108 protein-coding genes, 3 tRNA genes and 21 pseudogenes are annotated in these 90483 nt (G+C 44.3%); 56 read left to right on the top strand and 76 right to left on the bottom strand.

The window, feature by feature from the left end; genetic code table 11:
- Positions 1-76: 76 nt before the first annotated feature.
- The 3 genes from JCM11216_RS08975 to JCM11216_RS08965 all read right to left on the bottom strand — a co-directional run bounded on the left by JCM11216_RS08975 (position 77) and on the right by JCM11216_RS08965 (position 1522).
- A complete protein-coding gene (locus JCM11216_RS08975; protein ID WP_243675868.1) occupies positions 77-700 on the bottom strand; it encodes a hypothetical protein in 624 nt (207 codons plus the stop codon).
- 168 nt (positions 701-868) lie between these two features.
- Positions 869-1141 carry a hypothetical protein gene (locus tag JCM11216_RS08970; RefSeq protein WP_243675867.1) on the bottom strand — a complete coding sequence of 91 codons (273 nt, stop codon included), beginning with the start codon at positions 1139-1141 and terminating at the stop codon, positions 869-871.
- Positions 1142-1222: 81 nt separating this feature from the next.
- Complete coding sequence (locus JCM11216_RS08965; protein WP_243675866.1) at positions 1223-1522, bottom strand: hypothetical protein; 300 nt, start codon at positions 1520-1522, stop codon at positions 1223-1225.
- Positions 1523-1903: 381 nt separating this feature from the next.
- Here JCM11216_RS08965 and JCM11216_RS18390 point away from each other — a divergent pair.
- Positions 1904-2006 (top strand) — tRNA-Ala (locus tag JCM11216_RS18390).
- Positions 2007-2102: 96 nt separating this feature from the next.
- Here the strand turns inward: JCM11216_RS18390 and JCM11216_RS08960 are convergent.
- Positions 2103-3041, bottom strand: coding sequence for a hypothetical protein (locus tag JCM11216_RS08960; protein ID WP_054853997.1), 939 nt, complete (start codon positions 3039-3041; stop codon positions 2103-2105).
- A gap of 96 nt (positions 3042-3137) precedes the next feature.
- On the bottom strand, positions 3138-3314 hold the full coding sequence (locus tag JCM11216_RS08955; RefSeq protein ID WP_243675865.1) for a hypothetical protein: 177 nt from the start codon (positions 3312-3314) through the stop codon (positions 3138-3140).
- 375 nt (positions 3315-3689) lie between these two features.
- On the opposite strand from JCM11216_RS08955, the gene JCM11216_RS08950 reads away from it, so the two are divergent.
- Together JCM11216_RS08950 and JCM11216_RS08945 are read left to right on the top strand one after the other, a co-directional pair.
- Positions 3690-4655, top strand: coding sequence for a threonine/serine dehydratase (locus JCM11216_RS08950; RefSeq protein ID WP_243675864.1), 966 nt, complete (start codon positions 3690-3692; stop codon positions 4653-4655).
- 4 nt (positions 4656-4659) lie between these two features.
- Entirely contained in the window at positions 4660-5841 is a 1182-nt protein-coding gene (locus JCM11216_RS08945) for a hypothetical protein (protein WP_054853994.1), read from the top strand.
- 1 nt (position 5842) lies between these two features.
- Here JCM11216_RS08945 and dcd read toward each other — a convergent pair.
- The 4 pseudogenes from dcd to JCM11216_RS08925 all read right to left on the bottom strand — a co-directional run.
- A pseudogene (gene dcd / locus JCM11216_RS08940) lies at positions 5843-6387 on the bottom strand (dCTP deaminase).
- 71 nt (positions 6388-6458) lie between these two features.
- Positions 6459-8222, bottom strand: a pseudogene (gene metG, locus JCM11216_RS08935) (methionine--tRNA ligase).
- Between the two features lie 964 nt (positions 8223-9186).
- A pseudogene (locus JCM11216_RS08930) lies at positions 9187-9731 on the bottom strand (Hsp20/alpha crystallin family protein).
- A 78-nt stretch (positions 9732-9809) separates the two neighbouring features.
- Positions 9810-9971: pseudogene (locus tag JCM11216_RS08925) on the bottom strand (30S ribosomal protein S17e); the annotation flags it as partial.
- A 118-nt stretch (positions 9972-10089) separates the two neighbouring features.
- On the opposite strand from JCM11216_RS08925, the gene JCM11216_RS08920 reads away from it, so the two are divergent.
- A complete protein-coding gene (locus JCM11216_RS08920) occupies positions 10090-10821 on the top strand; it encodes a PAC2 family protein (protein WP_243675863.1) in 732 nt (243 codons plus the stop codon).
- Here the strand turns inward: JCM11216_RS08920 and JCM11216_RS08915 are convergent.
- The 4 genes from JCM11216_RS08915 to JCM11216_RS08900 form a co-directional block, all read right to left on the bottom strand.
- Positions 10812-11396 (bottom strand): DUF5591 domain-containing protein, encoded by a 585-nt coding sequence (locus JCM11216_RS08915; protein ID WP_054853992.1) that lies wholly within the window; start codon positions 11394-11396, stop codon positions 10812-10814. The two genes, JCM11216_RS08920 and JCM11216_RS08915, sit on opposite strands and share 10 nt — an antisense overlap.
- A complete protein-coding gene (locus tag JCM11216_RS08910; RefSeq protein ID WP_054853991.1) occupies positions 11389-12069 on the bottom strand; it encodes a tRNA-guanine transglycosylase in 681 nt (226 codons plus the stop codon). The genes JCM11216_RS08915 and JCM11216_RS08910 overlap by 8 nt, the downstream gene beginning before the upstream one ends.
- Before the next feature lie 63 nt (positions 12070-12132).
- The gene (locus tag JCM11216_RS08905) at positions 12133-12471 is read right to left on the bottom strand and encodes a tRNA-guanine transglycosylase (protein ID WP_054853990.1); all 339 of its coding nucleotides are present in this window, start codon (positions 12469-12471) and stop codon (positions 12133-12135) included.
- A 73-nt stretch (positions 12472-12544) separates the two neighbouring features.
- A complete protein-coding gene (locus JCM11216_RS08900; RefSeq protein WP_054853989.1) occupies positions 12545-12967 on the bottom strand; it encodes an Lsm family RNA-binding protein in 423 nt (140 codons plus the stop codon).
- A gap of 57 nt (positions 12968-13024) precedes the next feature.
- Here JCM11216_RS08900 and JCM11216_RS08895 point away from each other — a divergent pair, with 57 nt between their 5' ends.
- From JCM11216_RS08895 to JCM11216_RS08880, 5 genes are all read left to right on the top strand, one after another.
- Positions 13025-13378, top strand: a complete 354-nt coding sequence (locus tag JCM11216_RS08895) for a hypothetical protein (RefSeq protein ID WP_054853988.1) — start codon at positions 13025-13027, stop codon at positions 13376-13378.
- Between the two features lie 108 nt (positions 13379-13486).
- Positions 13487-14317, top strand: a complete 831-nt coding sequence (locus JCM11216_RS08890) for a TFIIB-type zinc ribbon-containing protein (protein ID WP_054853987.1) — start codon at positions 13487-13489, stop codon at positions 14315-14317.
- Between the two features lie 173 nt (positions 14318-14490).
- The gene (locus tag JCM11216_RS18385; protein WP_243675862.1) at positions 14491-14823 is read left to right on the top strand and encodes a hypothetical protein; all 333 of its coding nucleotides are present in this window, start codon (positions 14491-14493) and stop codon (positions 14821-14823) included.
- 89 nt (positions 14824-14912) lie between these two features.
- Positions 14913-15926 carry an ATPase, T2SS/T4P/T4SS family gene (gene tadA / locus JCM11216_RS18380; protein WP_243675861.1) on the top strand — a complete coding sequence of 338 codons (1014 nt, stop codon included), beginning with the start codon at positions 14913-14915 and terminating at the stop codon, positions 15924-15926.
- Positions 15913-16680, top strand: a complete 768-nt coding sequence (locus JCM11216_RS08880) for a hypothetical protein (protein ID WP_054854003.1) — start codon at positions 15913-15915, stop codon at positions 16678-16680. The genes tadA and JCM11216_RS08880 overlap by 14 nt, the downstream gene beginning before the upstream one ends.
- Here the strand turns inward: JCM11216_RS08880 and JCM11216_RS08875 are convergent.
- From JCM11216_RS08875 to JCM11216_RS08865, 3 genes and pseudogenes are all read right to left on the bottom strand, one after another.
- Positions 16669-18351 (bottom strand): annotated as a pseudogene (locus tag JCM11216_RS08875) (TCP-1/cpn60 chaperonin family protein). The gene JCM11216_RS08880 and the pseudogene JCM11216_RS08875 overlap by 12 nt on opposite strands.
- Positions 18352-18413: 62 nt before the next feature.
- Positions 18414-19240: pseudogene (locus JCM11216_RS08870) on the bottom strand (diphthamide synthesis protein).
- A gap of 239 nt (positions 19241-19479) precedes the next feature.
- On the bottom strand, positions 19480-19941 hold the full coding sequence (locus tag JCM11216_RS08865; RefSeq protein WP_054853986.1) for a hypothetical protein: 462 nt from the start codon (positions 19939-19941) through the stop codon (positions 19480-19482).
- 75 nt (positions 19942-20016) lie between these two features.
- Between JCM11216_RS08865 and speD the strand changes: the two genes are divergently transcribed.
- Positions 20017-20409 (top strand): adenosylmethionine decarboxylase, encoded by a 393-nt coding sequence (gene speD, locus JCM11216_RS08860; protein WP_054854002.1) that lies wholly within the window; start codon positions 20017-20019, stop codon positions 20407-20409.
- A gap of 35 nt (positions 20410-20444) precedes the next feature.
- Here speD and JCM11216_RS08855 read toward each other — a convergent pair whose 3' ends face one another.
- The 4 genes from JCM11216_RS08855 to JCM11216_RS08840 all read right to left on the bottom strand — a co-directional run bounded on the left by JCM11216_RS08855 (position 20445) and on the right by JCM11216_RS08840 (position 22619).
- Positions 20445-20675, bottom strand: a complete 231-nt coding sequence (locus tag JCM11216_RS08855) for a histone family protein (protein WP_013603668.1) — start codon at positions 20673-20675, stop codon at positions 20445-20447.
- A gap of 248 nt (positions 20676-20923) precedes the next feature.
- Positions 20924-21088 (bottom strand): hypothetical protein, encoded by a 165-nt coding sequence (locus tag JCM11216_RS18375; RefSeq protein WP_243675860.1) that lies wholly within the window; start codon positions 21086-21088, stop codon positions 20924-20926.
- A 40-nt stretch (positions 21089-21128) separates the two neighbouring features.
- The gene (locus tag JCM11216_RS08845) at positions 21129-21710 is read right to left on the bottom strand and encodes an ERCC4 domain-containing protein (protein WP_054853984.1); all 582 of its coding nucleotides are present in this window, start codon (positions 21708-21710) and stop codon (positions 21129-21131) included.
- Between the two features lie 45 nt (positions 21711-21755).
- The gene (locus JCM11216_RS08840) at positions 21756-22619 is read right to left on the bottom strand and encodes a DMT family transporter (protein WP_243675859.1); all 864 of its coding nucleotides are present in this window, start codon (positions 22617-22619) and stop codon (positions 21756-21758) included.
- A 131-nt stretch (positions 22620-22750) separates the two neighbouring features.
- On the opposite strand from JCM11216_RS08840, the pseudogene JCM11216_RS08835 reads away from it, so the two are divergent.
- Both JCM11216_RS08835 and JCM11216_RS08830 read left to right on the top strand, forming a co-directional pair.
- Positions 22751-23450: pseudogene (locus tag JCM11216_RS08835) on the top strand (phosphoribosyltransferase).
- 298 nt (positions 23451-23748) lie between these two features.
- Positions 23749-24033 carry a hypothetical protein gene (locus JCM11216_RS08830; protein ID WP_054853982.1) on the top strand — a complete coding sequence of 95 codons (285 nt, stop codon included), beginning with the start codon at positions 23749-23751 and terminating at the stop codon, positions 24031-24033.
- Between the two features lie 26 nt (positions 24034-24059).
- Here JCM11216_RS08830 and nucS read toward each other — a convergent pair whose 3' ends face one another.
- From nucS to JCM11216_RS08785, 8 genes and pseudogenes are all read right to left on the bottom strand, one after another.
- On the bottom strand, positions 24060-24821 hold the full coding sequence (gene nucS, locus JCM11216_RS08825) for an endonuclease NucS (protein WP_054853981.1): 762 nt from the start codon (positions 24819-24821) through the stop codon (positions 24060-24062).
- Positions 24822-24917: 96 nt separating this feature from the next.
- Positions 24918-25978 (bottom strand): annotated as a pseudogene (locus tag JCM11216_RS18370) (MFS transporter).
- A 73-nt stretch (positions 25979-26051) separates the two neighbouring features.
- Positions 26052-26663 carry an SPASM domain-containing protein gene (locus JCM11216_RS08810; RefSeq protein ID WP_054853978.1) on the bottom strand — a complete coding sequence of 204 codons (612 nt, stop codon included), beginning with the start codon at positions 26661-26663 and terminating at the stop codon, positions 26052-26054.
- A complete protein-coding gene (locus JCM11216_RS08805) occupies positions 26647-27156 on the bottom strand; it encodes a radical SAM protein (RefSeq protein WP_054853977.1) in 510 nt (169 codons plus the stop codon). The genes JCM11216_RS08810 and JCM11216_RS08805 overlap by 17 nt, the downstream gene beginning before the upstream one ends.
- 6 nt (positions 27157-27162) lie before the next feature.
- A complete protein-coding gene (locus tag JCM11216_RS08800; protein WP_243675858.1) occupies positions 27163-27408 on the bottom strand; it encodes a hypothetical protein in 246 nt (81 codons plus the stop codon).
- Positions 27409-27495: 87 nt separating this feature from the next.
- The gene (locus JCM11216_RS08795; RefSeq protein WP_054853975.1) at positions 27496-27774 is read right to left on the bottom strand and encodes a hypothetical protein; all 279 of its coding nucleotides are present in this window, start codon (positions 27772-27774) and stop codon (positions 27496-27498) included.
- 100 nt (positions 27775-27874) lie between these two features.
- The gene (locus tag JCM11216_RS08790; RefSeq protein WP_054853974.1) at positions 27875-28102 is read right to left on the bottom strand and encodes a hypothetical protein; all 228 of its coding nucleotides are present in this window, start codon (positions 28100-28102) and stop codon (positions 27875-27877) included.
- A 54-nt stretch (positions 28103-28156) separates the two neighbouring features.
- Positions 28157-29364 (bottom strand): annotated as a pseudogene (locus tag JCM11216_RS08785) (citrate synthase/methylcitrate synthase).
- 174 nt (positions 29365-29538) lie between these two features.
- Between JCM11216_RS08785 and JCM11216_RS08780 the strand changes: the two are divergent.
- The 4 genes from JCM11216_RS08780 to JCM11216_RS18355 all read left to right on the top strand — a co-directional run bounded on the left by JCM11216_RS08780 (position 29539) and on the right by JCM11216_RS18355 (position 32594).
- Positions 29539-30081 carry a nicotinamide-nucleotide adenylyltransferase gene (locus JCM11216_RS08780; RefSeq protein ID WP_054854001.1) on the top strand — a complete coding sequence of 181 codons (543 nt, stop codon included), beginning with the start codon at positions 29539-29541 and terminating at the stop codon, positions 30079-30081.
- Between the two features lie 1276 nt (positions 30082-31357).
- Complete coding sequence (locus JCM11216_RS18365) at positions 31358-31975, top strand: hypothetical protein (protein ID WP_243675857.1); 618 nt, start codon at positions 31358-31360, stop codon at positions 31973-31975.
- Between the two features lie 62 nt (positions 31976-32037).
- Entirely contained in the window at positions 32038-32349 is a 312-nt protein-coding gene (locus JCM11216_RS18360; RefSeq protein ID WP_243675856.1) for a hypothetical protein, read from the top strand.
- Positions 32310-32594 (top strand): hypothetical protein, encoded by a 285-nt coding sequence (locus JCM11216_RS18355; RefSeq protein WP_243675855.1) that lies wholly within the window; start codon positions 32310-32312, stop codon positions 32592-32594. Before JCM11216_RS18360 ends, JCM11216_RS18355 begins: the two co-directional genes overlap by 40 nt.
- 340 nt (positions 32595-32934) lie before the next feature.
- On the opposite strand, the gene JCM11216_RS18350 is transcribed toward JCM11216_RS18355, so the two are convergent.
- The 3 genes from JCM11216_RS18350 to JCM11216_RS08765 all read right to left on the bottom strand — a co-directional run bounded on the left by JCM11216_RS18350 (position 32935) and on the right by JCM11216_RS08765 (position 35762).
- Positions 32935-33050, bottom strand: a tRNA-Asn gene (locus JCM11216_RS18350).
- Positions 33051-33110: 60 nt separating this feature from the next.
- Positions 33111-34337 (bottom strand): FprA family A-type flavoprotein, encoded by a 1227-nt coding sequence (locus tag JCM11216_RS08770; RefSeq protein ID WP_054853973.1) that lies wholly within the window; start codon positions 34335-34337, stop codon positions 33111-33113.
- A gap of 138 nt (positions 34338-34475) precedes the next feature.
- Positions 34476-35762 carry a Glu/Leu/Phe/Val dehydrogenase gene (locus tag JCM11216_RS08765; RefSeq protein ID WP_054853972.1) on the bottom strand — a complete coding sequence of 429 codons (1287 nt, stop codon included), beginning with the start codon at positions 35760-35762 and terminating at the stop codon, positions 34476-34478.
- A gap of 117 nt (positions 35763-35879) precedes the next feature.
- On the opposite strand from JCM11216_RS08765, the gene JCM11216_RS08760 reads away from it, so the two are divergent.
- The 4 genes and pseudogenes from JCM11216_RS08760 to JCM11216_RS08750 all read left to right on the top strand — a co-directional run bounded on the left by JCM11216_RS08760 (position 35880) and on the right by JCM11216_RS08750 (position 37383).
- Positions 35880-36221 carry a PadR family transcriptional regulator gene (locus JCM11216_RS08760; RefSeq protein ID WP_054854000.1) on the top strand — a complete coding sequence of 114 codons (342 nt, stop codon included), beginning with the start codon at positions 35880-35882 and terminating at the stop codon, positions 36219-36221.
- Positions 36202-36492, top strand: coding sequence for a CDP-alcohol phosphatidyltransferase family protein (locus JCM11216_RS18345; protein WP_243675854.1), 291 nt, complete (start codon positions 36202-36204; stop codon positions 36490-36492). The genes JCM11216_RS08760 and JCM11216_RS18345 overlap by 20 nt, the downstream gene beginning before the upstream one ends.
- Positions 36431-36820 (top strand): hypothetical protein, encoded by a 390-nt coding sequence (locus JCM11216_RS18340; RefSeq protein WP_243675853.1) that lies wholly within the window; start codon positions 36431-36433, stop codon positions 36818-36820. Before JCM11216_RS18345 ends, JCM11216_RS18340 begins: the two co-directional genes overlap by 62 nt.
- A gap of 123 nt (positions 36821-36943) precedes the next feature.
- Positions 36944-37383: pseudogene (locus JCM11216_RS08750) on the top strand (DUF2286 domain-containing protein).
- Positions 37384-37395: 12 nt separating this feature from the next.
- On the opposite strand, the pseudogene JCM11216_RS08745 reads toward JCM11216_RS08750, so the two are convergent.
- Positions 37396-40033 (bottom strand): annotated as a pseudogene (locus JCM11216_RS08745) (DNA-directed DNA polymerase I).
- A gap of 126 nt (positions 40034-40159) precedes the next feature.
- Here JCM11216_RS08745 and JCM11216_RS08740 point away from each other — a divergent pair.
- Entirely contained in the window at positions 40160-40918 is a 759-nt protein-coding gene (locus tag JCM11216_RS08740; protein WP_054853971.1) for a CPBP family intramembrane metalloprotease, read from the top strand.
- Here the strand turns inward: JCM11216_RS08740 and JCM11216_RS18335 are convergent.
- From JCM11216_RS18335 to JCM11216_RS08720, 4 genes and pseudogenes are all read right to left on the bottom strand, one after another.
- The gene (locus JCM11216_RS18335; protein ID WP_243675852.1) at positions 40887-41162 is read right to left on the bottom strand and encodes a hypothetical protein; all 276 of its coding nucleotides are present in this window, start codon (positions 41160-41162) and stop codon (positions 40887-40889) included. The two genes, JCM11216_RS08740 and JCM11216_RS18335, sit on opposite strands and share 32 nt — an antisense overlap.
- 131 nt (positions 41163-41293) lie before the next feature.
- The gene (locus JCM11216_RS18330; RefSeq protein WP_243675851.1) at positions 41294-42175 is read right to left on the bottom strand and encodes a hypothetical protein; all 882 of its coding nucleotides are present in this window, start codon (positions 42173-42175) and stop codon (positions 41294-41296) included.
- A gap of 141 nt (positions 42176-42316) precedes the next feature.
- On the bottom strand, positions 42317-42763 hold the full coding sequence (locus tag JCM11216_RS08730) for an HAD family acid phosphatase (RefSeq protein ID WP_054853999.1): 447 nt from the start codon (positions 42761-42763) through the stop codon (positions 42317-42319).
- Positions 42764-42771: 8 nt separating this feature from the next.
- A pseudogene (locus JCM11216_RS08720) lies at positions 42772-43942 on the bottom strand (aconitase X catalytic domain-containing protein).
- A gap of 254 nt (positions 43943-44196) precedes the next feature.
- Between JCM11216_RS08720 and JCM11216_RS08715 the strand changes: the two are divergent.
- Positions 44197-44805 carry an HAD hydrolase family protein gene (locus JCM11216_RS08715; protein WP_054853968.1) on the top strand — a complete coding sequence of 203 codons (609 nt, stop codon included), beginning with the start codon at positions 44197-44199 and terminating at the stop codon, positions 44803-44805.
- Between the two features lie 172 nt (positions 44806-44977).
- Here JCM11216_RS08715 and JCM11216_RS18325 read toward each other — a convergent pair whose 3' ends face one another.
- The 3 genes from JCM11216_RS18325 to JCM11216_RS18315 are packed head-to-tail and all read right to left on the bottom strand — an operon-like array spanning position 44978 to position 46258.
- Positions 44978-45370, bottom strand: coding sequence for a hypothetical protein (locus tag JCM11216_RS18325; RefSeq protein ID WP_243675850.1), 393 nt, complete (start codon positions 45368-45370; stop codon positions 44978-44980).
- Positions 45370-45609 carry a hypothetical protein gene (locus tag JCM11216_RS18320; protein WP_243675849.1) on the bottom strand — a complete coding sequence of 80 codons (240 nt, stop codon included), beginning with the start codon at positions 45607-45609 and terminating at the stop codon, positions 45370-45372. The genes JCM11216_RS18325 and JCM11216_RS18320 overlap by 1 nt, the downstream gene beginning before the upstream one ends.
- Positions 45593-46258 (bottom strand): DUF1743 domain-containing protein, encoded by a 666-nt coding sequence (locus JCM11216_RS18315; protein ID WP_243675848.1) that lies wholly within the window; start codon positions 46256-46258, stop codon positions 45593-45595. The genes JCM11216_RS18320 and JCM11216_RS18315 overlap by 17 nt, the downstream gene beginning before the upstream one ends.
- 118 nt (positions 46259-46376) lie before the next feature.
- On the opposite strand from JCM11216_RS18315, the gene JCM11216_RS18310 reads away from it, so the two are divergent.
- Both JCM11216_RS18310 and JCM11216_RS18305 read left to right on the top strand, forming a co-directional pair.
- Positions 46377-46844, top strand: coding sequence for a hypothetical protein (locus JCM11216_RS18310; RefSeq protein ID WP_243675847.1), 468 nt, complete (start codon positions 46377-46379; stop codon positions 46842-46844).
- A 121-nt stretch (positions 46845-46965) separates the two neighbouring features.
- Positions 46966-47187 (top strand): hypothetical protein, encoded by a 222-nt coding sequence (locus tag JCM11216_RS18305; protein ID WP_243675846.1) that lies wholly within the window; start codon positions 46966-46968, stop codon positions 47185-47187.
- Between the two features lie 148 nt (positions 47188-47335).
- Here the strand turns inward: JCM11216_RS18305 and JCM11216_RS18300 are convergent, their stop codons facing one another.
- The 11 genes from JCM11216_RS18300 to JCM11216_RS08670 form a co-directional block, all read right to left on the bottom strand.
- On the bottom strand, positions 47336-47824 hold the full coding sequence (locus JCM11216_RS18300) for a hypothetical protein (RefSeq protein WP_243675845.1): 489 nt from the start codon (positions 47822-47824) through the stop codon (positions 47336-47338).
- Positions 47825-47879: 55 nt separating this feature from the next.
- On the bottom strand, positions 47880-48239 hold the full coding sequence (locus tag JCM11216_RS18295; protein ID WP_243675844.1) for a hypothetical protein: 360 nt from the start codon (positions 48237-48239) through the stop codon (positions 47880-47882).
- A gap of 6 nt (positions 48240-48245) precedes the next feature.
- Positions 48246-48638, bottom strand: coding sequence for a hypothetical protein (locus tag JCM11216_RS18290; protein ID WP_243675843.1), 393 nt, complete (start codon positions 48636-48638; stop codon positions 48246-48248).
- Positions 48596-48766: a hypothetical protein gene (locus JCM11216_RS18285; protein ID WP_243675842.1), complete on the bottom strand. Its 171-nt coding sequence runs from the start codon at positions 48764-48766 to the stop codon at positions 48596-48598. The genes JCM11216_RS18290 and JCM11216_RS18285 overlap by 43 nt, the downstream gene beginning before the upstream one ends.
- Positions 48767-48774: 8 nt before the next feature.
- On the bottom strand, positions 48775-49119 hold the full coding sequence (locus JCM11216_RS18280; protein WP_243675841.1) for a hypothetical protein: 345 nt from the start codon (positions 49117-49119) through the stop codon (positions 48775-48777).
- Between the two features lie 48 nt (positions 49120-49167).
- Positions 49168-49455: a sugar phosphate nucleotidyltransferase gene (locus JCM11216_RS18275; protein WP_243675840.1), complete on the bottom strand. Its 288-nt coding sequence runs from the start codon at positions 49453-49455 to the stop codon at positions 49168-49170.
- Complete coding sequence (gene glmS / locus JCM11216_RS08690) at positions 49452-51296, bottom strand: glutamine--fructose-6-phosphate transaminase (isomerizing) (RefSeq protein WP_054853967.1); 1845 nt, start codon at positions 51294-51296, stop codon at positions 49452-49454. The genes JCM11216_RS18275 and glmS overlap by 4 nt, the downstream gene beginning before the upstream one ends.
- A gap of 58 nt (positions 51297-51354) precedes the next feature.
- Complete coding sequence (locus tag JCM11216_RS08685; RefSeq protein WP_054853966.1) at positions 51355-52041, bottom strand: ribosome biogenesis protein; 687 nt, start codon at positions 52039-52041, stop codon at positions 51355-51357.
- 220 nt (positions 52042-52261) lie between these two features.
- Positions 52262-52570, bottom strand: a complete 309-nt coding sequence (locus JCM11216_RS18270; protein WP_243675839.1) for a hypothetical protein — start codon at positions 52568-52570, stop codon at positions 52262-52264.
- Positions 52571-52805: 235 nt separating this feature from the next.
- Positions 52806-53294, bottom strand: coding sequence for a 30S ribosomal protein S13 (locus JCM11216_RS08675; RefSeq protein ID WP_054853965.1), 489 nt, complete (start codon positions 53292-53294; stop codon positions 52806-52808).
- 37 nt (positions 53295-53331) lie between these two features.
- Positions 53332-54453: an NDP-sugar synthase gene (locus JCM11216_RS08670; protein ID WP_054853964.1), complete on the bottom strand. Its 1122-nt coding sequence runs from the start codon at positions 54451-54453 to the stop codon at positions 53332-53334.
- 144 nt (positions 54454-54597) lie between these two features.
- Between JCM11216_RS08670 and JCM11216_RS08665 the strand changes: the two genes are divergently transcribed.
- From JCM11216_RS08665 to JCM11216_RS08640, 7 genes are all read left to right on the top strand, one after another.
- On the top strand, positions 54598-55056 hold the full coding sequence (locus JCM11216_RS08665) for a hypothetical protein (protein WP_054853963.1): 459 nt from the start codon (positions 54598-54600) through the stop codon (positions 55054-55056).
- Between the two features lie 72 nt (positions 55057-55128).
- On the top strand, positions 55129-55467 hold the full coding sequence (locus JCM11216_RS08660; RefSeq protein ID WP_243675838.1) for a hypothetical protein: 339 nt from the start codon (positions 55129-55131) through the stop codon (positions 55465-55467).
- Positions 55380-55955, top strand: a complete 576-nt coding sequence (locus JCM11216_RS08655) for a hypothetical protein (RefSeq protein ID WP_243675837.1) — start codon at positions 55380-55382, stop codon at positions 55953-55955. Before JCM11216_RS08660 ends, JCM11216_RS08655 begins: the two co-directional genes overlap by 88 nt.
- A 46-nt stretch (positions 55956-56001) precedes the next feature.
- Positions 56002-56244: a hypothetical protein gene (locus tag JCM11216_RS18265; protein WP_243675836.1), complete on the top strand. Its 243-nt coding sequence runs from the start codon at positions 56002-56004 to the stop codon at positions 56242-56244.
- A complete protein-coding gene (cca, locus tag JCM11216_RS08650; RefSeq protein WP_243675835.1) occupies positions 56241-57380 on the top strand; it encodes a CCA tRNA nucleotidyltransferase in 1140 nt (379 codons plus the stop codon). Before JCM11216_RS18265 ends, cca begins: the two co-directional genes overlap by 4 nt.
- Before the next feature lie 61 nt (positions 57381-57441).
- The gene (locus tag JCM11216_RS08645; protein ID WP_243666453.1) at positions 57442-57882 is read left to right on the top strand and encodes a hypothetical protein; all 441 of its coding nucleotides are present in this window, start codon (positions 57442-57444) and stop codon (positions 57880-57882) included.
- Positions 57883-57888: 6 nt separating this feature from the next.
- Entirely contained in the window at positions 57889-58512 is a 624-nt protein-coding gene (locus JCM11216_RS08640; protein ID WP_054853959.1) for an orotidine 5'-phosphate decarboxylase / HUMPS family protein, read from the top strand.
- On the opposite strand, the gene JCM11216_RS08635 is transcribed toward JCM11216_RS08640, so the two are convergent.
- The 4 genes from JCM11216_RS08635 to JCM11216_RS08620 are packed head-to-tail and all read right to left on the bottom strand — an operon-like array spanning position 58509 to position 61378.
- Positions 58509-59114, bottom strand: a complete 606-nt coding sequence (locus JCM11216_RS08635; RefSeq protein ID WP_054853958.1) for a DNA methyltransferase — start codon at positions 59112-59114, stop codon at positions 58509-58511. The two genes, JCM11216_RS08640 and JCM11216_RS08635, sit on opposite strands and share 4 nt — an antisense overlap.
- Positions 59086-59319, bottom strand: coding sequence for a hypothetical protein (locus JCM11216_RS08630; protein ID WP_054853957.1), 234 nt, complete (start codon positions 59317-59319; stop codon positions 59086-59088). Before JCM11216_RS08630 ends, JCM11216_RS08635 begins: the two co-directional genes overlap by 29 nt.
- Complete coding sequence (locus tag JCM11216_RS08625) at positions 59264-60373, bottom strand: DUF373 family protein (RefSeq protein WP_054853956.1); 1110 nt, start codon at positions 60371-60373, stop codon at positions 59264-59266. Before JCM11216_RS08625 ends, JCM11216_RS08630 begins: the two co-directional genes overlap by 56 nt.
- Positions 60374-60376: 3 nt before the next feature.
- A complete protein-coding gene (locus JCM11216_RS08620) occupies positions 60377-61378 on the bottom strand; it encodes a hypothetical protein (RefSeq protein ID WP_054853955.1) in 1002 nt (333 codons plus the stop codon).
- A gap of 109 nt (positions 61379-61487) precedes the next feature.
- Between JCM11216_RS08620 and JCM11216_RS08615 the strand changes: the two are divergent.
- Together JCM11216_RS08615 and JCM11216_RS08610 are read left to right on the top strand one after the other, a co-directional pair.
- Positions 61488-63256 (top strand): annotated as a pseudogene (locus JCM11216_RS08615) (succinate dehydrogenase/fumarate reductase flavoprotein subunit).
- A gap of 57 nt (positions 63257-63313) precedes the next feature.
- Positions 63314-63732 (top strand): annotated as a pseudogene (locus JCM11216_RS08610) (Trm112 family protein).
- A gap of 26 nt (positions 63733-63758) precedes the next feature.
- On the opposite strand, the gene JCM11216_RS18260 reads toward JCM11216_RS08610, so the two are convergent.
- Genes JCM11216_RS18260 through JCM11216_RS08600 form a run of 3 tightly spaced genes read right to left on the bottom strand, consistent with a single transcriptional unit; the run spans position 63759 to position 64512 of the window.
- A complete protein-coding gene (locus JCM11216_RS18260; protein ID WP_243675834.1) occupies positions 63759-63956 on the bottom strand; it encodes a hypothetical protein in 198 nt (65 codons plus the stop codon).
- A 23-nt stretch (positions 63957-63979) separates the two neighbouring features.
- Entirely contained in the window at positions 63980-64237 is a 258-nt protein-coding gene (locus JCM11216_RS18255; RefSeq protein ID WP_243675833.1) for a hypothetical protein, read from the bottom strand.
- Between the two features lie 2 nt (positions 64238-64239).
- The gene (locus JCM11216_RS08600; protein WP_243666457.1) at positions 64240-64512 is read right to left on the bottom strand and encodes a DUF211 domain-containing protein; all 273 of its coding nucleotides are present in this window, start codon (positions 64510-64512) and stop codon (positions 64240-64242) included.
- 119 nt (positions 64513-64631) lie between these two features.
- Between JCM11216_RS08600 and JCM11216_RS18250 the strand changes: the two genes are divergently transcribed.
- Together JCM11216_RS18250 and JCM11216_RS18245 are read left to right on the top strand one after the other, a co-directional pair.
- The gene (locus tag JCM11216_RS18250) at positions 64632-64877 is read left to right on the top strand and encodes a DUF2258 domain-containing protein (RefSeq protein ID WP_243675832.1); all 246 of its coding nucleotides are present in this window, start codon (positions 64632-64634) and stop codon (positions 64875-64877) included.
- Positions 64874-65080, top strand: a complete 207-nt coding sequence (locus JCM11216_RS18245) for a hypothetical protein (RefSeq protein WP_243675831.1) — start codon at positions 64874-64876, stop codon at positions 65078-65080. The genes JCM11216_RS18250 and JCM11216_RS18245 overlap by 4 nt, the downstream gene beginning before the upstream one ends.
- Before the next feature lie 23 nt (positions 65081-65103).
- Here JCM11216_RS18245 and JCM11216_RS08590 read toward each other — a convergent pair whose 3' ends face one another.
- The 6 genes from JCM11216_RS08590 to JCM11216_RS08580 form a co-directional block, all read right to left on the bottom strand.
- A complete protein-coding gene (locus JCM11216_RS08590) occupies positions 65104-65697 on the bottom strand; it encodes a SagB/ThcOx family dehydrogenase (RefSeq protein WP_054853954.1) in 594 nt (197 codons plus the stop codon).
- A 52-nt stretch (positions 65698-65749) separates the two neighbouring features.
- Positions 65750-65908: a hypothetical protein gene (locus JCM11216_RS18240; protein ID WP_243675830.1), complete on the bottom strand. Its 159-nt coding sequence runs from the start codon at positions 65906-65908 to the stop codon at positions 65750-65752.
- A 64-nt stretch (positions 65909-65972) separates the two neighbouring features.
- Positions 65973-66239 carry a hypothetical protein gene (locus tag JCM11216_RS18235; RefSeq protein ID WP_243675829.1) on the bottom strand — a complete coding sequence of 89 codons (267 nt, stop codon included), beginning with the start codon at positions 66237-66239 and terminating at the stop codon, positions 65973-65975.
- Positions 66211-66513: a hypothetical protein gene (locus tag JCM11216_RS18230; RefSeq protein WP_243675828.1), complete on the bottom strand. Its 303-nt coding sequence runs from the start codon at positions 66511-66513 to the stop codon at positions 66211-66213. The genes JCM11216_RS18235 and JCM11216_RS18230 overlap by 29 nt, the downstream gene beginning before the upstream one ends.
- The gene (locus JCM11216_RS18225; RefSeq protein ID WP_243675870.1) at positions 66501-67577 is read right to left on the bottom strand and encodes an APC family permease; all 1077 of its coding nucleotides are present in this window, start codon (positions 67575-67577) and stop codon (positions 66501-66503) included. The genes JCM11216_RS18230 and JCM11216_RS18225 overlap by 13 nt, the downstream gene beginning before the upstream one ends.
- A 275-nt stretch (positions 67578-67852) precedes the next feature.
- Positions 67853-68476 (bottom strand): haloacid dehalogenase, encoded by a 624-nt coding sequence (locus JCM11216_RS08580; RefSeq protein ID WP_054853953.1) that lies wholly within the window; start codon positions 68474-68476, stop codon positions 67853-67855.
- 176 nt (positions 68477-68652) lie between these two features.
- Here JCM11216_RS08580 and JCM11216_RS18220 point away from each other — a divergent pair.
- The 3 genes and pseudogenes from JCM11216_RS18220 to JCM11216_RS18210 form a co-directional block, all read left to right on the top strand.
- Positions 68653-69206, top strand: a pseudogene (locus tag JCM11216_RS18220) (glycerate-2-kinase family protein); the annotation flags it as partial.
- Between the two features lie 207 nt (positions 69207-69413).
- Positions 69414-69689: an MOFRL family protein gene (locus JCM11216_RS18215; protein WP_243675869.1), complete on the top strand. Its 276-nt coding sequence runs from the start codon at positions 69414-69416 to the stop codon at positions 69687-69689.
- A gap of 17 nt (positions 69690-69706) precedes the next feature.
- Positions 69707-69844 (top strand): hypothetical protein, encoded by a 138-nt coding sequence (locus JCM11216_RS18210; RefSeq protein WP_243675827.1) that lies wholly within the window; start codon positions 69707-69709, stop codon positions 69842-69844.
- Here the strand turns inward: JCM11216_RS18210 and JCM11216_RS08570 are convergent.
- Positions 69841-70863 carry a Clp1/GlmU family protein gene (locus JCM11216_RS08570; RefSeq protein WP_243675826.1) on the bottom strand — a complete coding sequence of 341 codons (1023 nt, stop codon included), beginning with the start codon at positions 70861-70863 and terminating at the stop codon, positions 69841-69843. The two genes, JCM11216_RS18210 and JCM11216_RS08570, sit on opposite strands and share 4 nt — an antisense overlap.
- A gap of 187 nt (positions 70864-71050) precedes the next feature.
- Between JCM11216_RS08570 and JCM11216_RS08565 the strand changes: the two genes are divergently transcribed.
- Both JCM11216_RS08565 and JCM11216_RS08560 read left to right on the top strand, forming a co-directional pair.
- Positions 71051-71776 carry a GNAT family N-acetyltransferase gene (locus JCM11216_RS08565; RefSeq protein WP_054853952.1) on the top strand — a complete coding sequence of 242 codons (726 nt, stop codon included), beginning with the start codon at positions 71051-71053 and terminating at the stop codon, positions 71774-71776.
- Positions 71777-71801: 25 nt separating this feature from the next.
- Positions 71802-71878, top strand: a tRNA-Ala gene (locus JCM11216_RS08560).
- Between the two features lie 10 nt (positions 71879-71888).
- Here the strand turns inward: JCM11216_RS08560 and JCM11216_RS08555 are convergent.
- Positions 71889-72366, bottom strand: a pseudogene (locus JCM11216_RS08555) (PaREP1 family protein).
- A gap of 552 nt (positions 72367-72918) precedes the next feature.
- On the opposite strand from JCM11216_RS08555, the pseudogene JCM11216_RS08550 reads away from it, so the two are divergent.
- A pseudogene (locus tag JCM11216_RS08550) lies at positions 72919-74339 on the top strand (amidohydrolase).
- 124 nt (positions 74340-74463) lie between these two features.
- Here the strand turns inward: JCM11216_RS08550 and JCM11216_RS08545 are convergent.
- Positions 74464-75492, bottom strand: a complete 1029-nt coding sequence (locus JCM11216_RS08545; RefSeq protein ID WP_054853951.1) for an FAD-dependent oxidoreductase — start codon at positions 75490-75492, stop codon at positions 74464-74466.
- A gap of 44 nt (positions 75493-75536) precedes the next feature.
- On the opposite strand from JCM11216_RS08545, the gene JCM11216_RS18205 reads away from it, so the two are divergent.
- The 3 genes from JCM11216_RS18205 to JCM11216_RS08535 all read left to right on the top strand — a co-directional run bounded on the left by JCM11216_RS18205 (position 75537) and on the right by JCM11216_RS08535 (position 77893).
- Entirely contained in the window at positions 75537-76460 is a 924-nt protein-coding gene (locus JCM11216_RS18205; protein ID WP_243675825.1) for a hypothetical protein, read from the top strand.
- A 29-nt stretch (positions 76461-76489) separates the two neighbouring features.
- Positions 76490-77347: a molybdopterin-dependent oxidoreductase gene (locus JCM11216_RS18200; RefSeq protein ID WP_243675824.1), complete on the top strand. Its 858-nt coding sequence runs from the start codon at positions 76490-76492 to the stop codon at positions 77345-77347.
- Between the two features lie 147 nt (positions 77348-77494).
- Positions 77495-77893 (top strand): hypothetical protein, encoded by a 399-nt coding sequence (locus tag JCM11216_RS08535; RefSeq protein ID WP_054853950.1) that lies wholly within the window; start codon positions 77495-77497, stop codon positions 77891-77893.
- 1 nt (position 77894) lies between these two features.
- On the opposite strand, the pseudogene amrS reads toward JCM11216_RS08535, so the two are convergent.
- Positions 77895-79042 (bottom strand): annotated as a pseudogene (amrS, locus tag JCM11216_RS08530) (AmmeMemoRadiSam system radical SAM enzyme).
- Positions 79043-79164: 122 nt separating this feature from the next.
- Between amrS and JCM11216_RS08525 the strand changes: the two are divergent.
- Together JCM11216_RS08525 and JCM11216_RS08520 are read left to right on the top strand one after the other, a co-directional pair.
- Positions 79165-79578, top strand: coding sequence for a 30S ribosomal protein S26e (locus tag JCM11216_RS08525; protein WP_054853949.1), 414 nt, complete (start codon positions 79165-79167; stop codon positions 79576-79578).
- Between the two features lie 64 nt (positions 79579-79642).
- Positions 79643-80050 carry an FHA domain-containing protein gene (locus tag JCM11216_RS08520; protein WP_054853948.1) on the top strand — a complete coding sequence of 136 codons (408 nt, stop codon included), beginning with the start codon at positions 79643-79645 and terminating at the stop codon, positions 80048-80050.
- 9 nt (positions 80051-80059) lie between these two features.
- Here JCM11216_RS08520 and JCM11216_RS18195 read toward each other — a convergent pair whose 3' ends face one another.
- The 4 genes from JCM11216_RS18195 to JCM11216_RS08505 are packed head-to-tail and all read right to left on the bottom strand — an operon-like array spanning position 80060 to position 81708.
- Entirely contained in the window at positions 80060-80260 is a 201-nt protein-coding gene (locus JCM11216_RS18195) for a hypothetical protein (RefSeq protein ID WP_243675823.1), read from the bottom strand.
- Positions 80261-80318: 58 nt separating this feature from the next.
- Positions 80319-80750 (bottom strand): protein kinase, encoded by a 432-nt coding sequence (locus JCM11216_RS08515; protein ID WP_243675822.1) that lies wholly within the window; start codon positions 80748-80750, stop codon positions 80319-80321.
- Entirely contained in the window at positions 80723-81013 is a 291-nt protein-coding gene (locus tag JCM11216_RS08510) for a hypothetical protein (protein ID WP_243675821.1), read from the bottom strand. The genes JCM11216_RS08515 and JCM11216_RS08510 overlap by 28 nt, the downstream gene beginning before the upstream one ends.
- Positions 80992-81708, bottom strand: coding sequence for a hypothetical protein (locus JCM11216_RS08505; protein ID WP_054853945.1), 717 nt, complete (start codon positions 81706-81708; stop codon positions 80992-80994). Before JCM11216_RS08505 ends, JCM11216_RS08510 begins: the two co-directional genes overlap by 22 nt.
- Positions 81709-81756: 48 nt before the next feature.
- On the opposite strand from JCM11216_RS08505, the pseudogene JCM11216_RS08500 reads away from it, so the two are divergent.
- Positions 81757-82037: pseudogene (locus JCM11216_RS08500) on the top strand (acylphosphatase).
- Here JCM11216_RS08500 and JCM11216_RS08495 read toward each other — a convergent pair.
- Positions 82012-82497 carry an NUDIX hydrolase gene (locus JCM11216_RS08495; protein WP_054853944.1) on the bottom strand — a complete coding sequence of 162 codons (486 nt, stop codon included), beginning with the start codon at positions 82495-82497 and terminating at the stop codon, positions 82012-82014. The pseudogene JCM11216_RS08500 and the gene JCM11216_RS08495 sit on opposite strands and share 26 nt — an antisense overlap.
- 76 nt (positions 82498-82573) lie before the next feature.
- Between JCM11216_RS08495 and JCM11216_RS08490 the strand changes: the two genes are divergently transcribed.
- The 9 genes and pseudogenes from JCM11216_RS08490 (at position 82574) to JCM11216_RS08450 (ending at position 88127) form a co-directional block, all read left to right on the top strand.
- The gene (locus JCM11216_RS08490; RefSeq protein ID WP_054853943.1) at positions 82574-82813 is read left to right on the top strand and encodes a hypothetical protein; all 240 of its coding nucleotides are present in this window, start codon (positions 82574-82576) and stop codon (positions 82811-82813) included.
- 5 nt (positions 82814-82818) lie between these two features.
- On the top strand, positions 82819-83097 hold the full coding sequence (locus tag JCM11216_RS08485; RefSeq protein ID WP_054853942.1) for a MoaD/ThiS family protein: 279 nt from the start codon (positions 82819-82821) through the stop codon (positions 83095-83097).
- Positions 83098-83218: 121 nt separating this feature from the next.
- Positions 83219-83868: pseudogene (locus tag JCM11216_RS08480) on the top strand (CoA transferase subunit A).
- Positions 83869-84234: 366 nt separating this feature from the next.
- The gene (locus JCM11216_RS18190) at positions 84235-84678 is read left to right on the top strand and encodes a CoA-transferase (RefSeq protein ID WP_243675820.1); all 444 of its coding nucleotides are present in this window, start codon (positions 84235-84237) and stop codon (positions 84676-84678) included.
- Between the two features lie 573 nt (positions 84679-85251).
- Positions 85252-85798 (top strand): annotated as a pseudogene (locus tag JCM11216_RS08465) (RNA 2'-phosphotransferase).
- Between the two features lie 236 nt (positions 85799-86034).
- Complete coding sequence (locus JCM11216_RS08460; protein ID WP_243675819.1) at positions 86035-86544, top strand: hypothetical protein; 510 nt, start codon at positions 86035-86037, stop codon at positions 86542-86544.
- Positions 86545-86717: 173 nt separating this feature from the next.
- Positions 86718-87488 (top strand): hypothetical protein, encoded by a 771-nt coding sequence (locus tag JCM11216_RS08455; RefSeq protein ID WP_243675818.1) that lies wholly within the window; start codon positions 86718-86720, stop codon positions 87486-87488.
- Entirely contained in the window at positions 87416-87604 is a 189-nt protein-coding gene (locus JCM11216_RS18185; protein ID WP_243675817.1) for a hypothetical protein, read from the top strand. The genes JCM11216_RS08455 and JCM11216_RS18185 overlap by 73 nt, the downstream gene beginning before the upstream one ends.
- A 229-nt stretch (positions 87605-87833) precedes the next feature.
- A complete protein-coding gene (locus JCM11216_RS08450) occupies positions 87834-88127 on the top strand; it encodes a hypothetical protein (protein ID WP_054853939.1) in 294 nt (97 codons plus the stop codon).
- A 23-nt stretch (positions 88128-88150) separates the two neighbouring features.
- On the opposite strand, the gene JCM11216_RS08445 is transcribed toward JCM11216_RS08450, so the two are convergent.
- From JCM11216_RS08445 to JCM11216_RS08430, 4 genes are all read right to left on the bottom strand, one after another.
- Positions 88151-89029 (bottom strand): hypothetical protein, encoded by an 879-nt coding sequence (locus JCM11216_RS08445; RefSeq protein ID WP_054853938.1) that lies wholly within the window; start codon positions 89027-89029, stop codon positions 88151-88153.
- A 418-nt stretch (positions 89030-89447) separates the two neighbouring features.
- Positions 89448-89657, bottom strand: a complete 210-nt coding sequence (locus JCM11216_RS18180) for a hypothetical protein (RefSeq protein WP_243675816.1) — start codon at positions 89655-89657, stop codon at positions 89448-89450.
- Positions 89650-90033, bottom strand: coding sequence for a hypothetical protein (locus tag JCM11216_RS08435; RefSeq protein WP_243675815.1), 384 nt, complete (start codon positions 90031-90033; stop codon positions 89650-89652). Before JCM11216_RS08435 ends, JCM11216_RS18180 begins: the two co-directional genes overlap by 8 nt.
- Entirely contained in the window at positions 90023-90358 is a 336-nt protein-coding gene (locus JCM11216_RS08430; RefSeq protein ID WP_054853936.1) for a ribbon-helix-helix protein, CopG family, read from the bottom strand. The genes JCM11216_RS08435 and JCM11216_RS08430 overlap by 11 nt, the downstream gene beginning before the upstream one ends.
- Between the last annotated feature and the right edge of the window lie 125 nt (positions 90359-90483).

Genomic DNA, 90483 nt, shown 5'->3' with positions numbered 1-90483 from the left:
CCTATACTCATTGAAGACTTTCCTTAGGAATTCCATGGCCTTCTCGGCCTTATGCTCTATGTAATCCCTGTTCAACTCAATGAAGTCCTTCAGCGTGCTGGGCTTGGGGGGGCTTGGCAGCGGCCCCCCCTTTGCTAACCAGCTCTTGATTATCCTGAGCCTGCCACCCCCCCTCATCGACTTGGCAATGCGTGGTATTTACCATCCTCTGTGGACACTGCAACGTGCACGTACCTCTCGCTGGGTAGGTTACCCCCCTAGTGATCAACTCCCTATGAACATCGTACCTCCCAGGAAGCTTGTCTAATCTAATTACGGCCCAATAACCAAGGCCCCCCCGATTAACCATCTCAGCGACACCCTCGTACAACGGCCTAAACCTCCACATCCTCCTCTCTATATCATAAAACCTATGGCCAATCACCCTACCCCCCCTCACGATGACCTCATCTGCCTGGTCTGCGTAGCCGGGTATTTTATTGAGGAGGATGACCTCATTATCGGGTATTAATAACTTAGCCAACTCCTCACTTCCAAACTCATTAATCACAGCCCTCCTAGTAATCTCAACGTCGGCGGGAAAGGCAGGCCTAACATCGCCGGGCTTCGTAATCCTGGCAATACTCAATGATGAGCATCGCTTGGCTCCCAAGTCCTTACTAAGCACTGGCACGTTTAAGTCATCGCACCAATAAATCACTGAGGGCATCTTACCGCGGGTTTGAGAACAATGAAGATAAATTTAATTCTTTTGACGAAGCTGGAAGCACTCACTTCATATTCCTCATTAACTTCTGCCGTGACCCCTCATCAAGCAGTTGCAACACCCTACCCACGATTGCCTGGTCCCTGTTTTGCAGGTTCTTATCTAGCTTGAGACCACCCTGCTCCTTAATGCCAGCCCTGCCTTAACGACCTCGTCTGGGTACGAGGCCAGGATCTTCATGGTCGTCTTACACCAATTAATGTACTCATCATCAGTGGCCCTTTTGGCGAGGGTCTCAATGACCCCCCCACGGAGTGCTTGGAATGCCTGGTCTTCCTTGAGTGTGAATAGCATTTGTAGTATTGACTTTATTTGTTGCTCACGCTGGTTCTCGGGTAATCGGGCTATCTGTATTGGGTCTACCTGTGAACTCATTGATCACTGTTAATGTATTGCCAAAATAAATGAATCCCGGCACATCATTAAAAATAACTAAATCCCAAATTAATCCTAATTTCACGGAGGCAGTAAAAGACGCAGTGGGTTACCGACATCCCTCAGGAAGTCGCGGAGTTCGCGCCTAACATTCTCATCGCGCAGTATCTCGATTATTAATGCCTTGAGTGACGATCTGAACTCTTTGTCGTTAATTACCGAGAGCATTGACGATATCACTATCTTCCTTAGGTTTGGGTCGTTAACAAGGTCCGCCAGTACCACCTGTATTAATGGTTTAACGGACGCTAGTATCCCAGTCACGAGCATTTCCTGATTAATAACCTGCCCTGCCTGCGCAGACTGCTTGTCATTACTCATTAACATACCATTAAATCAATGGGTTAAAAACCTATGTATTAACCCAAGCAGTAGTGCGGGGGTGGCGTCGATGCTATGCTTAATTAAATAATCACTAATAGGCTATAGAGGTACATGATGATTAAGAGGAGCGCTATGAGCGCTGAGGATGTGACGCAGGTATAAAGCGGTCTCTAGGTAATCTTCTTAATCGATGTAAGACCGATGCCACTGGCTATATGCGGTATGAAGAAGAGCGATAATGGCGCAATTAATAGTATGTGTAATTGAGGGCTCGTCCTTAGTCAAGGAGCTGCCTTATGAGGAGGTAGTACGCATAGTTAATGAGTAGGCAGGAATCAGGCTAAAAGCTTAAATTTCTTGGTTCTCGGCTTTTCCCTTGGGCCGGTAGTCTAGCTGGAAGGATGCCCAGGGGGGGCTGACGCCCCCCCGCATAAGCCTCGCACGCGGGAGATCCCGGGTTCAAATCCCGGCCGGTCCACCACAATCAATCCTTTCCCCCCCTCTATCGTCAGTTTTAGAATTTCATCTGTGTAATAACCTATTTTTAGAGAATTTTATTGAAGAATGAATGCATGGATTACCCGTTGGCGTTTATCTCATTTTTATTTGAGTAAATAACTGCGTAATTCGTAGGTAATGGGTACCAGGAGTATGATAGCATGTATTCTGGTGCTATGTTGCTTATCCCTGGCGTTATGTCGTCCATGCTTATTGATTGCGGGTTTGTGATTGACTTTGTGATCACGTATATCGTGGGCTCCTCAATGATGTATTGGCCGTTTTCAAATAATTGCTTGGCCGTTGGTATGTTACTCGCGCCTATATTACCGATCCAACCATACTTAACCATTAACTGGACCTCCTCGGCCTCGCTCGTGATGTTGCAGATCGGTAGTGCGTAGGGGGGGACTGCGGAGTATAGGATCACCACTATGGTGTCGCCTGGAGTGACGTTGATTGCGGGGAACCCAACGCCTATTCCCGTGTGTATCACGTACCAATTCTCCGTATTAACGATTTGCCAGAAGTTCATGGTTTTATTACCGTAAACGTATGGGTGATTGACCGTTATGGCCAATGCCTGCAGTGGCTGTGATTGATTGTTTGAGGCTATTAACCTGCCGTTTAGGTAGATGCCAAGCCACATGGCATTGCCCGAATACGACATGCTGGCCCATGATGACAGCGTCTCATTTATTATGGCGGTTGGGAAGTCAATGTATAATTCATAACCATTAATCTTCATATCCCCCCCATGAACATGGTAGACAAGGGCTATTGCCGAGCCGCCGGGCATTATGAGGTCGTAGGAGGAATTACACAGGACAGCACCATAATTAATCCTGTTTGGTATAATGAGTGACGGAAGCTTAATTGATTGACCCACGTGAGAGGGACTCACGGAGCTGGAACCACCGATATGCCAAGTACTACGCACGACAAGCAAGGATACAACCACAGCCACTATTACCAACACAGCCACCAACCACCCCCCCACCCTCAAACCCATAACCATTGGGTATTGCTTGGTTTCTTATTTTAAATTTCTATACCTTAGTAAGCCCGTTCCAGGGACTGGAACGTAAGCTCAATGGCTGATGAGGATTAGCCATTAGGAGGGGGGGCATGTTATGGGTACCATGTATGACGTTACGCCAGTCACGTAGGAATTGGGTGGTGCTGATGATGATTGGTAGTACCCGATATACCCATTTATGCTTGCCGTACTACTTGACTGAGGAATCACAATGACCTCCCACGTAGTTTGTGCCCAAACGGTTTGAAGCACCTCATAAGCGCATGGGTATTGAGCTGTGACCACGTTATTTTCAAAGTCGACGTTGAAGGTGGCCACGTATGACTGTGATGGGTTGAAGTTTGGTAGGTATACGTTGGCTGGTGTTGTATCTTTGAAGGAGTTTGGGAATACCGCATCATTAGCACCGTAGCTATGTTAAATGTCCACGTAATACTAGGTACCTATAAGGATACACTGAATATTTACTTTATTAGTTAAAATGAGTTAAGCAGTGTAGCAGGAAATTATCATAGTCAATCAAGCCCGGCCTGGATTGATAACATGTCATGGATTAGTCTGTTTAATCTTACCCTAACCATAAAGAAAAAGCCCTGCTTATTTAAGGTGTAACATTAAATGCCTTTAATGTTTTCGTTGTTAGATGTTTATAGGGCTAAGCAGGTGATTAGTAGGTACTTGCCGAGGACTCCTCTTGTTTATTCACGTCAGTTATCTAGGTTGCTTGGCTTTGATGTTTACCTGAAGCTTGAGAATCTTCAGCCAACCAGGGCGTTTAAGGTTAGGGGGGGTGGTGTGTATTTCGCGATGGTTAAGAGGGATGAGGCACAGAGGAGGGGATTAATTGCGGCATCCACGGGCAATCACGCGCAGTCCGTTGTCTACGCCGGTAAGTTAATTGGTGCCAGGGTCGTGATCGTAATGCCTGAGGGCGTGTCCAGGGTTAAGGTTGAGGCTTTGAAGGACTTGGGCGCCGAGATTATATTTCACGGTAAGGTGTTTGATGAAGCCCTGGACTACGCAATGAGCCTCACTAACAGGGAGGGCTTACTATTCGTGCATAGCACCAATGAGCCACTGCTCTATCCTGGGGGGGTTGGCACAATGCACCTAGAGGTTGTTGAGGACCTGCCCGACGTTGATGTGGTGATTAACCCAATAGGCGGTGGCTCGGGAGCATCGAGTGCCGTGATAGTCTATAAATCCGTTAACCCATCAATTAAGGTCATAGGCGTACAGGCGGAGGGTGCGCCAAGTGTTTATCTATCGCTTAGGGAGGGTAGGTTGATTTCCACGGGCTATGCTAGGACTATAGCCGAGGGCTTAGCCACGGCTAGGGCCTATGAGTTACCATTCAGCATATTGAGGGGGGGTAGGATTGATGATGTGGTTCTCGTTAGTGATGATGAGATGCTCAGGGCTATTAAGGAATTAGCCCTTAATGCTGGGCAGGTCGCGGGGCCTGCGGGCGCCGCCGCATTGGCTGCTGCCATGAAGCTGAGGAGTCAGTTAATGTGTAAGAAGGTAGTTATCATGGTTACCGGCGGTAATATAGACCCAGAACTGTTTATGAAGGCCCTTGAGAATTATTAATTGTATGAGGAGGATCGTCGTCCTGGGCTTCGTCTCACCACTGCATAGGGATAGGTTACCCACTGTTGGTGTTGATAGGGTCGTATCAAGTACTGATGAGCTAAGGGGGTTGAACATTAGCGATGCGTTTGTCGTTGCATTAATACTGTCAGGTGGCGTTAGTCGCCTTGTCAGGGAGTTCGCCGAGGATTACGGCCTACGCAGGTTACTGCTTGTTTCTCATCCAGGCCTTAATAGTCTCGCCTCAGCCCTTGATGCAAGGGCCCTACTTAGTGAGGTTGGGGTTGACTCGGGAATACTTCACCTCGATGACCTGGGCCATATTGACCATGCACTAAGGATCGCCAGGGCCATAGCTTCTATACTCGGTATTAGGGTTGCCCTGCTTGGTGTTGGGGCTAAGGACAGCGTAGCCAGGACCTTTGAGGATAGGTTTGAGGCGAGGGTTGATGCTATACCCATGGAGAGCCTTGAGGATATGATTGATAATGCTGATGAGAAATTGGCCGCCGAGTTCGTGAACTACATTAAAGGTAGGGTTAAGTTTGAGGTTGGTGATGAGAGGCTTAGGGACGTTGGTAGGATCTACGCTGCCATGCGTGGTCTTTATGGTAAGTACGATGCCCTCGCAATTAACTGCTTCCCATACCTAGTTAAGCATAGGGTCACACCGTGTTTGGCGTTGGCTAGGCTTAATGAGGAAGGGTTGATAGCGGCGTGTGAGGCCGACTTAAGGGCTTTGTTCTCCATGGTTGTTGCCAGGGAGTTAACTGGCTATAGTGGTTGGATCGCGAACACGAACCACATTGAGGATAGTAAGGTTACTATGGCTCATTGTACCATAGCCCTTAATATGGTGAGGGATGCCAGGGTTGTGACCCACTTTGAGTCTGGGTTTAACTATGGCTTGACTGGCAGTTTGTTGTTTAATGATGTGACTGGGGGGGTCTCGGTCTCAAGCGACTTCAGGAGGATGGGTATCTTCAGTGCCAGGGTTGTTGAGACAGGGTTGCTGAGTGATAGGATGTGCAGGACGCAGGCCATACTTGACCTCGGTACCGACTCCTCGGTCATCCTTAGGCTGGCGCCGTATAATCACCACGTCATAATACCTGGCAATATGGTTAAGGAGTTGGAGACCATAGCCGGCGTCCTCGGTATGGACGTCGTTAAATACACACCATAACTCAACACTCACCCTTCATACCCTTTGGTGGTGTGACCCCCCCCTCTGGCCCAGGTACCTACCCAGGTACTTCGCCTCGCCAATTGCCTTTACGAGGATCACATGTAGAAACCTCATGCCTGGCCTAAGGACCATGTAATTGCCGCTATTGTTTATTACCTCTATCGTTACGTTGCCCTCAAAGCCTGCATCGATTATTGTTGGTGGCACGCTTAGGCCGTACCTGGCCAGGGTTGAGCGGAGGTTGCAGAAGCCGACCACGTCCCTTGGGAACTTCACGTACTCCATTGTCGTCAGTAATGCGAAGCTCCTTGGTGGTATTACTATCCTGCCATCCTTAGCCTCAACGATGCTGAATAGGTGCCTAGCACTCTCCAGTTCGCATGGGTCTATTACCTGCCCGTCGAAGGCGTATATCGCGTACTCGGTGCCGACCCTAAGGTCAAGCCCATTCTCCCTAACAACGTCCTCGGTGAAGGGTTCTATTGATAGGACCCCCCCGCCTTTAACAAGCTTTAGTATTTCATCCCTCGTTAGTACGGCCATCAATTACTAACGAGTCTCGCGATTTTATTTTTATTACCATAAAAACCCCAAGGTATTCCCCCCACATAATATCACTGACTGGGCAGGTATACCTGTTCCCATGGGTACTTATTCCTGTCCTTAGCATCTCTAATCTCGTCTAACTTCCTCATCATTGCCTTAAACTCATCATAACTAATCTTCCTGAAGAGAGGCCTCACATTACTAACCCTAGTACCTGGCCTTGGCGGTTCGTAGGCATCCGCCCAGGTTAATTTACCGAAGCCCGCCATTGACCATAGGTCCTCCATTGACTTGGGCATTACAGGCCATAGGCCTATTGATAGGGCCTTAACCATGTGCAGTGCATTGAGCATGACCGCGCCTGCCTCATCCTTATTACTCTTTATTAATTCCCAGGGCTGTCTCTCGTTTAGGTACCTATTACCGACCCTCGCAATCTCCACAACCTCCATCAACGCATCCCTAAGCTCAATCCTCTCGTAATGCCCCTCAGCACTCCTGAAGTGATTTAAGGCTTCATCCCTATACTTAACATCAATGTCCTTAAGCGCCCCATTAGGAACCTCCCCGTTAAACCTCGCGCTTATGAAAGTAAGCACCCTATGTATGAAGTTGCCAATTACATCGTTTAGTATTGAGTTTATGACCTCAAGGACTTGATGCCACGTGAAACTCGTATCCCTCCCCCCCTCAGGTCTCTGGTAAACCAGGACAAATCTCCAGTAGTCAACGGGCATTAACGCCAATGCCTCATCAATCCAAATACCAATCCTTTGGCTCTTGGAGAATTTCTTACCCTCGAATAGTAAGTACTCGGTTGATGCTGTGGTGTAGGGCATTACGTATGGGTCTCCAGAGGCTATGAGCATTGCGGGTAGTAATATTACGTGGAATGGAATGTTATCCTTACCCACAAAGAATACGGCCCGTGTACTTGGGTCGAACCAGAATTTCTTCCACTCATCCTCATTACCCCCTGTTCCTGAAGTACTCTATCGTTGCTGATACGTAGCCGAGCACAGCCTCAAACCATACATATATCGTCTTATCATCGGCGCCAGGGAATGGGGGGGCCTCAATACCCCCCCACTTATTATCCCTTGTTATGGCCCTTGGCCTTAATCCCTCCTTAAGCATCCCAAGGCTCATTTGCTTGGCGTTCTCGGGCAGTGCGGTGTTCTCCTCCACGTACTTCCTAACCCTGTCCTCAAGCTTCGTTAAGTCCAGGTACCAATGCTTTGTTCTGACCCAAATTGGTTTAGAACCACATATTGCACACCTCGGGTTTATCAATAGCCTTGGTTCAAGGAGCCTACCGCAATTCTCGCATTGATCACCGCGGGCCTTATCATACCCGCAGTATGGGCAAGTACCTATTATGAACCTGTCTGGTAAGTAGATCTTGTCCTTTGGGCAGTAGGGTACTTCGTCTTCCCTAGTAATTATGTATCCATTGTTGTAGAGCTTCATGAAGAATTCTTTAACGAATTCCTTATGCACTGGCGACTCTGTCCTCGTGTAATTATCGAAACTAATCTCCCACAATTCGAATAGCTTTTTCACGATTTCATGCATTCTATCCGTCAATTCCCTAGGCTTCACACCTAACTGTAGTGCCTCGACCTCGATAGGCGTGCCATGCTCATCAGAGCCGGACACAAAAACAACGTCATCTCCCTGAGCCTAAGGTATCTGGCAAAGACGTCAGCTGACAATACGGAACCAATCAGATTGCCCAGGTGAGGTACCGCATAGATGTATGGCCATGCAGAGCCTATAACCCACTTCCTTTTGGCATTTCCTGATTGGTCACCATCGTTACCAAACTGCACAACGTAACCCAGAAATTTAAGTTTTAAGCTTAAAGTAAATTACTATCACTGAATCTTCCGTGACCTATTAAGGCCTAGGTCTTATCTTAACCGACTATTCTTACGTTCTAGTTCCTGAAACGAGCCCTAACCGGATTTAAAAATACGAGGGAGAATAATTAATGGCCATACATGGCACGTAGAAAAATCAGTAAGGTGGTCAGTTGTGACTTTGGTTGAGACTTGTTATTGGTGGGGTTATTACGTGGGCCTCATTGCACCTAGCGATCATGCAGTAATTCTTGACGATTACATCTTCATGCGTGTTGTCACGATATCCTACATAAAACGGCACCACCCTCCCTGGTTATTATTAGGGCTCATTCCATCCTAAGTACCTGCCCGGCTTAGCTTTGTCACCCATGTGCTTGGTAAATCGGTTAATGTCTCAATAACCTCCCTAGTCTACTACAGCACGTACAAGAATTCCTAATTCATGCATAGGTCCATAATAATCAGCACCACAAAGCCAGCGATGACGCTGAGTCCTACATAAACACCACATACAATGCCAATTACGTAACTGGCAGTAAACAGTCCCTTACAGCTATGGTATCATGGTTTCCTGGATCATTAATGGCCCATCAATTGTCTCAGAAGGGGGGGATTACTACTTCTACGGCCTCAACATGGTGGCGCAAAATGGAGCCTGTGGGCATAATACACGTATACGTAGGCCTAACCAACGAAACGACAACAATGCGCATGGAACCAATACCAAAGGATGGGGGGGTGAATGTATTTAATTGTGTATGACTAGGTAAGCAATAATTGATACTTAAGGTAATAATTACTTAGCTGCTGGGAAGGATAATAACCAAGTATTTCTATAGATTAAACGTGCAAATGAGAAATAATGTCAATTTAAACCGCCTTATTTGAAATATGTTAATTGTTCCTTGGGATTTAATGATTTAATAGAAAATTATTCGACCTTAATCTCAAATCCTCTCTTTCCTGAACTCTTTTTCTTCAACTCTACGGTTAATACTCCGTTCCTATACGTGGCTTTTGACTGGCTAGGGTCAACCTCAGCTGGTAGTTCAACTTCCTTGTAATACTTCCTATCACTGTTCCTGGCACTTATAATTAATTTCTTACCATCCTCGGAAACCCTAATACTTATCTTATCCTTATCAACACCTGGCATGTCCATTATAACCTTTACTGAGTCCTCCTCCTCAATGACGTCGGTTAACGGCTCAATATCCTCCTCAATGACTGGCCTCTCACCCTTTGGCCTAACGTTGCCGAACTCCTTAATTCTCGGTTTCCCATCAGGCCTATGGATATCTCAAATCCATAATAATAATACCTAGGTCTTACCTTACCGCCACGCTTTCCCTCCTCTTCTTCTGGCGTAACTCCTCTCATCATTCTCTCCATCTCCTCCTCCATCTCACGCTCAAGCTCCTCAAAATACCTCTGAATCCTCTTGAACCAGTTATCTATGTCCTCGAACCACGACATACAACATAAAGAATAAAATAGCCTTAATAAACCTTTATTGCTCTTCCAACTCAACCTCAGGTCTCTCCTCGGCACCGGCTTCATTCTCTTGATCATCCTCGTTATCTCACCAGCCACCTTGTTACGGACGGCCTTACTAGGTATGTCCGCCAACTCAGTAACCACCTTCTTATTCATCTCAAAATCATCACTAAACCTGTCTGGGTAAACCTCAAGCAACCTCCTGGCAAGGCTCTTTATGTACCTTGGCCTTACACGCCCCCATTGTCCAGTCGTATTCTTAACCCCCCCTTTAAAATCTTACGTTATGTACGTAATGCTAACACTTTTAATAACTAGTTCAGGTTTTGTTAATGCCGTGAACAATGTAAGGATTAACATGGTGGAGCCAATACTAAAGCCCATGTATTTCCTAACGGGATTTGCAGGCATAGGCATGGTTGGCTACTTAGTTGTTCAGCACCTGTCCAATGCTCTTAATTGCCGTAGGGTTGGGTTCATAGTGATGCCCAGGGAACCACCGTTGAGTGCTTACATAATTAGTGCGAACATGCTCTCAACGCCTGGCGAGATTTATTATTGCCCGGAAACTGGTTTTACTATTTCCATAATTCATTGGGATGGCGACTTCATGACCAAATACGCGCACGATGTCGTTAAAACAATTGCCCGCTGGGTATACATTAATGGTTTTAGGGAGGCCATACTCTTTGGTGGGCTTGATAATAGATTAAGGGGGGGTGAGGATTTAGATCAGCTGAGAATCGCTGTAACAACCGAGTATAGGAGTAGATATTCCCTGGGTAAGGTTAAACTTATGGAGCTTAACTACGCAATGGTTGGGCCATTGGCGTTGTTAATGAATGAATTCGAGAGGTTCGGCATACCCGCAATCTCCATATTGCCGTATGCCGAACCATTCCGTGCAGACCCTAATGCGGCTATCGTCGCCATTCAGTTCCTAAAGGAATTAACAGGCGTCGAGGTTGATGTTAGTAGATTAAGGGAGTTAGCCGAGATTATTGATAAAGAAGTTAAGGAGTTGCAGGAAAGTATGAAACGTAGGGAGGGACCTCCCCATTACATCTGATTGCTACATTGAATACCACTTATTTCCTTAACGATCCAAGGTATTAATGAGTATAGTTCCTGCCTTGACCTAGCCTTAAGAATTATTAAGCCTTTAAAGCCCAGACCCATTAACTCATTGATTATTTTTTCGCGATAATCCTTCGTAATTACCATAATTCCGTTAAATCCCTTACTCCGTAATTTAATTAAGTATTTACGTAGCAAATGGTGAGCGTGTAGACGCAGGTAATTCGGAGTAGGTTCAGGATACTCATGCTGCGATAACGGGTAAATCTCACTTATCTCATACGGTATTGGACCCAGGATGGGATTATTTATTATAATGTGAACTTTACTTAATAAGTCATTACTTATTAGTTGATCTATTAGCCAGTATATTAATGGGTCTCTTATGTATGGTCTATCAAGAAGCTCACCTGGCAATACCACGACTATACATCCCTGGGGGGGCGGCTCATAATTATTGAGAAGTCTCTCAACATGCCTAATTATTTCGGGCCTGTGCAGGGATTCCAAGGATGTTATGTGCAGTGCCTTCACACGCCCTGACTCATCCGGGATTACCTTAAGCAAAGCCCTTAACCCCCTTCCTTAAGGCCAGTAATGCCGACTTAACCCTGGCATCACCGCCAGCTTTTTCCTCTAGGTACTCCCAAAGGGTTCCCTCCTTAATCCTAGCCTTAATTTCCTGGATCTCCTCCCAAAGCACGTATAGGTTGTGGATTGCCAATAACCTCTCGCGCTCAGCCTTATTCATACTCGTTAACTCCTTAACACTGTACTTCCTACACACGGGGGGGCAATTACAGGGTATTCTATCAACCTTAACCTCACTAAGTCTAACGGTCCTATCCCTAAGGATTATCCTATCATCACGGGCATACAGAACGTAACTGGCAGAGTCAAATAGGTCAATGCCCATGGCGACCGCAAAGGGTAGTATTAATGGGTGCCCAGCCCCCCCAAAGAGGTGCACGGGCTTGCCTGGTGGCAACCTCTCCTTCACCACGGCTATCATCCTCATTATCGTTGAGAAGTCATACTCCTCAAGGAGCGTTGTTGGGCTACCGATAGCGTAGATATCGAAGTTCAACTCGCCCATCTTCGTGGCCGAGTAACTAAGTATGTCGAGTTTATCACCACCCTGCACTGGACCCACAATCAACATCCTGTGTTCGGGATCCCATACCTTGGCCTTCACAAGGGCTGCCCTGGCCCTTCTCAGGGTTTCCTCAACCTCAAGCACTACGGCTTCTTTAGGCCTACCCCCCCACTGTCGGTATGTCGAGTATCACGCCGATGTCTGTGCCTATGTCAATCTCATACTTGAGAATCTCTCTGGGGGGGATACCTCGACTTTACCGTACATGAGCAGTTGATATGCGCCTGAGTCTGTCATGATGGGTTTATCCCAATTAAGCAGTTTATGCACGCCAACCTCCCTGACAAGGTCGCCATAATGTCTCTTAAGTAGGTAGGCATTAGTTATTACTTGATTAAAGCCTATACCCAAGATATCGCTTAATGATATAACCTGTTTTACCGGATTTATCACGGGAAATAATGCTGGAGTCTCAATAATACCTGACCTAGTCCTTAATCTGCCAATTCTTCCAGCTAAATCTTTTTCTAATATTTCAAAGGACATTCGGAATAACCACAAAACAGGGTTTATTCTAAAAATATACCTATCCTCAGGATTTTTACACAGCGTTAATAATTTAGGTTTTTCGCTTAGACATGAACTCATCAAACAACTCCTTAACGCGCTTGGCCAATGGACCTGAACCCTCGACACCGGCCGTGGTCACCTTGACATTACCAACCTGCACTACGTTTGCTTCCTCAACATACTTAACCATGCCAGGGAAGTACTTATCTATGTACCTGGCGAACTCCCTGAGATCCACAAACTCCTGAACAAGGACTACGTCCACTATGGCATGGCTCATTATCAATACTCGGGAGAACCTCTCATTCTTATTATTGACGGCATCCACGAGCATCATGTTTAACGAGCTATCTATACCCACGAGTAATCCCTGGTAAGTCGTGCCCATGCTCGTGGTTACCCTAACCTCCTTATTAACCATGTTCAGTAATTCCGCATTAAACCTCCTGGCCGCATCGGCGAGTAATGACATAATTAATCAGGATTACATAAGATAAGCTTTTTTAGTATTTTTCCTTACCGTAGACCAATGCAGTTAAGTGGTGATTTCAAGGTAATGGATGTTAAGGGTACGGATTACAGGGGCATTGTAAGGCTTGAAATGAGTAGCGAGTCTGGCGTATCCCTGGCCCTCGAGTACCCAAGGAATGCCGTTGGTGTTGATATTAAGCAGGGGGATAATGTCAGGGTTAGCATTAGTAATGAGAAGGACCCAAATTACTCATCGAATTGGGATGTCTACATGAATGGAGTCGTGTATTACGTGGGTGGAAATAATGTTAAGATATCGATAGGGGGGGGCTTGTTAATGGACGTTAATAATTTTAAAAATGATGTTAAGGTCGGCGAGAAGGTCTACATTGGTTTGAAGGTGTTAAGGTAGACCAAAAGTTTCAGTAAACTCTCACACTCCACTGGAGTTTAATAACCCTGAGCTATTTGGCATATAAGCACTGGACTTATTAATAATGAGAATGAAATCACAGATGCCATGCAATGCCCTTACTGTGGAAGTTCAAGAGTAATTGAGAGGGATGGAGAATATGTATGCATGAATTGCGGTACTGTGGTTGGCTCTGTATACGTTTATGATACGTATACACAATCATCACCATTAATAGATGGTGAAGAGATTGACCTAACTCCAATATGGAAATCCGTAGAGAGAAGTGTAAGAGTGGGTAATGAGACAAAGTTGAGTGTCTATAAAAGGTTGAGGGCCATAAATGAATTATTCAGGGTAAGGCGTGAGAGCTACTCGATATATAGGGCATATGACTGTATGCTGTTCATAGCTAGGTCCTTTGGAATCGGTAATGAGTACATCGAGGAAGCCAAGCTCATTTTTAGAAAAATAATAAGCAAGGACGGCTCATCAGCAACCTACTACGAGGCAGCGATTGCGGCGGTATTATACGTAATATTGTCACATAACCTACCCATAAGCACTAAGCAGGTAATAAGCGCATGTAGGTTAAGGGGGGGTCATAAACTGACCTTTGAAGCGATAAGGGACTCTCTGGCCGCTGTCGGGCTTAGGTATAGTTTGAGGGATAGAATATTATCCCTCATCAGGTCAGGACTTGTTAAATTATTTAATGATTCCTGGGTTACCCTCTATCCTGAAGCCGAGAGGTTTCTCAACTCGTTACGAAAGTCCGTAATACAATCAAGGAGTCCGCCAATCCTGGCCGCCGCAATCATTTACTGCGTGGGCAAGAGATTTAATTACAAATTAAGGATAGAGGACGTGGCTAAAGTAACCCAGGTTAGTCAATACACGCTGAGGGATTATGTACGTAGGTTATGCCAAACTAATTGATTGCCCATTCTTTTATTCTTGGTGAAGAAGACATGTTAAATTACGTATCTCCACTGAATATACATGCTAATAAAAAACCGTTGTTAACTAAGTTGATAATTGCTCATCAAATCCTGAACTGTATAAGATGCCCGTTAATTAGCAGGTGTAATTTCACAAGAGATCTTTCAGCCATGCTGATCGAGGGCATGGTCGATATTGACGCGCTCGAGACATTGAGTGCCTGCAAATTAACAAACTTAGTAGATATACTAAATATCGCGCGTAGGTTTGATGGACAGGACTTCATTAATAGACTCCTTAATCTGTTCATTAAGAAGGGTGCCAGGTCTAATTTAAGGGTGGAATTATTTAAGGAGGGATCTATCATTACCATGAATGATTTCTCATTAGTAATTGATAATGCCCAACCAATAGGTGGCACATTTACAATATCATCCCTTAAATACGTAAATAATAATGGCGACTGCTACTTGAGCTTCATAGAATTAATAATGATTATTTAAATTACCTAGTTGAATTAACGAAGAGAGTTGTTCCCAACCATGACTATTCCCTATCATCACTATTATTATCAAGGGATAAATTTCTGTCCATGCTTATTAATGACCACGCACTCAGGTCACTAATAATACTCGCCAGCCTTGGTTTAGGCGATTTAGCACCAATTATACTAGATCAGAATGTTGAGGACATATTCATAACCCAGGACTCCATATACGTCAATCATAGTGAACGTGGAATGTGTAAGGTCATGAATGCCAATCCACAACTGGTTGCAGGACAGTTCCTTAAGATCGCCAATATTAGCGGTGTTAGAGTTTCCGTAGATAATCCCAGCGGTAAATTCTCTATCGCCATTAATGGCAAGAAACTTAGGATCTCGGTGGATAGATGGCCCCCCCTCGTTGAGGGTTTGTCGGTGCACGTTAGGCTTCATAAGAAGCCATTTACAATTAATGACCTGATTAACATAGGTTCAATAAGTATAAAGGAAGCGAGTAGATTAATTGCTGCGCTACGTGATGGCTTTAGTATGCTTATTATGGGTCCGCCATCAAGCGGTAAAACAACGCTATTAAATGCACTAGATATGGCGTTACCCCTGAACCTGAGGAGGATATACATTGATGAGACTGATGAATCCCTGGAATTACCGACACCAAGCGTTAAGGTTAAGTCAATAATTGGTAAGACCGAGGAGGTACTTAAGTCGTTACATAGAGGTTATGGCGTACTAATCATCGGTGAGTTAAGGGAGAGGGACCACTTCGAGGCTTTAATTCACGGTATTAATGCAGGTCTCCAGGTATTAGGTACCACACATGCGGATAACGTTGGCTCATTAATGAGCAGGTTAAGAACGTTTTCATTGAATGAATTAATAGACCTGGATAGATTCATATTAGTAATAATGGAGAGGGATGGTTCAATACGCCGGGTTAAGTCCATTATCTACCCTCAGTTTTTCAATCCTGAGCAGCAAAAAATAGATGCAATAATCAATGCATTAATGAGATTAAACCGCGTCAACAACGGCTATATTGAGTATTCCATTCAATTAAACAGAATGTTAGATGATGTTGGTGATGAAAATGAGCCTAAATGAGTACCTACTGGGTAACGCCAGGGCAAGGGCTCAGGAAATAATCGATTCACTTGATAAGTCCTTAACAATAATTGTTGGCATAACGTCGATAGGCCCCATAGCTCTATTCATTTTCTCTACGCTCGTGAATCCCTACCTCTCATTAATCATACCTCTATTCGTAACGTCAACAACACTTGCCACCAGGAGAATATTTCTTAGGTTTAGGAATAGGCTTAATGATGAATTATTGAATTCCATGAATGCCCGGGATAATTTCGTAGGAGAGCTATTAAGTGGCGGTGGATCGATTATGATGAATGTTCTCGGTATTAATGATTCGCGTAAGTGGATTTACCTACTAAGGGCTTTATATGAGGTTCATGATGATATACTTACTTCCATATTATCCAGGGAGTTACAGGGCAGCCTTTCAATTAATGAATTAGGCCTTGCTAGGTATATAATTGCCCTCAAGTATTCAAGTGATAAAATAACAATTAGCGCATTAAGTAGGGGATTAAGGACGATAGTGCTTAGTTACTATGTTCTTTTGTTCGCGATACCTGCGGTAGCCAAGTCCCTACAATTTCTTGGAATTCGTTGGAATATCCTATTTATTATTTCAATCCAGGTGTTAATTGCAATATCCCTCTATGTCTTTCTGAGGATGATTAAGAAAGAATTTGGTATTGGTATTAATAGGTATATGTTTTTTATGATTATTATTTTAAGTATTTTACTAAGTATGGGGCTTTTAATGTTAGTCAAATGAGCTTGAACCCTCGCCCTTGCCCTCCTCGCCTTCCCTCTTCTCCTCCTTCTTCTCACTCTCGATCTTGCTGGCGGCGATTATCTCATCAATCCTCAACACCATCGTCGCAGCCTCAACGGCAGCCTTCAAAGCCTGCAACTTAACGGTTAGTGGCTCTATTACGTCAATAGCCCACATGTCAGCTACCTTGCCCGTGAATGCATTGATACCGTACTTCCAACCATCCTCCTTACTCTCATGAATGTGCCTTAGCTCAGTCAATACATCGACAGCGTCAAGGCCGCATTCTCAGCGAGCGTCTTTGGTATCACCTCCACAGCATTCGCAAAGGCCTCTACAGCATACTGTTCCCTACCGCCAACCTTAGCCGCGAATTGCCTAACTACCTTGGCGACCTCCATTTCGGGTGCGCCGCCACCAGGTAGTACGTAGGGCTCCTCAATTACATCAGAAACAACGCTAAGTGCATCTGTTAGGTTCCTCTCGGCCTCATCAACAAGCCTCTCGAAGCCACCCCCTAATTAATATGCTTACTGCCTTCGGGTTCTTGCACTGCTCGACAAATACCATCTTCTCATCTCCAATTCTTCTCTCTTCAATAAGGCCTGCGAAGCCGAGGTCAGCCTCCGTCATGTCCTCAATATTGGTCACTAGCCTACCGCCGGTTGCCCTAACGAGCTTCTCAATGTCGCTCCTCTTAACCCTCCTAACGGCCAGGATACCTGCCTTAGCCAGGTAGTACTGGGCCATGTCATCAATACCCTTTGTTGTGAAGACTGCATTTACTCCAAGAGCCTTGAACTTGTCGACGTAGGACTTTAGTATGTTCTCCTCCTCCTCGAGGAACGCTCTTATTTGGTTGGGATCGTTGATCCTAATTTCGGCATCGATCTCCGGCTTCTCAACCTCGAGTGGTGCATCGAGTAGGGCAATCTTAGCATTAACAACTCTCTTGGGCATTGCTGCGTGGACAACCTCCTTGTCAACGACTATGCCATAAACTAATTGAGTGTCCTCAAGGGCACCACCGTGCTTCTTAACAATCTGCACATTATCCAGGTCTGCTACCCACTTCCCGTTTCTTTCCTCAGCAACCTGTAGCATTGCCTTAACCGCAAGCTCTGCGAAGTAGTCCTTGACGGTCTCACTTATCTTGCCGTGCATTGCCGTGGACGCAACCTTCTTAAGCGTTGTGACATCATCCCTCTTTACCGGGATTGCGATCTTCCTTAGGTGCTCCGTGGCAACATCGAGCGCCTTCTTGAATCCTGAAACAACGACTGTTGGGTGTATGTTCTTATCAAGTAGCTTCTCGGCTTCCTCAAGCAATGCACCGGCCAGTATTACTGCGGTTGTTGTTCCATCACCGACCTCATCATCCTGTGTCTTAGAGATCTCAACAAGTAGCTTGCCAATTGGATGTTGCACGTCCATCTCATCGAGTATTGTTGCTCCATCATTCGTGATTGTTATGTCGCCAAGGCTATCAATGAGCATCTTATCCATACCCTTGGGGCCAAGCGTTGACTTCATAACCTCAGCAACTGCCTTAGCAACCATTATGTTTATCCTCATTGCCTCCTTACCAAAGGCCCTCTGGGTCCCTTCCTTCAATACCAGTACTGGCACACCGCCGATCTGTGCTAGATATGCCTGTGTACCGCTGCTCATCGGCGTCTCCGTAAAGCACTTCTATAAAAACCTTTCTTTCCTATGAGGAATAAGTCCACGTATTACCACACCAATAAATTACTTAAATCAAGAGTATTCACCTTAAGGACATCACCAGCATTAATAACAGGTTTTGCAAATCTATCTAAATCATCAATACCAATCCTTGGACATGCAGTATTTACCACCGCATCCACAGGCAGGTTGTTAATGTAGTCAGGCGAGACCTCATTCAGGTCAATAACCACGAATTCCTTACCCAAACCCCCCCTCAACCTATTGATTAGCAATTCAACCAGTTCAGGTCTATACTGGCCAGGCTTCCTCGAAATGACGATGCCCACGAGCCTCGCATTACTAAATCCCTGAAGCGCCTTAACCTTAAGGGCTAAGTACCTACGGTATACCTGGTCAACATTCTCAACGGACCCCCCCTAAACACATCAAGCAGGTAAACAGTTGCTTGCGGCTTTAATAACTTAAATGTCAATGGGTAAAAGTAACCAGAGCCCACAAACAGTACTGTTCCTCGTATTGGAAAGGGAATAAAACAACCAGTTATGGGGGGGCTCGGCGCTACTGATAAACCAAGAGCCTCAGCAATTTTATATGCATATAGCTTATATGGTAATGCATAGGTTACGAGAACGTCGGTGCCTGGCCTAACGAAATCGCCCACAATTTCCCCAACCCTATTTAATAACTCAGGCCTAGGTTTATAATAGATAACTGAAAACAATACGATGGGGGGGCCTCCCTCGATTTCAATAGTAACAATATTGCCAGACCCACCCCCCCTCCTTACTCTGAGGTTATTACTTATTATACGGAATATATTAGATGGCAAAGCATGCCCTAGATGAATTATGTATTGATAATCACTCAACACCGAGAAATCACAGGCACCCCCCAAACATTCTGCCCACTTAAGTATGCCCTATATCCCTTATTACTTAAATATCGCACAACCTCTAACCCAACGTTTTTAAATCCGAGGGGGGGGTCTCAATCAGACTTTAACGTCTTTATCCCCTCTGCTCAGTTCTTCTTCAATTCCTTTAAGCGGTAATAAGTACTCGTCTAGTACCTCGGTTAAGTCATTATTATAATTCACGGGCATGAAAGTCTCTAGATGATATATAAATAAATTCTGTGCGTTCTAAATGGTCCATTAACAACAATGGATTTTATAGGCCGCCAACCAGGTACCTCAAAGTCGTGACTAACCACGCGAGAGCCACGTCTTAGCTCCTTAATTAATTTCAGTCGTATTTTCTCATTAGCATCACTACCCAAGTACAACGTTATTACGTCAGCTATTGAGTAATCAAAATCGAACAAGTCGCCCCATACGACATACGCTCTGCCTTTCAACCCCCCCAACTTCTCGAAGGTCTCAATACATGACCTAACAAGTGCTGGGTTAATTTCAATACCTATACCAATGGCATTAAATATCGTGACTGCCAATACCACGATATTACACTCACCAGCACCAGGGTCAACAACGACCTCTCCAGGCCTTACATTCGCTAACCTAAGCATTTCTATGGCAACATCACGTGGTGTTGGTACATAAGGTACTGCCATTCTGATACTTCCTGTTCTTTTAAAGGAAAAGGATTTAAAGGCATGCCTTATACGGGGTTCTTAGAACCCAAAGCCATGTCCACAACATCCCAACTGGGATATGAAAGGTTAAATGGGGTGATCGGTAAGCACATATATGGTAACCTATACGGGGTCGACCCAAACATTTTAAGTGATGAGAAGTTCTTACGGTCATTAGTAATAAAGGCCGCCGAAATGGCCAATGTACACCTGGTTGAGGTTAAGTCCTGGAAGTTCATAAATGGCGATAAAGAGGGTGTCAGCGTACTTGCCCTAGTTGTAGAGAGCCACATAGCGATACATACATGGCCCGTCTATAGGTTTGCCACGGTTGATGTATATACATGCGGCGACCATAGCATGCCAAACAAGGCATTTAACTATATTGTGAGTGTCCTTAAGCCGAGGAAATACATCGTTAATTATGCAGATAGATCCAGTGAATAATTAATAAATTTAAAAAGAGAAACATTTTAATTTCATTATGATGTGGGTGCGGGTATACACCTAAGTATTCTAATTGCTGTCTTAACATCATCAGCAGTAACGGTCTTTCTACCAGCATGTCTCGCTAATTCTATACTCTTTGTTGCTATATCAAACGCAATATATTCAAGAATATCCCTCAATGCTTGTATTGCATCTTCACCAACTCTTTCAGCACCAGCTTTATGGAAAATTCTATCTATTGGTGCCAGTGGTAATTCAGGCATTGATGGTTCTTCTCAAAATAAGTATTTAAGGATTTTTCCTCTTTCTACACGTAAGAAATTACGCCATTTATTAAAGTCCTATCTCTTCTAATTTATAGGTTAATGTTGCGAATTTCGTCTTATATAGATAGAAAATCTTACCGCAGTTACTACAGCGACAAACCACGATAAAGTTCTCACTGCCTCTCTTACTTAAGAATTGCACCATTGTCCAATTATTCATGCCGCAGTATGGCAGGTAATTACCATTATTTATCACCGAGGAAATCCATTATATTGCGCCTACTATTAATATTATCTTCACTGTTTTTGCTGTCCTTACTATCGTAATCCTTATTATCGCCAGCTTCTTTAATAGCCTCATCTATCGGGATTACAGCATTGTTTTCCTCATCACCATATCTGGTAGTCAATATTTTCCTGACAAGGCTGACTATGCCCTCGTTAATATTATCAACCTTCTAGTCCATTGCCCCCCAGGTTGTTCAATACATCGAGTGGAGTTCCAAACGTTCTCAATAATGCCTCCGCCCTCTTCGGACCTATGCCAGGTAATGATGATAAAAATTGAATCTGGGCATCCCTAATCGTCTCGCCCCTCTTAACTGGCAAGGCCTTAATACCTTTACTTCCCATCTTCTCCGCCAGTGACTTCATTACGTAGGCCGTACCCTCCTCATCAGGCGTATATAGCACCTTAACGCCTATACTAACCAACGTGCTTAATGCACCGAGTACAGAGTGCTTATGTACATCCCTCCTATTCAAGGCTCTCCATAAGTCACCCTCAACAATTACGTAAGCCTTATCAAACGCGCTTAATAATTCCTTGCTTTGTTCAAAGAGTCTGCCATCAACTATTGATGATATGAAGTCCATAGCCCTCTTACGTTCAATACCAACATTGTTGGGCAGTACGTAATCGCCAATATCCAGTTTACGAGGAACAACACTACAGCCTAATCTCTTAATCCACTTAACGACCTCCTCAGCCGTTTCATATTCCCGTGAATCAACTATTATAATGCAATCCACAAAATCCCCCCCAAAAACAGTTAAGTTAGGAACTAATTAATTTACCTAATCCTCACTTAGGTCATTCTGCATCCTAGTCTCCTCGGAAATAACGGTGTAAATACCAAGTAATGTCATGACAATGCCAACAACGGTCAATGCCTGAGGGACTTGGTGAAATATTATATATGCAAGTAATGAGGCCACGATTGGCTCACCCAATGTTGATGTGGTTATGGTTATGGCCCTCGAATACCTAAGGGAATAATTTAGTAATGTATGGCCAAGTAACATTGGGCCAAGTACGATCATTAATATGTAAAGCCAGGTGTATAGTGGATATGGCCAAAGCCTTGAATGTAGTATTAATCCAACGAATAGCGTTGTTAGGGCTGAAACACTGTAGACCGGCACTGTGTACATGGCTAAGGATACCTTAACCCTAATGAACCTACCCACTAGGAAATACACGGCGCCAGACATTGAACCGACTAGTGCAAGTAAATCGCCAATTAATGCCTTCATACTTACGTAAAACTCGGGCACTGTGATCAATACAATACCAAGGAAGGCCACTAGGGTACCGAGGATCGAGCGTTTACCAACTTTTTCGCCAATTAATCTACCCATTACTAACGTGAATATCGGGTATGTGGATACCAATGTAGTACTTGCGGCCACGTTGGTTAGGTATAGGCTCTCAATCCAGGTCATGAAGTGCGCAGCTAATGCAATACCGCTAACTACCATTAATATTGTCTCATTCCTTGAGGGTGCGTAGGTATTATTTTTCCTTTCAATAATTAATAATGGTGATAATACTGCCGCGGCTATGGCAGTTCTCCAGAAGGCCACTGCTATTGGTTGAGCGCCAGATAGTAGTGTCAATATTGATGCCCAGGATATCGCTATCACCGCAATTATAAGCAATAAATAGTATCTGAATTGCATAAATCTTAGTTAATGGTTTCAGGGTTTAAATAAAAGTATTATTAATGATTCATAATATTTGGGTGTGGGACATGAAATTTATAAATCAACCATGAGAATTAACAAAAAACGTGGTTAAGGTACCAATAAAGTTGGTCAGTTGGGATGAAATAACTGAGTGGGCTAGGGTACTATCAATGAAAATAAAGGATTCAGGGTGGTTACCCGATATAGTAGTTGCGATAGCTAGGGGGGGCGGCTATGCACCTGCAAGGCTTGTTTGCGATTATTTAGGCATATCTGACCTAATTAGCATTCAGGTTGTTCATTGGCCATCAACGGCCCAGGTTGCTGAGAAGGCATACATTAAGTACCCACTTTCCGTTGACTTAAGTGGTAAGAAGGTCCTTGTGATTGATGACATAGTGGATACGGGGGGGACTCAATACAATTGGCTAAGGAATACGTAGAGCGTAATAATAAGAACGTGGAGGTGAGGACCGCAGCCCTCCAGTGGATATCAACCGTTGCCAAGTTCAAGCCTGATTACTGGGCAATTGAGGTTAGGGATTGGGTTTGGTTTGTTTATCCATGGAACGTCACTGAGGACATGACGAACTTCATAAGGAGGGTGCTGACTGAGGAGTCCAAGCTGGTAAGAGGGAGTGGACGTTGAATGAAATAATTAATAGGATGGTTGATTGGTACGGTGAGGAGGTCCTTAAGGTTAAGGTCACGTACATAGACCTGGCCCTTAGGAACCTTGAGAGACAAGGTGTGGTTATCAGGACTTATAAGGATGGCGTTGAGCACATAGTACTTAGGTCATGATGTAATAGTGCGTGAGAGAGTAATCATTTTTAAAGCCCACGATTAGTGAACAATAAATGCTAACACAAGAGGAGAGGATAAGAGTATCCATAATAGGTAAACTAGGAAGATTTAGAATATACTTATACCTAATATTGCTACTGCTCTTCTTAGCGGCCTACTTCTTTGCTACGCCATAAAGCCCAGCCAGCAATTCACTGTAGCCGTTAATCAAGAAATAAACCAGATACAGTCGGAGAAAAATAACCTTACATCAATATCTCCAATAGCGGCATTCTCTTACGAATTAACGAATTTCATGATAAACCTAGGGCCGTCATTAATACCACTTTACGGCATCTGGAACACAGCAGCCCAGTGGGTTGCTAATGGAATTGCCACAAACGCAGTATCTGGCAATACAGCAATATCAATAATGGCAGAAACAATAATGCTATCATTAATAATGGCGATACCCTCAGCTGATGGACTGCTTTTTATACTATTGTTAATTAATTACGGAAAAGATAGAGAATTCAGGGACTTGGTTCTTCTCTCACTACGCTGGTATATAATGTCGGTGATCCTCGCATGGTACTCATAATACTGTTATTAGCCATGCCGTATTAACTAAAGCATGTCCTTAGGTTCAACACGCCTAAACTCAAGGCCGTACGATCTTAAGTAATGATAAGCCGCGGAGGAAATAGACGGAGCAACCAGGATACCCCCCCTAACGTTCCTGCCCTCCTTCTGGTTCAGGTGTTCGACATAACGCTTAAGCTGATTAACAGCCTCCGGGCCTGCTTGCGAGCGCTTGCACTCAATGACAACTAGGTTACCCTTAGAATCTTTACCAAGTATGTCTATGTCACCGACAATTGTGTGGTACTCCCTGGCGATTATCTGCAACCCCCCCTCTTCAACAATACTTGGATTATTGACGATGGCATTAACCATATCTTCCTCCGTACCAAAAACCCTATAATTCAACGTAACACCAAGTCTCACGGCACTAATAAATCTAATAACGGGTATCTCCACAATAACGACCTCCCTCGGACTAGCTCTAACACTCCTGAGCGTCAACACGCCCAGGTTTATTGAGGCATACAATGTTGATGGTGGTGGGTTCCATAAACGAGGTCTCTCTTTACTAGCTTCATGAACCATGAAGGTACCGTCGGGCTTCGATACGACAAGCCTCGGCATTAATTCCTCGAGCTGCGACTTTGCCCTGCCCTCATACGATGCCGTCATGTCTCCATAAACGAGTATTACGTGCGTGCTCTTCCTTAGGTTAATTAGCCTAAGAGCCTCGGTCGGCGATGGATCAACTAAGTACTCAAGGTCTGGTGTTGACTTTCCACCAACGAAGCTCGTCAAATCCATACGAACTATTCTTAAATTAACTAATCATAAGAGTTTTCCCTTATGGATATTTAGCTTAAATTAGGGTCTCGTTAATTTTTAACTTTAATAAAATAGTCATATACTGTCAATATTGTTATTAAAACTCCAGGTATCACCAATTGCCCATATGCTAATTGATAGGATACCTGGGCTAAGAGGCCGCTTATAACCGTGCCTAAAGTCATGCCGAGGTAGCCTGCTGAGAACAATAACCCCCATCGCAACTGTCCTAAGCTCCGGAGTCTCTTCGGCTATTCTCGCCATAACCACTGGGCTTATGGGTGAGCTTGATAGCGCTATAATAGTTAGTACGAGCATTATGTGGAGCAAGTTCCTGCAATGTGGTATGTACGCCAATGAAAGCCCATATATTGATGCCGTACCTAGCATGAGAATGTACCTAGGCCTATACTTATCGATCACATAACCCACCAATGGCTGGCACAGTGTGTATATAAGCGTCTCTAAAGTTAGTACAAACCCTACTATCTCCACACTATACATTAAACTGTTCATGTAAAGCGGTAATAGCATCATGTTTGAATAAAGCATATACCATTCAAGGGCAAGGATTATGGGGTATGGATAAATCCTAGTAAATATACCAGGAATCCTGCGCATGATCTCTCGAATCGCTGTTCGCTGCCGAGCTTCAGATTGCGTGATCCATGCGGCATGAGTGACGTTAAGGAGTAGTAAGGCTGAAATTAATATGGCTATCTCATAGCCGTACATTGACGCTAAATAACCCGCCATAGCCGGCGCAAGGATACCGGCGACTGCCGTCAGGGCATTGGCAAATGTAAGGGCTTTGCCGGGGGTCTTCGTTCGAGAAGCTTCTTCAGAAATTAATGCCCATATGGTAGGCGTTAAAAATGAGCCGAAAACCCCCCCATGAGGATTCTCCCCCCCGTAATTATTAAGGCAACACTCTTTAATAGAAGCAGTAATACACCCGCTGCCGAAAATAATGCGCCAAGAATTATAGTTCTTCTCTTACCTAACGCATCCGCAAATACGCCCGTGACTAATGTTAAAGGCGCCCTCATAAGACCTAAAACGCCCATTACAATACCAATGAGCAAGGGTGTAAATCCGATAATTTTAAAATATAACGGTAAAATAGGTATAAGCATCGATGAACTGAAGTAAAGAATATAAATTATTAAAAATAATATTAATAATTTTTGCATAAAAATCACTTATATTTTATAATAAAAACTCCCTAGGAAAAAGATCTGCGTCATACATTAATTGACAATATGGATTGCTAAATTTATAATCACCATAGGTTTCGTATGAATATGCTATACAAAATCCAGCACAATACTTATTAAATATACACCGGGAACATACTCCAATAAAATCTTCCGGTTTTACATACCTCATTGCCAAATAACCTTTAGGATGTAGCCAAATATCTATTATACTGTCTTTCTTAATATTTCCTATTATAGTCTCTGGATGAGATATGCCTATTGCGCAAGGTGCTATTGAGCCATCCCACAATACTGCTAGCATATTTTTATACGGACATTTTCTATGTGCCATCTTAAGATATTTCAGCCCATACCTTGCTATAAGAGCAGGCGGTGCATGAATAAAGATACCATCAGGGTATATCTCATAAGCTTTAATTGCAGTTTCAATAAATTTATTTACTAAGTTTATAGTTTTATCTTTATTTAATTTTATTATTAACTTATCTTTAAGCAATACTTTGGCTCTTCCAAGCGGTAAAATCGGCTGTAATAATATTTTACTATCAAGCTCTCTTGCTAAAGTAACAAGATTTAGAATATCATCATAAGTTATCTTCATAGATTGATGCCATTATTAAGACATCTATTCCATAAGTTTTAAATAGTTTTATATTATTAATTACTTTATTATATGCACCATTTAATCCTCTAAATGTGTCAAACTTTATTGGTGATGAATAATCGAGACTTACCGCTACACGTTTAACGTTACCTAATTTGGCTATAGTTTTTATATCTTGTTCATCTAATAATGTGGCATTAGTATCATAACTTACAAATATATTTTGTTCCGCACAGAATTTTGTTACTTTTAATACTAAATCTTTTCTTACGAAAGGTTCGCCTCCTGTTATTTTCACATATTTTAAACCTAGTGATGACGCCTCGATAATAGCTTTCGTAAGTTCATTAAAACTTACTTCATCTTTATCCTCCTCTTTATTTTTAATACTGATTGTAGGAACAAAGCAATGAGGACATGTTAAATTACAACGCCTTGTTATGTAAATAAGCATTATTTCAAGAGGCGGGATAGCACTTTTTGAATTCATTATTGCTCACTCTATTTTGCTTAATTTTATTTCAATCTTTCCATTCTTATGATATATTAACTCTCCATCATTGAGCTTTATAACTCTCAAAATATTATCACTGCTCTCAGCAGATTCTATTTCAAATTCTTTAATAAAATCAAATTTTCTTTTTAGCTCTTGTGGAGAAAAAATAATATGACAATATCCAATCGCCATATAATCCTTTAAGTCTAATACTTCTACTTCTTTATACTTTGGGTTAGTCATCATTCCGTGTATACAAGATATAGTTTTAAAAATTATTCTATGTCCTATGTAGAATAATTTTTAAAAATAGGATGAGAAATAAAATAAATATTATTTATTTTTTATATATTCAACATCATCTTCACTTATTAACTCCAGTTCAAAGTTTAAGTCATAAAGAATTTTGGCGATATCGAATGTGCTGAGTCTTAATGGGTTAATGATTATGTTGAGCGTATTATTCTCAATCCAGATATCAAGGGGCTTGATTTCTCTCTGAGCATGTTCTAAATTACCTAACTTAATTAACCTAAACCTGTAATACCTGGCGTATGCCGTGCACCCGTTATCAAGGGCTTCATTCACGAAATCTGCATCATCATCTATCATTACGAGCGCCCCCCCTCACCACTTAGATTGATTATGTTTACATCTCTATTCTTAATAACGTTATCAAGGCATTCCCTCCATTTAATTAAGTATACTAGGCTCATCGAGTAATCATCTTTTCAATAAACTCCTTAACCCTACGGATGTCAACCTCCTCGATCTCTATTAGGTTTAGGGCATTACGTAGTATGACATTAAATTCATCTTTAGTTACCGAGTTAATCTCATTAAACTCAGTCACTATGTAATTAATCACGGCCCTGGCAGCCAATCCCCTTAGGCCGGACTGCATGCTTTTCAATTCCTTTAATAATTCATTATTGCTCATTGAAATCGATTAATGAAATAATGCCTTTTAACACTTTTTACCAACGAAGGTTCATTATTGTCTCTTATCAATGGGTACATAGGGCACGTCATGAGGACCTGTATAGCATGCCCTAGGCCTAAACAGTCTGTGTTGGTCTAGGTACTCTATGGCGTGGGCGGACCATCCAACGACCCTTGACATCGCGAATATTGGCGTGTAGTATTCATAGGGTATTCCGAGCAGATACATGGCTATGCCACTCCAGAAGTCAATGTTTGGATAAAGCTTCTTGGGGGGGCCAACTTCTCGAGGACCACCTTCTCCACCTCCTCGGCGATCCTATACCACGTCATATTACCCTTAGCCTCACTTAATTGCTTGACGAGTTCCTTGTATATCCTGGCCCTTGGGTCATAGGCCTTGTACACCCTATGGCCAACGCCCATTAACCTCTTACCCTCGGCAAGCAGTTTCTCCACATATGGCCTGGCGTTCTCGGGCTTCCCAATCTCCAGGTACTGCTTCATTGCGGCCTCATTCGCGCCACCGTGGAGTGGGCCCTTCAGTGTGGCAATGCCAGCCGCTATCGCCGAGTATAGGTCTGTCCATGTTGATATTGCGACTAACGTCGCGAACGTCGATGCGGGTACCTCATGGTCGATGTGGAGGACTAGGTATAGGTCTATTGCCTTTGTTGATGTTTCATCAGGCTCCTTCCCAAACATCATGTAGAGGAAGTTGGCGGCGTGGCTCAAATCCTTCCTGGGCTTAACAAGGTCTAGGCCCCCCCTACTGGCCCTGTAGTGTGCAGCTATCATTATTGGTAGGGCTGACGTTAACTTAACAGCCCTCTTGAGATTGGCCTCTTTGCTATAATCACTTGGGTTCTCATCAAATGCCCCCCCTAGGGCAGCCACGCCGGCCTCTAGGGCAAGCATTGGGTGAGCCTTGGCCTTACCCAGGGTTGTTACTACTGAATAAACTTCATTGGGTAGGTCCCTGTATGATGCTAGTAATGCCTTGAAGTCATCAAGCTCCTTCTTATTGGGTAACCTGCCATATAGTATTAGGTATGCAACTTCCTCGAAGGTTGAGTACTTGGCTAGGTCATCGATCCTATAGCCCCCCCTGTACCAAAGGATACCGTTTTTACCATCAATATCGCTTATGGTAGTAGTCTTTACGAGAACATCCTCAAGACCGTGAATTATAGGCCCACATGGGCTTTGAATAACTTTACCACTTGTCTCAATCTTAACCTCCTTAACTTCCTCGCTCATACGTCCTTAACCCTACAGTCACTTATTTAAATACTATCCTAGTATATAGTTTAATTAGGTTTAAGGTGTTAGTCAACTGTCGAGTTCTTAATAGATAGCTATAAAACTAGGGGGGGCGCCATTATTAACAATAAAAGGCTTAATACCACTAAATTTAATGAACATGTGAATTCAATGACCAGAGGTCTCTTCATTGGCAGGTTCCAGCCACCGCACTGGGGGGGCCATGTTTGGGCGGTGAGGGATATACTCAATGAGGTTGATGAGTTGGTGGTAGTGATTGGTTCCGCACAATTCAATTACATAATTAAGGACCCATTCACGGTTGGGGGGGAAAGAATTTGGATGCTAAGGGAGGCTTTGAGGGAGGGTGGCGTGGATTTGTCAAGGGTGATAATAGTGCCAATACCCAATATTGAGAATAATGCTGCGTGGTTTGGTTACTTAAGGTCATACGTACCACCATTCCAAGTGGCCTACACTGGCAATCCATTCGTGGCCATGTTACTCAGGGAGACAGGCATTGAGGTAAAGCAGCAACCACTTTATGATAGGCAGAAGTATAACTCCACAAGGATTAGGGAATTAATGCTTAAAGATGATCCCGAATGGGAAAGTCTCGTACCAAAATCAGTGGCTGAAATAATAAGGAAGATAAACGGAATAGAAAGACTAAAGACCATAGCCACAGGCGAAGCAGAACCACATAAATGGTAAATAATCGTTACAATCACCTCAATCAACAAGCATAAACTTCCATAATAAAAAGCATTAATTTCATGGTATGGTTAGGAGGGATTGAACGCGCTTTTGGCGCCGCCGGGATTTGAACCCGGGACCTACGGCTTAGGCGGTTGGCACTCAACCCCCCCAGTCACATCACTGGCATTGGCATTAAGGTAGAGTATGTCATCAACAAGCTAAGCCCCATTCTCAGGGCTAGCTAAGGCATCCACAACCCTACCATCACTACGTCTCAGGGCAACCCTCCTAAACCTAATAACCCTCATAAGGACTAGGCCCCAGCTGAGAGTTAATAAGGGAAGTGAGGAATGGGTGGAGTAAAGTATTTGCAAAAACTTTAAACAAGGTATATTAAGCAGGGTGAATGTAGGGTAGGTGCCCAGGCATCGACGAATTAGTGAGGCTAAGCCTAACCATGGGTAATGGAACATACGTAATAGGTAACGTAATCCTACTAGTAGCCAAAATAGAGGGCTACGCTGATAAGGCATGGTAGGACGGTGAAATACATGTGCATGGCGAAATACTAAACAAAGCACAAAAACCCACACATCACTGGCTCGCCCAATCTGAGCCACTGGGGGGGCATGCGAGTGGAGACTCAACGTAACCTCTCTCATCCACTAAAACTTTTCCCTCTGCATCAATTACGAATGGGCGGCCTTCATCTGCATCTGGGCATTCAAATAAACTACATTGTCTCCTCCCACACTCTGGGCTATATGTGAAATATTTAGAATTATCGCCTTGCGGGTAAACGCAAGCGTAAGCCCGTACAATTTCGGCTTGCTACCCTAAGAACCCCCCCTATTATGCCACAGTTAAAACTGTAGCTATAACATAACGTCTTTTACAGTATGAGAAAAGCTTTCATGGTGACGAAATTGTATCAGGTTGCGCTGCCTCAATTGCTCAGTCAGTAGTCTTGGCGTTTAAGTGATGAAGGGTATATTGATAGGTTTGGTGTGGGTTCGAATCTCACCGGGTCCGCCAGTTTCTTGATCAGCTCCTCATCACTATGTTACAGTTCGTTGCTTTGTTTGTTTTGCTTGTTGGCTTAGAAGTGTTTTGTTGTTTGTGGTGGGTTGTGTAATGCTTTTTGTGTTTTGGGTGTTGGGAATCTTTGTTCATGGTTTCCCATTGAGGTTTTGGTTTTGATCCTCGTTGCCTTGGCCTTTGCGTTAGTTTGTTTTTCAATTGCTTGCTTAAGCCTGTTCAGTACTGAATCGGCAGTGACTTATTAGTTTGTTTGTGGATTAGGCTTATGGATGTCTCTATGGCTCTTGAAGCCGTTAAACCAAGGATTTGCTGGGGTGTGAAGGCAAGGGGCTCTAGGCGATTTAGGTGCGGTGAGGAGGTCAATGACTCAAAGATCATTGATGAGGTCAATAGGCTAATCAATGAGTTCCTAAACCGAGTAGAGATGCACAAAGGCGTGCTACTGAGCGATTCGAATACGCCATTCGACGAGTCAATCAAAGCCCTAAGCGATTGGCTGCCAAAGATTAAGGGGAAAATTAACGAAAGCAATGATGAAGCCATAATCAACCTGAGGAGGGCGATGATCGAAATAGGCAGGAAGATGCTTAAGTTAGCCGAGGAAGCCAGGGAGAAATGGTTAAGGGTTTACAAATCAGAGTTCAAGGAGTTGGTTGAGAGGTTGGGGAGTAATGAGGTGAGGATAGTCATTAGCGGTGACCCATTCAACAAAAGCAAGTCATTCACAGTTCACTTACACACGAAGAACCTAGTGATTGATGTGGAGAGGGTTGCTAAGTCAGATAGTGTAACAATAATACTACACTTAACTGGGCTTGGGGGGGTGCTCACATCGTTACGCCCAAGCTACTCGATGATGGTAAGTTAAAGGCGATGCGGTATGGGCTTTTGCTGACTGACGGCGCAATTAGCAAAAAGGGTTACCCAGAGATGAGTACTAATCAACTTTGGCAGGTCGTGGCCTGGCCACTGGCTTGGCCTGGGAAGAACCATGTACATATACGTGGTGTGGGTGTTAATGGCGATAACGTGAGTGTCACGTGGTATCTAAGGGCTAATGACCATAAGGGCGAGTTCGAGAGTAAGGCCGTGGTTGCCGAGCAGGCTAGTAAACTAAATAACGAGGGTTTCCTGACGTCTTGCTATTCGCAATTTTGGGCGATGGTAACGTCAATGTTGAGGAGAAGGCGGTTAGGCTCTACATGGGCAGGGCGAAGCATAAAGCCTGGGGGGGTGGCTTAATTGATAGACTGAAAGATCTCGGGTTTAGGGAGTATGATGGTGGGCGTGCAATTAACTACGAGGTTTGGTCCTCAAAGGCTGTTGAGTTGGCTAAGAGGATGCTTGGTGAATCCTCAATAAAGGCTTTAATCGAGGACTTGGGCTTACTACCAGACGCTGAGAAGCTTAAGAACCTAATAACGCTGGCTGGCATGAGGAGTAAGCCGTTGGTAGGTCATCGGTTGAGGTTGCTGGCGTTAGGATGAATGTGCATGTGAGTTATGGAGGCTCCGTTGAGCTTAGGACTGAGCGTGATAGCCTCAAGGATGCTAAAATGATTCAGGAAAAACTCAAGAACGCTGGTTACAACGCAAAGTTGAGAGAGTATAATGGAAGACTCGAGGTCTACATAGGCCAGGACGAAATGAGGAAACACCCAGAACTCATGACCAAGGCCTGCGAAATACTAAGGAGGATGCTTAATGAGGCAGTGAGCGAGGGCAAGATCAAGAGAACAAAGGCGATAATTAAGGCAATGAAGAACCTAAACAGCCCCACCCAAAAGCCCACGGACCAAACAAACACCACAGAAACAACCAAAAAGGCTGGCGCCGCCGCCGGGATTTGAACCTTATCCCAACCCAGCCCCAGCTAAACCAGGCTGGGCTGACGGGACCTACGGGTTAACAGCCCGCCGCTCTACCGGGCTGAGCTACGGCGGCAAGCCAATGTTGCCTTGTTAGAATTTAAGTTTTTTGTCCTGGTTATAGGGTTTGATTGCCTCATTGGGTAAGTGCCTGTTTAAGGCTTTGTAATGCTATATCTATTTTGTCTAGGTCCTCCTTTGTTGGTATACCATTTACACTTATTGCATCTATTACCGTGAAGCCCGCCTTCTCAAGCCTTGTTTTTACATGCCTAAGCACCACATCGCCCCCCCATCCATAATCCGTTATTAGTAGTACTGGCTTTCCACCCTTTAACTTCTTTATCAATAGGTTGATTATGTAGTCCATCAGTGGGAATGGCTCGGTATCGTATGTGGACACCCCAAGGACTATACCAAGTGCGTTATTTGCCTCTCCAATTAAATCGCCAATACTTGCTCTTTCCTTATCCGTAAACTTATAAATACTGACGTTAAATCCCCCATCACCGAGTACATGAGCCACATGACTCATTATGCCATCGACGAAGCCATACATTGAGGAATACGCAATTACTATCTTCCTATTAACTGGTGTTTTCAACGCGAACTCCCTATATAGGTTAATGGCTTTATTTACGAGGTTTCCCTTGATCACTGCGCCGTGGGCGGGCGCGATAATTTCGATACTGCCTTTAGTCACTGCCAGCACTTTATCGAGGTTTTTAATGACGTTATCCTTGTAAAAACCAATTATGTTCGCAAAGTACTTTCTCATTGATGATATGTACTCATCGCTTAATTCATCAATAAACACTGACTTAGGTATCGTGTACGCACCGAAGACATCACAGGTCATCAAGGCCTTTATTTGGGGGGGTATGTACGTGAACATGGTCTCGGGCCAGTGAAGCCATGGTGCGTGGATAAATACTAACTGGTAATTCTTTGTGCTCAATATCTCGTTATCCTTAACAGCCCTGAATTTAGGACTTATTCCATAGAGATTTCTCATTAATTTACTGGTCATTGGGTGACCGATGAAGGTAATACCTGGGTTTCTTTCATACAAAGTCTTTATTGAACCGCTGTGGTCTGGTTCCATGTGATGAATAACGACGTAGTCCAGGTCACGTATATCAATTATAGAACTTAGAGCATTAAGAAAATCATTTTCCAAGCCTTTCTTCCACGTGTCAAAGAGTATCGCCGTATCGTCATCAATTAATAAGTAGGCATTGTACGTGACCCCCTCAGGTATTTCCCATAAAGCCTCAAAGTACTTAGTTGATGTGTCATTGTATCTTAGAATAATTAGATCCTTACTCACCTTATCTATGACTACGTTATTCTCGATTCTCATTATAATACTTAAAATAATGTGAATTTTAAGTCAGGGATAGTATGTTTACTTAAAATAACTTCTCTATTTCAATTAGAATTAATATACTAAAATATGAAAAATTATGTTTTTATATTTATTCTTATTCAAATTTATTCATTAGATCCAGCCCCCCCTAACCTTCATTGCGTTGTATATCCTGTCCACAGCCTCTACGTACGCAGCCTCCCTTATCGTTACCTGGCTCGTACCCAGCTTACTCCACCTATTCATTACCCTATTGAATGTGTCAAGCAATATCCTCTCTAACCTATTCCTCGTCTCCTCCTCATCCCAGAAGTACCACTGCAGGTTCTCAACCCACTCTAGGTACGACATCACGACACCGCCAGCATTAGCTGCTAGGTCGGGCAGTATCCAGACACCCTTCGAGTGCAGTGTTTTCTCGGCATCAGCCGTCGTTGGCCCATTCGCACCCTCAACTATTAATTTGGCCTTTATGTTATTTGCATTGCCCCCCCTGTGTATAACATTCTCCAGTGCGGCGGGTACGAGTATATCAACCGGTAGTTCAAGCACTTCATCATTGGTTATTTTCCTCGTTCCTGAGGCATCGTAGTTCATTACCGTACCTGTCTTATCCTTAACTGCCTTAACATCCGCTAGCTTGAGACCGTTTGGGTTATAGACACCGCCTTTGCTGTCTGTTACGGCAACTACCTTAGCGCCCATCTTCTCCAGCCAATAGGCTCCCCCCCAGTAACCCACATTACCAAATCCTTGAATCGCCACGGTCTTACCCTCAATTCCACCCCCCCATAACTTCTTAGCAGCCTCCCTAGCCCAGACTGCCACACCAAAGCCAGTGGAGTACTCCCTAACTGGGTTGCCCCCCCATAGTATCACTGGCTTTGCTGTGAATACGCCAGGTACGTTGTGACCTGATATTTTACTGTACTCATCAACCATCCAGGCCATTATCTGTGGGTCAGTACCAACATCGGGTGCTGGTATATCAACTTCAGGACCTATGAAGGGCGCCAATGCCCTTGCATAGCCCCCCCTGCTTAGTTCCTCAAGTTCCTTCTTGCTTAATTTCTTGGGATCAACTGCAATTGCGCCTTTGCCTCCGCCATATGGTAGGCCATTTAATGAGTTCTTAAAGGTCATTACCGTAGCCAGCGCTATGTCCTCCTCAAGCGTTACCTCTGGGTGGAACCTTATACCGCCCTTATACGGTCCTAAGGCGTTGTTGTGCTGTACCCTGTAACCCGTGAATACCTGTATCTTTCCATTATCCATCCTAACGGGTATGTTAACGGTTATTATTCTCTGGGGCCTACTTAGGATTTCATAGACCTCCTCCGGATATCCACCTAGCTCTATAGCTCTCTTTAGTGTTTGTAGGACACTTTCTAGGAATGTAGTTCCCCCCCTTAGTGACATCGAGACTATGTAAGTGATGGGTTATTAAATCTTTCTCTATTGGCTTATGTAATATGAACATTGACGACCTAGGTTAGCATTTAAAGTTATTAATCAATGATTATCCCTGAGAATCTCATGAGCCAGAAGGCGCTCAATAGGCTTATGGCTAAATTAACCAAGGAAAATCTATGGATTTATGTGGTCAAGTTGTTAATGGAGAGGCCCATGTATGGCTATGAAATAGCTAGGGAGGTTAGAGAGCGCTTTAACATTAATATAACGAATGTTGGCGTTTACGTAGTGCTTTACAAGATGGAGAGAGATGGTTTAGTGGAGACGTTCATGAGTGATGGGTCTAAAATGTATAGGTTGAGGCCGGAAACCATGGAGCTTTGGTTAAGGGCTAGGGACTTCATATCCGTAATTCTTAAGGAGGTTTTTAATTGTGGTGTTGACTGTGGTTCTGGGAAGGCTTAAGGACAGGATAGAAAGGATGGGTAGGAGAGTTCTCGAAAAAGGCCTTGCGAGAATTATGCCTAGAAACCCCCCCAATGCACTAACGATAGCTTCATTAGTTATTGCATTGCCAACACCCTACTTAATGTGGTTGCATTATTGCTGGGCCTACGTATTAACGTTCATACTATTGATAATTACAAGCGCATTTGATATGCTTGACGGCTTAGTTGCCAGGTATTGGGGGAAGGACCTCCAGGCTTGGCGCTTTTCTGGATTCCACGCTGGATAGGTATGTTGATTTCATAGCATTAATTGATCTCTGGATAATTAGCAATAGAGGTCTACTGAGTATACTGTCGTTGTTATTCGCAATACTGGGTTCATTAATGACAAGCTACGCAAGAGCTAGGGCTGAGGCACTTGGTATTAAGATGATGGGTATTGGCTTACTTGAGAGGGAGGAAAGGCTAATTCTCATACTACTTATTCTTTTGATATTCATAGTCACGGGCATGGGTGCAGTGGTACTGTACGGTCTCCTACTACTCGCATTATTAACAAATGTTACGGCTGTGGAGAGGATAATCATGGCAGTTAGATCTCTGAGCTCTACTTGACTTAATAATGAAATGATTTGTTGATCTCATAGTTCATTTCTTGGTTTTCTTAATTAATAAATTATCGATAATAGGGAAAAGCTAAAGCTTTTATAATTGATCCTCAAGCCAATAATTGTGGGTATGGCTGAGGAGAGCGAGAATGTGGTTATTTACGTAGAGAATGAGAACATAGCCAATAAGGAGATTGTTAAGTCGAGCTTAATAGACACCGTGAAGAACTACGTGAAAAAGCTACTGGATCAATGGAACCCAGACGAGTCAGACTTCATAGTACTTAAGGTGTCTCAAACGGTAAGTCTTGATTTACCATTAAGTAAGGAACTCTATAGGAGGGTTGAGAAGTACGGTGTTAAGAGGTCGGTAATAAGGCTGAGGTTGAGATACCGACCTACGAAATAATATACAGCAATAGGTGGATGGGTGAGGACATGGAGGCCGACAGGTTCGTTGTGATAATGCCCTACATAAATGATGACGTAATAAACCAGGTGGTGAATAATATACTGTCATCACTGACGCCTGAGGGTGAGGAAGAAGGTGAGGAATTCCTTGAGGAGTAGGTTGACGGCATTTCATGAGTAATTATCTATTATTGATGAGCCCATTATACTCTCAAACTCTATCCCAAAGGCATCAAGGACCTGCTCAAGCGATGTCCTTAGGTACTCAATGTACTTATTGGGGGGGTCGATTTCATCAATCCTAGCCAACTGTATTGGCTTAACTCCATCCTTACCCGTGGTCTTTACGTAAATTATTATATCACCAGGCCTTACATTATAGCCTAGGCTCTTTAATTGAAGCGCTGCCTTTACATGTTGCGGTGTGTTCTTTGTGTATGATTCAAGAGACTTAGTGAGTGCGGTTCTTATCGCCAACTTGTTAAGTGGTATCTCCTTTCTCTGTAGTTTCCTGTAGTAATCCCTGACTTTATCCCTAACCTCCTCAACGACCTTGCCGACATCCTCAAGGCCCTGAATATCAGAGAGAAGGCTAATAACCTCATTGAATGCCTCCTTAGCGAAGTCAGGGGGGGTGTTCCTCTTTTTACCAACTAACCCCTTTATGTCCAGTTCACCATTTTGTAGTATGCCGACATAGTTCTTTTTTCTTCCGCTCATAGCGACTAATTTATAGACCTTGTCCAGTTCAATCTCAATGCCGAATTCCTTATCCACCCATTCAATTAATTCCTTAAGTTTGTTCTCGTCAGGGTTCCAAATGAATAGGCTATCAGTGTCCCCATAAATGGGTACTAGCCAAGCTCAAGTGCCTTTAATACGGTCTTTGATAACACGTACCTAGCTAGGGCGGTCGTTAACTCAGCGGCAGGTGGGCAATATAGCTGAAAAACCTCGGCTCCTAACACGCCGTATGATGCGTTTATGAAGACCTTGAGGGCGCTCTGTACGACATTATAATAACTCTTCAATAATTCACTTTGTGCAGATTTCGCTAATTTCTTATATACATAGGCCCTTAGGTCCCTGAGTAAGCCAACAATTAACGCCGTCAGTCCCTTTCTATCGTTACACACCCAATGGGGTAGTTCAGGTATTGGCTTATTGCCTTGTTCCTTCTCGCTTGGGCATTTAACGGTCTCGTAAGATATATTCCAACGCTTAATCACTGATGGGTACATGCTTGCAAAGTCAAGTACGTAGACGTTCGGGAATATGCCGGGCATTGGTTCCAGGACTATGGCACCTGCGTACTTCTTACCCTTGATAATAGCCTTAGTCGCTACGTCACCCTTAGCCTTAACTATATCCTCCTTCTCAGGTATTAACCAACCCCCCCTCCTCCTATGCTCGTAGTACAGCATGTTCCTAATCCATGCTGATATTTGACTCCTGACTAAGTCATCTGGTGGTGTCTTGGAAATCCTGGACATCAATATTATGAGCCTCAGCACTAGGTTGTTGTCATACGTCGTCAGATAAAGCCCCAGAAAGGCATCCCTAAAGTTATAATTAATTAACTCAACGTAGCTCATTTGCGACACGGGCTTATCCCTACTCAGCTTAGACATGCCTATTACCGCGTGGGCTATGGTGTCCAGTGTCCTATCCATGCCCCTATACTTACCACCAAAGGCGTATACCTCGATAGCCCTGATATTGAAGAACTTGTACAAGTCGATGTGTATTCCGAGGGCTATGGACGCCTCATTCCTCCTCAGAATTATCGGTATCTCCTCCTTCTTGAAACCAAGCTTAAGGGCCTGTGGTAGATGTAAGGTAAGTCGAAATTATCACCGTTAAATGTAATCAGTATTGGGTATTGCAAGATTATTGAGAATAATTCTTTCAACATGTCATACTCACTATCGAAGAACTCCACCTCAACGTCATCGTACATCAAGTCCTCAAGGTCCTCGGGCTTTAATTCCATATCTGGTCTCCTAAGGACTAGCACCTTCCTTAGTCCATCACTACCCGCAAGGCCTATGGCTATGATTTCATAATTAGCCTCTCTGGGGGGGTTCGGCACCCTATTCTCCTGCGGTGTAAACACCTCTATGTCGAGGGATAGCCTCTTAAGGTTTGGTACAGGGGGGGCCTGGAATAGCGGTATCCACCTCCTCGCCTCCTCAAGGAATTCCCTATCGTTTGCGTACAACTTATTTATGAATCCCTCGATCTCGGCAGGCACCTCAATGGGCACCTGCACTAGTTTTCCATCCTCAACCCTATAGAACATGCCAGGTATGATCTCGTTATCATATATGTAGCACAAGTGGTACCTTATTCTCGACTCCCAGGTCTTTGGAAGTAACTCCCTTATTGAGTCAGACCTACCTCCAATGCTCAACGGATCCTTAGCATCAATCTTAGTAAGTATGATCTTCCTATCACTCAATGGGTCGTACTTCTCGATAGCTTCAACGTGGCTAAACCCTGGATGTAATATGACCTTCGTAAACTTAGTAATTATTTCCTCTGGCCTCACGTTAGTTAGTAGGTAGGGCCTATGCCCAGTGTTATCGTACCAGAAGTAAATCCTATCATTGACTGGATCGTAAAGTTTAACAAGGGCTTTACCAACCTTCCCATCGTAGGTCACGGTCAGCACTATAGATGGCGGTGTGTTCTGAGGTGTCTCAGCCTTTATCGTTATTTCCTCCTCTTCCTCCTCCTCGCGTTCCTCAAACTCCTCCTCTTCAAGTTCCTCTTCCTCGTCCTCCTCCCTATACTCCTTACTCTTCATTTTCCAGCAAGATATAGCTATAATAACTGACTTATTAATTCGTTACTCCCCCCCTACCTTAAGTACTATAGTTTCATTATATATGTGAGTAGAATTATTAAGTAGGTCGTATTAAGCAGGCAAACAATGGGTAAGTACTTAGGTGATATCATTTGGCCAACAATACTCTTAATCGCAATAGTGGTCCCTGTGTTCATTACCTATGAACCATATATATTAACTAATACTTATTACAACATTGGATCATCAATAACGCAGACACTGAGCAATGCCATGAGTAATCCAGTGAGTATTCTATTAACATACCTCCTCGGAGACCTAGCCCCCCCATACCTATATGTAATTATTGCGATACTTCTAGTACTTAATCGACAAAGAATTCATGAATTACTTAATGAGCTAGGTCTATCCTGGAGACCATTATTCGGTAAGTTGACAGTACCGGTTATCATTATTTTAGCATTTGTTTGGTTTTTAATCAGCGGCTTAATTCCCCTTACATTATTTATTCCTAGGGTCCCAATGATAAGTCTTCTCCTAGCGACCTACATGTTGTTTCCAATAGCCGTTAGCGAAGAGTTCATATTCAGAGGCTTTATGCTTAGTAGGTTATTACCGAAGACGGGATCCATCAACATAATCACTTCATTACCCGCGATAACTATAGATGCCCTATACTTCACGATAGCACATGTGCCTATTTACCTCGCGGTTTACGGCCTTAGCGACCCAATATCACTAATTTACACCCTTAGTTACATATTTATCTATGGAATCATTTCAAGCATTATATTTGTATCCACAAGAAATGTGGTGCCTGATATAATTATTCACTGGATTAATGACTATTTATCTATAGTAACCGTGATTTACCTAGCTCATTAATAATCACGCTACATAGAGTATCCGCGACCTTAATTGCAGCCTCCTTATAGTCCTCAAGGTCTATTAGTTCCTCAGGCTTCGAAGACATACCCAGTGATTTAATTACTACGAACGGGACACCCAACTTATTAACGTACCTACTGAATTTCCTTATTACCCTATTCTCATGTACCCCATCATACGCATTATTAAGAATAACCATAATAGGCCTCCTACCATACCTAATTAACAAATCAATATACATCTTCAACCTAAATAATGAACCCTCAATACCATCAAGGCTCGCTGATGCTATTAATACAACGTCCGTATTTACCCATCTTATGAAGTCAAGTGTTGATGAAAAACCACGTTTATACTTCCTAGACGAACCCGTTAAAAGCCCATAACACCCTCAACAATTAAAGCATCCAGTCCAAGACTCTCAACAGTATTTAACACATCCCTCAGATTAACCCAACCAAGTGATCTACCTCCCCCCCATCTTAGCTTTATACTCATCCAGGGCTTAAATGGCCTATCAAGAATGTAAAGCCCAGGATGTAGGTCCCTTATATCGCCAGCCAATTTGGCGATGCCCACGTAATAACCAGCCTTATTGAGACAGAATGCCAATGCACTCGTTATTAAGGTCTTGCCCTCACCGGTCAAGGTCGATGCGACAGTAATTATCCTAGTACTCATTCTAGGATTAACACCCCCTTTGCCTATCCACTCCTTTTCATGGTAATCCCTATAGTAATTCATAATTTCCTTATTATCGTAAACCCCAATTTCACGAAATATATTCCTAATTATAGGAGACCCTGACCCAAGTATTCCGTGAACCATGGTGCCAAACACGTTATACCTACGGGATACGATCAATGTGGGTACATCAATCCTTACATTCCTATAATTATGCCTTAGTACATGTGATACTCCAACAACCTGGACATTATTTGATAATATACTCATCTTGCCATAGGTATGGGCCTGCCAACCCACTAATTCACTACCTACGAGATCCCTAGTTGCCCAGGTCTCATTAATTATCTTAACCCTCACAGGCCCTGTAACGATTAACGGCTCAAAGACTATATCCAGGACACCAAGCCCTTTGGAGTACCCGGGTAATCCCCTGACGTTCAGATTCACGGCCCTCGACAGCAATTGAGTACCCGAGCAAATACCCAAGACAAAACCACCCCCCCTCTCAACATATTCCCAAACCTCCCTCTCAATCCAGTCATAACGTTGTAGTACCTGGGACTCCACCAGGTTCCTGGAGGTAGTATTAGCAAGTCGAGGTCCTTAATAATGCCTGGTTCATTAATACGGACATTAAATGGTAATTCCTCGTAATAAGGCATTGCACCCCTAACGCTTAATATGCCTATCCTTTTCATGATTAATCACTTAGGATATTACTACAGCATCAATACCATTGTTCACCAGGGTTGATACGGTATCGGCATTATCATCAAAGTGCACAAGTATTTCGTACCTCCTCAATAGGTTCTTGATCATCCCAGACTTATAAACTGGGTCCGGTTCGGTATTATCATCGGGTCTCATGAATAAATCCTCAAATTCATTTACGCCAAAGCTCCTTAATTGATCTATTGTGCACTTTCTCATTGATTCTCTCCTACCCGTCACTATTATTATGCCAAAGCCCCCCCTACTCCTTAATAACTTGAGGAGGTTTATGTTCCTTGTTTTAGGGCTGTCCATGAACAACTTTCTGCAGTCAAGGAAGCAGTCCCAATCAACTTCATTGTTGGACTTAAGGCATAACTTTAATCTATTCTCTGAATTAACCAGGACTCCATCTATATCAAAGGACACGTACTTTATATCCATCACCCCCCCTACTCATCAAATGCAATATCTAAGCACTCAATGCCATTACAACTTATATAATTAATACCAACCATCTTAGGTAGGTAATACATTTGCTTAACGGATTCCGTAGCCACAGTATTAGCACCAACGCTCTTGAGGAATGGTGACACAACAGGACATGTAGTTAATACCAGGTGTATATTGGAATCCTCAAGCATCTTAATTATGCCCTGGCTTAATGTACTAATTACGAAGGATGTCGTAGCTATATAAACAGGCTTCTTGGCCTTCTTCGCTCCTTTGTTTCTTACGTAATTAACTACCGACATTACCTCATCAATGCCATAGTGAGGACATCCAAGGAATACCGCATCAAATCATGATTTTAATTCCTACATCCTTGACAATATCGCTGATATCTATGTCTATTTTCTCGGGTTTATCCATCATAGTGAAGTACTCCTTATGATTTGGTGTGAGTTCGTCGATTACCATGAAGGCGTGGGGGGGTGAGTACGTGGCATAACTAGCCAGTAACTGCTTAATCACAGCATTACTATTAAACCTAGCCATTAGGTATGGCCTTCCATCACCGACTTCCTCAGCGATTTTCCTACCCAGAAGTCCCGCAATTAATGGGTCATTAATTGGCTGTTTTCCATTAACCTTAACCACGTGCGTTGGTACCCTACCCTTAAGCGTGTAAAGTCCATACCTTGGAACCCTACCAACCAATGCCGATAGGACTACGAAAGGTCCCGGGAGTTTCTCGGTCCATGCATCATGGACCGCATTTATATAAGCGACGGCATTGGATTCCGCCCACGCGTGGTAAGTCCTTGATCTAATACGTAGATATTCATATGGAGTGCATGTCAGCCATAAACTAGCGCCCATACTCCTCAGTGCATTTATTATTTTCCACTGCTTATCAATGAACTCCTTTTCTATACCCCCCCAATCATTGGCTATATCAATACCCACAGGGTTTACCGTCGTAAATACGTGAAATTTAGCGTTAGACCTGGCCAAATCCTCTAGGTACTCAAGGCCTGGATCACCTATTGTTAGGTAGGAGACACCGGCAATATGCGCAGTTTCTATCTCAATTAGTCTATCAGCCTTTAATACATCGCCAACCCTAACTATGACCTGCATTGCTCTTGCAATGGCATCTCCATAATCACCACGAAGCATGGCCTCCTCATACTTATTAAGATACATTCAATGCCTTGGAATTTGTGAAGAAAATAAATCTTATTAAATTAATTATATTACGTGAATTCGATAATGCTTGATGATACAATTAACCTATTTAGGAATGTCTCGGCATTGTTTACTGACTATGATGGCACAATAGCGCCAATAGACGTTGCCAGGCAATTGAGTAGACCCCCCCTGAGCCTATTTATGAAAAACTGAGTGAAATAAGTAAGTACATACCAATAGCCGTGATAAGCACAAAGGACTGTGGCTTCCTAATACCGAGGACGGGGTTTGCTAGGGCGTGGTCTTGCACGAACGGTCTTGAAGTAAGGATTGATGGCAATTATTATGTTCATGAGGATTTACCTAGATGGCAAGGTAGATTTGAGTCTCTAATGAATGTTATTAATAAAGTCAATGAGTTAAGGGGGGGTGTTTATTTAGAGATTAAGCGTGTCGGTGATTTAATTGGTGGATTAGGAATTGATTGGAGAAGTAAGGGTGCCATTAACGTGGAAGCCCTTGAACAAATTATTAGGTTTGCGAATGAATTAGGATTTAAGGTAATCAGGTATAGAGGTCATCCATTCATAGACATATATCCAGGGATTCAGGTTGATAAGGGCTATGCTGTGGCGAGACTTCGGGAGCTCATGGGTATAAAGGGACCAGTAATGTATATGGGTGATTCGGAGAATGATATCCCCGCAATGAAGGTCGTTGAGTATCCCATTGGCATTAGACATAAGTACAATGAAGGACTTAACCTACCAGTAATGCTATGGGTTCATGAGAATGAACTACCAGCCTTCTTAAGCTATTTATTGTCAACTTTAAAGTCCAAGGTTCATTAGCTTCCGCAGCCTAATTAACCTGTTTAATCGCCGTAACTTGACTTCATAATTAATACCTACATTCAAGTCAATTCTAAGGGAGTTAATTATCCTTGATTCAATGACGTTCTCAACATTCATAGGCTTCTTGAGTGCCGTAATTAAATGCATTAAAAACCTTTCTCTATAGTAATCAATAAACCCATAGAAATGGTTTAGGCATATAGAGTGCAAGACCCTCAAGACCAACCCTCTCACTGGGCTTCATTAAATGCCTATACTCACTGGCTCTGGGGGGGCTTGCCAGAAACCACCTATTCCTTGGCATTAGTATTCTAGGTAGTTTATCCTGAAAACCACACCTTTTGCATCTTAGTAAGCCTGACTTGCCTGCGGATTCCATTGGACCACCACAAACCGGGCATCTAGGATTCTTCACTTCAATATGCCTATCATGGAGAACCCTCATTCCCTCGATATATAAGCTGGAATTACCATTAGGCTTAACACCACCCCCCCACACCTGTACTAAACATCCAATACAATCTGCTAACTCCCTGGAAATCCCCAAGTGCCTATATGCCATTACCCCCCCTTGTTTCTCATCCAAAATAACCTGGGCATGCCTCTCTCATTAAACATAATGTCCGTAATAATACCCATAAGGTCAATATTCCTATATGGGATAGGTTCATTTACGTGCGACCTATGTTCATCGGTTCCCTGGTTAGTTATGTATATTATCCATCCAACGGCATTATACTTATTAGCGAGGTAATTACCCATGGCAAGTACATGATGGGGTGAATCACCCCCTAATGCCAAAGAGGACTGGGTCAGGGCCGTGAGGTTCAATAAGTACTTGGTCCTCGTATATATTTAGGAATGTGAAGGGGGGGTTCGTTACACGGTCCCAAATCTTCACGTCATTAGGGTCAATAATCGGTCTCTCTTCGTCCTCAAGCCTATATGCTATGAATTCATATGTGGCGTCGATTGGTACAAAGCCCAGAGAGGCCAACGCTCCAATGACACCCCCCCTACCACCCATGAGTCTGGCATTTATCTTATTAGCTACTCTTTGCGCGAGGTCCAGCGTGACCACGTCCCTAACGCTCTTCCTATAAAACCACGCTAATCGTTCATCAACATTTATTGAATCGCTTATTACGTATGCGATTCCAGGGCTTGTCTTACCAACCCTCTTAACCATTTGGTCAATCAGTGAGTTCATTAGCTCAACATAATCCGTAGCATCACTCTCAGACTCGGCATTGATTATTATTGATAGGGATGCATTTCCTCTGGTCTTAAATGGCACATACGGATTTAACCTGGTCAATCGCGGCAACCCAACAATGTTATTAATTAGTCCGTCCTTAATTAGGTATTTAACGAATGAGTACATGACATAAGTGGTGCATCCACCACCCTCCCAATCCGTGTCATCAATACCAATCATCAAATACGGCATTTATGCAGATAGAACCTAAAGAGATAATAATTCCTTTTCATCAATGCTTGAGCTAAAATTACCTTAATTTAGGCGATAAAAGCCTTTTAAATACAATTACATTAATACCAATTTAATTATGGCTGAGAATGAGGAGTCTGAGAGGGAGGAACGTGAGGAGAGTGAGGAAGAGAGGGTTGAGGGCGTTGAGACAGAAGAAACTACGGAGGAAATAGAGGAGGTTAGTGGAGGTGAGGAGGGTGCTGAGGAGGGTGGTGCAGGTGGTGTTGTGGAGAGTGAGGAGTATTATAGGATAATGTTCCCAAAGGGTAAGGAGTTTAGATACGTGTTCACCGCACTAGCTAACCTACTTCAGGAGTCTAACTTCATTATTGATTCTGAGGGTATTAAGATGAAGTCCATAGACCCGAGCAAGGTTTCCCTGGTAATCCTGAACATACCTGGTTCAAGCCTTGAGGAGTACACAGTGACTAAGGAGTTGAAGGTTGGAATAAGCTTTGACCTAGTTAAGAAGATTTTGAAGAGGGTTAAGGCTAAGGAGAAGGTGGAGCTGGGCGTTGATACTGCAAGAATAGGTTCTTCATAACTATATACACGAAGAAGGTAGGGAGGGTGGCTTCTACAGGAGGTTTGGGCTTCCAATAATTAACATAGCCGAGGAGGAGGTCCCTGAGCCTAAGCTTGAGTACCCCCCCGTCAGAATTAGGATGGGTATGGACGTTTTTGTTGACCTATTAAGTTCAGCCAGTGAGGTTTCTGATTCTGTGAAGCTTTTTGCAAAGGAGGATTCCTTCTCCATATTGGCTGAGGGTGAGGGTGGTAAGTCGATTGAAACAACCTACTCCAGCGGTGATGAGGTTTTCTATGAATACTCAGTGCAGGCTCTCACGATGCCGTATACTCCGTCGAACTACTCCTGGATTTCATAAGGCCGATGAAGCAGATAAGTGAGACTGTAACAATAGAGTTTGATAATAATAAGCCATTAAAACTAACGATAGATTTTGCAATAGGGTCCATTCAGTTTTACCTAGCACCTAGGATGGCGTAATTACCTTAAACTTAGTAATCCCATTCTCATACACTATACTTAATCGATACGTAATCATGTGGAGGTACGATCGTTGGCATTAATTGGGAAAGATTTACATCAAGTGATAAGCCCTTGATGGAACCCTCCCTTGGCCTAAAATCAAGGTTTAAATCAACGGCTTCATCGCTCCAATTACCTATGAATAATAACCCATGGCCATCTAGAGACTCGATTCTAGTCATTATGTGTGTCGACATTATTGACTTAATTTCATAATCATTACCAAGAGCCACTCTACCGCCATTAATATTAATATTCAAGTCACTGATTGCATATGCGCGATTTAAGCTTATTATAAGAATCACGAAGTGGTCATTAATATATACGAGAATCCAATTTAGATACGGTACGATCTTCGTATCCATGGTTATATGCGACGGCCACATTACTGGATTCAACAATGATAAAAAGGTTAGGTATTTCAGCTCATCATTTGATGAACGTATTAACTCATTAAACACTCTAAGGCTCATTAAGGCATATTATACCTATTAAGGGCTATGGATAATTTGGAGAGATCCTCGGGGCTTAATTCATGAATTCGCTATAATAACCATACAACATATTCACCGCCCTATTATACTCATATACCCTATTCGCTAGACATATCAATTCATCAAAGCATCTCCTTCTCAGCTCAGCCCTCATCTTCATGAGATCGTTCTTCAAATTCGCAATCGACTTAACGCTTTTTTCCCACCGTAACCTTCTATAAGTATCCAGGTACCTAATCATTAATTCATAGTCACTGCAATACTCCATCTCCCTATTAGTTAATTCATATGTGTTCCAGAACCATAATGCATAGTCACACCTAGGCCTTAAGTAAATACCCGCTCCTAGCTCTAGGGTATAGTCCTGCCTAGATGTGAATATCGCTACGTACATTTTTGTTCATTGCCTTAATACTGATAATGGTGGAACATACTTATTATGGCTTATTATCGATCCTGGATAAATCACGGAATTAGCGCCAACCCTGGCCTTGGGTCCCACAATGGCGCCCAACTTGGCTATTTGCTTACCCTTAACAATGACTGGTGATAGGTGCGATACCTCGACGCCACTTGGTAATACATTTAGTGTTACAACACCAGGTTCTATTGTGCTTTCATCACCGATTATTGAGCTACCTATGAATGAGCCCCCCCTACCCACGGTAGCCCTATACCCAATGAGCGACTCCGTTATTTCAGCGTCAGCGCCTATCACCGACTCCTCCTCAAGTGATGTGTTGTTTCTAATCAATGCGTTGTTACCAACGTACGCATTCCTGCCAATGTACACAGGCCCCCCCTAATTATTGCGCCGTGATCTATCCTGGCGCCTTCATCAACTATCACAGGCCCTTCTATGACAGCCCTAGACGAGACATCAGCATCCTTGCTGATCCTAGCCTCCCTTAAATCGCCCATTAAGTACTTTATGCGCTTAGTAAGTCCCAGGGATAACTAACATCAACGAACCATCCGCTCCAAAGGGCTACGTTGATATTACCCCCCCTGAACCGCCTTAAGGTGCTGTTTATACTTCCGTTAAATTCCTGTAGTGAGACCAGAAACTCCCTTTCAGCAATTAATATCCCAGTCCATGCATAGCCTGATTTATGCTCGTTCACCTTGTTTATCGCCACTACGTCATTCACCTGAACCTCAAAGTAACCCTGCAAATCCGATAATGGTGTCATTAATATGGTTACTGACTTGCCTGAGCTCACGTGGCTATTCAATGCAAGTTCATAGGCTTCCCGGGGGCAGTATAACGTCACCAAATGATATTATTGTCGTGCCCTTACCAGAAATTTCATTAATAATCTTTAATGCACTATCGATATCATCACCCCCCCTCTGTCCAACATTTCTATCGAAACATTGTTGAAGTATCGACCAACCTCGTTACCTACCTTCGTTGGATCCCTAGAAATAATGTAAATGGTCCTTAAGCCCAGGTGAACCAGGTTACTCGTTGGGTAATAAATGAGTGGTTTACCTAGTAACCTAATGAGTGGCTTATCGAGATAGGGCGTTAATGGTTCCATGTTAGTGCCTCTACCACCACTAAGTACTACTCCGAGAACCTCTCTGTAATTCAATACGCTGTTCATTCCACGGTCACCGTCTTCGCCAAATTCCTTGGTTTATCTGGGTCGTAACCACGTGCAACGGCTGTGTAGTAGGCGAGTAATTGCATAGGCACTACGTATATTATTGGCGCAATCCTATAGTCGATGTTAGGCAGCTCAAACGTTACGTTCAGTAATTCCCTAAACTTACCAACGTATTTCTCAGGGACAAAACCTATGGTGTACGCGTCCCTAGCCTTCATTTCCATAACATTACCGAGTAGTGCATCCACATTATCATCATCAAGTATTGAGAATACGACGGGATAACCCTCCTCAACAAGCGCTATTGGTCCATGCTTACTCTCACCTGCTGGGTATGCCTCAGCATGTATGTACGCTATCTCCTTCAGCTTTAGGGCTCCCTCCATGCTCAGTGGGACGCCAATACCCCCCCTACCCAGGTAATACGCATTGTTTCTGCTCTTCATATACTCACTCAATGCCTTAACCCTGCCCTCGGTCCTAGTTATAACGTTTTGAAGGATTCCCGGCACCTTATTGAGGGAGTCCATGAGATTCCTATACTCACCCTGGCTCAGCTTACCCATGGCAATGCCAGCCCTTAATGCGAGTGTCGTAAGAATAACCAATTGGGTGGTGAAGGTCTTGGTGGCGGCAACGCCGATTTCGGGACCCGCCCTCGTGTAAAGTACATAGTTTGATTCCCTAGGTATTGCGCTATCGACGACATTAGATATGGCAACAATCTTAGCGCCCCCCCTCTCTTTAAACGCCCTCACGGCAACCAGGGTATCTATAGTCTCGCCTGACTGGCTAATAGCTATTACAGTGTCATTATCATTAATTGCGTCAACGTACTTCTTATACTCAGAGGAGATTATTGTGTGCGTATCGAGACCGAGCATTGACGTGAACAAGTAATCACCGACAAGGCCAGCATGATATGACGTGCCAGCGCCAATTATCAGTACCTTTCTCGAATTTAGAAGAAGGTTTATTACATTATCGAATTCTCCCTCATTAATTCCTGCCAGTGTTGAACTTATGGCGAAGGGTTGTTCATGTATTTCCTTCAGCATGAAGTGCGAGTAGCCTTCTTTACTCGCCATCTCAGGTGTCCAACTAATGAGCCTAACCCTCTCCTCAACATTAATAGGAACACCGTCTTTTTCAATATAGACCTTGCCTGGCTCGATATACCCATACTCGCCGTCCCTAAGTACTATCACGGTATTCGTGAACTCCAGAAAGGCCGGTATATCACTGGCAATGAAATTAGCGCCGTTACCAATACCGATGACTAATGGTGAGGTATTTCTGGCGAAGTAAAGCCTATTGGGTTCCTGGGCTATTATAACGACAAATGCATAGGCACCCTTTAGTCTCGATAATGCAGCCTTAAATGCGTCGAAGGGCTTATAACCAAGCCTTAAATACTCCTCAATTAAATGGGCAACGACCTCGGTATCCGTCTCACTCTTAAATACGTGACCCTTTCTAATCAATTCCTCCTTAAGCTCCAGGAAATTCGAGATTATGCCATTATGAACAACAGCGACATTACCTGAGCAGTCCGTGTGCGGGTGCGCATTCTCATCGCTTGGCTTTCCATGGGTAGCCCACCTGGTATGGCCGATGGCGGTCGTGCCATTAACCTCATCGAAGTTTAGCCTAGTGCTAACCTCGGCAATCTTACCCTTACCCTTCCTAACCTCTATATAATTGCCCTTAATAACTGCAATGCCGACTGAGTCATAACCCCCCCTATACTCAAGTTTCTCAAGGCATCTTCTAACTACCTTGCCAATGGGTTCCCTGAGGTTGTTTGGTAATGACGTAATACCAATAATACCACACATAACCCAACACTTATTCTCGATTATTAAAGGGATGAAATTATAAATGTTTACTTATTTTTCAGGTGATGAGTCCCATTTCGATTTCAAGTGTTGTTAATAACCTACACAATATTGATGATGAATCCATGACATACTTCCCAATTTTTAAAATATCATCAGCTAATTCGTAAGTACGTTCTTCAAATGAACCCTTAGGAAATGCGCCTATCATTATTAAAGGTCTTTTAAAGTTCTTCACATAATTAACAAAGGTCTTCAACCCTATCTCTTTACCCCTCACATCATCAAGGAGTATTTTACGGTCAGGTAATTCGGTATTTAATACGTAATTAATTCCATTCACAAACCTCATCAGCGGTCTCCCAGTGGGTGGCACCCTACCCAATTCAAATAGTTGGCTCATTAATCCAATGAAGTTATTATAATTACGTGGTGGGCGTATTTCTGGGTCAACATCAATCACCAAGCCATTTATTGTGTGTATGTAGGTCTTAATTAAGTTATTACGTGCAAGTAAGCTACCTTGAATTAGAAGGAGTACTTGATGAAGTATATCCGGCCTTCCACGCTTTTCAGCATTGGGTAGATTAATCATTAACCTATGATGCCTCGCCCTATCAAGGATTAAGTACCTTGGGTTTATCCCTCTCCTTCTCGCGTCCCTTATTATCACTGGATTACTCAATAACTCCTTGGGTACCGTCTCAAGGGAGGTCTCAGTGAGTAATAATATTACCTTCTCCACGGTAATGTAATTAAACGGTCTTTAATTTAAGAATTGATCAGCATTTATATTCATGCTCTGTAGATTAAAGACTGTGGTGCATTCATCATGCATACATTTTATGGTTCCATGGAACTTCCTGGATATTGCTAGAATCCTATAATTATCAGGGGGGGTGGTGTACGCAATTAAGGTCTTAATACCTCTTCTCTTCAGGTCATTGATTGCGTAGGCAACGAGCTTAGTACCAATACCCCCTACCCTGATAGCCGTCTTTAACCACGATAGCCATTTCATAACAACCATCACTTATGTAAACAGCTTCTAAGACGCCAACCAATTCATTACCCAGGAAGGCTCCATAGACTATATTACGTGAATCAGAAAAGACTGACTTTACGTACTTCTCAAAATCCTTAAAGAAACCCCCCCTGAACCTATAATAAATACTATCGCTACTTAGTGAATTATATAAATCAATAACCATTTTCATATCACTACTCCTTAACTCCCTAAATTCAAGTTTAATCAATGACTTCACGATACTCATACTCGATCATGGTAACCACTGCCTGTCCTTTTAAATTTCTTTCTCTTCAAGTGTAAAACATGCCTAGTAGAAGTATCATATACAAAGAAATAATGATAACTTAATACGTACACTATTATATAGATTAGAATTGAATACAAAAGAATACATAATGAATAACACAACTAAGTACTTATCAAAACATCTATAATTAGTTATTAATGATTAATATATTATGACATAATAATATTGCATCTTATTTGCTACCGCCTCCCCCCCCTCCCCCCCCAGCTGCTGTCTTACCCTTTGCCACACCAACCGTTAAGCCTAACCTACCCGTTGTCCTGGTCCTCTGGCCCCCCCTAACCTTAAGTCCCAGGTTATGTCTGATGCCCTTCCAGCTCCTTAGTTTTTTCATTAAATCAATATCCCTTTTTGCTGCCAACACTAGGTCTGCACCCAGTAGATGAATGTTTCGCCCCCCCGTTTCTGGATCCTTGGGCCTATTTACGAACCAACCAGGTGCAAACTGGTGCAAATTCCTCACGGCCCAATCAAGCTTCCTAATAGTCTCATCGTCAAGTTGACCTAACCTAATTGATGGGTTTATCCCCAAATACCTGCATATGGCATATGCTGTTGGTATTCCAATACCTCTTATCCTGGTTAAGGCGTAAGCAACGGGCTTAAATCCGTCTAAGTCAGTATCGCCAATCCTCACTATCTGCCTAACTTCCTGGGACATTCGGCCTAATGCGGCCTATGGGTATTTAAATTTTAGTTTATAGGATGATCTCGCCTTCCTTGTATATTGACTCCATTATTTCTCTATACGGGCCTATCTTCGTGTTCTTCGCTATGAACACCGAGTCCTTTATGTAAACGCCATCACCAATCACAGACCCATCCTCAACCCTAGCCCATTTACCAATGTACGTATTACTCCCAATGATACTTCCCGATATGTAAACGCCATCACACAATGAGGACCCCCCCTCAAAGATGAGCGAATTAACTATCTTAGCAGTACTCCCAATCTTGGTATTCCTATGTATTATAACGTTCGGACCAATCTCCGTATTACTCCCGATAGTGACGTTAGGCCCTAAGTAGACTGGGGGTTGTATTGTAACTGATTGTGGTAGGTCGGTACTTACACAATCATTATCATCCTTACACCTACTAACCAGGATGCTGAAGTTTGCCTTCATATAATCCTCTGGTGTGCCGATATCAAACCAAAGACCACTATGTATAAACCCATAGACCTTCCCAATCCTTAGTAACCTTGGAACAACATCAATAGCAAGCTTAACCTGACCCTCCGGATTCTTTGGTATTAACTTAGTAATCTCTTTCGTGAAAACATAAAAGCCCGCATTTATTAAGTTGGAACCAACGTATTGCTTGGGTTTTTCTATGAAGTTTATTATCTTGCCTGTCTCGTCTAGTTGGGCGACTCCATACCTAGACACATCATCAACTCTTGTGAGTGTTATTGTAGCAGTCCCGCCCATCTTTTCGTGGAAGTTTACAAGGGCCCTTGCATCAATATCGCTGAGTATGTCTCCGTAAACCACGAGGAACGTATCTGAAAGCTCATATTTCTCATTAATTAAGGAGATTGGGCCAGCATCACCTAATGGCTTGTTTTCCGTCACAAATATCAGCTTATCCCTAAACTCACTCCATACCCTTTCCATGTGCTCCTTTATTAAGTCACCCATGTACCTTATTGATATGAATATTCTATTTAGTGGTATCTTCGTTACCGACTCCATGATCCAATCAATGATCTCCTTATCAAGCACAGGCAATAGGGGGGGCTTAGGGCGTGAATAACTAAGGGGCCTGAGCCTTGTCGCTAATCCGCCAGCTAGTATTATCACATCATAACTTTTCATATATAGTACCTACCCTATTGGATCTTTTAATCTTTATTGTGCCATTATTTAGCTTAGGATTAATAAAATTAATTAGGGCGGGTCCCGACATTTGAAGGTGCTTAATGTGGGTAATATACCGGATGCTTGTCATTGGGATCGTGAATGCATAACAAACTCTGTGGCATCAATATTCATGCAATTGCTGAAGGTACTGTACCCAAGGACTTAATTAGAAATAGTGCATTTCATGATCTGGCATCCTGTAATAACGAGTGCACGCTATCCATAAGCGATTACTCATTTATTAAGGACTTGGATGAGGAAAGTATTAAGAATGGTGTTACTAAAGTTATTAGGTTCATAGACCTAGACAAGGTTCCAGACCTGGTACAATTATTAATTAGCATGGATCTAGAGCCAGGCATTATCGCTGTCGATGATAATATAGGCATCGACATAAAGGACGAATTAGGCGCTAGGGTGAATGAGGCCCTTGGAATAGCGCTATACTCAATAGCTGCCTACGACAGGGCAATTACCAGGTTCAGCGTGGCTGCCGCCGTTTATGAGGGTATTGGTAACATTAGTAAGGCACGGTTCATGGAGCTATGTCGAAGATAGCCAGGGCCGAGGACCTTAGGGGTTAAGGCATCGAGGCTCCATGATGAGGGCAATCACGATGCCGAGAAGGGCATGATTGAGGATGCGTCTAAATTGTATGCGTCGTCTGTGATTAATTTCAGGGAGGCTGTTGGTATTGAGGAGGCGAGGGCTAATGAGGTATTGAGCATGATGGACTCATCAGAGGTCCTGGCCAATTATTATTTTACCCATGGCGATATAGCGAGGGCCATGCAGTATTACGATATTTGCAGAAACGCCTTAAGTAATGTCCAGGGTCTGAGCGAAGAGTATTGGAGTGCCGTGAAGATAAAGGGCGATCTATGTTCAGCTTCTACCTACTATGTAAGGCCATTGAAGAGGGTGATTGGAAGACTTACGAGGAGGCCGGTGATAAATTCCTTGAATTAATAAATGAGGGCTTAATTGATGAGCTAACGACAGAGGGCGCCGTAATGTCCTATAGAGGCGCCATAGACAGTGTTGAGGAAATCGATGATGCCGTTAGGATATACTCGAAATACGTTAAGGCAGTTAGTAGGTACTTCGATAACGTAATTAGGGATAGGTACGGCAGCTTTAACGCATTTATTGAGGAATTCCGTAGAGGTGATTATGAGGGTTTAGCCCACGTACTTAATACTGACGTTAATACACTTAAGTTATACGTTGTTGGTAAGTTTATGGTGGACGTTATTAATGAGGAGGGCTTAAGTGAGGACTTAGCCCTTGAGGTACTTGCCTACTTGGCAGGTCTCGGTTTGAACCTGCTCGATATGGGTGTTGATGAAATAATCGAGGAGTTACGTGGCTTTATTGTGGATGAGGGCTTCCTTGATAGAATTAAGGATTTACTTCTTAGAATTAAGGATAGGCTTGATGCAGTCATTAATAGGTAGGTGATAGGAGTGAGTTTATAATGCGTTTCATAGTATAATTTATACCGTGAATATTGAGGAAGTCATATTGGAGCTACGAAAATCGTTACACCAAGCCCCCGAGGAGAAGGTTAAAGTAATGAATGTAGCAAATGATATACTTAAATTATTAACGAGTGAATTATTAAAGCGTAATTATAGGAATTTCGATGTAACAATACAGGGTTCTGTGGCTAAGGACACGTGGTTACCGGGGGGGATAGGGATATCGATATCTTTATTGTTTTATCCAGGGATTATTTTAATATGATTAAGGATGGTAGTATAATCAATGATTTAATAAGCATAGCCGTTGAGAATAACATTAACTGGAACATTAAGTATGCGCAGCATCCTTATATTCAATTTTTAATTGGTGATTTCGAGATCGATGTAGTACCATGCATACGCATAAACCCTGGTGAGAAACCATTAACCGCAGCTGACAGGACGCCATTACACACCGAATTCATAAAGAGTAAGCTTGGCCAAAGAAATACCGATGTGAGACTACTTAAGGCCTTCTTTAAGTCGGTGGGTATTTATGGCGCCGAGATTAAGGTTCAGGGATTCAGTGGTTATGTGAGCGAGTTACTGGTAATACACTATGGTTCGTTTATTAATGTAGTAAAGGCCATTAGTAATTGGCCAATAAAGCATGTGTTTATAGACATGACAGGTACATACAACGAGAGGGATGCTGTAAGGAAGTTTAAGTCACCGGTCATAATAATAGACCCAGTTGATCCAAACCGCAATGCGGCGGCATCGATAAGTAGGGATGTGCTGGCTATGGCTATAGCAGCATCGCGGGAGTTCCTTAGGAATCCACGGACGGAGTTCTTCATGAAGATGCATAAAGTGGCAAAGCCTGTTTGGGTGTTACCAACCGTGGTTGTGAGAATGCCCTATCCAGGTAACACATCGCCAGACATTGTATGGGGGGGCGAAATCAAGAAGTTAATGGTATCATTAACAAAAAACCTTAGGAAGCTTGATTTTAAGGTTATTAGATCAATGGCTTGGAGTGATGATAGATCAGTAATACTTTTAATGATCTCCTTAAATGAACTGGAGCTTCCTCCATACGAAATACATAAGGGGCCTCCCGTGAACTCGGATGCTGCCGAGGGATTTCTTAAGAAGTACATTAATGAACCGAGCGTTATTGGTCCGTTCATAAGAGGTTCACGTTGGTTTGTGATTAGAAGAAGAAAATTTTCAGACATTACCGATGCGATTAGGCATATAGCATCTATGGCATCATTAAGACACCTAAGGAGTTCCCTAAATGATGCCCAGTATGTAAAATTAAAGACCTTCAATGATTTGGGGGGGATCTTCGGCCCAGAGGAAAGAAGTATTATTGAGGAATTCCTTTGGGCAAGACCCTGGTGGTTAAGTTAACCTGCATTTATTTTTTCGCAAGCGATATTTTTTTAAAGTATCTTGGCAATATATCATGAATATGTCAAGTGCGCCCGATCTCGAATTAATGACCTTCAACGGAGTCAAGGAACTACTTAATTACGTGAATAATCAAATAAGTAATCTTGAGAAGAGGATTAAGGAGATTGAGGGTATGATGGGCGACTTAAAGGTTAAGGCTGATAAGTACATGGCACTACTGCAAATGATAGAGGAGATAGTTGGAAAGGGCCAGCAGTTATCATTGTCAACGGCGATAGAGCTTACTGGGTTAAAAATAATCTTTGACCCAAGGCCAATTGATGAGTATGAGGCACTTGATGAGAGTAGAAAGGCCATGGCAGATAGGCTAATGGCGCTCGCCAGGGTTAGGGACGTACTTGAGGTAATCATTAATAAGCTTGGCGATAAGGCCGATGTGCCTATCCTCGTTGAGTTAAAGATGGGTATTCCGGTCAAGATAATATTTAGGAGTTGGTGAGTCTAATTGAAGCTACAGGTTGCGCTAGACCTTATAGAGCCCAGTTTGGCGGTTCATCTGGCACGTAGACTATGCAATGCTGGGGCTGTGGATATCGTTGAGGCGGGAACGCCATTAATAAAGACGGCCGGTATTTTCATCATCAGCGCGTTGAGGGTTGCCTGTCCCAATGCCGAGATCATGGCCGACCTAAAGACTATGGATGTTGGTGCCCTTGAGGCTGAGCTGGCCATTAATGCGGGTGCTAATATAGTGAGTGTCCTGGGCGCCGCGGCTAATGAGACAATTGGTGAGTTCATAAATGAGGCAAGGAGACTTGGCGGTAAATCATTAGTTGATATGATAAGTGTTAGGGATCCCATTACTAGGGTCAAGGAATTACTCAATGCGGGGTTAAGGCCTGATTACGTGGGTCTTCACCTAGGTATCGATGTGCAGAGAAGTAGGGGCTTAACCATTGAGGGATTGTTAAGCGAGGCTGTGAGTATTAAGGATAATTATGGTCTAGCCGTAGCAATAGCTGGTGGTATTGATGAGAAGGTAGCGCCTAAAATAAGGGATACCAACATTGATGTGGTAATTATTGGGAGGGCCATAACGCAGGCCCCCCGATCCCGTGGCCGCAGCTAAGAACTTAAGGAAATCACTCGGTATTGATTAGGCTTCCTAAAGACGTATATCAGCCGCGTTAATCCACCATGGACATACTGCAAACCGTTGATTACTAGTTCAAGGCCAGTGCTTAGAAACCAATCAAGGGAATCAACATAAGTGGGGGGGTGTGAAAAAGCCACATAACCGCCACTTCTTAAAATTCTAAAGGCTTCCTCGGCAAATTTTCTATATAGCGAGTCAAGGTCTACCTCACTTATTGATAACCTATTATATGGCGGATCGGTGGCTATAGCATGTATTGATTCATCCTTAATGGGACTTAATAAGGAATCCGAGTTCACAGTATCTACGTACGCATTGTCAACCAATGATTTCATATGCCTCAAATCAATGTCTATCCCGATTACGTGGGCACCGATCATAAGGGCCTCCTGTGCTATTACACCCGAACCAACAAAGGGATCGAGGAAAATCTTATTCTCATTAGTTCTCGCTAAATTAACGAGAAGTCTTGCAATACGTAAATCAATAATAACGGCATCATCTCTTCTACCTCTTCTTAGAATTCTATATCTTGATCTATCAAGTTTAACCAGGGGGTTTCTCGACTGCGTCATTAATAATCCATATACGTTTAATCAATGATGCCCTACAAACGACGCTACTCAATGAGTTAAGGTCACCCCCCCTATACTCTATTACTAAATCCTTAGTATCATCAATGAGATCAAGAGAGCCGCCGGATAAATCGCTTAGTGCCTCTAATTCACCGTATGCCAACGCCTTTAGATCCTGGCTTACCTCCACCCTTAGCCTTACCATATTTATTCCTCAGAATGCCCAGTGTTATCAATGTTATTAACCCTACCACGGTATAAATCGCCAAATCGGTAAGTAGGGCATACGTACCTACCTTACCAAGCATATAACCAGCCAAGTCGCTTGCCACCAGTAACAGGAATATTGTTAAGAGCACATCAGCGGCTATCCTACCAAACGGCCTTACCCTGAATTTTATATAAACCTCAATTGCATTAACCGTGAATATAGCGCCGATCACGAGTCCCATTAAGTCAAATACATTCAATGGACCCCCCCAAAGCGGTATGGTCTGGTGCAGCATGTAGTAGGTGGATAATGAGTATATTATTACGAAGAATATAGAGAGAGCGGATATGAAGAATGTGGCTTCATACATCCTGAGGAATCGGAGTATATTTTCATGAAAGTTAAAGCCATAAATCATAAATGAAACGCCGAGTAATATCGTTATGCTTGCTATAATCATGGTCCTAACTATTGAAGGTATGTAGGGCCACACGCTATAAAAGACTCCATAAATCAGCAGAAGCGCTCCAGGCACACCAAGCGCGTACCTTCTATACCTTGGCTCACTAAATAACTTACCAATATAGTACCTGGCTAACACGGCAAATTCCTCAAAACCCCTTGTCTGCTTAACGACTATCCTTCTGACGGAGACCACAGGCCTTCTTGATTGTATTAGAGGAACGACCACCTCGTCAGATGGGCCATCAGAGACCACTATGAAACCGTCAGCATCAAACACCTGGAGTATCCTATCAACTTCATTAAGTATCTTCATATCGGCCGTAACATCCTCTGAACTGGTTCCTGTAACTACTGCTATCTCAACATTTTCCGATCCAAACGTTGAGATTAAGGTGTCATAGAGTTGAATAGCGCCGAACATGGCATTGGCATCGGAGTCATCCGGGTACCTGAGTATGTATTCCGTAGCCACCTTAAGCACGTTATTCCTACCAATTATTGGCGTAGGAACACCAAGTCTCTCGCCTACGTCGTTATCCCTATCAACGTATAGCACTATTAGCCTTCTTACGAGCTTAGACATGGCTCACTTCTCATTATCCTCCTCTAGCCCCCCCAGCCCTAATAAATCATTCAGTGATACTCTCTCGCCCTTCATTAATTTCTGAAGTCCTTCTTCGGCCTTCTTTCTCATTTCCTCCTTAATCCTCATCTCCTCTTGTTTCTTCATGGCTAGGTTCTTTGATTTACGCGCAGCGGCCAGCAATAGCTGGTACTTGTTTAATTCATCGTTTAATTCCCTTAAACGAGACCTCAACTCCTTAATCTCTGCGGACTTACTCAATATCGCCTTCTTCAACTCATCCCGCCGAGCTTTAAGCGAATCCCTCTTGCTCTTTAGTTGAATTAATTCATTAACAATGGACTCCCTCCTCTTCTTAAGCTCCTGTATCTGAGTCTTGATATTAGCAAGGACATTACTATAGAGATTTCTCATTTGCTGGCCTAGTTCCATCCTTTCCTTGCGCATCTTCTCAATCTCCTGAGAATCACGGCTTATGTATTCCCTAATTCTCGAGAGGATTTCAGCTGCATTCAACTCCTTCTCTAACCGCTGTATAGTCCTAAAGAACTCCCACTCCTTTTCGGGGGGGTCTGTGGGCGAGATCTCATGCTCAAACTCAAGCTTATCTATTAATTCTTTCAATTTCTCCTTATCAACAGGCTTACCACCAACTAAATCATTAATCATCTTCAACAACTCCCTATATTTCTTTACCCTACCTACTAACTCCTTAATTTTCTGGAAAAGCTCAAGCCTCCTCTCCTTAAGCTGCTTTAATGTACTCACTATATCGTCCCTACTCTTCCTCAACCTAGCCATTTCATCCTTAACGTTCTTTAACTCGGCCCTCTTACTATTGAGCTGACCAATCACACTACTTAACTCCTCCCTAACCTTATTTAACTCGTTACGAAGGCTCTCCCTCTCCCTCTCCTTGTTCTCAACCTCGCTCCTAATCCTAAGGATCTCATTGTTCAATTCCTTAATCTTACTCTCCAACTCCTCTTCATTTAAAAACGACATTCAAGCAAGCCATACTGGGGGGGAGGGTATTAATAATGCTTATCCCAGGTCAGTAACCTCAATAGGGGGGGAAGAAAATATAAATCACCTATGTAAAACGAACTAGAGTATGGTTGAGGTACTTAAGTACGATTTAGTGATAATAGGTTCCGGCCTAGCTGGCTTAAGGGCTGCATTTGAAGCAGCCAGGGTTTCCCAGGGCAAAATAAGGATCGCAGTCTTATCAAAGGTCCATGCCATGAGAAGCCACTCTGTCAGCGCCGAGGGCGGTGCAAGTGCGGTCCTTTATCCAAAGGAGACAGGTGATAGCCTTGATTTGCACGCGTACGATACTGTCAAGGGCAGCGACTTCCTGGCCGACCAGGATGCAGTTGAATTACTAGTTCAGGAGGCTCCGAAAGAGATCATATTCATGGATCACCTAGGCGTTCCTTGGTCTAGGGACGAGAAGGGCAGGATTCTTCAAAGGCCATTTGGTGGCATGTCCATCCCTAGAACCACGTTTGCCCAGGATAAGAGTGGTTTCTTCCTGATGAGTACGCTATACGACAACGTGCTTAGGTTTGATAATGTAGAAATGCTCCATGAGCACTTCGTCACGTCATTACTAATGGATCACGGAGTATTTAAGGGCGTCACCGCCATAGACCTAAGGACTGGAGAGTTCAAGGTAATTCTCGCCAAGGCAGGCATAATCGCAACTGGTGGTAATGGTAGGGTTTACAAGTTCACGACAATGGCCTGGTCATCAACGGGCGATGGCTACTCACTGGCCTATAGAGCAGGTATACCGCTTAAGGACATGGAGTTTCCGCAATTCCACCCAACAGCCTAGTACCTAATGGCATTTTAATAACGGAAGGCGCCAGGGGGGGTGAGGGCGGCTACCTAATTAACAAGGAGGGTGAGAGGTTCATGAAGAACTACGCGCCAAGTAGAATGGAGCTCGCACCCAGGGATATAGTTAGCAGGTCAATAGTTACTGAGTGCTTACAGGGTAGGGGGGGCTTTGTGGATGAGGAGTCTGGGCTCTGTTACGTATTACTGGACTTAAGGCACCTTGGTGAGGAGAAAATAAACAAGAGATTGCCTATGATTAGGGAGATAGTGATTAAGACGCTGGGTATTGACCCAGTCGATGAGCCAATACCCGTTAGACCAGCAATGCACTACATGATGGGTGGCGTACACGTCGATTTATATGGCCAGGTAATGCTTGATGAGGACAAAACCAGGGTACCAAACCTGTGGGCCGCCGGTGAAGCCGCTAACGTCAGTGTTCACGGAGCCAACAGGCTAGGTAGCAACTCATTGAGTGAGTGTCTCGTATGGGGGGGTAGGTTAACAGGCGCTGCCGCGGCTAGGTATGCAATGTCCGCCCCTGACTCAATGCTTGATTATGGCGGTGACATAGCGACGAAGGTGGCCAATGAGGAGAGTAGGATATTCGATAAGTTACTGCATAAGGAGGTTGGTGCCGAGAATCCGTACTCCATTAGGGAGGAGATGAATAGGACAATGGACACCTACGTCTACGTATTCAGGGATAAGAGCGGGCTTGAGGAGGCCTATTCAACAATAAAGAGATTGAGGGAGAGGTTCCCGAATGTGAGGATTGAGGATAAGGGCAGGTACTACAACACGAACCTTAGGGATGTGCTTGAGCTTGACTTCCTACTTGAGCAGGCTGAGCTAATAATAGTTGGTGCATTAACGAGGACTGAGTCGAGGGGTGCTCACTACAGGCTTGATTATCCGAAGAGGGACGATGCCAATTGGTTGAAGCACACACTGTACTTCTACACGACTGATGGTCCAAGGCTTAGTTACGTGCCCGTCCGCATAACTAGATGGAAACCCGAGGAGAGAAAGTACTGAGGCGCTCAAAATTCACTAAAGGTAAAAGTAATTAAAGGGTATTAACAGGGCTTTCTCGTGAAGTACAGGTTAATGGATGTATTGGCATGCCCATACGACAAGACATTCCCACTAACATTAATAGTGCTCAGGGAGAAGGAGTACCCTGAACGAAGTATGAGTGGAACAAGAGACCGTTTTGTGAGGAGTACTGCGCACTTAAGAACGTCTTCATAAAGAATTACCCAAACCCGCAGGAGCTACCCTGCGATGAATGCATCAAGAGGGAGGTCGTCGAGGGCATATTGTACTGCCCCAAGTGCGGTCGCTGGTACCCAATAAAGGATGAAATACCGATATTACTACCTGACGAACTCAGGAATAAGGAGGAGGATAAGGCATTCCTGGATAGGGTTAAGGATCAACTGGTTAAGGTGAATCCTGAGCTTGGAAATAGGATATTGAAGGAGGGCAAACCAGTTAACTTATCATCATAAATATTATCATGAATTACAGCCCATTATTAAACAATGGTCCCTATAAACGACATTACAATACCAAGTATTACATAGAGGGTAAGCCACAGTACGGCATTACCCCTAAAGTACCTACTCATTAATGTACCAAAAACCCCAAGAATGATCACCGGAATCACGGGTATCCAAAACACCCTAACCAGGTACATCGTATAATTCGTAACTGAGGCGCCCAGCAGCGACACGGCGCCAAATACCAAGCCCTTAATTAATGCATCGTATATGGCCCTCCTATGTAGCTAGTCCTCAATAATGAACCCCCCCTCCTCATCAATAGCGTTCTCTCGATATGGCTTAATGAGCTCCTTTCCTCGATATACTCAGCCATGAACGCCGTTACTAGATTTATCGTCGTAACTATAATCACTAATTTAACAGTACTTCGCGTGGTCTCGCCTAACACGAGCGTCGTCAAGACACTATCCAGGAAACCGAGCACCAGGTACCTACCGTCAATACTTACCATACTCACCTCTCCTTAAGTAACTGAGGATTAAGCTCAAGTATGTACTCGCCAACAATCACCTGGTCAATACTCCTAATTGCACCGCCCAAGTCCTCAATAACCCTCTTAACATCGTCATAATTTATGTTGTCACCCTCAATAACGATAACTAGGCCGAGAACCTCGACGTCTGTGTCAGTCACGGTGACATTAACAGCCTTAACACCACTAACCCTGCCCAACCTATCTGCGAGTTCCACGGTAGAGACACTACTTGGTATATCAACATCAAGCACAACTCTACGTAACCCGCCCAATTCAGATCAAAATAAATAGAGCTTATCCCCCCCTACTTAAGTATTTAACCCAGCATTGGAAAATAAGTTTTAAATGAAGCTCAACTAAATAATGCAATATGTCTTGGAAACCAAGTGAGGACGTAGAACGAGATAAGGAACGAGCCGCAGAATATGAAAAACTATACAGTGGATTCATATTCCATGGACCATTAACCGTTGAGTTAAGGACGGGCATCATAATAGCGGCTAGGTTCGCGGATAAGTTAAGGCGTGCGGCATTCGCGGCTTTTTCGAAGATGGTTCCCGAGGACGTTATACTTAGGGACATAGCGGAGTTGAATAAGACCGTGTATGAGAGATGATTAAGAGGAACATCGATAAGCTGGCTCTCGTGAGGATAAGCGTCGTGGTTTCATACGATCAAAAGGCAAATAGGCTTAATTTCTCTAATTTAAAGATTGAAAGATTATACACGGAGGATGAAGTGAGTAAGATTGTTAATGAGAAATGTGGTGAGTTGGAAAGGAAGATTGAGAAGATAAGGAGCATAATAGGCTCAATATGAGCATTAAATAGTTCATCCCCTGATTAAAAACCACGTGCCTCCTTACCAATAAGCATTAGGAGTACGGGAAACTCCTCAATACAGTCAATACCAAGGAACCTGCACAACTCCTCATCATAGAAGGCGCCCACGGCCCTAACACCAAGCCCCCCAACAGTGGCCGCAATATACATATTCTCCATGACCGCGCCAGCGTCAATAAGGACGTATCTCAAAGCCCTCTTCCAATATTTCCAGCGTGTTCGTGAGTAGAATGCCGTGAGTATGACAACCGCCGACGCCCTACTAACGTGGTCCTGTCCAAGGGCTAGGTCAGCCATTAATGAATTAAACCGACCCAACCTAAGGATTTCTAATGCGTGGTTGAATGGGTCATAGTGATAAAGCCCTTCCCTTAGCCCCGTCACATTATGAATCACTGGGTAAGCCTCAATGGGCTGTAAAGCACCCGCGGATGGGTATGCACGAAGTGGGTACTTATCAAGCCCATAAGCCTGGGTCCAGCCTGTAATACCCAGCCCTAAGAACAGTATTGTTGCTAAGTCATCAATGCTTATCGGCTCATCAATGAAATCCTCCGCACTTCTTCTAATGGTAATTGCGTTGCTTACATCCATCGTTATGCCTTGGGACTTGGCAAATTAATCACATGACTACTCCTTACCCTCCTCAATGGAGCATTACGCCAGTCCTCCTAGGCCAATACTCATCCCTATAATGCCTCATTAGGAAGTCGCAGGCAACGCCAACGTCCTTACCTATGAGTTTCCTAAACATAAACAAAGCCTCACTGGGTATTACATCCCTTAACGTCTCATCCTCGCACATAAGGAATTCAACAATAGGTATTCATTATTTTGATTTAAACCCTAGGTGTTACGTTATCACATGACTACTCAATAGGCAGGTTACCCTCCTTAACCTGCCTTATTTCCTTGGTTTCAAATCCCTGTCTCACCGATACTATGAAGAATACTATTGATACAACCAACGCAATTAGGTAGTCCCATGGGTATTGAATGTAACCCATTCCCAGCGAGCCCATGTAGGATAAAGCACCAAACACAATCATATAGCCAATGAACCAGGTACTCGCCTTAACCTCCTTACTAACGTAATCATCCCTCGACCTATAGTATAGATACGTAACACCCCCCAATCAATATTAATGCGAACGCAGACCAATACCCGTAAAACGGCAGTGCGCTGACCACGAATCCGTAATAAATCACCACCATTAATGCAATCCAGAAAATCGCTGAGAAAACCACGGCCTCGCCATAGCCCATACCAATGGCCTTTCTATAACCTAGGATTAGTAATGGTAGGCCAAAGGCCGTTATTACAAATATATAGCCCAGGTAAGGCCAGCCTGTCCAATAAACGAGCATTGAGGACATTATAAAGCTCAGCAGCCCAATCAGTAATGGCATCGGGGGGCCTTATACGGCCTATCAACATTTGGCGCAGTCCTCCTTAATATGACTAATGCTGGGCCACCAGCCAGGTAGTTGATTATTGTTGCCGTTGTCGATATACTGACTATTTGATACCAGGTTGGGAATGGCAGTAGGAATAGTACGGCTATTAAGTAAGTAATTAGGAATGAGAACCACGGGGTCTGGAATCTTTCATGTAAATTACCGAATATGCTTGGGTAATAGCCCTGCCTTGAAAGTCCGTAGAGACTCCTTGCTGTCGTGCCGATGTACACACCCATGGTACCCGCTGGTGAGATCCACGCATCAATCAGTAGTATCGTGGCCCACAGCACTAGGACTATGATGCCGCTCGTGTATAGCTCTGAGTAGAATGGTGAGCCTGCCCAATTGGAGTTTATTAAGTCACTCCAATCACCGGGCTTTATTGGGATTGCGTACTGACCCTTACTATTAGGCAAGTATATCTTGCTCCAGTCGATCCCTCCTATAAACGCGATCTCCAATGCCATGTACAGTATTGCCACGAGTATTATCGATAAAACCAGAGCCATTGGTACGTCACGCCTTGGATTCCTGGCCTCACCAGCATACTCAAGGGCCTGTCTAAATCCCTCATAAGCCCAAATAATGCCGCTGGGGGGGATTAATGCCGTAAAGACAGCCGCCCAACCCAGCGGTGCGAATCCTCCATATGCCGTGAAATTACCTGGGTGTAGATATAGGGTTATTAGGAGTATTACCGTGGCCGTGGGTATTATGAACTTCCAAATGGTTATTGCCGTGTTAACCTTACCGAATACGTTAACGCCAATTACCTGTATCACTGTAAAAACACCTATTAATGCTGCTGCTGTCAAAATGCCCAGCGGCGTCAAGTAGCCGGACTCGGTACTAAAGAGCGGTAAGTACTTATTTGTGTACATTATTATTGCCTCGGCCTCCATGGATATCGTGGTGGCTGAACCAATCAAATACGCCCAACCAAGCAGGTAGTTAGAGATTGAGCCGTGTACGTAGTGGTCAATACGAACAAGCGAACCACTGAATGGGAATATTGAACCTAGCTCAGCATATGATAGGCCTATGAATATGAAGAATACCCCCAGCTAGGAGCCAGGATATTAACGATGCCGGGCCAGCATAGGCAGCACCCGCTAAGGCTGCGAACAACCAGCCACTACCAACCATCCCCCCCGATATTGATAGGAAGAGCAGGTCCCAAAACGTCAGTGCCTTTCTTAGCTTTACACCTGTATTTACTGTAGAACTTTGTTCATTTCCTATATTTCCGGTGAAGGGAGGTCACGAGATCGAAAAATTTAGAAAATTTTTAAGCCTTACTCAGCGAATTATTTACGTTAGAACTTTTCGATGATTGCTCCTGAACCACCTTAATATTTAATGTCTTGTAAAATATCTTTTCATTAAGCCAGTTAATGTTGGATGACACGTAATCAACCTTCTTCCTCATCTCGTAATCCCTGGGCTCTAGACTGAGTAAATCCAGGTAAAGCTCCTCCATCACCCTCTTAGCCTTTAACGCGAAGTCTAGGTTATTCCTAATCATCTCCTCGGTAGCCTTTCTACTGAGCTCGCCTGTGAAGTCGGCAATGCCGTTTACGTAGGGCTCGGCATCGACACCTAACTCGCCTGGGCTTGGTATTCTGTTCTCAGTCATGAAGAACCACATCGTCATGGCCTCAACGTACTCCTGGAGACTAATTACTGCGTTATTATAATACATTGGGTACTTGGTAATTAACTCCCTGAGTTTATTAACGAGACCTTGCATCTCCCTTATGTATTTACGCGCCGTTTCAATATCATCCCTAATCAATGAGTATATTACAGACTTAGAAAGCCTATTCACCTTAACCCCCCCAGTCTCAATAACCTCATCCTTAACCTCCTCAAGCTCCCTCAACCTTGCCCTTAATCCATCGGTGTCAATCATACGGTTATGGCATCAACCCAAGCCTTAAAAATCAATTGCCACTAATAATTCACGTGGTACTTCCCGTATTTGGTGGCGATTTACTAAACGATTTACTAGGCCTTATCCTTAAGTCCTCGGACCTATATCTCAGAACCTCAAAAGCCATTAGCATTAGTAATGGTAAGGTAAGGATCATGGGACATGAAATTGATAATTTCTATGTAGTAGCCATTGGCAAGGGCTCGATTGGAATGGCCAAGGCCATTGAGGATGCCGCTTACGACAAAATAATTGATGGCATTGCCGTGGTGCCCAAGGGAACTCCGGGCAACCTACGAAAAATAAAGATTCTAGAGTCAACGCATCCATTACCAACTGAGGCGAGTGTTAATGCTGGCTCGAAGATACTTGATTTACTAAGTAATGTTAGGAGTGGTGATTATGTACTATTCCTAATAAGCGGTGGTGGTTCAGCTGGTCGAAGTGCCCATAAAGGGTCTGAGCCTTGAAGACATTAAAGAGGTAAATAACCTGCTACTGAGGAGTGGGGGCTACCATTCATGAGATAAACACCGTGAGAAAGCACCTATCAATGACGAAGGGAGGGAGACTGGCCAAGGAGGTGATTAAGAGGGGCGGTAGGGTAATAACGTTAATAGTAAGTGATGTACCTGGCGATGACCCGGCAACGGTTGCCAGCGGGCCAACGGTTCCCGACCCAACCACGTATAAGGATGCCATAACCATACTAAGGAACAGGGGGGGTCTTTGGGATAAGGTACCCAGCACCGTTAGGGAGGTTCTTGAGCAGGGTTTGAAGGGCATGGTTGAGGAGACGCCTAAGGAGTTGGTTAATACGTGGAATTACGTGATTGCGAGTAATATGGACGTGCTCACGGACTTGGCAAATTACGCAAAGTCACTTGGTATGGAATCCTTAATACTAACGTCTAGGATGGATGGGGAGGCCAGGGAGGTTGGTAGGTACTTGGCGAGTATAGCCCTAGAGGCCAGGTTTAGGGGTGTCCCAATCCGGCGTGGCCTAATCCTATCTGGTGGTGAGCCGACGGTTACGGTGGTGGGTAATGGTAGAGGTGGTAGAACGACAGAGATGTGCGTTGGTTTCGCATTATCGGTGAGGGGCATTGATGGAGTCTCCATGATTTCCATGGCAACTGACGGGATCGACGGAAACATGGACGCGGCGGGCTGCGTCGCCGATGGCACCTAATCGATGAAGCCATTAAATTGGGTATTGACCCAGTAAATGAGTTACGTAATAACAATACCGCGGTCATATTTGAAAGGACAAACACCATAATACGTACTGGGTGGACGGGCAGTAACCTAAACATCGTCACGGCAATCCTCGTCTCGGGCTATTAAAGTAGTGGAAATGGTTCAATCTCCTCAAGCTTCTCCGGGTCAACACGTAGCCTACCCATGACCGCCTCCTCAAAGTAATCAGTGGTGACGAGGGCGTTGGCTATACCCTCCTTAAGATTGAATTCCTTAATCACGCCAAAGCCCACCAGGAAGCCCTTACGTAATAAGCCAATGAATATATTGCTAAAGAGCCTAGACGGTACCTTAACCACGCCACCATGCCTAGCGACCTCGGTTACATTATCGATTACGTAATGACCACAATTATTAACCACGCACTCAATCACCGAATTTCCAATGAGCCTATCCAACCCTATATTGACACTAACTAACTCATTACTCAAGTACCTACGTAAGGCCTGATTCCTCAGAAACCTCCTCTCGTCCGGAGCCCTAGGCCTCACGTACTTTGGCCTAGAAACATTAATCACCTTAACGCCTGATCGCAGGTGTAGGTTGATGCCTATGGACACGACGTAATCCACGCCAACTGCATCAACCACGTTTCTAATCAACTCAATACCCCCCCCATCCCCCCCAACCCAACCAGGCATGTCAATTAGCACAAGACCAGGCGTCCTACTAAAGGCCTCCCTAACCATGGCGCTAACACCACTGATAAACCTACCAACGCATTGTGACGGGCTATTACAACCAACGAAGAACCCACCCATCATGTGAAGATCCTCCAATGTTGGTATTGGTAGTCCAACGCATGAAAGCCCAATGACGCCTGGAGGCCCTATTGATGACTGACCGACATCGGCATCCACGACGCATGTACTTAAACCACCAACCACGTGCTTATTCAATAGGTACGTTGTTAACGTGGTCTTGCCGGAATCAATGTCACCCACGATCAAGGCAATACCCTCGAGACTAATTCCATCCCAATCACTCGGTATTGTACTACCATCAACATACCTAACCGAGCCCCCATTAACGGATAACGTGCATGAGCCCCCCCTGGCAAATATGGGCAATGCCCTAAACCTCTCAACATTTAGGGAACCGCTCACGGGGCAACCCAACACCTCACATTGCCCATTGACCACATTTACTGTGGCGGGGGCCCTCCACGATTAAAGTACCATCACTAAAACTCAGTGTTAAGGAGCCCACGGGGAGTAAGCCATAGATGCGTTTAAGTGCTTTATTGCAAGTGAAGAAAGGCAAAAATAACAGTATTCAACATTTACGGCTGTAATGAACGAGTTGGCGATACGGAGGGCGATACCGAGCGATGCAGAGCAGGTAATAGGGTTCACTAGGAATACGTTTCAATGGGGGGGCGATTACGTACCTAAAGCTATTAATGAATGGATTAGTGAGGGCACGGCCTACGTCGCAATTATCAAGGACAGAGTGGTAGGCGTAGTGAACATGGTATTGATCAGGGAAATGAGCACGGCATGGCTCGAGGGAATCAGAATTCACCCCAGCTATAGGCGGATGGGCATTGGTAGGGCATTAACGGAGTACGTACTTGGCGAGGCCGTGAAAAACGGTATCAAGTATGCGATGTTAATGATCGCCGATTGGAATGAACCAAGCCAACGCTTAGCAAAGTCCCTGGGATTCCACGAGGTGCTGACCCTATTCACAGGCGTGGCAAGACCAAGCCAGGTAAGTACAATCCGTGGAGAGGCAATGCGGGAGGTAATCAGGAATGCGTTGGGAAGAACCAATGGTTATTTCTGCACCACGAAGAAGCACTGGATGTGTACGAGGGCAACTGAGGATTTCGTAATGACCATGATAGACGAAGTGTACATCGGCAAGGGCATAGGCCTTGGCGAATTCTCGGTAGGACCACCGACAATACCCACTAAAACCGAGGTATTGGCCACGGAGAATGGTGATTTCGAGAATTACTACGGCAGGTTCATAGTCTACGAGAAGGAACTAGACCAAGCACAGGCAAAAGCTTAAATTTCTTGGTTCTCGGCTTTCCCTTGGGCCGGTAGTCTAGCCTGGAAGGATGCCCGCCTTGCACGCGGGAGATCCCGGGTTCAAATCCCGGCCGGTCCACCACAATCAATACTCACGAGACTATCCTCCTAGCCTCCCTAACCATCTCCTCTATTTTAGCCATGCTTACCTTTACGTACTCAATCGTGTATTTCCTCTCGTGGAATCCCCCCCATACGTGTAGGTCATATGCGGCATTCCAGCCATCAAGTACCCAATAACCGAGTTCCTTCGCCAGTGTCTTACTAGCCATGCCGAGCAAGTACGTGTGCCACCTACCCTCTCATAAACTCTTGGTACTCGGGTATTTTATATTTCTCGACTAATGCCTTGATAACCTCCTCGGCAGCCTTGTAAAGCTTCTCACTGGCCTGAACAGCATCACCCTTATTAATGTACTCCCTGGCCTCGTTCAAGTACTTCTCCGCAATGCTCATTCTCTCCCTCATGCTCTCCTCAGGGTCTTGAATACTTAAGGCGTCAAGTAATAAATCGGCCACGTTTACTCCCTTACTCATTAACTTCCTGATTAATTCATCAATATTACTCATTCATTAAATCATAAAGGCCATAAGTATATAAATCCTCCTCCTGAATGGGCAGTACATCCATCAGTTTCCATCGAATAGCTTTTATGAATTATCGCGACAAAAGCCTCTTCTGGGCCAGTATATCTATTACAATGTTATTCCTGGCATCAGTTACGTGAATTATAACGGTCAGGCATACGCCATACCCACGCCCAGTGTCGAGTTTAATGAGACCTGACTAATGGTGAAATGGTTCAAGGTTATCCACCAACGTACCTTGGTCGATCGCCCTGATTTATTTACGTAAATTAAAATCTCAATTTAACCCTTAATACGCAGTGGTTAATGTTTCCCTGAGTAACGCTTACATAGGCGCTTTAGTAACTCTAGATAATGGTTAGCGGCTTTGTTATGTTTAATGGCTTGGTTTATTCGTCATTTAAGCCCCTGGTTAGGGCTGAGGCTATTGTTGTGGTCAGTGATAGGGTTGCTTATGTCGGTGATGAAGCAAGGGCGTTAAGGATTGCGGATGCCCTAGGGCTCGAGGAGGTGGACTTAAAGGGCCGTGTTGTGATGCCGGGATTCATCGATGCCCATGCGCACTTGGACTCGATAGGCATTAACCTGGCGACGCTGGATTTAAGGGGGGGTGTTAATGGTATTGAGGAGTTGAAAAGTAGGCTCAAGGACTATGTAAAGAATGTAAAGACAAATTGGGTAATTGGCAGGGGGGGTTGGGACCAGGAATTATTTAGGGAGAGGCGTTGGCCGAGTAGGTTCGACATCGATGAAGTGATTAGCGATAGACCAGTCATGCTGGTTAGGGTCTGTGGTCATGCTGCCGTGCTTAACACGAGGCTATGGAGTTAACTGGGCTCTTAAATGCGGTGGACAGGGATGTGATTAGGGATGAGAGGGGTAATGCCACGGGTGTAATTGTTGAGCGGGCTTTGGATAAGGTTGAGGAGTTGGTGAGGGACTCATACACACTTGATGATTACAGGGAGTTCATGATGAACTCCATGAAATACGCAGCATCACTTGGCGTCACGACCGTAGGCTTCGTATCCGTAGACCTAAAGAGCCTACAATCACTGATAATGATTGAGAGGGAGCTCGGTAATTTACCGATTAGGGTCAGGGCTTACCTAAACCCATTTGATCACGGAATTGACGTCATTGAGTTACTGAGGCAGCTCGGCATTAGGGCTGGCTTCGGCTCTCAGTACCTGAGGATTAGTGGCATTAAGGTCATCGCCGACGGCTCGCTTGGCGCCAGGACCGCCTGGTTATCGAGACCGTACAGTGATGACCCAGGTAATTCCGGAAGGCCGAATTACGGCTTTGAGGAGTTAATGAGTATTGCCAGGAGGAGCAGTGAGGCTGGTCTTCAACTCGCCATTCACGGTATTGGGGGGGATAAAATGGTTGAGGTAATACTCGATATTTACGGTAAGCTGGGCAACGCCCAGGTGCTTAGGCATAGGATTGAGCATGCATCCGTATTAAGGGAAGACCTGATCAAGAGGATTAGGGAGCTCGGCATCGCGTTAGCCGTTCAGCCTCACTTCGTAATTACTGATTGGTGGGTTGTGAGTAGGGTTGGCGCTGATAGGGCTAGGTACGTGTACCCATTCAAGACGCTGATCGATAATGGAGTAATGCTCGGCTTCAGCACAGACGCGCCCGTCGAGTCATTAAATTCGTGGGAGACGGTGTATGCGGCGGTCACTAGGGGGGGTTGTTATGAGGGTATAGAGCTGTGTAAGTACACGGGGGGGAATGAGAGGGTAAGCGTGGCAGACGCACTTCATTACTATACATACGGCTCTGCATACCTACTCCGTGAGGAGAATGAGCTTGGAAGGCTCGAGCCAGGTTACCTGGCCGACTTCATAATAATTGATAAAGACCCACTAGGCATAAGCGATAAGGAATTAAGAAACATAAAGATACTAGAAACATACGTGGGAGGGCAAAGAGTGCATCTATAACCTTATTAAAATGCAGCCCTCTCCTGCACAGTTCCCTGTATTAACCTTCCCTCCTTAAACCTGCTCAGCCTGAATATGTCTTTGAATGTCCTCACTTTCCCATACTTTATTAATTCCGTGACCATTAGGCGAAGGCCGGCGCCAACTTAAAGCCATGACCGCTCAAGCCAACAACCACTATTAAGTCCTTAACCGGCTCATCAATTATAGGCATCCAGTCAGGAGTGACGTCGTATAAACCCCCCCTCCAGCCACCCAGGTACTTGGCGTTTATGAACCACGGCATTCTATTGGCTGCATTCTCCATCACGTTAACGGCATAATCAAACTCAGGTTCAGCCAATGGATTGAAGTCGTCTGGGTTGGGCCAGGCATTCTCTGGTGGGTAAAGTAGGCCCATTAAACCATAGCTAGAGCCTTCGGGCCTTATGTAGAAGTTGTTCATGTAATCAAACACGCTGGGTAATGACCTGCCTATTTCAACCCTAATCACCCTTTCAATAATGTTCTTAATCGGCAGGTTTAGTTGCGGTAGTAGTTTTTGAGTCCAAACGTTGGTTGCAATAACGTAGCGGCTAGCCCTCACAGTCTCACTACTATTAATGAGCCTCACGCCAACTACCTCATTACCCTCAAACTTGACCTGGGCCTCATCAATCACAAGCTCAACACCTAATTCCCTAGCCCTATTCATTACGGTGTTTGTGTATAGGCCCGTATCAACATAGCCAGCGTCCTCCTCGTAAACGCCAACCTCACCCCCCCACGTAGTGCTGGCGTTAAGCGCTTCACGTACCTCATCACCACTTAATAATCGAACATTAGCGCCAATACTACGCAGCATATCAAAGGTCCTCCTCATGCCGGCCTCATCATTACTAATAACCAGGAGGCCCGTCTTCGTAAATACATCAACGCCGAATTCCCTCTCAAAGTTCATGAAAAAGCCATGACTGTAATGCGACATTCGAGCCACATCCTCATTAGCGTAATAACTCCTAACGAGGCCTAGGGAGTAGGCCGTCATTCCCTGGGCAACCCCCCCACGCTTATCAATCACCAAAACCCTAAAGCCCTCCTTAGCGAGGTAATACGCCGTTGTCGCTCCCGTGGAACCTGCACCAACCACAGCAACATCGAATGCCTTATTCATGGCTAATCCTCACTTAGCGCTGGGAATCAATTTATAATTAGTACGTGACTGACCAATTGATTAGTATGGTAATTGCATGCACGAGGGATTGCTACGACACATGCATATTCGACGAGAACTACAAACCACTTAACATATTCCCAATTAACGGCTTCACATGCGCTAGGGGGGGTAGGGCCGACCTAATTAGGAATGAGAGGAATAGGGTTACTTCGGCTTACATAGATGGTAAGGAGGTTAGTATTGACGAGGCCATTAAATACGTGGCAAAGCTGTTCAGGGAGGTCATAAAGAGGAATCCGGCAAGGATACTGCGTACTGATTACGATGGAAACCAGGGATTGCTCACGTGGTATTTTCCAGACAGGTTATTTAATGTGGTTGGGGCTTCGCAGACTGATAGGTCGATATGCTCTGCTGAGGGTCATGCAGCCATTAAGGTGCATTACGGCACTAGTATGGGTGCTTTGCCGGAGGATTTCATTAAGTACAGAGCCGCCGTGTTCTGGGCATTCCCGGCTAGTGTGTCGGCGCCGCACATATGGGCCTTATTTATTAAGAAGTTTAAGGTGGCTATTGATGTTAGGCTTAGTGACACGGCTAAGAAGTCGGATAGGGCAGTCATAGTTAAGCCCGGTACTGATGTGTTTCTTGCCATAGGAGTTATTAAGGTGTTGATTGAGGAGGGCCTTGTTGAGGGTAAGGTCAGGCACTTCGAGGAGTTGGCAGACTACGTTGGGAGGTTTCCGCTTGATTACTTGTCAAGGGTTAGTGGCGTGTCTGTTGATGACATTAGGTGGCTTGCCGAGTTTTACCACGATTATAAGCCATTAACACTGATTGGCTTCGCCCTTGGTCGCTCATTAAATGGTGGTGATGCCATAGGCATGATCTCGTTAATCCCAGCCTGGTCGGCCTTGAGAGGGGGGGTTATTACTACTCGAACTCCCTGGGTTGGGGGGGAATAGACTTTGACTACCTTAGGGGGGGTCTTCACATGGCTAGGTCATCCAGGGTTATACCCATGGCTGACTTTGGGGGGGATTATATTGAGCGTGGCGAGGTCGATATTGTGTATGTCTGGAATGAGAACCCCCCCGTGGTTACCCTACCAGGTGGTGACAAGCTGATTGAGGCTGTCCGTGAGGGTAGGGTTACGTTGATTGTCCATGACCCGTATTGGTCTGAAACGGCTAAGCTGGCTGATGTCGTTATCCCAGCGCCGACATTCCTCGAGAAGTATGACGTGATTTATAGTTATTGGCATGATTACCTGGTTTATAATGAACCAATTAGGTCTCCTAAGGGTATAACGGAGGTTGACTTAATACGTAGGTTAGCTAGGGAGCTTGAGATCTCTCATCCACTGCTTCTTGAGGATCCCTGGGAAGCCGTGGATAAGGCCATAAGGCCTACCGGCGCTACTTTAGAGGAGCTTAGGGAGAAGAAAATCGTTAAGGTAAAGCCGAGGTATTTACCCGCAAACGAGCCCGACGCACTCCCATTGCCTAATCCCGTAGAGCCTAGCGAATTAAGTAATAACGAGGTTCGCCTAGTCTTCACCTCGCACCCGCTTTACACTAACACGCAGTTCCGCGAGGTTTATGGTGATTTGGAGCCCGTGGTTTATACCCATGATTATGAGGGCATCGTTATCCTGGAGAATGAGTTTGGCGGTGTCAGGGTTAGGGCCGTTAAGGATAGTAATGTGCCTCCTGGCGTGGCGTTAATCTACAAAAGCAGCCTTATTGACCTTGATGGCAAGCCTATAAACGCAATCACAGGTCGTGTTAAGGGCAAATACGCAGGTACGCCACTGCTTAATGGTGTTAGGGTTAGGGTCGTGGATAAATAACGTATATTTTTATCAACTTATTATTGGTCATTTAAGTTATTTGTACATTATTTATGGTAATCATTAAGTCATTATTACGGTATTTTCCCGTATTGAATTATTATTTTTATAGACATATTTTTAAGCAATGTCCATTAATGAGATGAAATGGTCGTAGAGTTGGCTAAGGGTTACATCAGGAATTTGAGGAGATTTTTAAGGAAGTTAAACATAACTGTGGGTAGATGTTTTGATGAATTCGAGTTTACCTCATTGCTGAGAAGCATCAATACTAAGTATGATGAATATTGGTTGTTAGGGTGGAAGGAACATAAAGTGAGTGATCACTCATCATCTTTTGTGTTAACACTTATTGATAAGGATGATAGGGAATACGTGGTTAGAATCTACGTTAGTATTGGTACCATAAACATGGTACTCCCTGCGAATCAATTGCACTTGACTGACGAGACTACGGGAATAACAATGCTGGTTAATGGAAACACCATCAATATATCAGGCAGGGTCCTCTGCATCACTGATATTAGAATTAAAGCGATGAATTAGTTCATCCCTGGGTCTTAACGTGTATCCTCCTTCTGGCTTCTTCAATCTGTTCCCTGGTTATCCTAACGTACTTGGACAATAATTCAATGGGTACGTAGGCAAACCTATCACTTAACCTCCAGGTCGGCCACACCTTACCGCCAATGTTTATTTTGGCGCCGCAGAACTTGCACCTGCCATCCTCCGTTAGGTTAACCTCTAATATGTCGAAGCCCCCCCTCCTCCTAATAACGACCCTACCGCAGTTTGGGCAGTAGGTGTTTTCGAGTTTATGCCCTGGAACATTACCGATGTAAACGTACTTAAGTCCCTCCTCCTTAGCCACCTGGGCATGCTTCTCAAGGGTTTCTATTGGCGTTGGTGGTAGGTAATCAACCTTATAATCAGGGTGAAACCTAAGGAAGTGCATGGGCGTCTCGGGCCCCCCCAGGTTATCCACTACCCACCTGGCCAGCTTACGGGCGTACTCAAGGTTATCGCCTATTTCCGGGACCACGAGGTCTGTAACCTCGATGAATATTCCCTTCCTCTTCATCTCAAGGAGCGTCTGGAATATGGGCTCTGGGTCTGGGACCATTGAGAATTTCCTTAGGAATTTGGGCTCGGCATTACCCTTAAAGTCCACGGTAGCCGCATCGAGGAACTTAGATATGTAGTCAACAGCCTCGTCAGTCATGTATCCGTTAGTAACGAATGTGTTGAATAACCCCCCCTCTTTCTAGCTAGGATTCCAACGTCATACGCAAATTCCGCGAATATCGATGGTTCATTATACGTATACGTGATTCCCTGGGTTCCGTAAGTCTCAGCCAGTTCGACAATCTTCTCCGGGGTTACCTCGAACCCCTCGAGGACTCTCCTCTGGCTTATGTCGAAGTTCTGGCAGTATTGGCATGCCCAGCTACAGCCGTACGTTGAGAAGGATAGGACCATGGAGCCTGGATTGAAGTGATAAAGTGGCTTCTTCTCGATTGGGTCCACGGCTATTGCCGATATCTTGCCATAAACCATTAAGTAAAGCTTGCCACCTAAATTCCACCTAACACCGCAAAATCCATACTGCCCATCAGAAAGCTTACACCTCCTTGCGCATGCCGTGCACTCAACCCTACCGTCCTGAAACGCCTTGTATAGTGTCGCCTCCTTCATTAAGCCCATATGTAGTCATTAATTCATGATTAAAAACCTTATGAGGCAAGCAAGTCTCCTTAATCAACACGTGGTTACGGAGGGGGTATGTTTTTTAAGCGCCTAATGCAATGGACCAAGATATGCCGAAGAAGAGGAAGAATCGAGGAAGACACAAGGGGGATAAGGGCAAGGAACCGATGGTTTATTGCGACAATTGTGGTAAGTTAGTGCCTAGGTCCAAGGCCGTTAGGGTTACTGTACCATACTCACCAGTGCCTGGTGACTTGGCTAGGGAGCTTGAGAAGCAGGGCGCCATCGTCCCTAGGTACTACGTAACCAAGACCTACTGCATAAACTGCGCAATTTACCTGGGGGGGATACTAAAGGTTAGGTCTGAGGATGAGAGGAAGAAGAAAGCTGCGTTATCTAGGGCTCCAATACGCAGGGAATCAGTAACAGCGCCATCAGCCAGCAAACCCGCGCAAACGCAGACTCAAACTTCGGCCCCCCCATCGACTACGCAGGGCATGCAGGAGTCAACGACTAAATCCTAAGGTTAAATGAATAATCGAATGATAGTAACTCTTATAAGGTATTTCGAGCTCATGTTAATGCGTAATGGAGCATACCGAAGAGACTAGGAGGATGGAGTTACCGAATACAGAAACAATGCGAAGAAGCCCTAGTAAGCTTGAGTTAACGTTTATTGAGAGCCCCCCCAGGGACTTCATGAAGGACTTTAAGGTCGTCTTTGACCTATCAATAATTAAGGAGATAACCCTTGGCAGGAGTCCTGAGAATATGGTGATAATACCGGATCCAACGGTATCTAGGAAACACGCGGTAATAACCATGGTTGGAAATGAATTGTTAATTAAGGACTTAAATAGTACAAATGGCACGTACGTACTTGATGGTGACACATTTAAGAAGGTGAGTGAGTATAGGTTTAGTGGTGATGTTGTCATTAGGCTTGGCTATTACACAGTAATTAAGTTATCGATAATAACCGAGGAAAAGCAATGACTAGACAATCTATGCGTTATTTAGGTATTTCTTAAGAACGGCCAATACCTCACCTGTGCTTGAGGGTCTTAACGATGGGTTTAACTCAAGGCCTCTCATCACTAACATGACTATTTCAGGCGGTATGTCAGGCCTATAATTATTGAGCGGAGGTATTACTACCTGGCCACTACTTAATCTATACATGTGCGGGTTCATACCAGTCAGCATTTCATAAAATATGCAGGAAAGTGAGTAAATGTCTGACCTAACATCAGCAACGCCCTTACTAACCTCGGGGGGCTGCGTAGGCTATTGAGAATTGCGATACGTAGGACTTACCACCAACCATTATCTTAGCCGCGCCCAGGTCGCCAATCTTCACAATCCTCCTCTCCCTATCCTTAAACAATATGTTCTCAGGCTTAAGGTCTAGGTGTATTATGTTCGCCTTATGGAGCTCGGACAACGCAAGCGTTATCGAGTACGCCAGCCTCAAGAACTCACCGAGCTCTAGCGGTCCCCTCTCCCTCATTAAATCCCTCAGCGATCCTCCCTCCATGAACTCCATAACCACGTAAGGCGGCTCACTCAAGTAATCCTCCAGTGACTTGTACGGGAGCTTCTCGTCAGGTGGTATGTGGACCTCAAACACCTTAACAATGTGCGGGCTTTCAATGAGTAGGTACTCACTCATCTCCTTCTTGAATGACGAGAGCACCTTGGGTCGTTAGCTAACGGATTGCCCCGGGAGTCCCGGTCCTTAAGAACCTTGATGGCGTAAACCCTACCCCCCCACTCGTCCCTGCCCCTAAGCACGTAGCTGAAACCGCCCGTGGCAACCACATCATCAACCAGGTACTTACCGCCCAACCAAGCGCCTAACCACGATATTGGTGGTCTTAACCCCTTAACAAACCTTAACTTGGTTGGTCTTAAGTACATTATTGTGAAGATAAGTACTAAGCAGTGACACCCAACCAATAAATCCTAATTGTTGGGTAAACGCCATAAACAAGTGTCAGTATTAATAGGGTTACAGAGATATAGCCCGGGAGTCTTCTCACCATTGGTGTTGCTGACACGATAGATGGTACCAGAGTCATATACACGTAGGGTTGATTAAATACGAAGAGAAATACTGCCGCCGGTACTATCAATAATACGCCTAAGTATGTTATTACCCTATCAATCAAATCCTCTGGGAAGTCAATCCTATACATTATGATCGAGTTTCTAATTGTGATTACTAATGAGGACATAAATATGAGGAGCGAATTAACCAGCAAGTAAAGCTCAGGAGGTGCTGGATTAGCATAACCCATGTAAAATAGGTAAAGGATATACAACAGAGCTAACGTAATAATTGCCCTAAAGTCAGAAACCCTCAATGACAGAACTAGTACAGTGATTCCAACGAATACGGCCAGTGCATCGTAGATATAGGCATTACTAATTATAAATGCCACAGATAATGCAAGGATGACCTCCGAAACCAACGGTATTATAAACCAATTATTCCTTAACGGATACTTCCTAAATAACTCATAAAACAACACAAAGAGCGCAACCATGATCAGAACATGCGCGGTATTGATACCAATGAAGAACAATAGACTTATGAAAAGCACGATCCCAGGCAACGCCTTAATCACTTTATTAACGTCGGTAATCAACACGTTAGATACCCTTTAAAGACCCATTTAAAGCGTTATTCGGACCATAAGATGAAGAGAGTCCACATACTTGTTAAAGGCCTAGTCCAGGGAGTTGGCTTCAGGGCATTTGTGAGGAGGAATGCCAAGAGGCTGGGCATTAAGGGCTTTGTCAGAAACCTACCCGACGGCTTCACTGTGGAGATAGTGGCAGAGGGCCCGGACGACGCCATCGAGCAGTTGATAAGTATTACCAAGCAGGGGGGGCCACCGGGGGGGCCGTGGTTGAGGATGTTGAGGTGGAGTATGAGGAGCCCAGGAATGAGTTTAGCGATTTTGAGATACTTTATTAACGTACTTAATTAAGCCGCCGCCACACGGTCTGAGTCCCGAATCCACTAGATCCATTATCAATTGCCTAGCGGTGTCTGTTAAGTCGAGGTTTAATGCTTCCCTTAAATCAATAAATTTTAATTCCGTGGCATCACTAGATGCCCTAGGTTCACCGCCAATGGGTTCCACTAAATAATCAAGCAGTAAGAAGTGGTACTTAACCCTGCCCTCCTTATCTCGTTCTATGTATTGGTAAACGCCAAAGAGCCCCATTGACCTACCAATAATGCCCGTCTCCTCCTGCAACTCCCTAAGTACGGCGCGGTCCGGGTCTTCGCCTGGTTCAACCATGCCGCCTGGTACCGACCACTTACCCCCCCTATTGGGCTCCGCACCCCTCCTTATTAGGAGGATCTTACCATCCATAATAACTACGGCGCCAACACCCACCAAGGGGTATCTCGGGTATTCTCTTCCCATCCGGTAACTTAGCATGTGCTAGCTTAATTAAGTATTAACGTTATATTTATTAAGGACTATAATTCCTACGTGCTTAATGGAGTGTAATAATGATAAGGTGAGGAGTATTATTGATGGTTTATCTGATAAAGAACCTATTGAGGCTTATCAGACGTTGCTTGAGGAGAACTGCTTTGGTAGAAGCATGATTTACGAGGTTAGTGGTAAATACATTGTTTACATGAAGGATGAGGAGAACGCATGTGTTGAGGAGACGAATTCGATAGATCGCGCTAGGGAATTGGCAAGGGCATTTGTTGACTCTGTTTGTATCTGATAATTATGAGGGTGAGGGTAATACTATCGGCTAATTTGCATGAGCTTGCCAACGCTATAAACATAACTGTGCAGGTACCGGATGAATCCACGGTTAAGGATTTAATAATAAGGCTTGGTGAATTAAACCCGGAAATACCAAAAATACTGCTTAGGGGTAATGAGCTTAATGAGAATTACGTAGTGATTGTGAATGGTAGGGATATATACTGGCTAAAGGGCTTGCTCACTAATCTAAGTGATGGTGATGAGGTGCTAATTGCGCCTAAGGCATTCATATCGTAAAACTTAATACCTCCACTTAATTAATTTAGTACTGTGATTGCGAATGGCTAAAAACAAGTTAATGAGCATTAACGAGGCCTTAGATTTGATAAATGATGGCGATGAAATAGCGATTGGAGGCATGTCCTTTCACCGTAATCCCATGTCTATGGCCATAGCCATAGTCAAGTCAAACAAGAGGGACTTGGCGCTGGTGGATAGGGAGCCTGGGCTTGCCTTCGATTTATTAACGATATCGGGTAGGGTTAAGAGGATTAGGGCTGCCATGGTCACTTTCGAGCACTTCGGCATCGCGCCAGGCTTTAGGAGAATGGTGGAGGGCGGCGAGGTGGAGTTCATAGAGGATGTTTGTGAGGGTGTAATGGCTGGACTCCGTGCGGGGCTTATGGACTTCCCTTCATGCCATCAGCAATAGCGTTGGACAGTGATTTAGTCCCGTTGAACGTCAAGAGGGGTATTTGGAAGGTGATTAGGGATCCATTTAATGACCAGGAGTTAGTCGTGGTTAGGGCGATAAGGCCTGACGTGGCCCTAGTACATGTCCACAAGGCTGATGAGAGGGGGGGTGATGTTGAGATTTACGGTCCTAAATACGAGGATTTACTTAAGATCCAAGCCGCCAGGAAGGCTATAGTTACGGCGGAGGAGATAGTCAGTGAGGATTACTTTAGGGAGCATCCTGATCGATTAACAATACCTGGCTTCATGATAACCGCGGTTGTGCACTCGCCAAGGGGGTGCGTGGCCGACGTCTATGTACGGTTATTATAAGGCTGATTACGAAATTATCAAGAAGTATTTCGACAGCGTTAAGGCTGGGCTTAGTGTTGAGAAGGTGCTTGAGGTGTTTGCCCATGGCTGACATGGATAACGTCATTAAGTGCATGGCGAGGCAGTTAAGGGATGGTGACATTGCCTATACGGGCTTGGCTCAGTCCCGGCGGTATTGGCAGTAGCATTGGCTAGGCATTGGGGTATAAATACTTGGTTTATAAATGTGGCCGAGATTTATGAACCCAGGGATTTCGTAATAACACCGTCGTCGGGGGGGACCCATACTCGCTAATTAATGGTAGGGGGGGCTTCGTAATAAGCCTAGACGCGTTTGATCTCGCCAGGCGAGGGCAGCTAGACGTAATGTTCTTCTCGGCGGCCCAGGTTGATCGCCGTGGTAACATGAACTTATCCGTAATCGGTAGTTATGAAAAGCCCAGGGTTCGGCTACCAGGCGGTGCAGCCGCGGCTTACCTATACAGGAGGGCCCGTAGGATAGTGATGTGGCTTAGGGAACACTCAAGGAGGACGCTTGTTGAGAGGGTTGACTTCATCACGGCTCCTGGCCCCACGAAGCAGGGTCCACGCTTAACCATATGCACGCCAAAGGCCATGTTCGAGTTTGACCATGAATTAGGCGAATTAGTACTGACCGGTTTATTCCCTGGTATAAGCGTTGATGAAGTGATTAATAACATGGCCTTTAAACCAAGGGTTAGGGAGACATTAAGCGTTCTTGAACCTGTAACGCAGGATGAGCTGCAATTCCTAAATAAGCTGGACCCAGGCGGTATTAGGTATTCATAAATTTAAAGTCATTAATCACAGCATCTTATTCTCAATCTTATATGCACCAAGTATTATTGCACCAGTGGATTTCGAAGCCTCAACAAGCTTCTTACCAACCTCATCATCACCCTCCGCTTAGTAAGCAAGTAAGGCGTAGCTTATTACTTCACTAAGTCATCATCATTCATAAGCATAGGCTAACAGCAGGTTAGGCCCTGTGGCTGCCTCTATCGTGGTTAAAACCCTGCCTAGGGTACCTGGTTCATTAGGCATTGCTATGTATTATAAATACGCCGCCCTGTATTGTCATGGCTAGGTCATAAAGCTTCGTGAATAGTCTCTGCATATCCTCAATCATCCTAAGTAAATCGGCTCCCGCGCTCACGCTTGAATTGAACATGATCAATTATTTCAATTAACCACACAAGATAAAGAAAAGACTAAAGTAATGTTGATCCATTAATTAAACGGCTAATGAGGAGTATATACAAATGCGTGATCTGCGGTTCATACACCGAAGAGACTGCGCACTGCGGAGTACAAACTAGGTTGTTACTAAATGGTAAATTAAGGAGCAGGTTGAGTCATTTAATGACTTACCTACTTAGGCATAACCCAGGCGCGGTAAACCTATCAATGGATAGGGAAGGTTGGGTGGGCATTGACGAGTTAGTAAATGCATTGAGGAGTAGATGGGATCCAAAGGCACTCTCATGGCTAACTAAGGGGGCATGTAATAGCGGTGGCGCTGCTCGACCCAAAGGGTAGATTTGAGGTTAGGGATGGCATGATTAGGGCTAGGTATGGCCATAGCAAGTCACTCAATGTCAATATAAAGTATGAGATTGATAATGAAGTGAAGACCCTATATCACGGAACCACGAAGGAGGCGCTGGTACGAATAATGCGCGAGGGGGGGATAAAGCCTATGAATAGGAAGTACGTGCACCTAGTACTAGACCCAAGGGATGCGTATGAGGTAGCCATTAGGCATGGTGACGATGTGGTAATACTGAGGATAAACGCAGACTGCCTAAGAAAGGATGGTTACCAAGTATTGACTGCGACAGATAGGATAAGGCTCGTGGACTACGTACCACCACAATGCATAGAGTCACTAACGAAACCACGAAACTAAAAGCTTAAATTTCTTGGTTCTCGGCTTTCCCTTGGGCCGGTAGTCTAGCCTGGAAGGATGCCCGCCTCTGTGCTTCTCTGCTTGGTTTAGGAATTCGTTGATTGGCTTCATGGCTTCATCAATCGCTCTTTAGTCATTGGCTAGCTCACCACTTAGGTCTCCTCGAAGCACTGAGGTGCTTGGTATTGGGTGGTCGCCATGCATAAAAGTAGGTGTGGGGGGGTGGTGTTAAATGGATGGGTGGTGCCAAGCCAATGCTGGCCGGCGTTATTGACGCGTTATTATTCGCAACCCTCTACCTACTCATTGTTTGGTTTCAGCTTTACTTGCTTGGTGATTCCTGGTTCCTGCACTGCCTAGGCCCATACTCACCACTCGCCATTCACGTTGGCCACATCGGGATTAGCCTAATACCACTAATCATTGATGCCGTTGTCCTAGCAATACTTACCCTAGCAAACCTCAACTCATTAAACGCATTGGGTAAAGCCCTGGGCTTGACGGCCATCGTCTCCGTAATCATTGCCTCAGCAGCCTCATTCGCCTACTCACTGATTATTCATGAATTAAGTGGCTTAGCAATCTACGAGTTTAGCTCGCTCGTGGTATTCGTGGCATTAATGATTGATGTAATCGCGGTAACGGCGGTATGTGTATTACTCAAGGCGAGAGCTAAAACCTATGGTTTTTGCCTTAGTCACCTACGCCAACGCCCTAATCATAGACTACATAATCGACTCGGTTGATTCAATGATTATTGCTACGGTTAAGGAGTTGGAACCAGTGATTGGAGCCCTAGGTCCATTTGACGGCTTAGTAATTGATCCACCGCTAATTGCGTTTATGACTTACCTAGCACTCCAATTAAGCCGTAAACAATAGCCTTAAATCCATGGTGGTTGTGGTTTTGGTAATGTGTTTGACGTGTATTTGCGTTAATTCAACCAACAACTGCACAGTGACTGTGACGATAACCAGCACCCACAGCTCAACCACTCCACTCATCTCAGCCCTACTCTACGTGAACATAGCCTGGTGGCTCATCCTATTCATAGGCTATTATTATTACTGGAGGTGGAAAGTACTCAATACTTATGAACTGAAGAAGTACTACGCAAACTACCTACTCTACGGAATAAGCATTGGTAATCATAGGTCACCATGGATAGGTCTCGTGATACTAACCCTCGTAAACTTCATGCTGTCTTGCAACCTAACATACCTTGGGCTATATATGGCTGAGATTAATGGTTTGCTAGCCACACTATTAACAAGAATAATCTCGGCAATCATTCCTGCAATACTACTGATATTAATCATTTATTGTCAAGCACGAGTACTTTGGGATGCACCGCGTAATTGGCGACTGCGAATCATACTAGCCTTAATACTGCTGACAATTTTGGCAGTAACTCTCGTCATTCTTGCCTTTGAATTAGGCGATGCCGCATACATTCTCGCATCAATCTTCACATTCATCCTCATACCCCCCCTCTTCACGTGGGCCTTGATACCCAATAGGTTCTTTCGTATGCTCATTGTTAGTATTGTGTTTCTTGGTGTTGGCGTTACCTTCTACGTTGCCGACCTACTCCCTCGGCTGCCTTTGGTGCGTTGGTGGCTGGCCTCGTCACCGCCGTCACCTTCATGTTCAACAACTACATTAGGGCACCTAGACTCTACACACTAACCATATCCCGACTGGTATTTAGGAATGATAGAGTCTTTGGACGTGTATTGAGGTTTGGTTTAAGGGTTGCAAGGCCTAAATTGGCTGATGTGCCTAAGGAGGCAAATGCAGGGTAATCATTTATAGGGGGGGGCGAGACCTTCAGGAACTCCACAACGGCTACCACCCATGGGCTGACATAACAAGGCAGGTACAGGCGCCAAGCCCGCAGGACCCATTCAACCTCAGCAATCAATTAGTCACCAGGGACGTCGAGACATTCGCGGACCTCACATTATTCGAGGTCATCGAGGTTAATGGCCGTAGGTTTTATGCCTATTCTCCGGGGATAGGCCCGTCGGCGCATTGAGGTGCGCCAAGGTATTTGCATTAGATAATGACTGTGAACCAGTATGGAGGATGGGTAAGAGCTGCGAGTACATCAGGTGCGACTTACTCATGAACGTTTTCATAGGCTTTAGCGGTGGTAGCCTTGAGCTAGGCCCGGTAAGGTTACAACAATTCATAATGTATCTGCTAAACACCTTCATCAACTGCGGGGGGGACAACTGCATGATGACAATACCGGAATTAATAAACAGGACAGACAATGAAGGATTAAGGAGGGAACTAGGCACACTCATAGAGCTACCATCATAGCACCAGCCCACTAACTACCTCGGTCAAACCCTCTCAATCCTCGTGCTACCCCACTCATCGCCTATTGTGAGCCTTAGCCTCACCGGCTCGGCCCTACCATTCTCGCAGGTCACCTGGACCTCGATTTCGTAGACACACCTCGTTAGGCAGTCCTGAGGTCTATTCAAGCATCCATTTAGTATAATCGGCTTATTATCCTGCATGACGAAAACAACATTCGTAACATCCGGCCTAGCGAACCATGCGTAGGGTGGTGAGCCACCGCACGCCGTCGCCATGCTTGGGTTGCCGGCGAAGAATGGCCTATTATTACCATCGAGGGGGGGCATCACGACCAGGTTGAATATCCTCACGTCATTGGGATTAATATCGACCCTATCCTTATTGCCGGTCCAGGTGAGGTCGAGCCAATCATTATACTCACCACTAGGCCCACCCCTACACTCGCCAGAGCCATCAATAGACAACCTCCTCAAAACCCTAACCTGAGCCACGCAATTCTTAGCCGCACCACGGCCAACATTCCTAACGTGAAGCCTAAGATAACCAATGGCATTTTGCTGAGGAGGACGGTTCGTACCACAGAAGTCTGGGAATGTGTTGAGGACTGGCTTATCCTCCACAACCTCAATACGCGGATCAGGCGATGTAAAGATCACCCTGAAGTACTCCCGAAGCCCAGTAGCCATCAAGGCACCTCCAGAGCCAACAATGACGCCGGCAGGAGTTACGTAGGGAGTACCCGGGGTAATCAACATCACGAAGCCCATCGCCATTAGAAACACGCCAATGTCCGAAATTACCGCTCCCCCCCAAACCTCAATACCGTAACTCAACGGGAATGCTATGGAAATACCCAATAAAACAACGCTACCTATGATACCGCCGATCTTAGCCGCCATACTCAATGCCGAAATTACGAGGGGGTTTACTCGTTACGACCCATCCACCGGCTAAAACACCGCTAAAGGCAGAATAAATAATTGAAAATAAATACAGCACACTACGAGACGGGATAGCCCTATGCATGAGAATCAACAAACGTATAAAGAAAATACTAATTATTATTGTTATTACTATTAATAAAAATAAAAATACGATAACAAGTACTATTAAGTGAGGAATGAAGAAAAATGCAACAATAGAGGCAAAAAATGCGTCTAACATTAAAAATAGAAGCAATGTGGCCAGGGGGGGTGGAGATACGTAAATCATTATGTTCCTAATTATGTTCCTAATTCTAAAATTTCTTCTCGCTCCCATCGCACTCGAGGTTTAGTTAGTAAATTTAAGATTAAAAGGTTTTATTAAAACAAATCATTAAGTATCTCGAAGCAGTAACTCAATCACGTACTTCATCGCCTTGCTTAGGGTTACCTCTTGCTCGTTTATTTCGTCTCCGCATACGTACCTTGCTTTGACGGTTTTTGGTTCATTGCTCATTATTATGTATGTGGCTTTATATCTCGGTTTGACTATGTCGTTGCTCAATGCCCTCACTTGCTTAATCACCTTGACCTCCCTATCCATGACCTCGAGGTGGTAGTCCCCCGTCGCATTCCATGTTTATGACCGCGGCGTATATTGGCTGTAGTAGTCTTGAGTATTCTCTATGTAGTATGACTGCGGCTATGTGGGTGCAGACCTCGCTCTTTCGCCTTATCCCCCCAGTTGGTCTCGAAGCATGAGCAATAATACTTCCCATCCCTGAAGCGAACAATGTAGCTTGGGTACTCATCACCAACCTCGGGTCACCACTCACCACCCAGGCATTCTCGTTGATTTGCCTAACGGAGCCACTCTCGAAGCGTTTCAAGGCATGCTTAACCCACGAGCTCGACTTCCCAGGAAACTTAGACCTCAACCTCTCAATAGCTAGCTCCTCAATATCCTTCTCAACCCTCATTGTTAATCACCGCCGACTTAGACCTAATGATCTGAACCCACGGATTATCCTCAAAACTCACTGGGGGGGATTCACCAATAAACTCCCTAGGTTGTTCCCTAATGGAGTCCTTGATGGACTCGGTTTTAGCAACCTCATTGTTTAGATTGGCGTTGGCGATTGATTGGCTCAGGCATTGCTTGAGTAATTCCCTGATTTCGTTCATTGCCATGTACGTAGTTAGTAATTGGCGTATTAGGTCGCTCATTGTTGCGTTGCTGACCTCGGATAGCCTCCTCAAAGCCTCATACACGTCCTCCCTAACGCTCACGCACCTAAACCTCATCCAACAATCAACAGCACAGACTTAAAAGGCGTGAAGCAACGAACCAATGCATTACGGTTAATGACCCAATGCATTATGAAGACTGCGGAAGCCACGGTCGAGAGACACAGACAATGCATTACGAG

Source organism: Vulcanisaeta distributa JCM 11216 (genome assembly GCF_001315985.1).
In the GTDB taxonomy this organism is placed as follows: domain Archaea; phylum Thermoproteota; class Thermoprotei; order Thermoproteales; family Thermocladiaceae; genus Vulcanisaeta; species Vulcanisaeta distributa_E.
The sequence above is the reverse complement of the archived record's forward strand: the minus strand, read 5'-3'. Positions and strand labels throughout refer to the sequence as shown.

Excerpts from the sequence above, each read along its gene's own strand:
- JCM11216_RS18275 (WP_243675840.1), bottom strand. The coding sequence starts at position 49,455 with ATGAACAGCGTATTGAATTACAGAGAGGTTCTCGGAGTAGTACTTAGT.
- JCM11216_RS18200 (WP_243675824.1), top strand. The coding sequence starts at position 76,490 with ATGGCTAGGTCATCCAGGGTTATACCCATGGCTGACTTTGGGGGGGAT.
- tadA (WP_243675861.1), top strand. The coding sequence starts at position 14,913 with ATGCTTATTAATGACCACGCACTCAGGTCACTAATAATACTCGCCAGC.
- JCM11216_RS08970 (WP_243675867.1), bottom strand. The coding sequence starts at position 1,141 with ATGAGTTCACAGGTAGACCCAATACAGATAGCCCGATTACCCGAGAAC.
- JCM11216_RS08965 (WP_243675866.1), bottom strand. The coding sequence starts at position 1,522 with ATGAGTAATGACAAGCAGTCTGCGCAGGCAGGGCAGGTTATTAATCAG.
- JCM11216_RS08460 (WP_243675819.1), top strand. The coding sequence starts at position 86,035 with ATGGGTGGTGCCAAGCCAATGCTGGCCGGCGTTATTGACGCGTTATTA.
- JCM11216_RS08430 (WP_054853936.1), bottom strand. The coding sequence starts at position 90,358 with ATGAGGTTTAGGTGCGTGAGCGTTAGGGAGGACGTGTATGAGGCTTTG.
- JCM11216_RS18180 (WP_243675816.1), bottom strand. The coding sequence starts at position 89,657 with ATGGATAGGGAGGTCAAGGTGATTAAGCAAGTGAGGGCATTGAGCAAC.
- JCM11216_RS08645 (WP_243666453.1), top strand. The coding sequence starts at position 57,442 with ATGTCAAGTGCGCCCGATCTCGAATTAATGACCTTCAACGGAGTCAAG.
- JCM11216_RS08620 (WP_054853955.1), bottom strand. The coding sequence starts at position 61,378 with ATGTCGTTTTTAAATGAAGAGGAGTTGGAGAGTAAGATTAAGGAATTG.
- JCM11216_RS08660 (WP_243675838.1), top strand. The coding sequence starts at position 55,129 with ATGATTGAGGATGCGTCTAAATTGTATGCGTCGTCTGTGATTAATTTC.
- JCM11216_RS18325 (WP_243675850.1), bottom strand. The coding sequence starts at position 45,370 with ATGGCATATAGGCACTTGGGGATTTCCAGGGAGTTAGCAGATTGTATT.
- JCM11216_RS18195 (WP_243675823.1), bottom strand. The coding sequence starts at position 80,260 with ATGCTGACTGGTATGAACCCGCACATGTATAGATTAAGTAGTGGCCAG.
- JCM11216_RS08805 (WP_054853977.1), bottom strand. The coding sequence starts at position 27,156 with ATGAATTCAAAAAGTGCTATCCCGCCTCTTGAAATAATGCTTATTTAC.
- JCM11216_RS08765 (WP_054853972.1), bottom strand. The coding sequence starts at position 35,762 with ATGTCACTAAGGGGGGGAACTACATTCCTAGAAAGTGTCCTACAAACA.
- JCM11216_RS08865 (WP_054853986.1), bottom strand. The coding sequence starts at position 19,941 with ATGGCAGTACCTTATGTACCAACACCACGTGATGTTGCCATAGAAATG.
- JCM11216_RS08635 (WP_054853958.1), bottom strand. The coding sequence starts at position 59,114 with ATGACGCAGTCGAGAAACCCCCTGGTTAAACTTGATAGATCAAGATAT.
- JCM11216_RS08855 (WP_013603668.1), bottom strand. The coding sequence starts at position 20,675 with ATGCCTGAATTACCACTGGCACCAATAGATAGAATTTTCCATAAAGCT.
- JCM11216_RS08795 (WP_054853975.1), bottom strand. The coding sequence starts at position 27,774 with ATGATAGATGATGATGCAGATTTCGTGAATGAAGCCCTTGATAACGGG.
- JCM11216_RS08495 (WP_054853944.1), bottom strand. The coding sequence starts at position 82,497 with ATGGGAAGAGAATACCCGAGATACCCCTTGGTGGGTGTTGGCGCCGTA.
- JCM11216_RS08810 (WP_054853978.1), bottom strand. The coding sequence starts at position 26,663 with ATGAAGATAACTTATGATGATATTCTAAATCTTGTTACTTTAGCAAGA.
- JCM11216_RS08670 (WP_054853964.1), bottom strand. The coding sequence starts at position 54,453 with ATGAAAAGTTATGATGTGATAATACTAGCTGGCGGATTAGCGACAAGG.
- JCM11216_RS08655 (WP_243675837.1), top strand. The coding sequence starts at position 55,380 with ATGTTCAGCTTCTACCTACTATGTAAGGCCATTGAAGAGGGTGATTGG.
- JCM11216_RS18310 (WP_243675847.1), top strand. The coding sequence starts at position 46,377 with ATGGCTGAGAATGAGGAGTCTGAGAGGGAGGAACGTGAGGAGAGTGAG.
- JCM11216_RS18385 (WP_243675862.1), top strand. The coding sequence starts at position 14,491 with ATGCTGATCGAGGGCATGGTCGATATTGACGCGCTCGAGACATTGAGT.
- JCM11216_RS18305 (WP_243675846.1), top strand. The coding sequence starts at position 46,966 with ATGGGTATGGACGTTTTTGTTGACCTATTAAGTTCAGCCAGTGAGGTT.
- JCM11216_RS08535 (WP_054853950.1), top strand. The coding sequence starts at position 77,495 with ATGGTCGTAGAGTTGGCTAAGGGTTACATCAGGAATTTGAGGAGATTT.
- JCM11216_RS08905 (WP_054853990.1), bottom strand. The coding sequence starts at position 12,471 with ATGTCCTTTGAAATATTAGAAAAAGATTTAGCTGGAAGAATTGGCAGA.
- JCM11216_RS08945 (WP_054853994.1), top strand. The coding sequence starts at position 4,660 with ATGAGGAGGATCGTCGTCCTGGGCTTCGTCTCACCACTGCATAGGGAT.
- JCM11216_RS08490 (WP_054853943.1), top strand. The coding sequence starts at position 82,574 with ATGGAGTGTAATAATGATAAGGTGAGGAGTATTATTGATGGTTTATCT.
- JCM11216_RS08890 (WP_054853987.1), top strand. The coding sequence starts at position 13,487 with ATGCAATGCCCTTACTGTGGAAGTTCAAGAGTAATTGAGAGGGATGGA.
- JCM11216_RS18335 (WP_243675852.1), bottom strand. The coding sequence starts at position 41,162 with ATGTATATTGATTTGTTAATTAGGTATGGTAGGAGGCCTATTATGGTT.
- JCM11216_RS08445 (WP_054853938.1), bottom strand. The coding sequence starts at position 89,029 with ATGGCGGCTAAGATCGGCGGTATCATAGGTAGCGTTGTTTTATTGGGT.
- nucS (WP_054853981.1), bottom strand. The coding sequence starts at position 24,821 with ATGGATTTGACGAGCTTCGTTGGTGGAAAGTCAACACCAGACCTTGAG.
- JCM11216_RS08770 (WP_054853973.1), bottom strand. The coding sequence starts at position 34,337 with ATGAGAATCGAGAATAACGTAGTCATAGATAAGGTGAGTAAGGATCTA.
- JCM11216_RS08740 (WP_054853971.1), top strand. The coding sequence starts at position 40,160 with ATGGGTAAGTACTTAGGTGATATCATTTGGCCAACAATACTCTTAATC.
- JCM11216_RS18250 (WP_243675832.1), top strand. The coding sequence starts at position 64,632 with ATGTCTTGGAAACCAAGTGAGGACGTAGAACGAGATAAGGAACGAGCC.
- JCM11216_RS08630 (WP_054853957.1), bottom strand. The coding sequence starts at position 59,319 with ATGGTAAGGCTAAGGGTGGAGGTAAGCCAGGATCTAAAGGCGTTGGCA.
- speD (WP_054854002.1), top strand. The coding sequence starts at position 20,017 with ATGTCCACAACATCCCAACTGGGATATGAAAGGTTAAATGGGGTGATC.
- JCM11216_RS08950 (WP_243675864.1), top strand. The coding sequence starts at position 3,690 with ATGTTTTCGTTGTTAGATGTTTATAGGGCTAAGCAGGTGATTAGTAGG.
- JCM11216_RS08760 (WP_054854000.1), top strand. The coding sequence starts at position 35,880 with ATGAGCCAGAAGGCGCTCAATAGGCTTATGGCTAAATTAACCAAGGAA.
- JCM11216_RS08625 (WP_054853956.1), bottom strand. The coding sequence starts at position 60,373 with ATGTCTAAGCTCGTAAGAAGGCTAATAGTGCTATACGTTGATAGGGAT.
- JCM11216_RS18230 (WP_243675828.1), bottom strand. The coding sequence starts at position 66,513 with ATGCCATTACTGATTGGGCTGCTGAGCTTTATAATGTCCTCAATGCTC.
- JCM11216_RS18270 (WP_243675839.1), bottom strand. The coding sequence starts at position 52,570 with ATGAGTATCGTGAAGTCATTGATTAAACTTGAATTTAGGGAGTTAAGG.
- JCM11216_RS18315 (WP_243675848.1), bottom strand. The coding sequence starts at position 46,258 with ATGCCGTATTTGATGATTGGTATTGATGACACGGATTGGGAGGGTGGT.
- JCM11216_RS08435 (WP_243675815.1), bottom strand. The coding sequence starts at position 90,033 with ATGAGGGTTGAGAAGGATATTGAGGAGCTAGCTATTGAGAGGTTGAGG.
- JCM11216_RS08665 (WP_054853963.1), top strand. The coding sequence starts at position 54,598 with ATGCATAACAAACTCTGTGGCATCAATATTCATGCAATTGCTGAAGGT.
- JCM11216_RS18245 (WP_243675831.1), top strand. The coding sequence starts at position 64,874 with ATGATTAAGAGGAACATCGATAAGCTGGCTCTCGTGAGGATAAGCGTC.
- glmS (WP_054853967.1), bottom strand. The coding sequence starts at position 51,296 with ATGTGTGGTATTATTGGTATTACGTCATTACCAAACAACCTCAGGGAA.
- JCM11216_RS08525 (WP_054853949.1), top strand. The coding sequence starts at position 79,165 with ATGCCGAAGAAGAGGAAGAATCGAGGAAGACACAAGGGGGATAAGGGC.
- JCM11216_RS08565 (WP_054853952.1), top strand. The coding sequence starts at position 71,051 with ATGAACGAGTTGGCGATACGGAGGGCGATACCGAGCGATGCAGAGCAG.
- JCM11216_RS18300 (WP_243675845.1), bottom strand. The coding sequence starts at position 47,824 with ATGAGCCTTAGAGTGTTTAATGAGTTAATACGTTCATCAAATGATGAG.
- JCM11216_RS18190 (WP_243675820.1), top strand. The coding sequence starts at position 84,235 with ATGTTCTTCTCGGCGGCCCAGGTTGATCGCCGTGGTAACATGAACTTA.
- JCM11216_RS08790 (WP_054853974.1), bottom strand. The coding sequence starts at position 28,102 with ATGAGCAATAATGAATTATTAAAGGAATTGAAAAGCATGCAGTCCGGC.
- JCM11216_RS08830 (WP_054853982.1), top strand. The coding sequence starts at position 23,749 with ATGATAAACCTAGGGCCGTCATTAATACCACTTTACGGCATCTGGAAC.
- JCM11216_RS08895 (WP_054853988.1), top strand. The coding sequence starts at position 13,025 with ATGCAGTTAAGTGGTGATTTCAAGGTAATGGATGTTAAGGGTACGGAT.
- JCM11216_RS08485 (WP_054853942.1), top strand. The coding sequence starts at position 82,819 with ATGAGGGTGAGGGTAATACTATCGGCTAATTTGCATGAGCTTGCCAAC.
- JCM11216_RS08960 (WP_054853997.1), bottom strand. The coding sequence starts at position 3,041 with ATGGTTATGGGTTTGAGGGTGGGGGGGTGGTTGGTGGCTGTGTTGGTA.
- JCM11216_RS18285 (WP_243675842.1), bottom strand. The coding sequence starts at position 48,766 with ATGGGCGATTTAAGGGAGGCTAGGATCAGCAAGGATGCTGATGTCTCG.
- JCM11216_RS08580 (WP_054853953.1), bottom strand. The coding sequence starts at position 68,476 with ATGATTGACACCGATGGATTAAGGGCAAGGTTGAGGGAGCTTGAGGAG.
- JCM11216_RS08675 (WP_054853965.1), bottom strand. The coding sequence starts at position 53,294 with ATGTCCCAGGAAGTTAGGCAGATAGTGAGGATTGGCGATACTGACTTA.
- JCM11216_RS08900 (WP_054853989.1), bottom strand. The coding sequence starts at position 12,967 with ATGTCATTACTCGCCGATGCGGCCAGGAGGTTTAATGCGGAATTACTG.
- cca (WP_243675835.1), top strand. The coding sequence starts at position 56,241 with ATGATTAAGGATGGTAGTATAATCAATGATTTAATAAGCATAGCCGTT.
- JCM11216_RS18360 (WP_243675856.1), top strand. The coding sequence starts at position 32,038 with ATGAGTACTAATCAACTTTGGCAGGTCGTGGCCTGGCCACTGGCTTGG.
- JCM11216_RS08800 (WP_243675858.1), bottom strand. The coding sequence starts at position 27,408 with ATGATGACTAACCCAAAGTATAAAGAAGTAGAAGTATTAGACTTAAAG.
- JCM11216_RS18240 (WP_243675830.1), bottom strand. The coding sequence starts at position 65,908 with ATGTGCGAGGATGAGACGTTAAGGGATGTAATACCCAGTGAGGCTTTG.
- JCM11216_RS08880 (WP_054854003.1), top strand. The coding sequence starts at position 15,913 with ATGAGCCTAAATGAGTACCTACTGGGTAACGCCAGGGCAAGGGCTCAG.
- JCM11216_RS08520 (WP_054853948.1), top strand. The coding sequence starts at position 79,643 with ATGGAGCATACCGAAGAGACTAGGAGGATGGAGTTACCGAATACAGAA.
- JCM11216_RS18255 (WP_243675833.1), bottom strand. The coding sequence starts at position 64,237 with ATGGTAAGTATTGACGGTAGGTACCTGGTGCTCGGTTTCCTGGATAGT.
- JCM11216_RS08730 (WP_054853999.1), bottom strand. The coding sequence starts at position 42,763 with ATGGATATAAAGTACGTGTCCTTTGATATAGATGGAGTCCTGGTTAAT.
- JCM11216_RS18295 (WP_243675844.1), bottom strand. The coding sequence starts at position 48,239 with ATGTACGTAGCGATATTCACATCTAGGCAGGACTATACCCTAGAGCTA.
- JCM11216_RS08545 (WP_054853951.1), bottom strand. The coding sequence starts at position 75,492 with ATGAATAAGGCATTCGATGTTGCTGTGGTTGGTGCAGGTTCCACGGGA.
- JCM11216_RS18355 (WP_243675855.1), top strand. The coding sequence starts at position 32,310 with ATGGGCAGGGCGAAGCATAAAGCCTGGGGGGGTGGCTTAATTGATAGA.
- JCM11216_RS08590 (WP_054853954.1), bottom strand. The coding sequence starts at position 65,697 with ATGGATGTAAGCAACGCAATTACCATTAGAAGAAGTGCGGAGGATTTC.
- JCM11216_RS18215 (WP_243675869.1), top strand. The coding sequence starts at position 69,414 with ATGGATGGGGAGGCCAGGGAGGTTGGTAGGTACTTGGCGAGTATAGCC.
- JCM11216_RS08780 (WP_054854001.1), top strand. The coding sequence starts at position 29,539 with ATGACCAGAGGTCTCTTCATTGGCAGGTTCCAGCCACCGCACTGGGGG.